At 70.7% G+C, this 115,343-nt stretch carries 106 protein-coding genes (1 of these 106 running past the window's edge); 74 read left to right on the top strand and 32 right to left on the bottom strand.

Features of this window, described 5'->3' with window-relative positions; genetic code table 11:
• Positions 1-1,837: the 5' portion of an ATP-dependent DNA ligase gene (locus EDF46_RS09315; RefSeq protein WP_123506032.1), read on the bottom strand. Its footprint begins 614 nt before the window's first position; the window shows 1,837 of its 2,451 coding nt (coding positions 1-1,837); it begins with the start codon at positions 1,835-1,837; its stop codon lies beyond the left edge, outside the window.
• Positions 1,838-1,839: 2 nt separating this feature from the next.
• On the bottom strand, positions 1,840-2,727 hold the full coding sequence (locus EDF46_RS09310; protein WP_123506031.1) for an SDR family oxidoreductase: 888 nt from the start codon (positions 2,725-2,727) through the stop codon (positions 1,840-1,842).
• Between the two features lie 66 nt (positions 2,728-2,793).
• Between EDF46_RS09310 and EDF46_RS09305 the strand changes: the two genes are divergently transcribed.
• On the top strand, positions 2,794-3,762 hold the full coding sequence (locus tag EDF46_RS09305; RefSeq protein WP_123506030.1) for a Ku protein: 969 nt from the start codon (positions 2,794-2,796) through the stop codon (positions 3,760-3,762).
• Here EDF46_RS09305 and EDF46_RS09300 read toward each other — a convergent pair.
• Together EDF46_RS09300 and EDF46_RS09295 are read right to left on the bottom strand one after the other, a co-directional pair.
• On the bottom strand, positions 3,759-4,487 hold the full coding sequence (locus EDF46_RS09300) for a VOC family protein (protein ID WP_123506029.1): 729 nt from the start codon (positions 4,485-4,487) through the stop codon (positions 3,759-3,761). The two genes, EDF46_RS09305 and EDF46_RS09300, sit on opposite strands and share 4 nt — an antisense overlap.
• A gap of 24 nt (positions 4,488-4,511) precedes the next feature.
• Positions 4,512-6,398 (bottom strand): glycoside hydrolase family 15 protein, encoded by a 1,887-nt coding sequence (locus EDF46_RS09295; RefSeq protein ID WP_233579964.1) that lies wholly within the window; start codon positions 6,396-6,398, stop codon positions 4,512-4,514.
• Between the two features lie 68 nt (positions 6,399-6,466).
• On the opposite strand from EDF46_RS09295, the gene EDF46_RS09290 reads away from it, so the two are divergent.
• Positions 6,467-7,324: an SMP-30/gluconolactonase/LRE family protein gene (locus EDF46_RS09290; RefSeq protein ID WP_123506028.1), complete on the top strand. Its 858-nt coding sequence runs from the start codon at positions 6,467-6,469 to the stop codon at positions 7,322-7,324.
• A 16-nt stretch (positions 7,325-7,340) separates the two neighbouring features.
• Here the strand turns inward: EDF46_RS09290 and EDF46_RS09285 are convergent, their stop codons facing one another.
• Entirely contained in the window at positions 7,341-8,564 is a 1,224-nt protein-coding gene (locus EDF46_RS09285) for an NAD(P)/FAD-dependent oxidoreductase (protein ID WP_123506027.1), read from the bottom strand.
• Between the two features lie 34 nt (positions 8,565-8,598).
• Positions 8,599-9,138: a Dps family protein gene (locus EDF46_RS09280; protein ID WP_123506026.1), complete on the bottom strand. Its 540-nt coding sequence runs from the start codon at positions 9,136-9,138 to the stop codon at positions 8,599-8,601.
• A gap of 191 nt (positions 9,139-9,329) precedes the next feature.
• Between EDF46_RS09280 and EDF46_RS09275 the strand changes: the two genes are divergently transcribed.
• Entirely contained in the window at positions 9,330-9,689 is a 360-nt protein-coding gene (locus tag EDF46_RS09275; protein ID WP_148061182.1) for a hypothetical protein, read from the top strand.
• Between the two features lie 9 nt (positions 9,690-9,698).
• Positions 9,699-10,418, top strand: a complete 720-nt coding sequence (locus tag EDF46_RS09270) for a triacylglycerol lipase (protein WP_123506024.1) — start codon at positions 9,699-9,701, stop codon at positions 10,416-10,418.
• Positions 10,419-10,447: 29 nt separating this feature from the next.
• Here the strand turns inward: EDF46_RS09270 and EDF46_RS09265 are convergent, their stop codons facing one another.
• Positions 10,448-11,446, bottom strand: a complete 999-nt coding sequence (locus EDF46_RS09265) for an FUSC family protein (protein WP_233579963.1) — start codon at positions 11,444-11,446, stop codon at positions 10,448-10,450.
• A 147-nt stretch (positions 11,447-11,593) separates the two neighbouring features.
• Here EDF46_RS09265 and EDF46_RS09260 point away from each other — a divergent pair, with 147 nt between their 5' ends.
• From EDF46_RS09260 to EDF46_RS09250, 3 genes are all read left to right on the top strand, one after another.
• Positions 11,594-12,847: an aminoglycoside phosphotransferase family protein gene (locus tag EDF46_RS09260; RefSeq protein ID WP_123506023.1), complete on the top strand. Its 1,254-nt coding sequence runs from the start codon at positions 11,594-11,596 to the stop codon at positions 12,845-12,847.
• A 22-nt stretch (positions 12,848-12,869) separates the two neighbouring features.
• The gene (locus EDF46_RS09255) at positions 12,870-14,351 is read left to right on the top strand and encodes an FAD-dependent oxidoreductase (RefSeq protein WP_123506022.1); all 1,482 of its coding nucleotides are present in this window, start codon (positions 12,870-12,872) and stop codon (positions 14,349-14,351) included.
• A 313-nt stretch (positions 14,352-14,664) separates the two neighbouring features.
• Entirely contained in the window at positions 14,665-16,839 is a 2,175-nt protein-coding gene (locus EDF46_RS09250) for a DEAD/DEAH box helicase (RefSeq protein WP_123506021.1), read from the top strand.
• A gap of 85 nt (positions 16,840-16,924) precedes the next feature.
• Here the strand turns inward: EDF46_RS09250 and EDF46_RS09245 are convergent, their stop codons facing one another.
• The gene (locus tag EDF46_RS09245) at positions 16,925-17,716 is read right to left on the bottom strand and encodes a hypothetical protein (RefSeq protein ID WP_123506020.1); all 792 of its coding nucleotides are present in this window, start codon (positions 17,714-17,716) and stop codon (positions 16,925-16,927) included.
• 299 nt (positions 17,717-18,015) lie between these two features.
• Between EDF46_RS09245 and EDF46_RS09240 the strand changes: the two genes are divergently transcribed.
• Together EDF46_RS09240 and EDF46_RS09235 are read left to right on the top strand one after the other, a co-directional pair.
• Complete coding sequence (locus EDF46_RS09240; protein WP_123506019.1) at positions 18,016-18,414, top strand: VOC family protein; 399 nt, start codon at positions 18,016-18,018, stop codon at positions 18,412-18,414.
• Positions 18,415-18,516: 102 nt separating this feature from the next.
• Positions 18,517-19,005, top strand: coding sequence for a hypothetical protein (locus EDF46_RS09235; RefSeq protein ID WP_148061181.1), 489 nt, complete (start codon positions 18,517-18,519; stop codon positions 19,003-19,005).
• Positions 19,006-19,008: 3 nt separating this feature from the next.
• On the opposite strand, the gene EDF46_RS09230 is transcribed toward EDF46_RS09235, so the two are convergent.
• Positions 19,009-19,275 carry a mycoredoxin gene (locus EDF46_RS09230; RefSeq protein ID WP_123506017.1) on the bottom strand — a complete coding sequence of 89 codons (267 nt, stop codon included), beginning with the start codon at positions 19,273-19,275 and terminating at the stop codon, positions 19,009-19,011.
• 63 nt (positions 19,276-19,338) lie between these two features.
• Between EDF46_RS09230 and EDF46_RS09225 the strand changes: the two genes are divergently transcribed.
• Positions 19,339-21,096, top strand: coding sequence for a pyruvate dehydrogenase (locus EDF46_RS09225; protein WP_123506016.1), 1,758 nt, complete (start codon positions 19,339-19,341; stop codon positions 21,094-21,096).
• 37 nt (positions 21,097-21,133) lie between these two features.
• On the opposite strand, the gene EDF46_RS09220 is transcribed toward EDF46_RS09225, so the two are convergent.
• On the bottom strand, positions 21,134-22,483 hold the full coding sequence (locus tag EDF46_RS09220) for a phosphotransferase (RefSeq protein WP_123506015.1): 1,350 nt from the start codon (positions 22,481-22,483) through the stop codon (positions 21,134-21,136).
• Between the two features lie 63 nt (positions 22,484-22,546).
• Between EDF46_RS09220 and EDF46_RS09215 the strand changes: the two genes are divergently transcribed.
• Positions 22,547-24,058 (top strand): CYTH and CHAD domain-containing protein, encoded by a 1,512-nt coding sequence (locus EDF46_RS09215; RefSeq protein ID WP_123506014.1) that lies wholly within the window; start codon positions 22,547-22,549, stop codon positions 24,056-24,058.
• Positions 24,059-24,443: 385 nt separating this feature from the next.
• Here the strand turns inward: EDF46_RS09215 and EDF46_RS09210 are convergent, their stop codons facing one another.
• From EDF46_RS09210 to EDF46_RS09200, 3 genes are all read right to left on the bottom strand, one after another.
• The gene (locus tag EDF46_RS09210; protein WP_123506013.1) at positions 24,444-24,989 is read right to left on the bottom strand and encodes a DUF1697 domain-containing protein; all 546 of its coding nucleotides are present in this window, start codon (positions 24,987-24,989) and stop codon (positions 24,444-24,446) included.
• An 83-nt stretch (positions 24,990-25,072) separates the two neighbouring features.
• Positions 25,073-27,193 (bottom strand): S9 family peptidase, encoded by a 2,121-nt coding sequence (locus tag EDF46_RS09205; protein WP_123506012.1) that lies wholly within the window; start codon positions 27,191-27,193, stop codon positions 25,073-25,075.
• A gap of 23 nt (positions 27,194-27,216) precedes the next feature.
• On the bottom strand, positions 27,217-27,552 hold the full coding sequence (locus EDF46_RS09200) for a hypothetical protein (RefSeq protein WP_123506502.1): 336 nt from the start codon (positions 27,550-27,552) through the stop codon (positions 27,217-27,219).
• 48 nt (positions 27,553-27,600) lie between these two features.
• Here EDF46_RS09200 and EDF46_RS09195 point away from each other — a divergent pair, with 48 nt between their 5' ends.
• Entirely contained in the window at positions 27,601-28,098 is a 498-nt protein-coding gene (locus tag EDF46_RS09195) for an 8-oxo-dGTP diphosphatase (protein ID WP_123506011.1), read from the top strand.
• A gap of 145 nt (positions 28,099-28,243) precedes the next feature.
• Positions 28,244-28,561 carry a hypothetical protein gene (locus tag EDF46_RS09190; RefSeq protein ID WP_123506010.1) on the top strand — a complete coding sequence of 106 codons (318 nt, stop codon included), beginning with the start codon at positions 28,244-28,246 and terminating at the stop codon, positions 28,559-28,561.
• Between the two features lie 92 nt (positions 28,562-28,653).
• Here the strand turns inward: EDF46_RS09190 and EDF46_RS09185 are convergent, their stop codons facing one another.
• Positions 28,654-28,905: a hypothetical protein gene (locus EDF46_RS09185; protein ID WP_123506009.1), complete on the bottom strand. Its 252-nt coding sequence runs from the start codon at positions 28,903-28,905 to the stop codon at positions 28,654-28,656.
• 28 nt (positions 28,906-28,933) lie between these two features.
• Positions 28,934-30,715, bottom strand: a complete 1,782-nt coding sequence (locus EDF46_RS09180) for a sodium:proton antiporter (protein WP_255410959.1) — start codon at positions 30,713-30,715, stop codon at positions 28,934-28,936.
• Between the two features lie 128 nt (positions 30,716-30,843).
• Between EDF46_RS09180 and EDF46_RS09175 the strand changes: the two genes are divergently transcribed.
• The 3 genes from EDF46_RS09175 to EDF46_RS09165 are packed head-to-tail and all read left to right on the top strand — an operon-like array spanning position 30,844 to position 33,908.
• Positions 30,844-32,367, top strand: a complete 1,524-nt coding sequence (locus tag EDF46_RS09175; protein WP_123506007.1) for a carboxylesterase/lipase family protein — start codon at positions 30,844-30,846, stop codon at positions 32,365-32,367.
• 57 nt (positions 32,368-32,424) lie between these two features.
• Positions 32,425-33,699, top strand: coding sequence for an inorganic phosphate transporter (locus tag EDF46_RS09170; RefSeq protein ID WP_123506006.1), 1,275 nt, complete (start codon positions 32,425-32,427; stop codon positions 33,697-33,699).
• A complete protein-coding gene (locus tag EDF46_RS09165) occupies positions 33,696-33,908 on the top strand; it encodes a hypothetical protein (protein WP_123506005.1) in 213 nt (70 codons plus the stop codon). The genes EDF46_RS09170 and EDF46_RS09165 overlap by 4 nt, the downstream gene beginning before the upstream one ends.
• A gap of 9 nt (positions 33,909-33,917) precedes the next feature.
• Here EDF46_RS09165 and EDF46_RS09160 read toward each other — a convergent pair whose 3' ends face one another.
• On the bottom strand, positions 33,918-34,742 hold the full coding sequence (locus tag EDF46_RS09160) for a hypothetical protein (protein ID WP_123506004.1): 825 nt from the start codon (positions 34,740-34,742) through the stop codon (positions 33,918-33,920).
• A 554-nt stretch (positions 34,743-35,296) separates the two neighbouring features.
• Here EDF46_RS09160 and EDF46_RS09155 point away from each other — a divergent pair.
• A complete protein-coding gene (locus tag EDF46_RS09155) occupies positions 35,297-36,208 on the top strand; it encodes a diacylglycerol kinase family protein (protein WP_123506003.1) in 912 nt (303 codons plus the stop codon).
• A 49-nt stretch (positions 36,209-36,257) separates the two neighbouring features.
• Here EDF46_RS09155 and EDF46_RS09150 read toward each other — a convergent pair whose 3' ends face one another.
• Positions 36,258-37,229, bottom strand: a complete 972-nt coding sequence (locus tag EDF46_RS09150) for a phospholipase (protein ID WP_233579961.1) — start codon at positions 37,227-37,229, stop codon at positions 36,258-36,260.
• 366 nt (positions 37,230-37,595) lie between these two features.
• On the opposite strand from EDF46_RS09150, the gene EDF46_RS09145 reads away from it, so the two are divergent.
• From EDF46_RS09145 to EDF46_RS09125, 5 genes are all read left to right on the top strand, one after another.
• Positions 37,596-38,222 carry a PadR family transcriptional regulator gene (locus EDF46_RS09145; protein ID WP_123506002.1) on the top strand — a complete coding sequence of 209 codons (627 nt, stop codon included), beginning with the start codon at positions 37,596-37,598 and terminating at the stop codon, positions 38,220-38,222.
• Positions 38,219-38,941, top strand: a complete 723-nt coding sequence (locus EDF46_RS09140) for an ABC transporter ATP-binding protein (RefSeq protein ID WP_123506001.1) — start codon at positions 38,219-38,221, stop codon at positions 38,939-38,941. Before EDF46_RS09145 ends, EDF46_RS09140 begins: the two co-directional genes overlap by 4 nt.
• Entirely contained in the window at positions 38,938-41,664 is a 2,727-nt protein-coding gene (locus EDF46_RS09135) for an ABC transporter permease (RefSeq protein ID WP_148061180.1), read from the top strand. Before EDF46_RS09140 ends, EDF46_RS09135 begins: the two co-directional genes overlap by 4 nt.
• Before the next feature lie 198 nt (positions 41,665-41,862).
• On the top strand, positions 41,863-42,369 hold the full coding sequence (locus tag EDF46_RS09130; protein ID WP_123505999.1) for a MarR family winged helix-turn-helix transcriptional regulator: 507 nt from the start codon (positions 41,863-41,865) through the stop codon (positions 42,367-42,369).
• Entirely contained in the window at positions 42,366-43,361 is a 996-nt protein-coding gene (locus EDF46_RS09125; protein WP_199738255.1) for a zinc-binding dehydrogenase, read from the top strand. The genes EDF46_RS09130 and EDF46_RS09125 overlap by 4 nt, the downstream gene beginning before the upstream one ends.
• 394 nt (positions 43,362-43,755) lie before the next feature.
• On the opposite strand, the gene EDF46_RS09120 is transcribed toward EDF46_RS09125, so the two are convergent.
• Positions 43,756-45,255 carry an aspartate ammonia-lyase gene (locus tag EDF46_RS09120; RefSeq protein ID WP_123505998.1) on the bottom strand — a complete coding sequence of 500 codons (1,500 nt, stop codon included), beginning with the start codon at positions 45,253-45,255 and terminating at the stop codon, positions 43,756-43,758.
• 143 nt (positions 45,256-45,398) lie between these two features.
• Here EDF46_RS09120 and EDF46_RS09115 point away from each other — a divergent pair, with 143 nt between their 5' ends.
• A complete protein-coding gene (locus tag EDF46_RS09115) occupies positions 45,399-46,802 on the top strand; it encodes a family 16 glycoside hydrolase (protein WP_158614194.1) in 1,404 nt (467 codons plus the stop codon).
• A 59-nt stretch (positions 46,803-46,861) separates the two neighbouring features.
• Here the strand turns inward: EDF46_RS09115 and EDF46_RS09110 are convergent, their stop codons facing one another.
• The gene (locus EDF46_RS09110) at positions 46,862-48,043 is read right to left on the bottom strand and encodes a YihY/virulence factor BrkB family protein (RefSeq protein WP_123505996.1); all 1,182 of its coding nucleotides are present in this window, start codon (positions 48,041-48,043) and stop codon (positions 46,862-46,864) included.
• A 33-nt stretch (positions 48,044-48,076) separates the two neighbouring features.
• Between EDF46_RS09110 and EDF46_RS09105 the strand changes: the two genes are divergently transcribed.
• Positions 48,077-49,243 carry a PrsW family intramembrane metalloprotease gene (locus tag EDF46_RS09105; RefSeq protein WP_123505995.1) on the top strand — a complete coding sequence of 389 codons (1,167 nt, stop codon included), beginning with the start codon at positions 48,077-48,079 and terminating at the stop codon, positions 49,241-49,243.
• Positions 49,244-49,321: 78 nt separating this feature from the next.
• Here the strand turns inward: EDF46_RS09105 and EDF46_RS09100 are convergent, their stop codons facing one another.
• Complete coding sequence (locus EDF46_RS09100) at positions 49,322-50,638, bottom strand: MFS transporter (RefSeq protein ID WP_233579960.1); 1,317 nt, start codon at positions 50,636-50,638, stop codon at positions 49,322-49,324.
• Between the two features lie 208 nt (positions 50,639-50,846).
• On the opposite strand from EDF46_RS09100, the gene EDF46_RS09095 reads away from it, so the two are divergent.
• From EDF46_RS09095 to EDF46_RS09080, 4 genes are all read left to right on the top strand, one after another.
• A complete protein-coding gene (locus tag EDF46_RS09095) occupies positions 50,847-51,221 on the top strand; it encodes an FKBP-type peptidyl-prolyl cis-trans isomerase (RefSeq protein ID WP_123505993.1) in 375 nt (124 codons plus the stop codon).
• Entirely contained in the window at positions 51,221-52,063 is an 843-nt protein-coding gene (locus EDF46_RS09090) for an aldo/keto reductase (protein WP_233579959.1), read from the top strand. Before EDF46_RS09095 ends, EDF46_RS09090 begins: the two co-directional genes overlap by 1 nt.
• 180 nt (positions 52,064-52,243) lie before the next feature.
• Positions 52,244-54,493 (top strand): UvrD-helicase domain-containing protein, encoded by a 2,250-nt coding sequence (locus tag EDF46_RS09085; protein WP_123506498.1) that lies wholly within the window; start codon positions 52,244-52,246, stop codon positions 54,491-54,493.
• A 75-nt stretch (positions 54,494-54,568) separates the two neighbouring features.
• Positions 54,569-54,895 (top strand): nuclear transport factor 2 family protein, encoded by a 327-nt coding sequence (locus EDF46_RS09080; protein ID WP_123505992.1) that lies wholly within the window; start codon positions 54,569-54,571, stop codon positions 54,893-54,895.
• A gap of 33 nt (positions 54,896-54,928) precedes the next feature.
• Here EDF46_RS09080 and EDF46_RS09075 read toward each other — a convergent pair whose 3' ends face one another.
• On the bottom strand, positions 54,929-55,939 hold the full coding sequence (locus EDF46_RS09075) for a glycoside hydrolase family 6 protein (RefSeq protein ID WP_123505991.1): 1,011 nt from the start codon (positions 55,937-55,939) through the stop codon (positions 54,929-54,931).
• 141 nt (positions 55,940-56,080) lie between these two features.
• Here EDF46_RS09075 and EDF46_RS09070 point away from each other — a divergent pair, with 141 nt between their 5' ends.
• Positions 56,081-56,614, top strand: coding sequence for an adenine phosphoribosyltransferase (locus EDF46_RS09070; RefSeq protein ID WP_123505990.1), 534 nt, complete (start codon positions 56,081-56,083; stop codon positions 56,612-56,614).
• An 85-nt stretch (positions 56,615-56,699) separates the two neighbouring features.
• Here the strand turns inward: EDF46_RS09070 and EDF46_RS09065 are convergent, their stop codons facing one another.
• Positions 56,700-57,434 carry a M50 family metallopeptidase gene (locus EDF46_RS09065; RefSeq protein WP_123505989.1) on the bottom strand — a complete coding sequence of 245 codons (735 nt, stop codon included), beginning with the start codon at positions 57,432-57,434 and terminating at the stop codon, positions 56,700-56,702.
• 208 nt (positions 57,435-57,642) lie between these two features.
• Here EDF46_RS09065 and EDF46_RS09060 point away from each other — a divergent pair, with 208 nt between their 5' ends.
• From EDF46_RS09060 to EDF46_RS09045, 4 genes are all read left to right on the top strand, one after another.
• Positions 57,643-58,419, top strand: coding sequence for a nuclease-related domain-containing protein (locus tag EDF46_RS09060; RefSeq protein ID WP_123505988.1), 777 nt, complete (start codon positions 57,643-57,645; stop codon positions 58,417-58,419).
• A 93-nt stretch (positions 58,420-58,512) separates the two neighbouring features.
• Positions 58,513-58,995, top strand: a complete 483-nt coding sequence (locus EDF46_RS09055) for a VanZ family protein (protein ID WP_123505987.1) — start codon at positions 58,513-58,515, stop codon at positions 58,993-58,995.
• An 87-nt stretch (positions 58,996-59,082) separates the two neighbouring features.
• Entirely contained in the window at positions 59,083-59,352 is a 270-nt protein-coding gene (gene rpsO / locus EDF46_RS09050; protein ID WP_123505986.1) for a 30S ribosomal protein S15, read from the top strand.
• A 217-nt stretch (positions 59,353-59,569) separates the two neighbouring features.
• Positions 59,570-60,883, top strand: coding sequence for an MFS transporter (locus EDF46_RS09045; protein ID WP_199738254.1), 1,314 nt, complete (start codon positions 59,570-59,572; stop codon positions 60,881-60,883).
• Between the two features lie 29 nt (positions 60,884-60,912).
• Here the strand turns inward: EDF46_RS09045 and EDF46_RS09040 are convergent, their stop codons facing one another.
• Genes EDF46_RS09040 through EDF46_RS09025 form a run of 4 tightly spaced genes read right to left on the bottom strand, consistent with a single transcriptional unit; the run spans position 60,913 to position 65,687 of the window.
• Positions 60,913-61,674 (bottom strand): hypothetical protein, encoded by a 762-nt coding sequence (locus tag EDF46_RS09040; RefSeq protein WP_123505985.1) that lies wholly within the window; start codon positions 61,672-61,674, stop codon positions 60,913-60,915.
• Positions 61,675-61,684: 10 nt separating this feature from the next.
• A complete protein-coding gene (locus EDF46_RS09035) occupies positions 61,685-62,908 on the bottom strand; it encodes an acyltransferase (RefSeq protein ID WP_123505984.1) in 1,224 nt (407 codons plus the stop codon).
• Positions 62,905-64,389 carry a class I adenylate-forming enzyme family protein gene (locus EDF46_RS09030; RefSeq protein ID WP_123505983.1) on the bottom strand — a complete coding sequence of 495 codons (1,485 nt, stop codon included), beginning with the start codon at positions 64,387-64,389 and terminating at the stop codon, positions 62,905-62,907. Before EDF46_RS09030 ends, EDF46_RS09035 begins: the two co-directional genes overlap by 4 nt.
• Positions 64,390-64,445: 56 nt before the next feature.
• Positions 64,446-65,687, bottom strand: a complete 1,242-nt coding sequence (locus EDF46_RS09025; RefSeq protein WP_123505982.1) for a hypothetical protein — start codon at positions 65,685-65,687, stop codon at positions 64,446-64,448.
• A 328-nt stretch (positions 65,688-66,015) separates the two neighbouring features.
• On the opposite strand from EDF46_RS09025, the gene EDF46_RS09020 reads away from it, so the two are divergent.
• The gene (locus EDF46_RS09020) at positions 66,016-68,289 is read left to right on the top strand and encodes a polyribonucleotide nucleotidyltransferase (RefSeq protein WP_123505981.1); all 2,274 of its coding nucleotides are present in this window, start codon (positions 66,016-66,018) and stop codon (positions 68,287-68,289) included.
• 431 nt (positions 68,290-68,720) lie between these two features.
• Positions 68,721-69,779 carry an aldo/keto reductase gene (locus EDF46_RS09015; RefSeq protein ID WP_233579958.1) on the top strand — a complete coding sequence of 353 codons (1,059 nt, stop codon included), beginning with the start codon at positions 68,721-68,723 and terminating at the stop codon, positions 69,777-69,779.
• A 60-nt stretch (positions 69,780-69,839) separates the two neighbouring features.
• Here EDF46_RS09015 and EDF46_RS09010 read toward each other — a convergent pair whose 3' ends face one another.
• A complete protein-coding gene (locus tag EDF46_RS09010) occupies positions 69,840-70,445 on the bottom strand; it encodes a TetR/AcrR family transcriptional regulator (RefSeq protein WP_233579957.1) in 606 nt (201 codons plus the stop codon).
• A gap of 220 nt (positions 70,446-70,665) precedes the next feature.
• On the opposite strand from EDF46_RS09010, the gene EDF46_RS09005 reads away from it, so the two are divergent.
• Entirely contained in the window at positions 70,666-72,039 is a 1,374-nt protein-coding gene (locus EDF46_RS09005; protein WP_123505980.1) for a pitrilysin family protein, read from the top strand.
• An 11-nt stretch (positions 72,040-72,050) separates the two neighbouring features.
• A complete protein-coding gene (locus EDF46_RS09000) occupies positions 72,051-72,653 on the top strand; it encodes a histidine phosphatase family protein (RefSeq protein WP_123505979.1) in 603 nt (200 codons plus the stop codon).
• A gap of 105 nt (positions 72,654-72,758) precedes the next feature.
• On the opposite strand, the gene EDF46_RS08995 is transcribed toward EDF46_RS09000, so the two are convergent.
• Entirely contained in the window at positions 72,759-73,235 is a 477-nt protein-coding gene (locus tag EDF46_RS08995) for a GNAT family N-acetyltransferase (RefSeq protein WP_123505978.1), read from the bottom strand.
• A gap of 36 nt (positions 73,236-73,271) precedes the next feature.
• Between EDF46_RS08995 and dapB the strand changes: the two genes are divergently transcribed.
• Together dapB and EDF46_RS08985 are read left to right on the top strand one after the other, a co-directional pair.
• Positions 73,272-74,015 carry a 4-hydroxy-tetrahydrodipicolinate reductase gene (gene dapB, locus EDF46_RS08990; protein ID WP_123505977.1) on the top strand — a complete coding sequence of 248 codons (744 nt, stop codon included), beginning with the start codon at positions 73,272-73,274 and terminating at the stop codon, positions 74,013-74,015.
• A complete protein-coding gene (locus tag EDF46_RS08985) occupies positions 74,012-74,455 on the top strand; it encodes a hypothetical protein (RefSeq protein WP_370454081.1) in 444 nt (147 codons plus the stop codon). The genes dapB and EDF46_RS08985 overlap by 4 nt, the downstream gene beginning before the upstream one ends.
• Before the next feature lie 43 nt (positions 74,456-74,498).
• On the opposite strand, the gene EDF46_RS08980 is transcribed toward EDF46_RS08985, so the two are convergent.
• Positions 74,499-75,407, bottom strand: coding sequence for a TIGR01777 family oxidoreductase (locus EDF46_RS08980; RefSeq protein WP_123505976.1), 909 nt, complete (start codon positions 75,405-75,407; stop codon positions 74,499-74,501).
• A 125-nt stretch (positions 75,408-75,532) separates the two neighbouring features.
• On the opposite strand from EDF46_RS08980, the gene thyX reads away from it, so the two are divergent.
• The 13 genes from thyX (at position 75,533) to dapF (ending at position 90,298) form a co-directional block, all read left to right on the top strand.
• Positions 75,533-76,234: an FAD-dependent thymidylate synthase gene (gene thyX, locus EDF46_RS08975; protein WP_123506493.1), complete on the top strand. Its 702-nt coding sequence runs from the start codon at positions 75,533-75,535 to the stop codon at positions 76,232-76,234.
• A 63-nt stretch (positions 76,235-76,297) separates the two neighbouring features.
• Positions 76,298-77,275 carry a 4-hydroxy-tetrahydrodipicolinate synthase gene (gene dapA, locus EDF46_RS08970; RefSeq protein WP_123505975.1) on the top strand — a complete coding sequence of 326 codons (978 nt, stop codon included), beginning with the start codon at positions 76,298-76,300 and terminating at the stop codon, positions 77,273-77,275.
• Between the two features lie 59 nt (positions 77,276-77,334).
• A complete protein-coding gene (locus tag EDF46_RS08965; protein ID WP_123505974.1) occupies positions 77,335-79,011 on the top strand; it encodes a ribonuclease J in 1,677 nt (558 codons plus the stop codon).
• Between the two features lie 177 nt (positions 79,012-79,188).
• The gene (locus tag EDF46_RS08960; RefSeq protein WP_123505973.1) at positions 79,189-82,089 is read left to right on the top strand and encodes a DNA translocase FtsK; all 2,901 of its coding nucleotides are present in this window, start codon (positions 79,189-79,191) and stop codon (positions 82,087-82,089) included.
• 4 nt (positions 82,090-82,093) lie between these two features.
• Positions 82,094-82,750: a CDP-diacylglycerol--glycerol-3-phosphate 3-phosphatidyltransferase gene (gene pgsA, locus EDF46_RS08955; RefSeq protein WP_123505972.1), complete on the top strand. Its 657-nt coding sequence runs from the start codon at positions 82,094-82,096 to the stop codon at positions 82,748-82,750.
• Complete coding sequence (locus EDF46_RS08950) at positions 82,747-83,238, top strand: CinA family protein (protein ID WP_370454079.1); 492 nt, start codon at positions 82,747-82,749, stop codon at positions 83,236-83,238. The genes pgsA and EDF46_RS08950 overlap by 4 nt, the downstream gene beginning before the upstream one ends.
• 122 nt (positions 83,239-83,360) lie before the next feature.
• On the top strand, positions 83,361-83,669 hold the full coding sequence (locus EDF46_RS08945; protein WP_123505971.1) for a helix-turn-helix domain-containing protein: 309 nt from the start codon (positions 83,361-83,363) through the stop codon (positions 83,667-83,669).
• Between the two features lie 90 nt (positions 83,670-83,759).
• Positions 83,760-83,984, top strand: a complete 225-nt coding sequence (locus EDF46_RS08940) for a DUF3046 domain-containing protein (RefSeq protein ID WP_123505970.1) — start codon at positions 83,760-83,762, stop codon at positions 83,982-83,984.
• Between the two features lie 445 nt (positions 83,985-84,429).
• Positions 84,430-85,539, top strand: coding sequence for a recombinase RecA (gene recA, locus EDF46_RS08935; RefSeq protein WP_233579956.1), 1,110 nt, complete (start codon positions 84,430-84,432; stop codon positions 85,537-85,539).
• A 164-nt stretch (positions 85,540-85,703) separates the two neighbouring features.
• Positions 85,704-86,606, top strand: a complete 903-nt coding sequence (locus tag EDF46_RS08930; RefSeq protein WP_123505969.1) for a regulatory protein RecX — start codon at positions 85,704-85,706, stop codon at positions 86,604-86,606.
• 177 nt (positions 86,607-86,783) lie between these two features.
• Complete coding sequence (miaB, locus tag EDF46_RS08925; RefSeq protein WP_123505968.1) at positions 86,784-88,463, top strand: tRNA (N6-isopentenyl adenosine(37)-C2)-methylthiotransferase MiaB; 1,680 nt, start codon at positions 86,784-86,786, stop codon at positions 88,461-88,463.
• A gap of 3 nt (positions 88,464-88,466) precedes the next feature.
• The gene (miaA, locus tag EDF46_RS08920) at positions 88,467-89,405 is read left to right on the top strand and encodes a tRNA (adenosine(37)-N6)-dimethylallyltransferase MiaA (RefSeq protein WP_233579955.1); all 939 of its coding nucleotides are present in this window, start codon (positions 88,467-88,469) and stop codon (positions 89,403-89,405) included.
• 14 nt (positions 89,406-89,419) lie between these two features.
• Positions 89,420-90,298 carry a diaminopimelate epimerase gene (gene dapF / locus EDF46_RS08915; protein ID WP_123506490.1) on the top strand — a complete coding sequence of 293 codons (879 nt, stop codon included), beginning with the start codon at positions 89,420-89,422 and terminating at the stop codon, positions 90,296-90,298.
• Between the two features lie 433 nt (positions 90,299-90,731).
• Here the strand turns inward: dapF and EDF46_RS08910 are convergent, their stop codons facing one another.
• Positions 90,732-91,343, bottom strand: a complete 612-nt coding sequence (locus EDF46_RS08910; protein WP_123505967.1) for a class I SAM-dependent methyltransferase — start codon at positions 91,341-91,343, stop codon at positions 90,732-90,734.
• A gap of 41 nt (positions 91,344-91,384) precedes the next feature.
• On the opposite strand from EDF46_RS08910, the gene hflX reads away from it, so the two are divergent.
• The gene (hflX, locus tag EDF46_RS08905; protein ID WP_123505966.1) at positions 91,385-92,914 is read left to right on the top strand and encodes a GTPase HflX; all 1,530 of its coding nucleotides are present in this window, start codon (positions 91,385-91,387) and stop codon (positions 92,912-92,914) included.
• 82 nt (positions 92,915-92,996) lie between these two features.
• Here the strand turns inward: hflX and lexA are convergent, their stop codons facing one another.
• A complete protein-coding gene (lexA, locus tag EDF46_RS08900; protein WP_123505965.1) occupies positions 92,997-93,686 on the bottom strand; it encodes a transcriptional repressor LexA in 690 nt (229 codons plus the stop codon).
• A 277-nt stretch (positions 93,687-93,963) separates the two neighbouring features.
• Here lexA and EDF46_RS08895 point away from each other — a divergent pair, with 277 nt between their 5' ends.
• From EDF46_RS08895 to EDF46_RS08870, 6 genes are all read left to right on the top strand, one after another.
• Positions 93,964-94,332, top strand: a complete 369-nt coding sequence (locus tag EDF46_RS08895) for a LysM peptidoglycan-binding domain-containing protein (RefSeq protein ID WP_123505964.1) — start codon at positions 93,964-93,966, stop codon at positions 94,330-94,332.
• A gap of 272 nt (positions 94,333-94,604) precedes the next feature.
• Positions 94,605-95,690, top strand: coding sequence for a histidinol-phosphate transaminase (locus EDF46_RS08890; protein WP_123505963.1), 1,086 nt, complete (start codon positions 94,605-94,607; stop codon positions 95,688-95,690).
• On the top strand, positions 95,687-96,301 hold the full coding sequence (gene hisB, locus EDF46_RS08885) for an imidazoleglycerol-phosphate dehydratase HisB (protein ID WP_123505962.1): 615 nt from the start codon (positions 95,687-95,689) through the stop codon (positions 96,299-96,301). Before EDF46_RS08890 ends, hisB begins: the two co-directional genes overlap by 4 nt.
• Complete coding sequence (hisH, locus tag EDF46_RS08880; RefSeq protein ID WP_123505961.1) at positions 96,298-97,005, top strand: imidazole glycerol phosphate synthase subunit HisH; 708 nt, start codon at positions 96,298-96,300, stop codon at positions 97,003-97,005. Before hisB ends, hisH begins: the two co-directional genes overlap by 4 nt.
• A 40-nt stretch (positions 97,006-97,045) precedes the next feature.
• Positions 97,046-97,792, top strand: a complete 747-nt coding sequence (gene priA, locus EDF46_RS08875) for a bifunctional 1-(5-phosphoribosyl)-5-((5-phosphoribosylamino)methylideneamino)imidazole-4-carboxamide isomerase/phosphoribosylanthranilate isomerase PriA (protein WP_123505960.1) — start codon at positions 97,046-97,048, stop codon at positions 97,790-97,792.
• A complete protein-coding gene (locus EDF46_RS08870) occupies positions 97,792-98,610 on the top strand; it encodes an SseB family protein (RefSeq protein ID WP_123505959.1) in 819 nt (272 codons plus the stop codon). The genes priA and EDF46_RS08870 overlap by 1 nt, the downstream gene beginning before the upstream one ends.
• On the opposite strand, the gene EDF46_RS08865 is transcribed toward EDF46_RS08870, so the two are convergent.
• Positions 98,603-98,944: a DUF1844 domain-containing protein gene (locus tag EDF46_RS08865; RefSeq protein WP_123506489.1), complete on the bottom strand. Its 342-nt coding sequence runs from the start codon at positions 98,942-98,944 to the stop codon at positions 98,603-98,605. The genes EDF46_RS08870 and EDF46_RS08865 overlap by 8 nt on opposite strands.
• A 253-nt stretch (positions 98,945-99,197) precedes the next feature.
• Here EDF46_RS08865 and infC point away from each other — a divergent pair, with 253 nt between their 5' ends.
• From infC to tyrS, 15 genes are all read left to right on the top strand, one after another.
• Positions 99,198-99,854 (top strand): translation initiation factor IF-3, encoded by a 657-nt coding sequence (gene infC / locus EDF46_RS08860; protein WP_370454077.1) that lies wholly within the window; start codon positions 99,198-99,200, stop codon positions 99,852-99,854.
• A 61-nt stretch (positions 99,855-99,915) separates the two neighbouring features.
• The gene (rpmI, locus tag EDF46_RS08855) at positions 99,916-100,110 is read left to right on the top strand and encodes a 50S ribosomal protein L35 (protein WP_055962484.1); all 195 of its coding nucleotides are present in this window, start codon (positions 99,916-99,918) and stop codon (positions 100,108-100,110) included.
• Between the two features lie 27 nt (positions 100,111-100,137).
• Positions 100,138-100,527 (top strand): 50S ribosomal protein L20, encoded by a 390-nt coding sequence (gene rplT, locus EDF46_RS08850; RefSeq protein WP_123505957.1) that lies wholly within the window; start codon positions 100,138-100,140, stop codon positions 100,525-100,527.
• 46 nt (positions 100,528-100,573) lie between these two features.
• On the top strand, positions 100,574-101,377 hold the full coding sequence (locus EDF46_RS08845) for an RNA methyltransferase (protein WP_123506488.1): 804 nt from the start codon (positions 100,574-100,576) through the stop codon (positions 101,375-101,377).
• Between the two features lie 233 nt (positions 101,378-101,610).
• Complete coding sequence (locus tag EDF46_RS08840) at positions 101,611-102,543, top strand: hypothetical protein (RefSeq protein ID WP_123505956.1); 933 nt, start codon at positions 101,611-101,613, stop codon at positions 102,541-102,543.
• An 11-nt stretch (positions 102,544-102,554) separates the two neighbouring features.
• Positions 102,555-103,595, top strand: coding sequence for a phenylalanine--tRNA ligase subunit alpha (gene pheS, locus EDF46_RS08835; RefSeq protein ID WP_123506487.1), 1,041 nt, complete (start codon positions 102,555-102,557; stop codon positions 103,593-103,595).
• Entirely contained in the window at positions 103,595-106,111 is a 2,517-nt protein-coding gene (gene pheT / locus EDF46_RS08830) for a phenylalanine--tRNA ligase subunit beta (RefSeq protein WP_123505955.1), read from the top strand. Before pheS ends, pheT begins: the two co-directional genes overlap by 1 nt.
• 55 nt (positions 106,112-106,166) lie before the next feature.
• Positions 106,167-107,213 carry an N-acetyl-gamma-glutamyl-phosphate reductase gene (gene argC / locus EDF46_RS08825; RefSeq protein WP_123505954.1) on the top strand — a complete coding sequence of 349 codons (1,047 nt, stop codon included), beginning with the start codon at positions 106,167-106,169 and terminating at the stop codon, positions 107,211-107,213.
• The gene (gene argJ, locus EDF46_RS08820) at positions 107,210-108,367 is read left to right on the top strand and encodes a bifunctional glutamate N-acetyltransferase/amino-acid acetyltransferase ArgJ (protein ID WP_123505953.1); all 1,158 of its coding nucleotides are present in this window, start codon (positions 107,210-107,212) and stop codon (positions 108,365-108,367) included. The genes argC and argJ overlap by 4 nt, the downstream gene beginning before the upstream one ends.
• Before the next feature lie 5 nt (positions 108,368-108,372).
• Positions 108,373-109,350, top strand: a complete 978-nt coding sequence (gene argB, locus EDF46_RS08815) for an acetylglutamate kinase (RefSeq protein WP_123505952.1) — start codon at positions 108,373-108,375, stop codon at positions 109,348-109,350.
• Positions 109,347-110,555 carry an acetylornithine transaminase gene (locus EDF46_RS08810; protein ID WP_123505951.1) on the top strand — a complete coding sequence of 403 codons (1,209 nt, stop codon included), beginning with the start codon at positions 109,347-109,349 and terminating at the stop codon, positions 110,553-110,555. The genes argB and EDF46_RS08810 overlap by 4 nt, the downstream gene beginning before the upstream one ends.
• Complete coding sequence (argF, locus tag EDF46_RS08805) at positions 110,552-111,475, top strand: ornithine carbamoyltransferase (RefSeq protein WP_123505950.1); 924 nt, start codon at positions 110,552-110,554, stop codon at positions 111,473-111,475. Before EDF46_RS08810 ends, argF begins: the two co-directional genes overlap by 4 nt.
• Positions 111,472-112,911, top strand: coding sequence for an argininosuccinate lyase (gene argH, locus EDF46_RS08800; protein WP_123505949.1), 1,440 nt, complete (start codon positions 111,472-111,474; stop codon positions 112,909-112,911). The genes argF and argH overlap by 4 nt, the downstream gene beginning before the upstream one ends.
• Positions 112,912-113,044: 133 nt before the next feature.
• Entirely contained in the window at positions 113,045-113,638 is a 594-nt protein-coding gene (locus tag EDF46_RS08795) for a DNA-3-methyladenine glycosylase (protein WP_123505948.1), read from the top strand.
• Between the two features lie 18 nt (positions 113,639-113,656).
• The gene (tyrS, locus tag EDF46_RS08790; protein WP_123506486.1) at positions 113,657-114,961 is read left to right on the top strand and encodes a tyrosine--tRNA ligase; all 1,305 of its coding nucleotides are present in this window, start codon (positions 113,657-113,659) and stop codon (positions 114,959-114,961) included.
• Positions 114,962-115,343: the final 382 nt, after the last annotated feature.

The raw sequence follows: 115,343 nt of genomic DNA, 5'->3' as shown, positions 1-115,343 counted from the left end.
AGCGACCGTCGACCGCGGTCACGTCGAACAGCAGCAGTCGCACGGGCGCCGACTTCGAGACGCGCTCCACGTCGCGCGGCCGGGTCAGCTTCATCCGCGTCTGCAGGAGCCCGAAGTCGGGCCGCCCCGACGGGTCGACGGCGACGATCTCGCCGTCGAGCACGGCGTCGTCGGCTCCGGTCAGCCGCTCGGCCAGCGCGGCGAACTCCGGGTACGACGGCGTGAGGTCGTGGCCGTTGCGGCTGGCGATGGTGACAGAGCCGTCCTGCACGACGACCGTGGCGCGGAGGCCGTCCCACTTCAGCTCGTAGGCCCACTCGTCGGGCCCCCCGATGTCGGCGGCCGTGCCGGCGGTGGCGAGCATCGGGGCGGCGGGCGGCCCGGCGGCACGGTGCGACGGGGCGGGCTTCGACGACGGCTTCGGGCGCGCGCGCGGGTGGTCGGGTTCCTGCGCCCCGTGGTCGTCGACCGCCGTGTCTTTCATACGGTGGATCAGCCAGTTCTGCTCGCCCGTGTGGATCAGCGCGACGCGCCTCGTGCCCCGCTGCTCGCCGTGCAGCACCGCGATGACCTCCTTGCCGTCGCGCCACTTCTCGAGCTCGTACTCGCCGGAGTCCCAGATCGACACCGTGCCGGCCCCGTACTCGCCCTTCGCGATGGTGCCCTCGAAGGTGCCGTACTCGAGCGGGTGGTCTTCGGTCTGCACGGCGAGGCGATTGTGCTTCACGTCGGCGGGCTCGCCCTTGGGCAGCGCCCAGCTCACCAGCACGCCGTCGTGCTCGAGCCGGAAGTCCCAGTGCAGGCGCCGCGCGTGGTGCTCCTGGATCACGAAGCTGCGGCCGTCGGTCGAGACGGGAGCGGTCGCAGGAACGGGCTCCCGCGTCTTCGAGGCATCCCGCTTCGAGCGGTACGCCGTCAGGCGGTCCTCGGCCGCATCGCCGTCCTCCTCGTCCGCGGGCACGGGAGCGCCCGCCGACATGCCCGCCAGCGGGTCGCCGCGCCGCTTCACGGCCGTCAGCACGTCGCCGATCTCGAGCTGGCGCAGCGACTTCGACGCCAGCTCGCGCCAGGTGCGGGGTGCCGCGACCGTCGGCCGCTCGCGTCCGCGCAGCGAGTACGGGGCGACCGTCGTCTTGCTGCCGTTGTTCTGCGACCAGTCGAGAAACACCTTGCCGCGCCGGTCGGCCTTGCCCATCGAGCTGAGCACCAGGTCGGGGTGATCGGCCTCGAGGGCGCGGGCCAGCTCGTGTGCCACCTCGCTGACGACGTCGGGCGGCTGCGAACCGTCGAGCGCCGCGTAGAGATGGATTCCCTTGCTGCCGCTCGTCACGGGCATCGGGTCGAGGCCCATGCCGCGCAGGATGGGCCGGAGTTCCTGCGCCACGAACACGCACTCGGGCAGGCCGACGCCGTCGCCCGGGTCGAGGTCGAGCACGAGCCGGTCGGGGTTGCGCTGGGCACCGCGCGGGCCGAAGCGCCACTGCGGCACGTGGATCTCGAGGGCTGCCTGCTGGCCGAGCCAGGTGAGCGTCGCCAGGTCGTTCACCATCGGGTAGACGTTGTCGTGGCCCTTGTGCTCGATGGTGTGGCGGGGGATCCACCCGGGGGCCGACTCGGGGAGGTTCTTCTCGAAGAAGGGCTCCTCGCCGGTGCCGTTCACCCAGCGCTTGCGGGTAGCTGGCCGACCCTCGGCGTGCGCGATCAGGTGCTCGGCGATCCCCGCGTAGTAGGCGAGCACGTCGCCCTTGGTGGTGCCCGTCGAGGGATACAGCACCTTGTCGAGGTGCGTGAGGCGCAGCACGTGCCCCTCGACGGTGACGCGGTCGCCGGCAGCCACAGTCAGAAGGCCGCGGTGCCGCCGGCGATCGTGATCGTCGCCCCCGAGGTGTAGCTCGACTCGGGGCTGACGAGGTGCACGTACGCGGCGCCCAGCTCGGCCGGCTGCCCGGGGCGGCCGTAGGGGGAGTCGGAGCCGAACTCGGAGACGCGCTCCGGGTCTTGAGACGCGGGCTGCAGCGGCGTCCACACCGGACCGGGGGCGACCGAGTTGACCCGGATCCCCTTCGGCGCGAGCTGCTGGGCGAGGGCCGCCGTGAAGACGCCGATCGCGCCTTTCGACATGGCGTAGTCGAGCTTGTCGGGGGAGGGCTGGCTGCCCTGGATCGACCCGGTCGTCACGATCGACGATCCCGGCTCGAGGTGGGGGATCGCCGCCTGGGTCAGCCAGAACAGCGAGTAGAGGTTGGTCTTGAACGTCGCGTCGATGCCATCGGTCGACATCTCGAGGATGTCGGGGTGGCTCTCCTGGTGGCCGGCCACCATGACGAGGGTGTCGAGGCCTCCGAGCTCCTTGACGGCCGTGTCGACGAGAGTGCCGCAGAACCACTCGTCGCTGATGTCGCCCGGGACGAGAACGGCTTTACGGCCCTCGGCCTCGAGCAGGTCGCGCACCTCCTCGGCGTCCTCCTGCTCGTCGGGCAGGTAGGTGAGCACGAGGTCGGCGCCTTCGCGCGACAGCGCGATCGCGGCGGCACGGCCGATGCCGGAGTCGGCGCCGGTGACGATTCCGCGGAACCCCTTCAGGCGCTCGAGGCCGACGTAGCTCTCCTCGCCGTGGTCGGGCTTCGGGCGCATCTTCGAGGCGCGGCCCGGCAGCGACTGATCCTGCTCCGGGAACGGCGGGGCGGGGTAGAGGCTGATCGGATCCTTCTTCTCGTACTGGCTCATCCGTCGAGTCAACTCCGGATCGGGAATCGTGTACCCCTCACCCCGCGGCGGGAGCACACTGGCCGCATGCGATCGATCTGGAAGGGCGCCATCACCTTCGGCCTCGTCAACGTGCCGGTGAAGGTCTACAGCGCCACCCAAGACCACGACATCTCGCTGCACCAGGTGCACGACGAAGACGGCGGGCGCATCCGCTACCAGCGCCGGTGCGAGGTGTGCGGCAAGGTGGTCGACTACGAGCACATCGACAAGGCGTTCGACGACGGCGACCAGACGGTCGTGCTCACCGACGACGACCTCTCGTCGCTGCCCGAGGAGCGCAGCCGTGAGATCGACGTGCTCGAGTTCGTGCCGAGCGACCAGCTCGATCCGATCATGTTCGACCGCTCGTACTTCCTGGAGCCCGACGGCTCGTCGGCGAAAGCGTACGTTCTGCTGCGGCGCACCCTCGAAGAGACGGACCGCACCGCGATCGTGCACTTCTCGCTGCGGCAGAAGACCCGGCTCGGCGCCCTCCGCGTGCGCGGCACGGTGCTCATGCTGCAGTCGCTCCTCTGGGACGACGAAGTGCGCGACGCCGACTTCCCGGCCCTGTCGAAGGGCATCCGCATCACCGACAAGGAGCTCGACATGTCGGCCAGCCTCGTCGACAGCCTCTCGGACGACTTCGAGCCCGCCGACTTCAGCGACGACTACCAGAAGGAGCTTCAGCAGCTCATCGACGCCAAGCTCAAGGAGGGCGAGTCGCTCGACACCGACGCCACGTTCGGCGAGACGTCGGACGACGACGAGTCGGGTTCGTCGGCGGGGGGCGGCGAGGTCATCGACCTGATGGACGCCCTGCGCGCGAGCGTCGAGAAGAACCGGGCCGCCAAGGGCGCGAAGAAGCCCGCCCCCGCCGCGAAGAAGGCGACGGCGAAGAAGGCCGCGGCGAAGAAGCCGGCGGTCGCCAAGAAGAGCGGCACGGCGAAGAAGAGCGGCACGGCGAAGAAGAGCGGCACAGCCACGAAGGACGGCACAGCGAAGGCCGGCTAGCCCGCCGCCAGCACGCAGAAGTCGTTGCCCTCGGGGTCGGCGAGGCACTTCCACGCCGAGTCGCCCTGCCCGAGGTCGGTGTCGACGGCCCCGAGGGAGTGCAGCCGTGAGACCTCGGCCGACTGGTCGTCGGCGGCGTACGGCTTCAGGTCGATGTGAAACCGGCTGGGCGCAGGAACTCCGGGCGCCTCGACGAACTCCACGAACGGCCCGACCCCGACCGCCGACCGCAACCGCGCCGGGCCGTCGTGCTGGTCTCGCTGCTCGGGCCGCTCGACGGCGACCCAGTCGGTCGCCGCCGCCCAGAACGCCGCCTGGCTGCGCGGGTGGTCGCACTCGAGCACGATCGCCCCGATCGGCCCGGTCGCGCTCTCGTCGGGGCGGGGATCCTGCACCCGGAAGACATTGCCCTCGGGGTCGGCGAACCCCGCGTCGACGCGGGTCGCCCCGAGCGCGAGCAGGCGCTCGATCAGGGCGGCGCGGTGCTCGAGCGATTCGGCGGCCAGCTCGATGCGCACCCGGTAGTGCACGGTCTCGGGGTCGGGCACGGTGACCGCGTCGATGCACACGGCCGACGCGTCGGGCCACTCGAGGCCGTCGGGGTAGGCGCTCGTGACGCCCGGGCCCTCGCTGTCGGTGCTCCAGCCGAGCGCGTCGGCCCAGAAGCGGCCGAGTGCCTGGTCGTCACGGGCCTTGACGTTCACGTTCACGATGCGGAGCGGCATGGGCCGACCCTACGCGATCAGCTGTCACGCTCCGACTTCGTCGCCCTCGTCCTCGCCCTTCTCTTTCGTCAGCTGGTCGATCGTGATGACCGCGTTGACCAGCGCGAGGTGGCTGAGGCCCTGGGGCAGATTGCCCAGGAACTCGCCGTTCTCCGAGATCATCTCGGAGAGCATCCCGACGTCGTTGACCTGCTCCATCAGCTCGTCCATCAGGGCCACGGCCTCGTCGAGCCGGCCCACGCAGGCCAGCGCGGCCGCGCACCAGAACGCGCACGCCGTGAAGGTGCCCTCCTCGGCGTCCATACCCGAGTAGCGGTACAGGAGCGGGCCCCGGCCGAGCTCGTCGCGGAGCGCGTCGATCGTGCGCGACATGCGCTCGCCGCGGTCGAAGCCCGTGGGGGCGTGCAGGAGGACGGAGGCGTCGAGTTCCTGCGACCCGGGGTACATCAGGTACGCACCACGCGACTCCGACCAGCACTTCTCGTCGACGTACTCGCGGATCAGCCGCGCGTTCTTTTTCCAGTGCGCGAGATCATCGTCGGAGGGGTGCAGCTGGCCGATGTCGGCGAGGTGGCAGGCGGCGTCGATGGCCTGCCAGCAGCCCATCTTGCTCGACGTGTAGTGCTGGAGGTCGCCGAGCTCCCACATGCCCGAGTCCTCCTCCTGCCACCGGCGGCAGGCCTCGTCGGCGAACGAGCACAGGAGCTCGTCGGTGGAGGCGTCGATGATGTTGCCGCCCGAGGCGTACTGGCTCAGGATCGCCAGGATGTCGGCGAACACGCCGAGCTGCAGCTGCCCCGACGCCGGGTTGCCGTCGTAGACCGGGCCGATGCCGCGCCAGCCCTCGGCCTCGGTCAGCGTCGTTCCGTCGGGCAGCCCGCCGTCGAGGGTGAAGAAGATGTGCATCTCGCGGCCGTGCTCCTTGAGGCAGCTCAGGATCCACGAGACGGCGGCGTGGGGCTCCTCGCGGAGGCCGAAGTTGAGGAGCGCCTGCACCGTGTAGGCGAGGTCGCGCACCCAGGCGAAGCGGTAGTCCCAGTTCTTAAGGCCGGTGAAGTTCTCGGGCACGGCGGCGGTGGCCGCGGCGGCGATCGCCCCGGTGGGGCTGTAGATCAGGAGCTTGAGCGCGAGGGTGGAGCGGGTGACGGCTTCCGACCACGGGCCGTCCCAGGAGAAGTTCTTCGACCACAGCGCCCAGTTGTCGACGGTGCGGTCGACGCCCTGGTCGACGACCTCGGCGTTCGGGATGTGGACGGGCTCGTCGTCGGTGCCGCAGAGGCAGAGGATCGTGCGCGAGCCGGGCGTCGTCGTGAAGGCTCCGCGGAACTCCGCCGCCTCGTCGGAGACGCCGTCGCCGGGACCCGTCGGATCGGTGCGGCCGTGGTCGGAGCCGATGAGCACGAGGTTGACGTCGCCGGCCCGAAGGACGGGGCCGTGGACCGTGTCGACGCGCTCGACGTCGTGGGTGCCGAAGACGTTGCCCGGCACGACCGCCCAGGTCATCTCCACGCTGCCCTCGACGCCCTCGATGCGGCGCACCAGCTCCGACCAGGGCAGGCGGCCCGCGACGCCCGTCACGAGGGCGTCCGTGACCTCGACCTCGCCGGTCGCGGTGCGGAAGCGCGTGGTCAGGACGTTGGTGCCCTCGAGGTACGACCGGTCTACCTCGAAGTCGGCCGTGGGTCGCAGCTCGAAGAAGCCGCCGCGCCCGGCGTCGAGCAGCCCGGCGATCACCGGCGCCGTGTTCATCTCGGGCAGAGGCAGCCAGTCGATCTGACCGTCGTCGGCGATGAGGGCGACCGTGCGGCCGTCTCCGATCGCGGCGTACGAGCGGAGGGGCTGGTAGCCGTCGGTGCGCTGCGAGGGCGAGCGCCAGTCGCGGACGGTGGGCTGGTCGATCGTATCGGTCACGCACCCACGATGCTCCGGTGCCCCTGAGTGCGCACCGGCGGCGTCCCCCGCCTGATAGACCTGACCGGGTGACCTCCGAACCGCGCCTCATCGTCGACGCCCGCGCCATCCTCATCGAGAGCCCCGTGTGGGACGCCGACGCCCAGCAGATTCTCTGGTGCGACATCACCGCCGGCACGCTGCACCGGGCGAGCCCGGACGGGGCGCAGGAACTCGAGGCGGTGCTGCCGCCCCCGCTGGCCTCGTTCCAGAGGCGCTCCGGTGGCGGCCTCGTCGTGGCTCTCCAGGATCGCGTCGTGCTCACCGACGACGCCGGCGTCTACGAACGCGACCTCGTGCGCGTCGAGCACTCGCACGCCGGCATCCGCTTCAACGAGGGCAAGTGCGACCCGTTCGGCAACTTCGTCGTCGGCGGCATGGATGCGACCCGTGACGACCCGGACGCGGGCCTCTACCGGATCACTCCGTCTGGCGAGGTCACGGTGCTCGCCGGCGGCTTCGGCACGACCAACGGAATCGAGTTCTCCGACGACGGCAGCATGATGTGGGTGACCGACACGGCCGTGCAGACGATCTACCAGGCCTCGTACGACGCCGACGGCACTCTCGGCGAGCTGGTGCCGTTCTCGACCGGGCGCACGCACGACGGGCTCGTCCGCGACTCGCTGGGGGAGTTCTGGAGCGCGATCTACGGCGACGGCGAGGTGGTGCACCTGTCGGCCGCAGGCGAGCTGCTCGAGACGATCGCCCTGCCCGCGCCGAACGTGACCGGCATCACGATCGGCGGCGCTGATCTGACGACGCTCTACGTGGGGTCGGCACGTGAGAACGCGACGGAGCAGCAGCTCCAGGAGTCTCCGCTCTCCGGCGGTCTGTTCGCCGTCGAGCTCGACCGACCGGGCGTGCTGCCCCGCCTCTTCGGCTGACGGACTGGATGAGCTGCTAGATCAGGCCGACGAGGTTGTCGGGCGTTAGCGCTCGCGCCTCGGCGAGGATCTGACGCGCCTTGTCGGTGGAGTCCCACACGTTCCAGAGCAGCACGCCCACAGGCACGCCGCCTTCGAGGTAGTAGACGACGACGCTGTCGTCGTCCTTCCAGTCCTCCACCGTCTCGAGCGAGGCGTCGAGCCTGCCGACGGCCTCGTAGCCGAGGTCGAACACGTCGGAGTAGTACATCGGCGTATGCGTGTACTTCTCATCCGAGCCGGCCATGATCCGGCCGACCGCAGCTCCCTGCTCCTTCGCGTTGTCGACGTGCTCGACACGACGTCGACCCAGGATCGGGTCCGGGTACGACGCCACGTCGCCGGCGGAGTAGACGAACGGGTCGTCGGTCGCGAGACGCGCATCGACCAGGATGCCGTCGTCGACGGCGAGCCCGGCCTTCTCGGCGAGCTCGGTGTTCGGCTCGATGCCCAGCCCGACCGCGACGCCGTCGGCCCGGAGCGTCGAGCCGTCGTCGAGCACCAGCTCGAAGCCGTCGCCCTTGGCCGTGCCGCCGCGGAGACGGCTGTTCGCGCGGAGCGTGACGCCGTGCTCGACGAACCGCGACTCGAACTTCGCGTCGACCCGCTCGGGGAACAGCGAGGCACCGAGGTCGGGGTCGGGGAAGACGATCGTGACGGCCGTGTCGTTCTGCACTAGTGCCGCGGCCAGCTCCGACCCGATGTAGCCGCCGCCGATGACGGCGACGTGCTTGCCGGAGCCCGACAACTCACGCAGATTCCGGTAGTCGGCCGCCGTGCGGAAGTAGATCACGCGGTCGTCGTCCGGCAGATCGAGCGTCTTCGGCCGTCCGCCCGTGGCGAGCAGGAGCCGGCCGTAGCCGATGGTCTCGCCGTCGGTCGTGGTGACAGTCCGGCCGGTGCGGTCGATCCTGTCGACCGAGGTGCGCAGGCGGATCTCGGCGCCGGTCTCGGCAGCCGTGCCCAGGTCGTTGTCGCTGGTGGTGAAGCTGTCATCGGTCCACAGCTTCTTCGACAGCGCCGGCCGGGTGTACGGCTGGTCGACGTCGTCGCTCAGGATGAGGATCGACCCGGTCGCGTCGCGCTCGCGGATACCGCGGGCGGCCGCATCGGCGACCATCCCGCCTCCGACGATGACGTATCCGGCAGCCGCCGTCTCTGCAACGGCGGTGTCAGCGGACGCAGTGTCGGCGTCGGCCATGGGAGCTCCAATCAGGGATGAGCGGGCAGGTCGATCAGTTGGCGATGGCGCCGACGCGGTCGAGGCCGGCCTCTTCCGCCTTCTCGTCGCGCTCGCGCGTCGCCTTGCTCTTGGCGTCGGCGGCGGGGTGGCGGTTCTCCGCACCGGTCATCCAGGCGAGCTGCTCGAGCCGCTCGAGGATCGAGTGCAGCACGTCGGCGGTGGTGGGGTCCTCGTCGTCGATGTCGTCGTGGACCGTGCGCATGGTCTCGGTGGCCGCGTACATCCGCTCGACGATCAGATCGACGACGGCGGTCGTCTCGACCGGGCCCTCGGGGAACTCCGGCAGGGCGGTCGTCTTCGTGACGGTGCTCGTACGGCCGTCCGGCACCAGGTAGACGGCGCGCATGCGCTCGGCCACCTCGTCCGAGAACCCGCGGGCGGCGTCGACGATCTCGTCGAGCTGCAGGTGCAGGTCGCGGAAGTTCGAGCCGAGCAGGTTCCAGTGGGCCTGCTTGCCCTGGACGTGGAGCTCGATGAGGTCGACGAGCACTTTCTGCATGCTGTCGCGCAGTTTCTCGGATCCTTGGAACATGGTTCCTCCTTGTGGTCGTCGTGGGGGCGCCGTGAATCGGCGTCAGAGTGGACGGTAGGCCCGTGACGCTCCGCGCTCCCGGTTTGTACCCCGCAGTTGTCCCTCAAATTGGGCGCAGAGAATGTACCCCTTTCGTGTAGTCTGCAGACACCCGCGGTTCCCGAAAAGCTGCGGGGCCTGAGGGGGCAGTCATGAGTGACGTGACGGCAGTTCGAAGCGCTGTGCGGGGGGCCAGGGTCCCGCGTGAGATCACCGACCTGGAGAACGCTCTGACCAGCGCCTTCCATGCGTTCGACGCGATCGAGGAGATGGACTTCGCGCACCGCGTGCGCGTCGTCGACGAGATCAGCGGGATCGTGCCGGAGGCCGCCGCGGCCGCCGCGCGGGCCGGGTACGGCGACTCGGCCGAGCGAGTGCTGCTCGCTGCCGCCGGATGCCCGCCGGCCTGGGCTTCGATCTGCCAGCGCTGGGACGACATGCTCGCCGAGAGCGCCGACATCGTCCTGACGACACCGTCGCCACTCGACCTCGGCGAGCTGCTCCGCGCCTAGGCTGGCGGCGTGACCCTGCCTGATCTGCGCAAGATCGTGCGGGCGCGAACCTCTCGGGGGAGCGTCCTGCACTACCTCGAGTTCCTGCCCGCCGACTACGCCTACGCGGTGCGAACGCACTCGCGGAGCCTGTTCGGCAACGCGTCGGTGCCTGCCCGGTACCGCGAGGGCGGCCTCGCGCCCGTGCTGCTGCTGCCCGGCGTCTACGAGTCGTGGCGCACGCTGCGCTGGTTCGCCGACCGCCTCAACGAGCAGGGCCACCCGGTCGTGGTCGTTCCCGGGATGGCGCACAACGTACGGCCGATCGCCGAGACCGCCGAGCTCGCGCAGCGCGTGCTCGACGCCAACGACCTCCGCGGCGTCGTCGTCCTGGCCCACAGCAAGGGCGGCCTCGTCGGAAAGTCCATGATGCTCGACACCGACGCCAGCGCTCGCATCGACCGCATGGTCGCCGTCAACAGCCCGTTCTCAGGGTCGCGCATGGCACGGTTCGCTCCCGGCAAGACGCTCCGCGCGTTCCGCACCGACGATGCCGGTCTGGTTCGCCTCAGCGGCCTCGTCGACGTCAACGCGCGAATCACGTCGGTGTTCGCGCGATTCGACGGCCACGTGCCCGACGGCAGCCGCCTCGAGGGGGCGCGCAACGTCAGCGTGCCGATCGACGGCCACTTCCGCATCCTCGGCCACCCGGCCGGCCGGGCGGCGATCCTGGCGGCGCTCCAGGGCTGAACCCCGGAGGCGGGCGCAGGAACTCGCCGCTACTGTCGCAGCTCCTCGCGCACGCGGCGGAGGTCCTCCAGAAGCGACCCCACCAGGATCCAGTGGTCGGGGTCGGGGCGGACGACCTGCAGGGGCGCGGTCAGGGCAGGGAGGTCGTCGGGGGAGCCCGTTCCTGCTCCCTCGCCCCGCGCAGCGGTCTCCTCGCGGTCGTGCACGAGCAGGCGCACGTCGTGGGCGGCGCGACGGAGCTCCTCGGCGATTCCGGCGACCACCGAGTCGTCGACGAGCGCCGGGTCGTAGTTGTCGCGGAGGGTGCGGGTCATCGCGACGACGCGGTGCACCAGATTCGAGAGCGGGGCGAGCAGGGCTCGGTCGGCCTCGAGCACCCGGCGCTGCCGGCTGGCGCGAGGGTTGAGGGTGAGCGACTCCTCGCCCGTCTTGACGGCCGACGCGGCCTGGTCGCGGAGCACGCGGAGCTCGCGCGCCCGCAGGAGCATCGCGTCGAGGTCGGCCGTCGGCGTCGCCTGCTCGAGGGAGCCCGCCAGGTCGTCGAGGGCCGTGCCGAGGTCGCGAGCCAGCCGGCCGACGGAGAGGTGCGCCGGCCCGAGGAGCACCGGCGGGACGATCAGGGCGTTGACCAGCAGCGCCACGACCGCCCCGATCACCGTCTCGATGATGCGGTCGACCGCATAGCCGGGCGTGACGACCCCCACCGACAGCACGAGCATCGCCGAGATCGGCACCTGAGTGCTCGACGTCGGCGTCAGCTTCACGAGCCAGGCCAGCAGCAGCGCCAGCACGACGGCGACCAGCACCACCCAGGTGTGCTCGTGGCCGAGGACGGCCCCGACGACGTAGGCGAGGCCCACGCCCATCACGACACCCGCGCTGCGCTCGAGGCCGCGGGCGAACGACTGGTTGACGCTCGGCTGCACCACCAGGAGGGCGGCGATCGCGCCGAAGATCGGCAGCGGCTGGCCGAGCGCCAGGAAGCTCAGGACCCAGGCGACGACGACCGCGATCGACGTCTTGACCACCTGGAGCAGGGGCAGGCGCGAGGGCTGCCGAAGGCGGGAGATCAGCGGGACCGGGGCACGTGCACGGTCTCCAGGGTACGGGCCGCGCTTTCGGCGCACCGGCCCGACGCCTGAGTAAATCTCGCCGTTCCTGCTTGACTGTGGCTCGTGTGGCCCAACTCAGGAGAGATCCTCCCCGCAGCGTTCGCGGACAGCGGGGTCCGAGTCGTGTCGTTCCGGCCGCACTCCGTCGAGCCGTCGGGCGGCGGCTACCTCTTCGGATACGAGGTCGACACGATCGACGCCGCGGGTGCCTCCTCGACCGTCCTGACGTTCGTCGACACCGACCCGTCCTCGGTCGAGGCGTCGCGCGCCGCCGGCGGGAACGTCGTCGCCGACCCGGGCAGCGGTCAGCTCGTGCGCGTCTGGGCCTACCCGGCCGACCCGGCGCTGCCGGCGCTCGCCGCAGTCACCTACCCCGAGCGCGTCGTCGAGCTCCTGGCTCGCATCGGCCTCGCCGTCAGCGATCCGACCCTCAGCGTGGCCGCCTACCGCCCCGGCAAGCGCGCCGTCATCAAGCTCGAGAGCGCCGAGGCCACGCTCTTCCTGAAGGTGGTGCGACCCAGCCGCGCCGAGCCCATCGCCGCGCTGCACGCGGCCTTCGCGGAGGCGGGGCTGCCTGTGCCGACGGTGGTCGCGACGCAGCCGGACGGCCTCCTGATCCTGCGCCGCGTCGACGGCGTACCCGCCGGAACCCGCGTGATCGACCTCGCGGCCGGACGTGCGTTCGTCGACACCGTGGTCGGGCTCTCCGAGACCGTCGCGCGCGTGCACCTCACCCAGACGGCCCAGGCCGACGCCCTCGACAACGGCTCGTGGCACCGCCGCAGCCTCACCGGGTCGCTGCCCGACCGGGCATCGGGGATCGACGCCGTCTACGACGAGATCGAGGCGCGCACCTCGACCTGGTCGTCCGACGAGATGCGGGTCGTCCACGGCGACCTCCACCTCGAGCAGCTCTTCGTCGATCCCGACCAGCCGGGCCACGTCACCGGCCTGCTCGACATCGACACCGCCGGCGTCGGGCACGCCGCGCGCGACGCCGGCTCGCTCGTCGCCCACCTCGTCGTCACGGCGCAGTGGCACCGCGGCAACGGCGACGAGGAGCAGGCCCGCGCCTGCGAGCGCATCGCCGACGCCGTGTCGGACGAGTGGACCGACCGGCACCCCGACATCGCCGACCGGCTCGCGCCGACGGTCGCCTCCCAGCTGCTGGCGCACGCCGGCGGACAAGCCACCCTCGGCACCGACACCGGCCGCCGCAAGGCGCTCCAGCTGGTCGACGCCGCCGAGGGCGCGCTCTGGCCGCGCCGATCCGAGCCGCTGCCAGGAGACGGGCCTACCGTGGGCTCCGACACCTGACCCGACCGTCTTTGGAGGAAGCGTGACCTCGATCTGGCTCGACAAGGTCCGCGAGATCCCCACCGACGAGTTCGAACCTCTCGCGACCTACGACGACGTCGTCATCGGCGCCGGCCTCACCGGCCTCGTGACCGCCCTCCTCTTCGCCCGGCGCGGGCACACCGTCGCGGTCCTCGAGGCGGGCCGGGTCGGAGGGCTCGCCACGGCCAGCTCGTCGGCGATGGTCAGCCGCCTGCAGGGCGCGCAGCTGCAGAAGATCCGCCGCCGCACCTACCAGTCCGTCGTCGACGCGTACGTGGCGGGCACCGGCGAGGCCTTCGACTGGCTCCTGGGCTACGCCGCCGACGCGGGCGTCGACGTCGAGCGCCGCGACGCCTACAGCTACGCGACCGACCGCCGTGGACTCGCCCGCGTCGACGCCGAGTACCTCGTCGGCCGACGCGCCGGGCTCGACCTCGAGAAGACCGTCGACGTCGACGCGCCTTTCGCGACCATCGGCGCCGTGCGCCTCCGCGACCAGGCGCAGCTCGACCCGCTCGACCTCGTCGCGGCGCTCGCCGCCGACCTGCGCGCCCTCGGCGGCGTCATCGTCGAGAACGCCCGCGTCACCGGCGTCGATGCCGGCGATCCCGCGACCACGCACACCGCGCTCGGCGACGTCTCGTCGGAGCGCGTGCACCTGACGACCGGCGCCCCCATCCTCGACCGCGGCCTGTACTTCGCGAAGATCGCGCCGCGCCGCTCGTTCGGCCTCGCGTTCTCGGGCATCGACGCGGCTGAGCTCCCCGACGCCATGTACCAGGGCGTCGACGACGGCGGGCGCTCGGTGCGCAGCTTCGGCAGCCAGCTGATCGTCGGCGGGGGAGCGCACGGTGTCGGCCGAGCCTCCTCGGAGGCGCAGATCGCCCACTCGCTCGAGCGCTGGACGCGGTCGCACTGGCCCACCGCGCACACCCGCCGGGTCTGGAGCGGGCAGGACTACGCGACGCCGCACGGCGTGCCGTTCGTCGGCTCCCTGCCGCGCGGGCGCGGGCGCATCTACCTCGCGACCGGCTACGACTCGTGGGGCATGACCGGTGCGGTCTCGGCCGCCCGCATGCTCGTGTCGGACGTCGTCGGCGACAACACTCCGTGGATGACCACCATCCACCACCGTGTCACGACCCCGGTCGCCATCGGAGCCGCGCTCGGCGAGAACGCCGCGGTGGCCTGGTCGTTCGCCCGCGGCTGGGGCAGGGCGCTGACCAACCCGCTCCTGCCGGGCGAGATCCCGTCCGAAGGGCACGGACGCGTCGGCATCGACGGCTTCACGCCCGTCGCGCGCTCGACCGTCGAGGGCGAGACCTGCACGCTCTCGGCCGTCTGCCCTCACCTCGCCGGCGTCGTCACCTGGAACGACCAGGAGCTCACCTGGGACTGCCCGCTGCACGGCTCCCGCTTCACCCGCACCGGAGAGGTCATCGAGGGTCCGGCCGGTCGCGGCCTCGCCCGTCACGACGACTGACCGGCCCGGCCCTCGACGACGGACACGCCCGGCGCGGACTCCGCTGGCCTTGGGGTCGAGCGGGGCGTAGCATAGGCGGGAACACGGCTTCGCCTTCCTGTGCGACTGTTCGTGCCAGCGACATTCGGCCCCGGCTCCTGCCAGGTGTCCGACGGATCTCTCCGATCCGCCCGTCGCACCCGGGGGCCGCCACCGAATGCCGGTCTCTCAGCATTTCCGCATCCGGCCGAACCACCGGCCCCGATGCAGACCTTCCCGCCTCCCGGCGCGACACCACGGTGCCGCCCGACCGGAGGCCACACTAGGAGGAGCCTTGGCTCGACCAGGCCAGCGCCAGTCCGGCGGTACTCGAACCGCCACCCGCTCGAACCACCGACGCGTCCGCGACCTCGACAACGACGGCATCATCCCCGTCCTCGCCAAGGCCGTCCGCGAGGTCGAGGCCGCCGCGCAGCGCGGCCCCGTCAAGCCGTCCGGGCGCACCAAGTTCCAGGTCGTCGCGATCCTCATGCGCGAAGAGCGCGCCCGCGTCAAGGGCGACAAGACGGTCGGCGACGCCGACCGCGCCGAGCAGCTCAAGCGCCTCGACGGCGTGGCGACGATCCTCGCGAAGGCGGCCGCGCGCGACACCTCGCTGATCGCCCTGCTCGCCGAAGAGGTCGTGGTCTCCGAGACCGCGCGCTCGCTCAAGCGCGACATGCTCATGGCCGCCGGCGCCGAGATGAGCCCCGACGACCTCATCATCACCACCGAGGCCGCAGCGCCGACTGTCTCGACCGAGCGCCAGGTGATCCCGCAGTCGGTCATCTCTCGCCAGCTGGCGAACCCCTTCCTCGCGCCCGACTTCGCCCTCGCCGAGCAGCGTGAGGCGCACCCGCGCCGCCTGGCCAACTGGGAGCTCTTCGGCCCCCTGTTCAAGTCGTTCGAGTACGGCGCCGGCGGTGTCTCGGCGTGCATGGACCTCCCTGAGCCGACCACCCTCAGCGCCCCCGGCGGCGCCGAGATGATGCGCCACCAGGCGCAGGTCGTCGAGGCGGCGGCCGAGGGCCACCGCACCTTCCTGCTCGCCGACGAGCCGGGCCTCGGCAAGACCGCGCAGTCGCTCCTCGCCGCTCAGGCCGCGAACGCCTACCCCCTGCTCGTCGTCGTGCCCAACGTCGTCAAGACGAACTGGGCTCGTGAGGTCGGCCTCTGGACCCCGAATCGCACCGCCACCGTGATCCACGGCGACGGCGACACCATCGACGGCTTCGCCGACATCGTCATCGTCAACTACGAGGTGCTCGACCGCCACGTCGGCTGGCTCGGCGACCTCGGCTTCCGCGGCATGGTCGTCGACGAGGCGCACTTCATCAAGAACAAGGACTCGCAGCGCTCGCGCAACGTGCTGCAGCTCTCGGCGCGGATCCGCGCCCGCACGGCTCACCCCCTCCTGATGGCGCTGACCGGCACGCCGCTGATCAACGACATCGAGGACTTCAGGGCGATCTGGCAGTTCCTGGGCTGGATCGACGACAAGAAGCCCGGCGCCGAATTGATGGAGGCACTCGAAGAGACCGGTCTGACCCCGGCCGAGCCCGGCTTCTTCGCATCGGCCCGCGCCTCGGTGATCGACCTCGGCATCGTGCGCCGGCGCAAGGTCGACGTGGCCGCCGACATCCCGGCACGCAGGATCGCCGACCTCCCCGTCGAGCTCGACGACGAGGCGGGCCGCTCCATCCGCGAGGCCGAGCGCGACCTCGCCAAGAAGCTCGTCGCCCGCTACCAGACCGCTCTCGCCACCCGCACCTCCGGCGTGCAGGTCGAGGGCATCGACCACGACCTGGTGCGCCAGGTCGCCAAGTGGGAGCTCGAAGACGGCGACGGCGGCAAGACCGGCGAGAACGTCTTCAGCATGGTGCGCCGCATCGGCCAGGCCAAGGCCGGCCTCGCCGCCGACTACACCGCTCAGCTGGCGCGCAACGTCGGCAAGGTCGTCTTCTTCGCCAAGCACATCGACGTCATGGACGTCGCCGAAGACACCTTCAAGCGCCGCGACATCAAGTTTGCGTCGATCCGCGGCGACCAGTCGTCGACGGTGCGCCAGAAGAACATCGACGCGTTCGTGAACGACCCCTCGGTCGAGGTGATCGTCTGCTCGCTCACCGCCGCCGGCGTCGGCCTCAACCTTCAGGTCGCCTCGAACGTGGTGCTCGCCGAGCTCTCGTGGACCGACGCCGAGCAGACGCAGGCCATCGACCGCGTGCACCGCATCGGCCAGGAGGAGCCCGTCACCGCGTGGCGTGTGATCGCCGCCCAGACGATCGACACCAAGATCGCCGAGCTCATCGACTCGAAGGCCGGCCTCGCCGCCCGCGCGCTCGACGGCTCGGACGAAGAGGTCACCTCGTCGGCCGACGTGCAGCTCGGTGCGCTCGTCGCACTGCTCACCGACGCGCTGTCGGCGTCGCCCGCGGCGCGTCGCGCGGCGCCGCAGCGTCGCCGCTAGCCCCCGCCCGCCCCGCCGCTGAGTCGCGCCGCTAACCGTTTCACGTACAGCTAACCGTCGCGGCGGTTAGCCCTGCGTGCAACGGTTAGCGAAGGCGAGGCCTCATGGCCGCCGACAGCAAAGCCGCCAGCCGTCCCGATGCCACCACGTCGTGCCACGTCCAGCGGACGAAGCCCCGCACGGCGGGGTCGGCCCTGATCCAGTCCTCGCGCACCTTCTCGGCGATCACCACCTCGTGCGGCTTGAGCCCGGACCACCGGCCCGAGTCGCGGTACTTGGTCATGCCGTCGAACTCCCCGACGAGCCCGAGGCCCGGCCAGAAGAAGTCGACGTCGGCATGTTGACTGTCGGGGCCGTCGAAGGGCGCCTGCAGCTCGGGGGCCTCGATGCGCGCCTCGAGCATGACCACGCGGCTCAGCGACTCGCCCGGTCGATTCGCCCGGTGGTCGGCGAAGTCGATGGCCCGAGCCGCTCTCGCGCTGCCTCGCGCCGTCGGCTGACGCTCGAGGTCGCGTCGGAGACCGTCCTTCGTCACGAGCCCGGAGCGGAGGCAATGGTCGAGGACGACGACTGACTGCCGGAAGGACGCCGTCAGTGCGATGTCGAGAGCTGTCCGCGTTGGCGTCGTGACAAGCACTCCGAAGCGCTCGGCGACCTCGGCCGGGCCGAGTGAGCCCGCGTGCTTCACCGTGAACGCGTTCTGCACCGTCTGAGTGATCCTGCTGTCTGTCACGTGAACTCGCTTGGGTGGCGCACCGAGGCGAGGCATGCCCCAGAGGGCCGCCGCAGAGAGGCGGGAGACCACGGCCGTGCCGTGCAGGGTCGTAACCGCTGCGACGATGCGCATGATCTCCTTCTCGTCGAGGGACAGCGACATCCAGTGCGCAGTCCGGACGTAGCGCCCGGGCACGACCCGGACGAGGTTGCCACGGAGACACGCGCGCCGGACTTCGGTGTCGTCATGTGATGAGTGGACGAGGAGATGAGGGCCGATCTGCACCCGACAAGCGTGGCGCACCGGCGACCACCGGGGGACGCCTCGCGACACGTCTGTGGAGAACTCCTGGAGGGCGGCAGGTGTTGACTGCAAGAGCCCGAACGAGCACCCGAATTCGAACCAGCACCCGATTTCGAACCAGTACCCGATTTCGAACCAGTACAGAGAAGTGAGACCCCATGCCCGAGTTCTCCGGCTACGCCCACGTCGCCATCACGGTCACCGACCACGCGAAGAGCCTCCCGTTCTACGAGATCGTCTTCGAGACGAAGCCGGTCGGCGAGATCGTGACCGACGACTTCGACCGCAAGATCTTCCCCGCCGGAGGGGGCCAGATCTTCGGTGTGACCGAGTACACCCAGAAGAAGGCCGGGCGCTTCGACCCGCTCGTTCCGGGCCTCGATCACGTCAGCTTCGCCGTCCCGAGCGGCTCCGACGTGGTGCGCATCCAGAACCGGCTCGCCGACGCGGGGATCCCGGGCGACCTCGTCGAGGTGGACTACGGCACCGTCCTCAACATCAAGGACCCCGACGGCAACGCGATCGAGTTCTTCGCGGCGCCCGACTTGACCGACTGATCCGTCGTGGGAGTCCGCGCCGACTTGAGCGCCGGGTGGCGGCTGTTCCTTCCGTACGCCCGAGAGGTCGTCCCTCCCCGCCGTCAGCGGATCCTGGCCGCCGTGGTCGTCGCGCTCGGTCTCGGCGGCTCCGCAGGCCTGTCTGCGGTCGGCGTCTTCGACGGCGTCCCGAACGTGCTGATCTCGCTTGCTGCTGGCGTGGCGCTTGCCAGCATCGCCGCGTGGATCCTCATGACACGCTGGCGCCCAAAGTTAACCAAGCAGGACCGCTACCGGTCGATCTCCGAATGGAATGACCCCCGACCGGCGTTCCAAGGCCTGATCCTGTCGTCGTTGGGAGCGTGCGGAATCGTGGTGGCCTTCATGATCGGGATGGTAGGTGTCGTCATCGGAAGAGAGGGTAACGGCTTCGGCGCGTTCGGCGCGCTCTTCGCGATGATGATTCCCGTGGTGAACGCTGTGACGTTCGTGAGGAGACTGGGACAGACACTGGTCTCACTACCCGAGAAGAATCCGGGGCAGGATCAGCCACGCGCCTCGAAGCCCTACCGTCAGCTCGGCACGGATCACCCCGACGACTACAAGCGCTAAGGCCTAGAGCCGCGCCTTCACCTCGGCCAGCGACGGGTTGGTCGCCGAGGTGCCGTCGGGGAAGATCACCGTCGGCACGGTCTGATTGCCGCCGTTGACGCTCTCGACGATCTCGGCGGTGCCGTCGACCTCTTCGATGTTGATCTCGTTGTAGGCGATGCCGTCTTTGGTCAGCTGCTGCTTGAGGCGCGCGCAGTAGCCGCACCAGCCGGTCGAGAACATCGTGATCGTGCCGGCCGCGGGCACGTAGTCATGGGCATTGGTGGTCATGGTCAAAGGGTACGCCGGGCGGGCCTGGAGTTGAGTGGAGATTCCGAACGAAAGGCTCACCCCATGGCTCAGACCATCGCCGACCAGCTCGTCTCCCAGCTCGTGGAGGCCGGGGTGCGTCGCATCTACGGCATCGTGGGCGACAGCCTCAACCCGGTGGTCGACGCAGTCAGACGCACCGGCGGGTCGGCGAAGGGCGGCATCGACTGGATTCACGTGCGGCACGAGGAGGCGGCCGCGTTCATGGCCTCCGCCGACGCTCAGCTGACCGGCGAGCTGGCGGTGTGCGCGGGCTCGTGCGGCCCCGGCAACCTCCACCTGATCAACGGACTCTACGACGCGCACCGCTCCGGCGGGCCCGTGCTCGCGATCGCCAGCCACATCCCCGCGAAGCAGATCGGCATGTCGTACTTCCAGGAGACCCACCCCGACCGCCTGTTCACCGAGTGCTCGGGCTACTCCGAGATGATCTCGACCGCCGAGCAGGCGCCGCGCGTGGTCGCGAGCGCGATCCGGCACACGCTGGCCGGCGACGGCGTCAGCGTCATCACGCTGCCGGGCGACATCGCGGAGTTCGAGGCGGCCGGCCATGTGCCCGCGTACGTGGCGACGAAGCCGCCGACTCTCGAGCCGAACCCCGACGACCTCCAGGCGCTCGCCGACGCCCTCAACGCGGCGAAGTCGGTGGCGCTGTTCGTCGGGGCGGGCGCGGTCGGCGAGCACGATGCCGTCGTGGAGCTGGCCGAGTTCCTGCTCGCGCCTGTCGGCCACTCGATGCGCGGCAAGGACATCGTCCAGTACGACAACCCGTTCGACGTCGGGATGACGGGTCTGCTCGGCTACGGGGCGGCGCACGCGGGCATCCACGACGCCGACGTGATGCTGATGCTCGGCACCGACTTCCCGTACGAGCAGTTCCTGCCCGACGGCGACAAGATCAAGGTCGCGCAGATCGACGCCAACGCGGCGAACATCGGCCGCCGGGTCGACGTGCACCTGCCCGTGCACGCCGAGGTGGGCCCGGCGATCCGCGCTCTGCTGCCGCTGCTGAAGCGCAAGACCAACCGCAGATTCCTCGACGGCCTGCTCAAGAAGCACCAGAAGCTCATGACCGGCGTCGTCGGCTCGTACACGAAGGACGCCACCAAGATCGTGCCGATCCACCCCGAGTTCGCCGCCTCGCTGGTCGACCAGGCCGCCTCGGACGACGCGATCTTCACGGCCGACACCGGCATGTCGAACGTCTGGAGCGCCCGCTACCTGACGCCCAACGGCCGACGTCGCATCATCGGCTCGTACCTGCACGGCTCGATGGCCAACGCTCTGCCGCAGGCCGTCGGCGCCGCCTTCGCCTATCCGGGCCGCCAGGTCGTGTCGATGTCGGGCGACGGCGGGCTCTCCATGCTGCTCGGCGAGCTCGTGACCGTCGCCGCCTACAAGGTGCCGGTCAAGATCGTCGTGTTCAACAACTCGACGCTCGGTCTGGTCAAGGTCGAGATGCTCGTCGCAGGGCTGCCGGACTTCGGCGTCGACGTGCCCCCGACCGACTACGCGGCCGTCGCTCGGGCCCTCGGGATCCACGCTGTCCGGGTCGAGGACCCGGGCGACCTCGAGACCGCCCTCGAGGCCGCCTTCGAGCACGACGGACCCGCCCTCGTCGACATCGTCACCGACCCGCGCGCCCTCTCGCTGCCGCCGACCATCACCGGCACGCAGCTCAAGGGCTTCGCGCTGGCGATGTCGAAGGTCGTGATGAACGGCGGCGCCGGCGAGGCGGTCGCCATGGCGCGCTCGAACCTGCGCAACATCCCGAAGCCCTAGAGCCCGGGCGCAGGAACTGCGTGCCCGCCGCCGACCCTCAGGCCGCGGGCGCGCTCCGCGCCACCAGCCGCCCGATCGCCCCGAGCGGGATCCCGATCCAGTCGGGGCGGTTGCGCGACTCGTAGATGGCCTCGTAGACGGCCTTGTCGATCTCGAACGCGTCGAGGAGCGCGCGCTGCTGGCGCACGTCCGCGCCCGACGCCTCGACGTATCCGTCGACGAAGGCCCGGCGGGCGGCCGACGCCCAGGCGGTCGCGTCGATGCGGGGGCGCTCCTGCGCCAGCGACCCGGCGACATAGTCGAACGAGCGCAGCATGCCCGCGACGTCGCGCAGCGGCACGTCGGGGCGCGAGCGCTCGGGCATCGGCCGGAGCGGCTCACCCTCGAAGTCGAGCAGGATCCAGCCGCGCTCGGGTGACTGGAGCGCCTGGCCGAGGTGCAGGTCGCCGTGGATCCGCTGCAGATCGGGCCAGTGGAGGTCGGTCACGGAGTCGTAGACGGCCTCGATGGCGGCGCGGTACTCCGCGACGGCGGGGACCTCGCGGGAGGCCGTCGCGATCCTGCGTCGCATGCTGGCGAGGGCGCCCTCGACCTCGGCGGGCCCGGCCGGGGTCGTCCCCAGGCGCTCGGCGAGGGTGTGGTGCACCTCGGCGGTGGCCTTGCCGAGCGCATGCGCCTGCTCGGAGAAGTCGTGGCCGTAGCGAGCGGCTTCGAGCGCGACGCGCCAGGCGTCCTCCGACCCGTCAAGGAACTCCTGCGCGAAGGCGAGGTGCCCGTGCGCCACGCCCTCGTCGCGGCCCGGGTCGGTCCAGCTCGCCGTGACGAAGCCGAACGACGACGGAACACGCGTCGAGCCTCCGGCAGTCAGCGCCGCCTGCGAGGTGACGTCGGGGTTCTCGCCGTGGTGCAGCACGCGGAAGACCTTCGCGATGACCTTCGAGACCGGCCCGTCGACGTCGTAGATGATCGACGTGTTCGACTGCTCGCCTTCGAGCACCCGCGTCCGCACGACCCGCCCCGGGTCCTGGAGCAGCACGCCGTCGGCCGTGAGGTCGGAGCCGTCGACATGACTCTGCTGGGCCATCGTGGTCAGGAGGCCGCGCGCGTAGATCGGGTCGCGCGGGCCGTCGTAGAGGTAGTAGCCGTCGCTCGAACCGATGAACGCGTTGTCGCCACCGGGCAGCGGCGCCGTCCGGGCGACCATCGGCACCTGATAGAGGACCGGCTGCAGCGGGGCCTCGTCGATCACCAGCAGGGTCATGACGAGGGTGTCCTCGACCATGGTCTCCATGCTGCCGATCACGCGGATGTTCGGAGTGGCACCCTTCGTGGCATACCAGCGCTGACGCGCCATCCAACCGGGGAACGACGGGGCAACAGTGCTCATGCCTCGCACAATACGCCCGGGTCCTTGCACGCGGCCTTCACCCGCATCCGATAGACAGGGTGAATGAGCACCCAGCAGATCGAGATCGAGCGCAAGTACGACGTCGGCACCGATGTGAGGGTGCCGGCCCTCGAGGGCGTGGGCCCGATCGCGACCGTGAGGCCCGACGAGCCCGTGAGCCTGCGCGCCGTCTACTACGACACCGCCGAGCACCTCCTCCTCGCGAACCGCGTCACCCTCCGCCGCCGCGAGGGCGGCCACGACGAGGGCTGGCACGTGAAGCTGCCGGCGGGCGGCGGCGCTCGCCGTGAGGTGCACGCGCCGCTGGGTTCCGCCGACGCGGGGGTGCCCGCTGAGATCCGCCGCCGGGTCGAGGCGATCCTGCGCGGTCGCCCTCTTCACCCGGTGCTCCTGCTCGAGACGACCCGCACCGCCACCGCGCTTCTGGACCCGGACGGTCAGCCGCTGGCCGAGCTCGCCGATGACGAGGTCACGGCGACCAACCCCGACACGGCCTCGATCCGCTCCTGGCGCGAGTGGGAGGTCGAGCTGGCACCCGGCGTCGATCGGGCCGACGGCGAGGCGCTCCTCGACGAGGTCGGCGACGTGCTCGAAGCCGCCGGCGCATCCGTCTCGGCCTCGAAGTCGAAGCTCGCGCGCGGCCTCGGCGATCTGCCCGGCCTCGCCGCCGCCGTGCCGGCCCCTGCCGAGGCCCCGCTCGATCCCGACGACGGAACCGCCGGCGCCTTCGTGATGACCCGCGTCGCCGACCTCGTCGCCCGCATCGTCGCGCTCGACCCCTCCGCCCGCGACGACGAGGAGGACGCCGTCCACCAGTACCGCACGACCCTCCGTCGCCTCCGCAGCGTGCTTCGCGTGTACCGCGGCGTCGTCGATGCCGAGACGACAGCCGCGCTCGACGAGAGGCTGGCCGTGATCGGAGCGGCCGCGGGCGCCGTGCGCGATGCCGAGGTCGCCGAGCAGCAGCTCGCTGTGGACCTCGCCGAGGCCCCGCAGGGCTTCGTCTCTCACGATGTGGCAGGCAGAATCCGGGCGCAGTTCCGCGAGCAGGCCGTCGACGCCCGCTACCGCCTCGAGATCGCCATGACCGACACCTCGTACTTCGAGCTCCTCGACCAGCTGGAGGCGCTGCCGCGCGAGACTCCGGACGGCCCCTCGGCCGACAAGTCGGCGGCCAAGTACGCCGCCGCCCGCATCGCCAAGGAGTCGAAGCGGGCGCGCCGCGGCGCCAGGGCGGCCGCGGCCATCGACGCGTTCGACGTCGTGCCGGTGCACCGGGCCCGCAAGGCGGGTCGTCGCCTGCGCTACGGCATCGAGGCCCAGAGGTCTGCTGAGCTCAAGGGCGGCGTCAGCCCGAAGGCGGCGCACGCGATCCAGCGCGTGCTCGGCGAGGCGCTCGACGCCCACGCGGCCATGGAGCGGTACCGCACCGTGGCCGACACCGCCCGATGGGCCGAGGAGGACACCTTCGGCTACGGCGTGCTCGCCACGGTCGCGCTCGGCCGCCGCGACGCCGCCTTCGCCCGCCTCCCCAAGCTCGCCGAGAAGCTCTAGCGCGGACACCCCTCGCGGGACGGGACCCTCGCGCTGGCCGGCGCCTCGCTGGCCGACCGAGCGGGGGGCCCGCGCGCCCACACGCAGCGGCTCGCCGTGCGAAAGAGTGCCGCGGCCTCGGGGTTTGCTCAGGAGCCCCAACTGGGTTCGCGCGACCTCACGCGAACCCGCAGATGCCGCAAACGGAAGCCCGGGGCACTTCCGTCTGGAGACGCTTTCCCTGGGCGTGAATTCACGCGCAGGGAAAGCGGCTCTGGAGAAGATCCCCTGATCCCGTGGCCCCGTGGCCCCGTGGCCCCGACGCCGTGGCCCCTGAGCATGTGGTCGCCGACACCGCGGGGCGGGCTGCACATCGGGCCGGGCGGCGCGCTGCTCTCGGAGCGGCTCAGGCGCGCGCGTCGAGCAGCGCGACCAGCTTCTGGACCGTGGCGTCGTTGCGCGCGGTCACGGTCACGCCGAGTCCGCGCCACCACGCGGCCGGGACCTTCGTGGCGAGCTGTCCGTCGGGAAGCCACTGGTAGACGGCGGTCGCGGTCAGCGCGAGCTCTTCGGGCGCGAGCGCGGCCGGGTCGGGCACCTGCGACGTGGGATCGAGGGGTGCCGCGGGGAAAGCGATGCTCACGCGATTGCCGGGTCGGCCCGCGGCGCGCAGGGGACAGGCCTCGGCGACGGCGCGGAAGGCGTCGCCGGAGACGACGATCACCTCGCTGTCGACGCCGGTGCGCTCGCGCACTGCCCCGCGAATGGCATCCGCGCTCGGGCCGGCCTCGGCGCAGGTGTCGTAGACCACGTTGCCGCTGTTCAGCAGGGTCTTCACGTCCGTGCCTCCGAGGGACTCGACGGCCGCGCGCAGCTCGGCCATCGGCACCCGCTTGGCGGTTCCGACGTTGATGCCCCGCAGGAGCGCGACCCAGCTGCGCGTGTCGCTCACGGCCGAGCCGCCCCGGCCTCGACGCGCGCCGCACGCGACCCGGTCCCGATCACGACGCAGTCCCGCTCACGACGCAGTCCCGCTCACGACGCCAGCCCCAGCACCTCGAGCAGCCAGGCGATCTCGAAGGCGCGCTCGCGCCACGATTCGTAGCGGCCCGAGACGCCGCCGTGTCCGGCCTGCATCTCGATCTTCATCGTGGCGGGAGCACCGGCGTCGCGGAGGCGTGCCACCCACTTCGCCGGCTCGACGTAGAGCACCCGGGTGTCGTTGAAGCTCGTCACCGCGAGGATCTTCGGGTAGGCGCTGGCGTCGTCGGCCACGTTCTCATAGGGCGTGTACGTCGCCATGTAGTCGTACACGTCGGGATCGTGCAGGGGGTCGCCCCACTCGTCCCACTCGATCACCGTCAGGGGCAGATCGGGATCGAGGATGGACGTGAGCGCGTCGACGAACGGCACTGCTGCCAGGATCCCGGCGAACCGGTCGGGGGCCAGGTTGGCGACGGCGCCCATGAGGAGCCCGCCGGCGCTGCCGCCCTCGGCGACCAGCAGCTGCGGGGTCGTGCGGCCCTCGGAGATCAGGTGGTCGGCCGCGGCGACGAAGTCGGTGAACGTGTTGCGCTTCGTCAGCGTCTTGCCGTTCTCGTACCACTCGCGGCCCATCTCTCCGCCGCCGCGGACGTGCGCGACGGCGAACACGACGCCGCGGTCGAGGAGCGAGAGCCGGGCGACGCTGAAGCCCGGGTCGATGCTGTGCTCGTACGACCCGTACCCGTAGAGGTGCACCGGCGCGGGCTGACCCGGCGCGACCAGGCCCTTCTTCCAGACCAGGGAGACGGGCACCAGGGTGCCGTCGCCGGCCGTGGCCCACTCGCGGGCCTGGTCGTAGTCGGCGGGGGAGTAGTCGCCGAGCACGATCTGCTGCTTGAGGGTGGTGCGAGTTCCTGCGCGGACATCGAGGTCGAGCACCGTCGCCGGCGTCACGAACGACGAGAACCCGAACCGCGCCGTCGCCTGGGTGAACTCGGGGTTGCCCGACCAGCCCGCCGTGAACAGGGCCTCGTCGAACTCGAGCACGTCGAGGTCGCCGTAGCCGGAGCCGTCGCCGGGCAGGCGCACGATGGCGATCTGCGAGAGGCCGTCGGCGCGGAAGTCGACGAGCAGGTGGCCGGTGAAGGCCTCGACCGACTCGAGTCGCCGGGCCGGGTCGTGGGCGAGGACCACGCGGCGGTCGCTGGTCGACTGCGGGTCGTCGGCCGGCACGTCGATCAGCTCGAAGCCGATGGCGCCCTCGTTGTGGAGGATCAGCAGGCGGTCGCTGCCGTCGACGATCGCGTGATCGATCTCGTACTCGACGCCCTCGCGGCGCGGCCAGACGACGCGGAAGTCGCCGACGGGGTCGGCTGCGTCGAGGATCCAGGTCTCGCTCGTGATCTTCGAGCCCGCCTCGATGAGGAGGTACTGCTTGCTTCGCGTGAGGCCGACGCCGATCCAGTAGCGGTCGTCGGGCTCGTGGAAGATCGAGACGTCGGCCTCCGTCGACCCGACGCGGTGGCGCCAGATGGTGTCGGGGCGCCACGACTCGTCGACGGTCGGGTAGAAGAGGTAGCGGCCCGAGGCGTCGAAGGTTGCGCCGGGGGCGGTCTCGGCGATCTCGTCGGCCAGGTCGGCGCCGGTCTCCAGATCGCGGACGCGCAGCGTGTACCGCTCGGAGCCGTCGGTGTCGACGGCGTACGCCAGCAGGCCGCCGTCGGGCGAGACGTCGAAGCTGCCGAGCGAGAAGAAGTCGTGGCCCTCCGCCTCGATGTTGCCGTCGAAGATGACCTGCTCGCCGGCGGCGGGGGCGCCGGGCTCGATGGTCGGCGGGGTCCAGTCGTCGGTGCCCGTGATCGGCAGGCGGCACTGGATGCCGTACTGCTTGCCCTCGGCCGTGCGGGAGTAGTACCAGTAGCCGCCCTCGCGGGTCGCGACGCCGAGGTCGGTCTCCTGGACGCGGCCCTTGATCTCTTCGAAGATCGTCTCGCGAAGGCCCTCGAGGTGGCGGTTCTCGAGCTCCGTGAAGGCGTTCTCGGCCTCGAGGTGCGTGACCACCTCCGGGTTCTGCTTCTCGCGGAGCCACTCGTAGTCGTCGATGAACTCGCGACCGTGGTGACGACGGGTGATGGGCTTCTTGGGGGCGTGCGGTGCCTCTGGTGCTGCCATGATCAAAGCCTAGTGACGCCGGGCTAGAGGTGGCCCGCGTCTTCCAGCTTGCCCATCAGCAGCCAGACGGCCCGCGAGAGCTCGGGGTGCCACAGGGCGATCCGGCGCAGGAACTCCAGCTCGCCGCCCAGGCTCATGCCCGAGCTGGCCCCCGCCCCGGCGTGCCCGAACGCGTCCGCCCTCAGCGAGATCACGACCTGCTCGTCGACCGTCGGCAGCTCCGGGATGACCTCCCACGGGTCTTCGCCAGCGCGGCAGCGCAGCTCGATGAGCGTGCGGAGCTCGTCGTGGGCCTCAGCGCGCAGCACCTCCAGGCTGCGGCCGGCCCCCGAGAACTCGGGTGCGTCCGTGGAATCCATCTCGACAAGGCTACGCCCGTGCCGCTGGTGGCCTGCCATCCTGGACGCATGATCTCCGACCTGCGCCGCGTCTGCGTGGCCTACCTCCTCCGCGAGCACCAGGGCCGATCGCAGGTGCTCCTCGGCCGCAAGAAGCGCGGCCTCGGCGAGGGGCGGTTCGTCGGCCTCGGCGGCAAGTTCGAGGAGGGCGAGACCGAGCGCGAGGCCATCGTGCGCGAGATCGAGGAGGAGGCGGGCGTCGTGGTCGACCCCGCCGACCTCGACCGGCGCGGCGATCTGCACTACTTCTTCCCGGCCCGGCCGGCCTGGAGCCAGCGGTCGACGGTATTCGTCGTCACCCGCTGGGCCGGCGATCCGTCCCCCAGTGACGAGCTCGACCCCGAGTGGTTCGATCTCGACTCCGTGCCGCTCGACGAGATGTGGGACGACGCGAAGGCGTGGCTCCCCGGGGTACTCCTCGGGGGACACGTCTCGAGCGAGTTCGTCTTCGCCGACGACCTCGCGAGCGTGGCCTCGCACCGGACGGTTCCGTCCGGAACAGCGTAGATTCAGGCGTGTCCCCCCGGATGGGTGCCACCACGAAAGGGGGACGCGTCCGATCTGATCACTCACTAGATTCGATGTAGAGCCACCCGCCGGGTGACAAACGCATCGGGACAGATGCACGACCAAGCATTGCTGAGGGAGCATCATGAGCACGTTCGACAGCAGGATCGCGAACAACGTCCACCTTTCGACGGACACGAACCGTACCCCGGGGGTCGCCGCCAACCATGTCGGCTGGGTCGCCGCTCTCGTCTGGCCCGCTGTCTGGACCGCAGTCGTCGCAGGCAGCCTCCTCGGCTCCGAGGGCACCCTCCTCTTCTGGGCAGGCGTCGTCGGCGTGCTCGCCATGTTCGCCCGGCAGGCCGTGAAGGTCGCCCGGCGCAACGTGCGCCGCGCCAACTTCATCATCGACAACGCGCCGTTCGAGCGTGTCGCCCAGCCGTACGAGCGCCACTCGGCCTGAGGCCCTCCGCACTTCTCTCCACACGCAGACGCACCGCCCGGATCCCTCCCGGTCGGTGCGTTTCTGCGTGGAGCAGGTGTCAGGCGCTCGGCTCAGCCGTTGAGCGGGGTCTCGACGTCTCGCGAGCCGTCGGGTGTCGCCCGCATGACCGGGCGCACGAAGAAGTCGATGATTCCGAAGAGCACGGCGCCCATGAAGGCGACGATCGCGAAGCTGTCGAAGAGACGCGCCGTGTCGCCGCCGTTGCCCGCGAGCGAGATCGAGAGGACGTAGAGGACGACCGCGCCGACGACGAAGACGGCGACCAGGGCGAGGAGCAGGCGGTGCAGCTGAAGACGTGTCACGGGCCCAGGATACGCCGCCGCCGAGGGGTCACGAGCGGGTGCGCGCGACCGCCGACGTGTCCATCGCGAGCTCCTCGGCGTCGAGGCCGAGGAGCACGCGCCGCATCACCTCTTCGTCGAGGTTGCCGGCATCGCGCTCCCGCAGCACGACCTCGCGCCGCTTCTGCAGCAGCTCGCGCCGGATGCTCGCCAGCGCTCGAGCGTTGTTGCGCGTGGGGCGCGCCAGCGTCGGATCGGGCGTGATGTCCGGGATCGCGATGTGCGGGGTCGACCGCATGTCGGAGCCGCGCTCCGGCGACGGAGGCTCGACCTCCTCGGCGTCCGAGTCGGCTTCGGCTGCGGCGTCGCTGTCTTCGCGCAGCCCCTGGCGGAAGGCCTGGTCCTGCCGCTGGAGACGCTCCTTGAGGATGGTGATGCCGCGGTCGATCGGCTCCTCGCCCCACTCGTCGGCCCACGCGGCGCGACGGGTGTCGAGGTACTCGATGGCCTCCTGCGTGCTGTTGGACACCAGGCGCAGCTCGGCCTGCACGTCGCGCTCGTTCTGCTCAAGGTCTTGCACGCCGAGGCGTCGGATCATCCAGGGCAGCGTCAGGCCCTGGAGCAGGAGCGTGCCGACTGTCACGACGAACGCGATGAGGAACATGACGTCACGGGCGGGTACCTCTCGGCCGGAGTCCGTCATGACGGGGATCGAGACGGCGGCAGCGAGGGTGACCACACCGCGCATGCCCGTCCACGACAGCACGAGCAGCTGCCGCCAGGACAGCTTCGGATCGCGGCGACCCCAGAGCAGACGTCGGACCCGGGCCTTGCGGAACCGGCGGAACCGCACGTAGACGAACCGCCGCATGCCGCGCGACCAGTAGTAGGTGACGAAGATGAAGATCGGTCTGACGACGATCACGACTCCGAGCACGACGAACGCGACGCCGACGCTCTGGCCCAGATCGCGGCCGCTCTCCGTGACGTCGTTGACGACCGTCGAGAGCTGCAGGCCGATCAGCGCGAACACGAAGCCCTCGAGCGTGACGTCGGCGGCGGCCCAGATGGGGCGCTCCTGGAGGCGCGACGCGTAGCCCGCCTTGGGCGAGTTGTAGCCGACGTAGAGCCCGGCGGCCACGACCGCCAGCACGCCCGAGCCCTGGAGCTGCTCGGCCGTGATGTACGCGAGGAACGGCAGGATCAGGCCGATCACGATTTCGACTACGGGGTCTTTGACGTGGATGCGCAGGTAGTGCGCCAGCACGCCCAGCACCAGGCCCACGCCGACGCCCACCCCGATCGCGAGGCCGAAGATGCCGAGGCCCTGCCATCCGGTCAGGGCGGCTCCGCCGACGATCGCGAGGAACACCTTCACCAGGGTCAGCGATGCGGCGTCGTTGATGAGGCTCTCGCCCGAGATCACGGCCATCATCTTGCGGGGCAGCCCCAGCTTGCGGCCGATGGACGCGGCCGACACGGCGTCGGGCGGGGCCACCACGGCGCCGACGAGGATCGCCGCCGGCAGCGACATGTCGGGGATCAGCACGTAGGCGATCCAGCCGACGACGAGCGCGGTCACGATGACGAGGAAGATGCCGAGCCGCCGGATCTGCACGAGGCTCTCGCGGAAGTTCTGGAACGACACGTCGAGCGAGGCCGAGTAGAGCAGCGGCGGCAGGATGACGGTGAGGATCACCTCGGAGTCGATCTCGATCTCGGGCAGCCCGGGGATGAACGACACCAGGAGCGCGACGGCGACGACGAGCAGGGGCGCGGGCAGGCCTCGCCAGCGGGCGAACGCGGTCACCGCGAGCGAGCCCGCGAGCAGAAGGAGGAGTTCGAGGAGTTCCAGGGCGGATCCATCCGTCAGGCCGTGAAGCAGGGGATCACCATTCTGCCAGGCTCCGCCCAGGCGACACCTGTGCCCCGACTCGCTTCCGCGCCTAGCCTTGGAACGTGATTCAGCGGACGACGACCTCGGGGGCGGTCCGCGGCGTGGCGGAGCGCGACGTGCTCGCGTGGCGGGGCATCCCGTACGCCGAGCCGCCCGTGGGCGAGTTGCGGTTCAGGGCGCCGCGGGTTCCTGCGCCCTGGAGCGGCGTCCGCGCCGCACGGCACTTCGGCCCGGCAGCACCGCAGGATCGCGGGCAGTTCGTCGGCATCGACGCCACGACGCCTCAGAGCGAGGACTGCCTCACGATCAACGTCGTCGCTCCAGGCGGCTCGCGACCCGGCGCCGGCCTGCCGGTCATGGTCTACATCCACGGCGGGGCGTACGCCGTGGGGTCGTCGCGCGAGTTCCCGCGGCAGGGCGAGGCGCTGGTGCGCGAGGGCGGCATCGTCTACGTGTCGTTCAACTACCGCCTCGGAGGGCTCGGCTACGTCGACTTCTCGGCCTGGTCGACGCCCGAGCGCCCGATCGAGTCGAACCTGGGCCTGCGCGACCAGCTGCACGCGCTCGAGTGGGTGCGCGACAACATCGCGGCGTTCGGCGGCGACCCCGAGCAGGTCACCGTGTGCGGCGAGTCGGCGGGGGCGAACGCCGTGACGACGCTGATGGCCGTGCCCCGGGCGGAGGGCCTGTTCCGCGCCGCGATCGCGCAGTCGTCGCCGGCCAACGCCATCTACGAGCCCGAGGTGACCGAGAGGTGGGCGGGCGACTTCCTCGAGATCCTCAGCCGCGTCGTGCGCGACGACGACCTGGAGTCGACCTCGTACGAAGACGCGCCGGCCCTGCTGCAGAGCGCGTCGACGCAGGCGATCGTGCGCGCGACGGCGAGGCTCTTCCTCCGGACGCCCGACGACGTGCCCGGGTCGATCTTCCTGTCGCCCGTGATCGACGGCGAGATCCTGCCGGAGCGCCCGCTCGATGCGTTCAAGGCGGGGCGCGCCCACCGGGTGCCGCTGATCATCGGCACCAACGACCGCGAGGGCTCCGTGTTCACGGGGCGCCGCGACATCCTGGCGACGACGCCGCTGCGCATCCGGTCGATCTTCGCCAACACGAAGAAGAAGGCCCGGAAGGCGATCACCGCTCAGTACCCGGGGCTGCCGTCGCGGCCCGCGGCGCTCGACTTCGGCGGCGACTTCTCGTTCTGGTTCCCGACGGTGAAGGTCGCCGAGCGGCACGCCCGGTTCGCGAAGGTGTTCTTCTACCGGTTCGACATCGCGCCGCGCATCCTGAGGGCGGCCGGCGTCGACGCGTTCCACGGGCTCGACCTCTACGCGCTCTTCGACCGGATGGACTCGGCGTTCGGCTTCGCCATGTCGGCGCTCGGCGGGCGACGCGCGTTCCAGCTCGCGGCCCGGCGGATGCGCCGCCGGTGGCTCGAGTTCGTGACGACCGGCGACGTGGCCGACTGGCCGTCGTACGACCCGTTCCGGCGCCGGACGCTCATCATCGACAAGGCCGACCGCGTCGAGTTCGACCCGCGGGGCGAGCGCCGCCGGGTCTGGCAGTCGTTCGTGCCGCACATCTGACCCGGTTCGTTCACCTGGCGTTTGACGCGCGTTCATCGGACTGGAAGAGTGACGGCGGTGGATCTCACAGTCATAGTCGTCCTGGTCATCGTGTTGGCCGTCTTCTTCGACTTCACAAACGGCTTTCATGACACGGCCAACGCGATGGCCACGCCGATCGCGACCGGGGCGCTGAGGCCCCGGGTGGCGGTCACCGTCGCCGCGCTCCTCAATCTGGTCGGCGCGTTCCTCTCGACCGAGGTCGCCAAGACGATCTCGGGCGGGATCATCCGCGAGGGTCCGGGCGGCGTCGAGATCACGCCGACGATGATCTTCGCCGGCCTCATCGGCGCCGTGATCTGGAACATGATCACCTGGCTCCGCGGCCTTCCGTCGTCGTCGTCGCACGCGCTCTTCGGCGGGCTCATCGGCGCGGCGCTCGTCGGGGCCGGGACGGGCTCGGTCGACTTCGGAGTCGTGCTCTCGAAGGTCGTGCTGCCGGCGTTCCTGGCGCCTCTCGTCGCCGGGCTCGTGGCCTTCACCGCGACGCGCCTCGCCTACCGGATCACGCGCCGGCCGGTCGGCAAGAACCAGCGCGGCGGCTTCCGAGTCGGGCAGATGTTCACGTCGTCGCTGGTGGCCCTGGCGCACGGAACGAACGACGCCCAGAAGACGATGGGCGTCATCACGCTGGCCCTGATCGCCGGCGGCTTCCTCGACACCGGGGCCAGCCCGCCGTTCTGGGTGATCCTCGTCTGCGCCCTCGCCATCGCGCTCGGCACCTACACCGGCGGCTGGCGGATCATCCAGACGATGGGCGGCGGCCTCACCGACATCAAGGCGACGCAGGGCTTCTCGGCCGAGGCGTCCACCGCCGCCACCGTGCTCGCGTCGAGCCACCTCGGCTTCGCCCTGTCGACGACCCAGGTGTCATCGGGATCGATCATCGGCGCCGGCCTCGGCCGCCGCGGCGGTGTCATTCAGTGGGGCACGGCGAGCAAGATCGTGATCGCCTGGTTCATCACGCTGCCGGCGGCCGGTCTCGTCGGCGCCGCCTGCGAGCTGATCGCCCGCGCGGGGACCATCGGCCTCGTCATCGACGCCCTCCTCGGAGCCGGCGTCATCGTGGCCATCTTCGTCGCGTCGCGCCGCAAGCCCGCCGAGCAGTCCAACGCACTCGAGGTCGACGTCGCCATGAACTCCGTCCTCACCCGGCAGGAGCGCCGGGCCCGCGCGAAGAAGCGCGGCGACGAGATGCTGGCCGAGCGACGCCGCATGAGCGACGAGTCGTCGCTCTTCGAGATGGGTGCCGACGACGCCGTCGACGTGCCGGCCGAAGGAGGATCCCGATGATCGACTGGGGAGCATTCGTCGTCGTCGCGCTCGTCTCGCTGGTGTCGGCGGCCGCGCTCGTGAGCCTGTACGCCGCCGGGCTCCGCCTCCTGGCCGTCGAAGGACCGGTCCGGGTGGCCCGTGCCGGCGCCTACGGCTGCTTCGTCGTGTGCGGGCTCGGCGTGCTGTTCGGGATCTACCTCATCGTTCCGGCGTTCCACGGCGGCTGACCCGCCGGGTCACTCGATGGCGACCGCCACGGCGCCCCCGTTGACGAGCACCTCGAACGTCCCGGCGCGCGTGGTCTGCGTGAACACGTAGCGGTCGACCATGGCGCGATCGGCGGGCACGCACGTCACCTGGTCCGTGACGTTGTCGAACGTGCCGACGAAGCAGAGCTGCTGGGGGTTCTCGCCGGTCCCGAGCCAGAGGCGCCACCGCTCGCGGGTCGCGCTGGCCCTGGGGTCGTCGTCGTAGAGCAGCCTGCTCGACCGGGCGTCGACGTCGCCGCGGAGCGCGGTCGGCAGGGCGTCGGTTTGCACCTGCACCCGGCCGAGGGCCCGGGTGATGACCGACACCGTCAGCGGTGCGTCGGCGGTGATGGTCGGGCTCGGCGTCGGCGCGGCCGTGCCCGGGCGCAGCGTCGCGCCGGCCGTCGTCGCCGCGATCCCGAGGCCGAACGCCGCCACGGCGACGCCGGCGAGCAGAGCGCCGGTGCGGCGCGCCGACGGCCGACGCAGCGCCGCCGGCGCGGTGGCGGGCGCGGGCACGGAGTTCGGGGCGGTCGCGGGCGCGGGCACGGAGTTCGGGGCGGTCGCGGGCGCGGGCACGGAGTCCGGGGCGGGCGCGTGCGCGTGCGCGTGCGCGGGCACCGTATCCGGCGCGGCGGCGGGCATGGAGTCGAGGTCGCGGAGGGCCCGCGCGGCGGTGGCCGACTCGGCGGGCGTGGCATCGGGGGAGTACGCCACCTCGATCAGCCGGCGGCGGGCGGCGTCGCGGTCGTCGGCCGCCGGGCCGTCGGCGTCGCCGGGGCCCGGGTCACGCTCCGCCTCGCCTCGTGCCACCGTCGGCCTCCCGTTCTCGTCCCGCGCCGAGCGTAACCCCGGCGGCCCGGCGGAGTTGCGCGCCGCCGCTCCCCGCCGGTCCGCCCCCCCCCCCGCCGAATCGGCAGGCTCCCTCCGGCGCGACGGCGGGGCTGAGCCGGATCGGCGGGGTGCCCGCCCCGGTCCGGCGGTGTCGAGCCGAATCGGCGGTGTCGGGCCGACCCGGCGGTGCCGGGGCCGCCCCCGCCGAATCGGCAGGCTCCCTCCGGCGCGACGGCGGGGCTGAGCCGGGTCGGCGGGGTGCCCGGCCCGGTTCGGCGGTGTCGAGCCGAATCGGCGGTGTCGGGCCGATCCGGCGGTGCCGGGACCGCCCCCGCCGAATCGGCACACTCCCTCCGGCGCGACGGCGGGGCTGAGCCGGATCGGCGGGGTGCCCGGCCCGGTCCGGCGGTGTCGGGCCGAATCGGCGGGGTGCCCGGCCCGGTCCGGCGGTGTCGAGCCGAATCGGCGGGATCGAGCCGACCCCGCGGGCCCGAGCCCGGCCCCACCCCGCGACCGCATGCCCTGATCGACGCATGACGACACCGACGCCGCGCAGGATCGCCGTCGCCATCAACCCGAGCGCCTCCTTCGGCCGCCATCGCCCGGTCGGCCCCGCCGTCGTCGACCGGCTGGGCGCCGCGGGCCACGACGTCGTGCCGCTCCAGCGGGGGTCGCACGCCGAGCTGCTCACCGCGTGCCGGGCCGAGCTGGCGGCGGGAGCCGACGCCCTGGTCGTCGTCGGCGGCGACGGCATGGTCAGCCTCGGCGTGGGGCTCGTCGCCGAGACCGGCACGCCGCTGGGGATCGTTCCCGCCGGCACGGGCAACGACTTCGCGCGCGCCCTCGGCATCCCCTACGACGACCCGGCGGCGGCGCTCGACCAGCTCGTCGGGCTGCTCGACGGCGAGCCGCGGGTGGTCGACGCGCTCCGCGTCGCCCACGGTGGCGGCGAGACCTGGGTCGCCGGGGGAGTGTCGGCCGGCTTCGACGCGTTCGTCAACGAGACCGCCAACCGGATCCGGCGCCCGCGCGGCCGCCTGCGCTACGACGTGGCGCTCGCGCTCGAGCTGGTGCGGCTCCGGCAGGTCGAGTACGAGGTCACCGTCGACGGCGAGACCCGGTCGGTGGCCGGCACGCTGGTGTCGGTGGGCAACGCGCGCTCCGTCGGCGGCGGGATCACCCTGCTGTCCGACGCGAGGATCGACGACGGCCGGCTCGATCTTCTCGTCGTGGACCGTCTGACTCGAACGCAGTTCCTGCGCCTGTTCCCCCGGGTCTCGAAGGGGACGCACGGCGACGATCCGCGCGTGCGGCTGAGCCGTGCCGAGCGGGTGCGCATCGATGCGCCCGGCGTCATCGCGTACGGCGACGGCGAGCGGATCGGCCCGCTCCCCGTCGACGTCGGCGTGGTACCCGGGGCCCTGCGGGTGTTCGCCCCGCGTTAGAAGAGCCGACCGCGCAGGAACTTGCGCTCCCACCCGCACCCGCCGCCGCTCAGTACCAGTTGTTCGCGACCGAGTGCGCCCAGGCCGCGCAGGGCGTGCCGTACGAGCCCGAGATGTACCCGAGGCCCCAGATGACCTGGGTGGTGGCGTTGGAGGCCCAGTCGGACGACACGCTCGCCATCTTGCTGCCGGGCAGCGCCTGGGGGATGCCGGTGGCGCCGGATGCGTTGTAGGCCTGGTAGTTCCAGCCGGACTCCTTGGTCCAGAGGCTGACCAGGCAGCCGTATTGGTCGTCGCCCCAGCCGTACTGGCTGGCCATCAGGGCCTTCGCGGTGGCCTTGGCGCCGTCGGGCGTGTTCGCTGCGGCCTGGCGGATGGCGTCGGCCTTGGCCTCGGCGGCCTTCGCCTTCGCCGCGGTGGCGGCCTTCGCCTTCGCGGCGGCCTCGGCCTGGGCCGCCTTCTCGGTCGCCGCGGTGGCGGTCGAGACGGCGTCGGCGGCGTCCTGGGTCGCCTCGACGCGCGCCATGACGATGTCGGGGTCGGCGCTGCGGTAGTCCGAGAGCTTTGCGAGGCGGCTGCTGAGGGTCGTCGTGGATCGGCTCAGCGTCGTCGTGGACACGGTGGCAGGCGTCTTCGTGGCGACGCTCTGCGCCTTGGCCTTGACGTCGTGGCCCGAGGCCAGCGCGATGGCGGCGACGGTGTTCGCCGTGTTCCGGGGCACGGCCGAGCCGGCGTGGACCGAGATGCGGTCGTCGCCGAGCCGGGTGATCGTCACTCCCGCGCCGGCGTCGATGGTCGGCGTGCCGCTCGGGGTGCCGGCGCCGATGCTGTCGGCCAGGGCCGATGTGCCGATCACGGGGGTGCCGGTCGTGGCGGAGACGACGACGCCGGTGCAGGCGAGGCCGGCGGCGACCGCGAAGGCGCCGAGGCCCGCCAGCCGGAGGCGGCGGGAGCGGCGGCGGGCGAGGGTCCGGGAGTGGCGGGTGGTGCGGGTGCTGGTGCTGGTGCTTCTGAAGGGCAAGGAGTTCCTCGTGCTCGACCGGTGTGCCACCACCTCGACGAAGACAGGGCGACGACGAATCGCGGCTCGCGCGGGGTCGCGGGAGCGCGCGGCCGTACCGGGCCGGGCCCCGGACGAAGCTCGGGACGCGCGTGCCAGGCGGATGGTGGGCCGGTTGCGGTTCTGCGAGGCGGCGAAGCCTCAGACGTGCCAGGCGCTAGGGCCGGCGGGCACGAAGTGGCGAGTATTGCCGGGGTTCCTGGAGAGAGCTGGTCAGAAGCCTGCGAGAACCCTCTGTCCACCCATGCGTTTGCATACATCCGAACCCGTTGGTTCGTGCGTACCGGGTATGCAATACTGCGTAGGTACTTACGACGGGGGAATCCAATGTCCATACGCCAGAGCTTCCTGGCCATCCTCGACCAGGGCGCCTGCTACGGCTACCAGCTCCGGGCCGAGTTCGACCGGCGGACGGGGTCGACGTGGCCCCTTAACATCGGCCAGATCTACTCGACGCTCGATCGTCTGGAGCGCGACGGCCTCGTCGAGCGAACCGAGGCCGACGACTCCGACCACGTCTACTACGCGATCACGCCGACCGGTCACGACGAGGTCGCCCAGTGGCTGGTCTCGCCGGTCGTCCGATCGACAGCGGCGCCCCGCGACGAGCTCGCCATGAAGCTCGCGATCGCGATCACGCTCCCGGGCGTCGACATCACCGCCCTGATCCAGGCGCAGCGGCAGGCCACGCTCCGCAACCTGCAGGAGCTCACCCGGGCCAAGCGCGCCGGGGGCGACGGCGGTGCAGGAGACGACCTCTCCTGGCAGCTCGTCATCGACTCGCTCATCTTCCAGGCCGAGGCCGAGGTGCGGTGGCTCGACCACTCCGAGACGCGCCTCGTGCGCGCGAAGGCCAGCGGGCTCGCCGAGCCGATGCCGATCGACGAGACGCGGGCGCGGCGGGGTCGTCCGGCTCGCGGCGGCGTCCCCATCGACGGGAAGGCCCGCGCATGACCGAAGAGCTCCTCCGCCTCGACGGCGTCTCCATGCAGTACGGCACCGGCGAGACGCGGGTGACCGCGCTGTCGGGCATCGACCTGACCGTGTCCCGCGGCGAGCTCGTCGCCGTCATGGGCGCCTCCGGCTCCGGCAAGTCGACCCTCCTCACGGTCGCCGGCGGCCTGACCACGCCGACCAGCGGCGAGGTGATCGTCGAGGGCAACTGGCTCAGCCAGCTCTCGCCCCGCCAGCTCGCGACCCTCCGTCGCCGGAGCCTCGGCTTCGTCTTCCAGGACTTCAACCTGATCCCGTCGCTCACCGTGCTCGAGAACGTGACGCTCCCGCTCGAGCTCGACGGCTTCCCGGGCAAGCGCGCCAAGCGCCCCGGCCTCGACGCGCTCGCCTCAGTCGAGCTGCTCGACAAGGCCGACCGCTATCCCGTCGACCTCTCGGGCGGCCAGCAGCAGCGAGTCGCCATCGCACGGGCGGTCGTCGGCGGCCGCTCGCTGATCCTCGCCGACGAGCCCACCGGCGCGCTCGACTCGACGACGGGCGAGGTCGTGCTCCGCATGCTGCGCTCGCGCGTCGACGCGGGTGCCGGCGGCATCCTCGTCACGCACGACGCCCGCCACGCCGCCTGGGCCGACCGGATCGTGTTCATCCGCGACGGCCGCCTTGTCGACGAGGCGCAGACGCCGCCGGTCACGACGCTCTTCGAGGGAGCAGACCGGTGACCAAGAGGGGGGAGGGGCTTCCGGAGACGAGCCGCGGGGGATGGCGGCTCGCCTTCCGGATGTCGCGCAGGATGGCGCAGCAGTCCGTGGGGCGCAGCGTCCTGGTGGCGGTGCTCATCGCCGTCCCCATCTTCGGCGTCGCCGGCATCGACACCGTCCAGGCGAGCCGCCAGGCGACGCCGTCCGAGTCGGTCCGGCTGCAGCTCGGCCAGAACGAGGCGATGGTGCAGGTGGTCTCCGGCCCCGGGTCGGGGCTCGAGCAGGACCCCGTCGACCCCTTCAGCACGAGCGGCTCGATCGACACCCCGGTGACCATCTCGTCTCCCGCCGAGGTGCTGCCCCCGGGCACGCGCATCCTGCCCGTGCTGGCCACCAGCGTCGTCGTCCGCACCGTGACCGGCATCGCCAACGTGTCGGCCGTCGAGGGGCCCGTCTGGAATCGCGCCTTCGCGGGCCGCGACGACGTGGTCACGGGGCGGTCGCCGACGACGGACGACGAGGTGATGGTCTCGCCCGGCGGGGTGAAGCGCTTCGGCGTCGCGGTCGGAGGCACGCTGCGGGTCACGCAGCCCTCCCCGCACACGTACACGGTCGTCGGCGTGCTCGAGAACGCCAGCTCGCCGGCCGACGACGCCGTCGTCTACGGCCGCACCGGCGCGTTCGCGACGGTGAAGCCGTCCGAGGCGGTCTCGCAGACCGAGTACTACCTGCCCGACCTCCGTCTCGACTGGCCCCAGGTGCAGGCGCTCAACGCGAAGGGGCTGACGGTGCTGTCGCGCGCGGTCGTGCTGGACCCGCCGACGGACGCCTCCATCTCGTCATCGACAGGCGGAGACGGCCTGCTCGGCCTCTTCGTCGTGCTCCTCGCCGCTTTCGGCCTGTTCGAGGTCTGCCTGCTCGCCGGCGCCGCGTTCGCCGTCGGTGCTCGTCGCCGCCAGCGGGCTCTGGCCATCCTGTCGAGCGTCGGCGCCGATCGCCGCACCCTGTTCGGCATCATGTCGTTCGAAGGCGTGATCCTGGGGGCCCTCGGCGGCCTGCTCGGCACCGCTCTCGGTATCGCGGGGGCTGCCATCGCCGCCCCGATCCTGGCCGGCGGCGACCAGAGCAGGTACCCGGGATTCCATGTCGATCCGGTGGCCCTGGGCGCCACGGTTCTCGCGGCCACCCTGGCCGGCTGGATCTCAGCCGCTATCCCCGCCCGCGCGGCGTCTCGTGTCGACATCGTCGTGGCGCTGCGCGGTGCCCAGCGCCCGACTGCTTCGACGCTGCGTCGTCCGCTCGTGGGCGTCTTCATCGCGGCAGCCGGCTCGGTGATCGCGCTCGCCGGAGGACTCGTGATCATCTCGTCCCAGAACATCGAGGCCAACGGTCAGAACCGGGTGCTGACACTCGGCATCGTCCTCCTGGCGGCTGGCCCCGTGATCATGCAGATCGGCGCTCTCCTGACCGCGCCCCTCCTTCTCCGCTGGACGGCGCGCGGACTCTCCCGCCTCGGCACGGCCGCTCGGCTCGGGGCGCGCGATGCCTCGCGCAACTCCGGCCGCACCGTGCCCGCCGTCGCCGCGATAATGAGCTGCGTCTTCGTCTCCGCCTTCGCCCTCTGCATGCTGGCGGGTGGGCAGAAGCTCACGGTCGACACCTACAGCTGGACGGTGCCCGACAACACCGCCGTCGTCAACCTGACCGGCTACAGCGATGCCCAGGGCCGCTCGTTCCTGGTCCAGCCCGACGGGATCGCCGCCGCGCTCGCCAAGAGCTACCCGGGATCGCAGGCTGTGGTCCTCTCGGGTGCGCTCGACGCGGGACTCGTGGGCGACTCGGTCTCGACGTACACGGTGCCGCGGCTCGTGACGACGAAGGGGCTCACCGAGTCGTATCAGCAGTCGAGCACCGGGACAGGTCATCTCATCGCGGGCGACCTCGACGACCTGGCGGTCATGCTGGGCGAGCCCGCGAACGCGACGTCCCGGGCCACGCTGGCCGCCGGCGGGGCGGTGTCGCTCTACCCGCAGTACCTCCACGACGGACGAGTCACCATCGACACCGTGACGAGCGCGTCGCTCACCGCGGACGACCCCGGCAAGCCGGTGCGCTCGCAGTCGCTTGCGGCGACCGTCCAGAGCGCATCGGTGCCGACCGACTTCGGAATCTTCGTCACGATCGCGACGGCTGATCGGCTCGGCATCCCGATCCATCCGACCGCCGTCGTGGCCGCTCTCGACCACGCTCCGACCGCCGCCGAGGACGACGCGGCGAGAGCCGCGGTGTCCGTCGCCAATCCGATCGTGTTCCCCTATGTCGAGACCGGTCCTCCGCGCTTCGCGGCGCTGTGGTCGTGGCCGCTTCTGGCTGTGACCACTCTCATCGCGCTGGTGTCCGCAGCCGTGGCGCTGGCACTGGCTCGGGCCGACGCCCGTCGCGACGACGAGGTGCTCGTCGCCGTCGGCGCCCCGCCGCGACTCCAGCGAGCCTTCGGCTTCTGGCAGGCGATCGTGATCACCGGCCTCGGATCGGTGATCGGCGTCGCCCTCGGCCTCGTACCGGCCGCGGCCCTGTCGGTCCACGGTGTTGACGGCTCCGCAGGGTACGTCCCGTTCGTGCCTCCGTGGCTCCTCCTGGGGTTGACCGCGATCGGCATCCCCCTGGTCATCGCCGGCGGCTCCTGGCTCGCGCTCCGCCGCCCGCGCGGCCTCTGGACGGTGCTGCGGCTGCCAGCCGTCTGAGTGGCCGCGCGTTGTGGCGGCGCCCGCGCCCTGCCCAGCCCTGCGCCGCCCCGCGCCGCCCCGCCGAATCGGCTGGCTCCCGCCGAAGATTCGGTGGGGCTTCGCCGATTCGGCGGGGCGACCGGCCCGTTTAGGCGGCACCGTGCCGAATCGGCGGGCCGGCTTGCGCCGCAACTAGTTACCGTGGAAGATACATCCATGGCAACCAAATCAGCCCTGGCAACACCGATCGACGTCTTCGAAGACCTCGTCCGCTTCCAGATCGAGGTCTGGAACGCCGTCGACGCCCGCCTCCAGCGCACCCTCGACCTGCCTGTGGCGATCCATCAGCCCTTGCGCATCATGGCCGAGCGGGGCGACTGCCGGGTCGCCGACATCGCCGAGCGCCTCGTGATCACGGTCGGCGGCGCGAGCAAGATCGTCGACCGGCTGGAGGCGCGCGGCCTGTGCGAACGGCGTGCCAACCCGGGCGACAGGCGGTCGTCGCTGCTCGGGCTGACGGCGGAGGGGGAGGCGGTGCTCGAGCGGGCGAACGTCGAGGTGGCCGCCGAGGTGGAGACCCGGATCGCGGAGCCGCTGGGCCATGACGGGTTTGCCGCGTTCGGGCGGGCCCTTCAGTTCCTGCGGGCTGATGCGAAGGCACGCACCCAGACGGACACCGACACGGAGACAGCGACCGACCCCACCGAGAGGGCAGACCGATGACCACACCCACCACCATGCGCGCAGCCGTGCTCGACGCTCCCGGCACCGAGGAGGCTCCCGGAGCGCTCGACGTTCGCGAGATCCCGGTGCCGGTGCCGAAGCCCGGGGAGGTGCTGATCCGCGTCAGGGCGTTCGGCCTCAACCGTTCCGAGCTGCACACCCGCATGGGGTTCGGCGAGGGCGTCACCTACCCGCGCGTGCTCGGCATCGAGGCCACCGGAATGGTCGAGTCGGCTCCGGGCGGGGAGTTCGAGGCGGGGCAGCAGGTGGTCGCGATGATGGGCGGCATGGGGCGCACCTTCGACGGCGGCTACGCGGAGTACACGTCGGTGCCCGCATCTCAGGTCGTGCCCTTCTCGTCCGGGCTCGACTGGGCCACCCTCGGCGCCGTGCCCGAGATGCTGCAGACGGCCTACGGGTCGCTCACCGTCGGCATGGACGCCCAGCCCGGGTCGTCGGTGCTGATCCGCGGCGGGACGTCGTCGATCGGCATGGCGGCGGCGGTCCTGGCCAAGCGACGCGGCATGACGGTGTTCTCGACCACGCGGAGCGCTGCGAAGGCGTCGTCTCTCACGGCGATCGGGATCGACCACGTGCTCGTCGACGACGGCGACGTCGCCGCCCAGGTGCGGGCGATCGCCCCCGACGGCGTCGGCTCGGCCCTGGAGCTGATCGGCGCCCCGACGCTCCGCGACACCCTCGCCGCGACGGGCTACCACGGCACCGTGTGCTTCACGGGGATGCTGTCGAACAGGTGGATCCTCGACGACTTCTACCCGAACGGCTGGCTGCCCCGCGGCGTGCGGCTCGCGGCCTACTCGGGCGACGCGTCCGACCTGCCGGCGGCCGTGCTGCAGGAGTTCCTCGACGCCGTCGCAGCGGGGGAGGCCGCCGTGCCGATCCAGGAGGTGTTCCCGCTCGACCGAATCGCCGACGCGCACGCCGTGATGGAGCGCGGGGGCGGCGCCGGCAAGCTCGTCGTCACCACCTGACGGGGCGGCCGCATCGGCTCGGCCCTGGCCCTGTGTGCCCCGGCCTCCCCCCGCCGTTTCGGCTCGTCCCCTCCTGCGCGCCGGCGGGCTCGTGCCGATCCCGAGGGCGCCGGGCGCAGGAACTCCGGCCCCACCGCCGCGCCCCGAGCCGCCGCGCTCACCCCCGCCGCGCCCACCCCGCCGCGCTCACCCCGCCGTTCCGGCTCAGCCCCGCCTGCGCGCCGGCGGGCTCGTGCCGATCCCGAGGGCGCCGCCCGCCGCCCGACGCAGCCCCGCGGCGGCGAGCCGCCCCTTCAGCACGACGCACACGCCGGTGCGACGGTCCGCAGGACAGATCTCACGAGCGGCAGCGCATCCGCCTCACCCCGCGGCGCAGCCGCCCGAGCGGCGCGGCTCAGCCGCTCGTCTCATCCGCATGCCCGGCATCCAGCGACGCCAGGTGCTTCGTGATCTGCTCGGCCGTGACCACCGGGATCGACGACGTGATCGCCTCCAGCCCCGAGAGTCGGGCCGGCGACAGCACGTGCTGCACCTGCTCGTCGCTCATGAGGCCGGCGGCCACGACCAGGGTCGCGATCGGCGTGTCGGTGGCGAGGGCGGTGTGCGCGATCGACGCGGCGGCCGCGTAGCCGATGTAGGGCGTGAGCGCCGTGACGACGCCGATGTTCGTCTCGACCTGGGCGGCGAGCCGCGAGGTGTTCGCGCGGATGCCGTCGATGCAGTTGACCCGCAGGGTGACGCAGGCGCGCGACAGCCATGACACGCTCTGCAGGATCGAGTTCGCGATCACGGGCTCGAAGGCGTTGAGCTGCAGCTGCCCTGCCTCGGCGGCCATCGTCACCGTGACGTCGGCGCCGGCGACGGCGAACGCGACCTGGTTCACGACCTCGGGGATCACCGGGTTCACCTTGCCCGGCATGATCGACGACCCGGCCTGGCGCGGCGGCAGCGTGATCTCGCCGAGGCCCGCCTGCGGCCCGCTCGAGAGCAGCCGCAGGTCGTTGCAGATCTTCGACAGCTTGATGGCGCTCCGCTTGAGTGCGCCCGAGACGGTCATGTAGACCCCGGCGTCGCTGGTCGCCTCGATGAGGTCGGGCGCCGTGACCATCTCGATGCCCGAGATGTCGCTGAGGTGGCGGCGCACGGCCTCGGCGTACTTCGGGTCGGCCGTGATGCCGGTGCCGATGGCGGTGGCTCCGAGATTGATCTCGGCGAGCAGCGGGAGCGTGTCGCGCAACCGCTGCTGGTCCTCGCCGAGGGTGTGGGCGAAGCCGGTGAACTCCTGGCCGAGCGTCATCGGCACGGCGTCCTGCAGCTGGGTGCGGCCGACCTTCAGCACGTCGCGGAACTCGTGCCCCTTCTTCGCGAACGCCTCGGCGGTGCGGCCGAGCTCGGCGACGAACGGGGTGAGCGCGAGCGACATGGCCAGCTTGATGGCGGTCGGGTAGGTGTCGTTGGTCGACTGGCTGCGGTTCACGTCGTCGATCGGGTGCAGGAACTCGTAGTCGCCCTTGCCGTGTCCGAGAATCTCGAGTGCGCGGTTGGCGATGACCTCGTTGCTGTTCATGTTCGTGCTCGTGCCCGCGCCGCCCTGCAGCACCCCTACCCGGAACTGGTCGTGCAGCGCCCCGGCGCGGATCTCCTCGCAGGCCTGCTCGATCGCCGCGGCCTTCTCCTGCGACAGCACCCCGATCTCGACGTTGGCGCGGGCGGCGGCCTGCTTGACCACGGCGAGCGCGACGACGAGCTCCGGGTAGACCGAGATCGGGCGGTTGGCGATCGGGAAGTTCTCGACGGCCCGGAGAGTATGCACGCCCCAGTACGCGTCGGCCGGCACCTCCCTCGATCCGAGGGAGTCGGTCTCGAGCCTGGTCTGCTGCGTCGCATCCGTCATGCCGTCGAGACTAACCGGCGCTCCCCGAGGCGGTCCGGTCTGACACCCGCGCAGGGCTGAGGCGCTCGACACCTGTCCCGGTAGACTCGGCGCTGCACCACCTGGTCTGGCATCACCACCCACCCCCAGGAAAGAGCGAGCGCGTGTCTGTTCAGGAGACCGCGTCCGACCGGACGAACCAGCCGGCGGACGCCACGGGGCAAGCCCCCGCTCCTCATCGCGCCCGCACCTGGGTCTCTGCGCAGCTGCGTCGCCGACGGGTCGTCGCCGGTGTCGGCGTCCTCCTGCTGGCGGCGGTCGCCCTCACCGCCGAGCTCGCTCCGGGCACGTCGTCGGGCTTCACCGCGACGGTCGGCACCACCTCGAACACCGTCGGCACCGCGCCGAACTTCAGCCCCTCCGGCGGCGTCCTGCCCTACAACGACACGTGGGACGGCGGCGACAGCGGCTGGAACGACTACTCCGGCACCTGGGCCACGGCGTCCGCCACCTCCGGCTCGACCTACACCGAGTCGTCGTCCGCGGCCAACGGCCCGAAGGCCGTGACCGGCCAGACGAGCTGGACCGACTACACGCTCCAGGGCGACGTCAAGATCAACTCGGGCTCGCAGGCCGGCCTGCTGTTCCGCGTCCAGGGTCCCGGCGTCGGCAACGACACCCTGAACGGCTACTACCTGGGGCTCTACACGTCCGGCTCGATGACGCTCGGCCGCGAGAACAACTCGTACACGGCGCTCAAGTCGACGGCCGGGACCGTGGCGGCGGGCACCTGGTACCACGTCACGATCCAGGCGGTCGGCTGCGTCTTCACCTACACGATGCAGCCCCTCGGCCAGCTCCTCGGCACCGGGCCCGTCACGAGCGCCACCTACACCGACGCCGGCTGTCCGACCGCCGGCGCCATCGGGGTGCGCGAGTTCGGCAGCGGTGCGAGCTGGCGCAACATCACAGCGACCTCCGGCGGCACGACCTCGACGGCGATCGCCCCGTACCTGTCGCAGTTCGGCGCAACGACTGCCGCGACGTCCGGCTGGAGCACCTACGGCGGCACCTGGTCCACGAATACCGGCAACGAGACCTACGCGAACTCCAGCTCGACAGCCGGGGCGAAGGCCCTGACGGGCACGTCGACCTGGGGCAACTACTCGCTGACGGGCGACGTCCTGATGACGTCGGCTCCGACCGCGACGACGGGCGCGGGGTTCCTGGTGCGGGCGAGCGGCGCCTCCAGCGGCCTCAACAACGTCGCCGGCTACTACGTCAACCTGTCGTCGACGAACCTCAGCATCACGCGCATCGCGTCGGGCACCGCGACGGTGCTCGATACCGACCCGCTCCCCGCGACTCTCGGAGCGAGCACCTGGTACCACGTGACCGTCGAGGCCGTCGGCTGCACGATCTCGGCGACGGCGCAGCTCAAGACCGGCAGCGTGCTGACCAGGTCGACGGCCGCCGACACCGGCTGCGCGGCGACGAGCGGCCTCGTCGGGCTGCGGACGCTGGGCACGCCGGCGACCTGGCGTGCGATCGCGGTGACGCCGAGGTAGGGCGGCCAGTTCCTGCGCCCTGGCGCTTGTCAGACGACACTGCCGCGAGGCGCGGAAGCCTACGAGCGGTCGTCGAGGTCCTGGTCGTCGATCTCGATGTGGCCGCGGCTCTCGTGCACCTGGAAGCGCGGCCGGATGTGCGGCCGCCCCAGCTCGTCGAGGGTCGGCTCGCCGTAGAGGCGCACCGCCTTCAGGCGCATCGTGCGCCCGTCGACCATGTCGAGCGAGTTGTGCCGGGCGAGCGCCAGGTTGCGCTTGCTGTCGCGCATCGGCAGCGGGATCAGACCCTCCGCCTCGACGCCCGACTGCAGGTAGCGCACCCGGATGATCTGCGAGTCGAGCTCGCCGCCCAGCACCAGCACGAAGTTCGAGATGAACGCGTAGACCAGCACGACGACCGCGCCGCCGAGCACCCCGTAGACCCGGTCGTACTTGGTGAAGGTCGTCACGTAGATCGCGAAGCCCGCCGTCGACAGGCCCCAGCCGCCGATGGCGAGCAGCGCGCCGTACGAGACCCAGCGCACGCGCGGATGCTTGATCGTCGGCGTGAAGTAGTACAGCAGCGCGACCGACAGCACCACGAGCCCGACCAGCACCGGCCACTTGAGCACGTTCCAGAGCGGAACGAGCAGGAACCCGATGCGGAGCTGCGACCCGACGGCTTCGGCGATCGTCGGAGTGATGAGCAGGATCGCGGCGATACCCGCGTACAGCACCATCAGAACGGCCGACAGCAGCAGCATCTGCGCCCGGAACCGGAAGAAGCGCCGTCCCTCCTGCACGTCGTAGATCGTGTTCATCGCGCGCCCGAATGCCGAGCTGTAGCCCGACAGCGCCCACAGCGTCAGCACCAGGCCGACACCGAGGGTCACGCCGGGGCTCGACAGGCTGAGCAGCGAGATCAGCGGCGACCGGAGCGCCGAGGCCGCGTTCGGCCCGATCGCGAGACGCGCGATCTCGAGGATGTCGTCGACCGCATCGCCGTCGCTCTGGCCGAGCGACGCGGCCGACACGACCGCGAGGGCGCCGGGCAGGATCGCCAGGGTCGAGAAGAACGCGAGCGCTGCGCCGGCATCGACCGTCCGGTGCCGGAGGAAGCCGTGGTAGGTGCGGCGCAGGGCGTAGCGCCACGGGATCGGGTCGTCGGGGCCGACGACGAGCCAGGCGTTCCAGGCCTTCACGAAGGGCGAGGCCAGCAGCCGCAGCAGCGCGAGGACGGGCTCGAGTGCTCGTCCTGTCATACCCCGAGGATACCGGGCCGGTACGCTCCTCCTATGACAGAGGCGCCTCCCGACCGCGACGCCTGGGTGCCCGTTCCGACGGTGCTGACCCGCCGTCGGCCGTCGGCCAACTTCGCTGCCGTCGCGGTCGCCTTCGTGGTGGTCGCCTGCTTCGCGGTCGCCGTGTTCTTCTACTTCGTGCAGGTCCTGCCGACGCAGGTGCTCGTCATCGGCCTGCTGCTCGCGGCGGTCCCGCTGGTGATCGTGCTGTTCGGCGTGTGGCTCGTCGACCGCTGGGAGCCCGAGCCGCGCATCACCCTCGTGTTCGCGTTCTTCTGGGGAGCCGCCGTGTCGGTCGGCGCGGCCCTGCTCTTCGACTTCGCCGTGCAGACGGTGCAGAGCGTGTTCGGCGGCGGTCAGAGCGACGCGGCCGACGTGCTCGGCGCGGTCGTGCAGGCACCAGTCGTCGAAGAGACGGCGAAGGGGTTCGGCGTGCTGCTGATCCTCTGGATCTTCCGCAAGCACTTCGACGGCCCGGTCGACGGCGTGGTCTACGCCGCGACCGTGGCGGCGGGCTTCGCGTTCGTCGAGAACATCCAGTACTTCTCCGTGCAGGCCGTCGATCAGGCCTACGGCGGCGAGAGCCTCGCCGGGGTCTTCGTCGTGCGGGCCCTGATGGCGCCGTTCGGCCACATCATCTACACGGCGTGCACGGGCTTCGCGCTCGGGCTGGCCGCTCGCCGCACCGGCGCGGCCGGAGCGATCGGCTACTTCGTGCTCGGCCTCATCCCGGCGATGCTGCTGCACGCCCTCTGGAACGGCGCCCTCGTCGTCGTCGGCGACCGCTTCTTCACGTACTACGTGCTCGTGCAGGTGCCGATCTTCCTCGCCTGCGTCGCCCTCGTCTTCGTGCTCCGCCACCTCGAGCGCCGCGTCACCCGCCTGCGCCTGGCGGAGTACGCCGCCGTCGGCTGGTTCGACCGCGACGAGGTGGCGATGCTGTCGAGCGGACCGGCGCGGCGCCGGGCCCTCCGCTGGGCGAAGTACAACGGCGTCGGTCCGGCGATGCGGGCGTTCGTCTCCGATGCCACCCGCCTGGCCTCGACCCGGCAGAAGATCCTGTCGATGGCGCATGCCCCGGCGGCGCGAGCGGCCGCCCAGGCCGACGAGCAGGAGCTCCTGGCGGCGGTCGCCGCGGAACGCGCGGCGCTCCGCCCCTAGGGCGGCGGCTCGCCGCGGCCGCGTCCCGTCGAGCGGCTCCGGTGGCGCAGGATCGACGGGACGCCGGCGAGCCCGGCGCTACGGGGTCGGTTCGAGCGCGTCGTACCGCCGGAACGACGGCTGCACCCGCGCCAGCAGCCCGATGAGCGCGATGATGAGCGCTCCGCCGAGCAGGGGCGGCCACACGGTCCCGGCCACGGCGAGCAGTCCGACGAACAGGTCGCCGATGCGGGGCCCGCCGGTCACCACGACGACGAAGATCCCCTGGAGGCGACCGCGCATGGCGTCGGGCGCGGCCGACTGCAGGATCGTCGACCGGAAGATCGCCGACACGTTGTCCGCGGCGCCCGCGCCGGCGAGCGCCAGTGCGGCGAACGCGAGCGCCGGCAGGTTGGCCGACCAGAAGTCCTCCGTGAGGCCTCCGGCTCCGCGCGGGCCCGAGATCTGGGCGGCGAGCAGGGCGCCGCCGAAGGCGAGGATGCATGCGCCGTAGGCCGTGATGGCCCAGTTGACGGCGGCGCCCTGCTTGCGGACCTGCCCGAGCCGGCCCGAGAAGACGCTGCAGACCAGGGCTCCGACGGCGTAGGCGGCGGTGAGCACGCCGACGGTCACCGCGCCGCCGCCGATCAGCACGGCGCCGACGACGGGGTAGAGCACGCGAGGCTGGCCGAAGGTCATGGCGATGATGTCGACGATGAACGTCATCCGGATGTTGGGGGAGCGACGCAGGAACCGCACGCCGAACATGAGCGACGACAGTCCGGGCCGCTGCGTCTCGCCCTCCGGCCGGATCGCCGGCAGCGTCAGGATGCCGAGGAAGGCGAACGTGAACAGCACGACGTCGACCGTGTACGTCGCCGGGAAACCCGCGGCGGCCACGAGGATTCCCGCGAGCGCCGGACCGACGGTGAGCTGGACGCCCGTGCCGATTCCGTTCAGCGCCGAGGCCCCGGGGAGAAGCCGCGCGGGCAGGAGCCGCGGGATGATCGCGGCCCTCGACGTCGTGATGATCGTCGCCGCGACGGCGTCGATCGTGGTCAGCAGGTAGAGCAGGCCGACGTTCTCGAGGCCGAGGTAGGCGTGCAGGGCGATGGCCGCCGTGGTCACCCAGGCGACGACGGCGGCGAGGAGCGCGACGAGGCGCCGGTCGAACGCGTCGGCCAGCATGCCGCCGTAGAGGCCGGCCGCGATCATCGGCACGAGCGAGATGACGCCGACGAGGGCGACGGCGAACGTCGACCGGGTGATGTCGTAGATCTCGAGACCGACAGCGACGAGGGTGAGCTGCGCGCCGATGCCCGAGATCGACGAGCCGATCCAGAGTCGGGCGAACGCGGGACTCTCGCGGAGCGGCGAGATGTCGACGAACAGTGTCTTGCGCGGTGTGGTGGTCAAGGGTCCATTCTGACGGATTCGCGCGTCGTCCGTCCGATCGCGTTTGCGCGACGGGTGTCGCAGGCGTAGCCTGCGTGCGTTCGCATCGATGACTCGATCTCGGTGCGGATTCCGATGGGCCGAGCATCCGTCTCCTCGCAGGGAGGAACCGGGCGCTCGGCCCGTCGCCCGTTTCCGGCCGGTCGCCGGATGGTGCTTGACTGGTGGCATGACTCACGACTCATCGACCAAGCCCGAGATCGACGCGCCGGAGGGCCCTGCCCCCTCGCAGCTCGAGAGCACCGACATCACCGTCGGCGACGGCGCCGAGGCGCTCGCCGGCTCCACCGTCAACGTCCACTACGTGGGCGTCGAGTACGACTCCGGCGAGGAGTTCGACTCGTCGTGGGGCCGCGGCGAGGCCATCAACTTCCCGCTCGCGGCTCTCGTGCGCGGCTGGCAGGAGGGCATCCCCGGCATGAAGGTCGGCGGCCGACGCAAGCTCGTGCTCCCGCCCCACCTCGCCTACGGCCCGGCCGGCGGAGGCCACCCGCTCAGCGGCAAGACCCTCATCTTCGTCATCGACCTTCTGGGCGTCAGCTAGTGGCCGAGCCCATCGCGGTTCCCACCCTCGCGCTGAACGACGGGACGGCCTTCCCCGCCGTCGGACTCGGCACCTACAAGCTCAACGGCGACGAGGGCACGGCCGCCGTGCTCTCCGGACTCGAGACCGGCTACCGGATCCTCGACACGGCGCTCAACTACGGCAACGAGGACGCCGTGGGGCGCGCCGTCCGCGAGACCGGCGTGCCGCGCGACGAGATCATCGTCACGTCGAAGCTCCCGGGCCGCCACCACGGCTACGAGGAGGCGCTGGCGAGCTTCGAGGAGACCCGGACGAACCTGGGCCTCGAGCACGTCGACCTGTACCTGATCCACTGGCCGCTGCCGCGCATCGACAAGTACGTCGAGTCGTTCAAGGCCCTGAAGAAGCTGCAGGACGACGGGCTGGTCACCAGCATCGGCGTCTCCAACTTCACGAAGAAGCACCTCGAGCGCGTCCGCGACGAGGTCGGCGTCGTGCCGGCCGTGAACCAGGTCGAGCTGCACCCGTACTTCCCGCAGGCGGAGCTCCGGGCGGTCCACGCCGACCTGGGCATCGTGACCGAGAGCTGGAGCCCGATCGGCAAGCAGTCCGAGCTGCTCACCGAGCAGGTCATCCTCGACGTCGCGGCGGCTCACGGCGTGACACCGACGCAGGTCGTCATCCGCTGGCACGTCCAGCTCGGCGCCGTCCCGCTGCCCAAGTCGGGCGACGCCGGACGCCAGCGCGAGAACCTCGACGTCTTCGGCTTCGAGCTGTCCGACGAGGAGGTCGCCCGCATCTCCGGTCTCGAGCGCGGCCGCCTCTGGGACGGCGATCCGCTGACCCACGAAGAGTTCTGACCCCCGAGGAGTTCTGACCGCTCGCACCCTCTGGCCCCGCCGATTCGGCACGTCCCCTCGCACTCTCCAGCGGGACCGTGCCCATTCGGCGGGGTCCTCCACGTGGGGCGGCTTCCCCTGTCGTCAGATTCGAAGCCGGCGAGTGATTAGAATCGTGTGCTGTCTTTCTCGAGGAGTGCCATCCCGTTGCCATCTGAACTCGACCGTGAACGTGACTACGTCCAGACGCTCTACGAGCGCCTCGACACCCTGAAAGACGAGGCACGAGCAAGGCTCGTCGAGACCCGTCGCGAGATGGTCGGCGGCAACCACCAGAGCCGCAGCGAGCGCGACGCCTACGCGCGCCTCTACGAAGACACCCTCGCGCAGCTGAGCGAGGTCGACGATCGCCTGGCCTTCGGCCGGCTCGAGCTCGAGAAGCCCGACGAGACCACCTCTCCCACGGCCGGCGACGGCGCCTTCCGGTACATCGGCCGCGTGGGGCTGCGCGACACCGACCACCACCCGATCCTGCTCGACTGGCGAGTCCCGGGCGCGAGCGCGTTCTACCAGGCCACGGCGGCGACCCCGATGGGTGCTCGCGCTCGCCGCCACCTCACTCTGAGCGGACGCGCGGTCACCCGCATCGAAGACGAGGTCTTCGACCCGACGCTCCTCGACCGCGGAGACGCGCAGCTGCAGGGCGAGGGCGCTCTCATGGCCGCGCTCACGGCGCAGCGCACCGGCCGCATGACCGACATCGTCGCGACGATCCAGGGCGAGCAGGACCGCATCATCCGCTCCGAGCTCGACGGCATCCTGGTCGTGCAGGGCGGCCCCGGAACAGGCAAGACCGCCGTGGCCCTGCACCGGGCGGCCTATCTGCTGTACTCGCACCGGGAGCGGCTCCGCGGCTCCGGAGTCCTGGTCGTCGGGCCGAGTCGCTCGTTCCTGCGCTACATCGAGCAGGTCCTGCCCTCGCTCGGCGAGAGCGGGGTCGTGCTGTCGAGTCTCGGCGGGCTCTTCCCGGGCGTCGAGGCGACGATCGACGACGCGCCCGACGTCGCTGCGCTGAAGGGCTCGGCGCGCATGGCCGACCTGCTGCGCCGGGCGGTCCGCTCCCGTCAGATCGTGCCGACGGAGCCGGTCGAGGTCGACATCGACGGAGAGCGCATGGTCGTGCAGCCGCAGCTCGTAGCCGAGGCGCTGCGTCGCGCCCAGGACCGCGGCAAGCAGCACAACGTGGGCCGCGTCACCTTCAACAAGCTCGCGATCACGGCGCTGTCCAAGCAGCTCGTGCAGCAGCTCCGTACCCGGGGCACCACCATCGACGAGGCCGACGAGCTGGTGCTGCGCGACGACATCCGCCAGTCGTACGACGTCCGGGTGCTGCTCAACACCGCCTGGCTGCCGCTGTCGCCGCAGAAGCTGCTCGAAGACATCTACGCGCGTCCGAACTGGCTGGCCACCATCACACCGCAGTGGACGCCCGAGCAGCGCGCCCTGCTGCGTCGCCCCCGCGGCGAGGCGATGACCATCAGCGACGTGCCGCTGCTCGACGAGGCCGCCGAGCTGCTCGGCGAGTTCGACGCCGTCGCCGACGCCGACAAGCGCGCCCGCAAGCAGCAGCAGAAGCGCGACATCGAGAACGCCGAGCGCGCGATCGAGAACATGCAGGTCGAGGGCATGGTGACGGCCTCCGACATCGCGGGCAACTTCGCCGAGCGCGCCGCGTCGATGACCACCGCCGAGCGGGCCGCCGACGATCGCACCTGGGCCTACGGACACGTGGTGGTGGATGAGGCGCAGGAACTCAGCCCCATGCAGTGGAGGCTCCTCGCCAGGCGCTGCCCGCTCCGCTCCTTCACCGTCGTCGGCGACATCGCCCAGGCGTCGTCGCCCGCGTCGGCCGACTCGTGGGAGCGCGCGATCCAGAGCCTCCTCGGCCGGCGTCGGCGCGAGGGCGCGTGGCGCCTCGAAGAGCTCACCGTCAACTACCGTACGCCCAGCCAGATCGTCGAGTACGCCGAGGCGGTGGCCCGCAGCACCGGCCTCCGGATCACGCCGAGCCGCTCCGTGCGCGCGAGCGAGTGGCCGGTGCGCGAGACCCGCTCGTCCGATGCGGCCGACGGGGTCGTCGAGGCTGTGACGACCGACCGAGAAATCGACAGCGCCGGCACCCTCGCCGTCATCGCGCCGCCCGAGGTCGTGCCCGCGCTCGTTACGGCGCTCGACGCCGCGTTCCCAGGGCTCGTCGCGCCCGGCACCTCGTCGCTGACGACGCCCATCAGCGTGCTCAGCCCGGCGACGTCGAAGGGTCTCGAGTTCGACTCGGTCGTGGTCGTGGCGCCGTCGCGCATCCTCGCGCTGTCGTCGCGCGGCAACGCATCGCTGTACGTGGCGATGACCCGGCCGACGCAGCGCCTGACGGTCGTCGACCTCGACGGCTGACGACGGGCGGCCCGACGTGTCTCGGCCCGGGGACACGGCTGGAGCCCGCCGGCGGCGGCCGTGGTTCGATGGGGCATGACCGTCGCGACACCGTCAGCCATCCACTCGTTCATCGACACGACCAACCGTGAAGACGATACGGGGTTTCTGGCGTGCTTCGCCGACGACGCGACGCTCGACGACTGGGGCCGCGTGTTCCACGGCCGCGACGGCGTCGCGCGCTGGAACGAGTCCGACAACATCGGCAAGCACTCCCGGTTCGACGTGGTCGAGGTCGCAGCGGGGTCGTCGGCCGACGAGTTCGTCGTGACGGTCGACGTGTCGGGCGACGGCTACAACGGCGTCGGCACCATGACGTTCGTGCTCGCCGGCGAGCGGGTGAAGTCGCTGACGATCACGTAGACCCCGCGACGCTGTCGATTCCCGCGCCCGTTGCTACTTCGCGCGTTGCTTCACCAGCGCCAGCGCGTACTTCTGCCACCACGTGCCCGCGGTCGGGCCGCCGTTGCAGGTGCCGTCGCTCGCGCCCGGCGTCTTGATCCAGAGCAGCGCGTCGACCTTCGACCTGCCTGAGGCGACTCGCGGCGTCACGCCGAGTCCGGCTCCGGTGGGGTTGCACCAGGTGCCCTTCCAGCCCTGGCCGTTGCGCGACGTGTCGATCACGAAGTGCGACCCGCCGGTGAGCTTCGACACGGTGAGGCCGTACGCCTTCTCGTCGGCGGTGGGGTAGAAGTTCGACACGTTGGTCGAGAAGCCCCGCGCCTCGGCGATGCCGGCCTGCTCCAGGCGGTCGGCCATGACGGCCGGGTCGACCCAGTGCGAGTTGCCCGCGTCGATGTAGGTGGTCACGCCCGCTGCGGCGAAGTCCGTGACGGCCGCCTTGATGAGGGGCAGTCGCACCGACGCCGTGCCGGGGCAGTTGCTGATCATCGCCAGCGCGTCCGGCTCGACGATGACGGTGGCGCGGTGCCCTTTCAGAGCCGTGGCGATCGTCTGGTTCCAGGTGCCGTACTCGTCGGCAGTGAGCCCGCCGGCCGAGTAGTCGCCGCAGTCGCGGTCCGGGATCGCATAGGTGACGAAGGTCGGCGTGCGCTTCGCCTTCTCAGCGCTCGCCAGCGACTTCGCGACGACGGTCTTCAGCTGCGCGTCGGAGTACCAGTCGCCCAGCCACAGTGCCACCGGCTGCGACGAGATCTTCTTGATGGCTGCCGCCTCGGTCGTCTTCTTCGCTTTCACGAGCCCGGCGTACACGGAGGCCGCCTTGGTGTCGGGGTGCACCGCGAGGCCGCCGGGGTAGAGCGTCGACGGCTTGGCAGCCTGGATCTGCGCGACCGTGAGCGGCTTGGCCGTGTTCGCAGCGCCGGCGGGCCCGCCCAGGAGCAGAGCGCTCGACAGGGCGATGACAGCCGCCGAGACGGCCACGAGTGTCGCGTGGTGCGGTGCCATCGTTCCCCCGAGTCGCGGTCGTGGGAGCCCTCTGCGCTCCGGATCGACCGTGAGGTCCACTCCAGCAGGAACTCCGCCCACCCGGGAGCGCCCATTCGGGGGCGGCGGCCACCCCACTCCTGGGGCCGCTACCGTAAAGGCATGTCTGACGCCTCCGACCTCGTCGACCGCCTGACGGCCGTCGTCGAGGACTTCCCGAAACCCGGCATCCTCTTCCGCGACGTGACGCCGGTGTTCGCCGACGCCGAGGGCTTCGCCGCCGTCTGCGCTGCGCTCGCCGAGCCGTTCGAGGGCGGGTTCGCCGCCGTGGCCGGCATCGAGGCGCGCGGGTTCGCACTCGCCGGGGGCATCGCCGCGCAGACCGGGACGGGCGTCCTCACCGTGCGGAAGGCGGGCAAGCTGCCCGGCGAGGTGCTCAGCGAGAGCTACGCGCTCGAGTACGGCGAGGCGTCGATCGAGCTCCGCCCCGGCCAGCTGCCCGCGGGGTCGCGCGTGCTCGTCGTCGACGACGTCCTGGCCACCGGCGGCACGGCCGAGGCCTCGATCACGCTGCTCGAGCGCGCCGGGTACGAGGTCGTCGGCATCGCCGTGCTGCTCGAGCTCGACGGGCTCGACGGTCGCGCGCGCCTCGACGGCCGCGTGCCGGTGCACGCTCTCTCATCCGCCCCGGCCTAGCCGCCGCCCGGCGGCCCGACCCCCGTCGGCGGCAGGAGACCGCCGCCGCGGTGGGGATCGTCCGCCGCCGCTGCGGGTGTGCGCCTTAAAGCCCGGCGGGCACGGTCAGAACGCCGGCCGGCACCAGCATCCACGCGTCGGCGATCGCGCAGACCACGGCGACGAGCACGTACACGAACACCCAGAACAGGCCGGGGATGCGTGTCAGCCGGGCGAGCTGGTCGGCGTCGGACTGCCCCGATCTCGTGCGGCGACGGCTGGTCTGGAGTTCCATCGCCGCTCGGAGGGCGCCCAGCCCGAGCACGACGGTGAGCACGTGCCCGAAGACGAGCTGCCACTCGGTGGGCGCGAACCAGGTGACGCCGAAGACGATGGCCGCTCCGACGAGGATCACCCACAGCCCGAACCAGTTGCGGATCTGCACGAGCATCAGCGCGAGCACCAGCAGGAGCGACCAGAGAAGGCCCGCCGAGTAGCCGCGGCTGAGCATCCACGAGGCTCCGAGCGCCGCGAGTGCGGGGGCCGTGTAGCCGGCCAGCAGGGTCATGACCATGCCCGGCCCGGACCGCGGACCCTTCGAGACGGTCAGGCCGGAGGTGTCGGAGTGCAGCCGGATGCCGGTCAGCCGCCGCCCGGTCACGACGGCGGCGAGACCGTGGCCGCCCTCGTGGACGACGGTGACGGCATGCCGCACGGTGTGCCACGTCGCCGGGAGCAGCACCAGGACGGCGCCGACCACGAGGGAGCCGAGCAGCAGCGGGAGGCCGAGCGGCTCGGAGGTCTGGGTGACGCGCGACCAGAGCGCAGCAAGGAAGTCCACCCGTCAAGCGTAGGGATGCCCCCTGACAATCGAGAAAGCACGGACAATCGATAAAGCACTGACAATCGAGAAAGCACCGCCCGCCCCATGCCGCTGATGTGCCCCGAAACGTACCCTGGCCCCCCAACTGGCGATTCCGCCGCGTCGGCGGTGCCGATTACCGTTCGAGGACCGCCGCCGACCCGCGCAGTGCTTCCGAGAGGCCCGCATGACCATCCCCGCACCGACCGGCGACGCAGCCACCGCCGTCCCGGTGGAGGCGGCGCCGGCGAAGCCGCTCGACCGGCTCTGGTCGGGCCACTCGGGCCGCCCGCCGCGCGGCCCGCTCGCCCGGGTGCTCGGTGCGTCGCCGATCAGCCCCGCCGACCGCTCCGCCTTCACAGCGGCGCTCGCCGAGGCTCAGGTCGCCGAGCGCCTGCGCACCCTGGCCGTGTCGGGCGGGTCGTGGCGGGTGCTCCACGGCGTCCCGGTCGGCGGCTCCGAGATCGACCACCTCGTCATCGGCCCCGCCGGAGTCTTCGCGATCACCGTCGGCTCTCCGGGTGACGCCGAGGGTGCGTCCGCTCTGCTCTCCCACGCACTGGGCCGCCCGATCGCCGTGTCGGGCGTCGTCGTCGCCACGAGCCCGCGCCGGCAGACCGCGATCCCGGGGGCGCAGGAACTGCCCGCCGCCACCGCGGTCTCCGCCGCGCGCCTGGCCTCCTCCCTGCGCGGCCTCCGTCCGGTCCTCTCCGTCGACGAGGTGCGCGAGGTCACCCGGGCTGCCCTCCGGCCCCGCACCTGGCGCGCCCGGCCGCTGGCGGCACCGGCCGCACCCGCTCGGCCCGTCCCGGCGCGCGACGACCTGCACGCCTGGTTCGGCCGCGTCCGCACCGAGGTCGCCGCCGCCCGCCGGGTGCAGACCGCGTGGGCGCTGGGTGGCTGCGGCGCCATCGTCGCGCTCGCCGCCTCCGGCCCGGCGCTCGCCCAGTCCGTGCTGGGCTGAGACGGTCTCTGCCGGGGTCGCCGCAGCCCCTGCTCGGCTGACACCCCGGCGCCTGGCGGGTGCCGCCCAGGTGCCGTGCCTCACCATGGTCGGATGCGCTTCCGTCCGTGGCTCCTCGTCGTGACCGTCCTGTACCTGATGGCCGTCGCGTGGATGACCCTGCGTCCCGACGTCTACGGGCACCGCACGTCCGAGCTGCTGTGGCGGGCCCTCGACGAGTCCGGCCGTCACGGCTCGACGAGCTGGATCACGTTCTCGGTGGTCGAGTCGGTGTCGAACGCCGTGATGTTCGTGCCGCTGGGCTTCTTCCTGGCGCTGTTCTTCCCGAAGAGGCTGTTCGTCCTCGCCGTCGGGCTGTGCGCGCTGCTGTCGTACGGCATCGAGACCTATCAGGGCGCGTTCCTGTCGACGCGCGTCAGCGATCCGGCCGACGTCCTGCACAACACCCTCGGCGGCCTGGTCGGGGTCCTGATCGCGCTGGTGCTCCGCCTGCTCCTCCTGCCGTTCGCCTCGCTGGGCCGCCGGCCAGCCGGGCGGGCGTCCAGTCGCCGTCGCGCCGCCGGACTGGTACGCTAGGCAGGTTGCCGTCCAACGGCCGCGGATAAAGAGAGCCCACGCATCAGGCGTCGGGCGCCGCGCAACGACTGACAAGGGGATCCACCTATGGCACTTGCACCCGAAGTGAAGACTGCGATCATCGAAGAGTACGCGACCCACCCGGGCGACACGGGTTCCCCCGAGGTCCAGGTGGCCGTGCTCACGCAGCGCATCAAAGACCTGACCGAGCACCTCAAGGAGCACAAGCACGACCACCACTCGCGTCGTGGTCTGCTGCTCCTCGTCGGCCAGCGCCGTCGTCTGCTGGGCTACCTCAGCAACGTCGACATCAGCCGCTACCGTGCGCTCATCGAGCGCCTCGGCCTGCGTCGCTAGTGCGTCTGCATCGATAACTGAAGCAGAGTCCTCAGAGGCTCACACTCTTCACTGAACGGCCCGCCCTCTTCGGAGCGCGGGCCGTTCTTTCGTCATCTCCATTCCGAGTTCCTGCGTTTCTCATAGGATCCTCATCGGGGGCTGCGACACAGTCGATACATCTGCATACAGGGAATGCGGAGTACAACGAGCTGACGACCCGAAGGTGACCACCCGAATGAGCCTGACCACTGAAGAGCCCGCCAAGGTGAAGGCGACCCCGATGCGCGGGCGCGTGCGCGGCAAGGTGGTCATCCTGCTGTGCGTCATGTACGCGATCTCGTACATCGACCGAACCAACATCTCGACGGCGCTGCCTGACATCAAGGCCGACCTGTCGCTCACCGACACCCAGCTCGGCATCGTCGTAGCGGCGTTCTCGATCCCGTACGCGCTGCTGCAGATCTTCGGCGGCCGCCTCGGCGAGAAGTTCGGGGCGCGCAAGGCCCTCTTCGTCATCGCGATCCTGTGGGGGATCGCCACGCTCGCGACGGGCATGTCCGTCGGTTTCTGGTCGCTGTTCATCGCCCGCCTCGTGCTCGGCTTCAGCGAGTCGGCGGCGTTCCCGACGGCGACCAGCGCCATGACGCGCTGGGTGCCAGCCGACCGCAACGGCTTCGTGCAGGGCGTCGTGCACTCCGCCTCCCGCCTCGGCAATGCCGCCGCGCCCCTGATCGTCGCCTACCTCATCGTCGCCTTCGGCTCGTGGCGCGAGATGTTCTTCATCCTCGGCGGCATCAGCGTGCTGTGGGGGATCGTCTGGTACTTCTACTTCCGCAACCGCCCCGACGAGCACAAGAGCATCACCAAGGTCGAGCTGGAGGAGATGCCCGATCGTCCCAAGAGCGCCATCGCGCCTCCCGTGCCGTGGAAGCGCCTCGCCCGCACGATCCTGCCGGTCACCTTCGTCGACTTCGGCTACGGCTGGACCCTGTGGGTGTTCCTGACCTGGCTGCCCTCCTTCCTCGGCGACAGCTACGGCCTCAAGCTCACGACCTTCGCCCTCTTCACCTCGCTCGTCCTGCTCGGCGGCGTGGTCGGCGACACGTTCGGCGGCATGATGAGCGACGCGTTCTTCCGCCGCTCGCGCGACATGCGCACGGCCCGCCGCAACACGCTCATGATCGGACTCATCGGGTCGGGGATCTGCCTCGTGCCGGTGTTCGTGTTCCACAGCCTGCCTGTCGCGATCGTCTCGCTGACCCTGTCGTTCTTCTTCCTCGAGCTCTGCAACGCCGTGCTCTGGGCGATCCCGATGGACACCGCCCCCGAGTGGTCGGGCACGGCCTCGGGCATGATGAACACCGGCTTCGGCATCGCCGGGATCTTCTCGCCCATCGTGTTCGGCGCCCTCGTCGACGCGACAGGCTGGCAGTGGCCGTTCGTCGCGTCGATCGTGCTGCTCGCGGCCGCCGCGTTCGTGGCCTGGCGCATGAACCCGCAGCGCATCTCGTCGACCGACGGTCTCGCGAGGCAGCCGAAGCTCGCCTAGGCCGCGGCGCAGGCGAGCGCGGTCGGGCGTCAGCTCCGGGTCACCGTCGCCGTGACGGTACCGGCGCGCCAGCTGGCGGTGAAGCCGCTCTCGTCGAGCGTGATGCCCAGTGCGACGAAGGCCCCGACGTCGGCGCACGAGGTCGATCCGGGGCTGCCGTCGGGCGCCGAGACGCCGTCGTACGCGACCAGGCAGTAGCCGCCGCCCGCGTCGTCGGAACGCGCCACCCACAGTCGCCGGTCGCCGGTCGCCGTGGCCACCAGGCGCGTCGACGAGCGGAGGAAGCCGCTGAGGCCAGCTGCGGCGGGGAGGGTATCGCCCTTCGTCGCCGGCGTCCTCAGCAGGATCTCGGCCGCCAGGATCGTCCGCCGCGAGTCGGCAGCGACCGCCGGATCGGACGCCTCGTCGCCGCCCCCGCCGAGCGTCGCGATGGGGGCGGTGGTCGCGCCAGCCGGTACGGCGGGCTGCGCCTGCTCCCGACCCCGGGCCAGGCCGAAACCCGCGACGCCGCCGATCACGAGCACCACCCCGACAGCGATCGCTGCCCGGGCCACCCGTCTCGTCCGGGCCGCGTCTCTCGTCTGGGCCCCGTCTCCCGTCTGGGGCGCAGGAAGTCCCTCCGGCACCCCCGCCGACCGCCCCTCGGCCGCGTCGTCCCTCCGCCGCAGCTCGCGCACGGCCGCCGCGCTCGCCTCGGCGTCCGTCTCGGGCCCGAAGGCGTCGCGCTCGAGCGCCGCGCGCGTCCGGTCGTCGTCGCCCTCGGCCTCGCCCGCCGTGCTGCCGTCGCTCACGCGAGGGAGTCTAGGCCGTCGGCGCCTTCTTCTTCGCACCGGGGTGCAGCCCGTGGAACGGGCGCCCGGTGAGCGCCAGCGAGGCCGGAGTGCGGCGCAGGATCTCGACGAGCACCACGGTGCCGATCACCACGAGCACGTAGAGCACGACGCTGAGCCACGGCGACGGGATCGCGTGCTTCAGCCAGCCGTCGCCGGCCAGAAGCAGGATCCAGATCAGGAACGGGTGGGCCAGGAAGATGCCGAACGACCGGTCTGACGCCGTGTCGACGAGCCGGGCCATCCGAGACGTGGCCACCCGCCGGTCGGCCCACTTCGTGCCGAGCGCGAGGAAGGCCAGCGCGATCGGGATCGACCAGACGATCACCACCGGCTGCAGCGCCTGCACGGCGTCGACGGCGCTCTGGCCGATGCCGAGGTTGATCACGTACACCGCGATCGACAGCACCGCGCCGGCCACGGTCAGCAGCCCGATCAGCGGCCGGTGGCCGCGCACCCAGGCGAGGAACCCGTCGACATGGTCCGCGGCGACCGCCCCGGCGATGATCAAGAACTGGTAGCTCCAGAACTCGATCCGGCTGTAGCTGTTGAACCAGTCGGTCGCGGCCGGGAAGTACTGGTAGCTGCCGGTGAGCAGCAGCTCGACGGCGAGTGAGACTCCGAGCAGCGTCCAGTGATGCCCCCGGGTCTTCCGGATCAGCCACACGACGACCGGCAGCAGCAGGTACACCTGCATCGTCACGAGCAGGAAGTACAGGTGGTACCACGCGCCACCGGTGTAGAGGTCGTGCCAGAAGGCCGCGAGCCAGTCGAGCAGGGTGACCCCGTCGGGCTTCGCGATCCACGCGAGAGCGTCGTAGACGAGAGACCACGTCACGTACGGCACGATGACGAGCAGGAAGCGCTTCGGCCAGAACTCGCGCAGCGGCCGCGGCTTCGTCAAGAACGAGTAGACGAGCACGAAGGCCGTCAGCGCGAAGAACACCTCGCGGGTGAAGTGCACGAGGATCAGGAAGCCGTTCTGCACGAGCTGGTCGGACGCATCGATCGCGTGGCTCACCGTGTGTACGGCGATGACGCAGACGAAGGTCAGGATGCGCAGGATGTCGACCTCGTAGAGATGCCGACGCCGTCCCGATGGGGCCGCTGCAGGCGGGGCCGTCGGCGCCTCGGGCATCGCGTCTTCCCGGCGCCCGGCCTCGTCGGGCGCCGCCCCGGCCTGCGACGTGGTCACGCGTTCGACGTGCCCGCGACCATGTCGCGGGTGCGATTGCGCTGCACCTTGCCGGTCGGCGTGCGCGGCAGGTCATCGACGACGGTGATCTCGAGGGGCCGCTTGAAGCGGGGCAGCTCGGCGTCGCAGCGCGTCGTGAGATCGGCGACGAGCGAGGCGCGGACGTCGCCCGGCAGCTCGAGGTCGGCCGGGATGACGTAGGCGACCGGGACCGATCCGAGGATCGGGTCGGGCCGGGCGACGACGACGGCCTCGCGGACGCGCGCGTCTTCGAGCAGGACGTCTTCGACCTCGGCGGGGTAGACCTTCTCGCCGCCGCGGTTGATGACGTCGTCGGTCCGGCCGGCGAGGTAGACCCAGCCGTCGTCGTCGAGGTGGCCCAGGTCGCCGGTGCGCAGCCAGCCGTCGTCGTCGAAGCGGTCGGCGGCCCGGCCCTCGAAGTACGCGGTCACGACGCCGGGCCCGCGGATCCAGAGCTCGCCGATCTCGCCTGCGGGCAGCGCTGCGCCGTCGGCATCCCGAGGCTGCACCTCGTCGCCGACAGGGAGGCCGACCGAGCCGGGCCGGGGCTCCTGGCCGAGCGGGGTCGCGGTGATCTGGCTGGCCCCCTCGGTCATGCCGTAGCTGACGATCATCGGGATGCCGGCGAATGCGGTGCGGACGGCCTCGGGCAGCGCGCTCGACGCGCTGCGGACGAACCGCAGGCCCTCGGGCGGCACGGCCGGGCCGGACTTCGCCAGCACAGCGAGGATCGCCGGCACGGCGTTCAGCCAGGTGATGCGCCGCTCGGCGAGGAGCTCCCAGAAGCCGGTGCGGTGGAACCGCTGGTCGAGCACCAGCGTCGCGCCGGCGACCAGCGTCGAGAGCAGGCCGACGACCTCGGCGTTCACGTGGAAGAGGGGCAGCGAGCTGAAGCCGCGGTCGGCGGCGGTCAGGCCGTTGTGCTCGGCGATGGCGCGCGCGACGAAGAGCAGCTGCTGCTCATCGAGCTCGACGCCCTTCGGCTGGCCGGTCGAACCCGACGTGAAGAGGATGACGGAGCCCGGGCTCTCGGCAGTCGTCAGCGGCTCGGAGGCCGCGGCGGGGGAGCCCGCCGGGGCGAGGGTCGCGGCGTCGGGGCGGATCAGCACGACGTCGGCCTCGCCCGGCTCGGCGCGATCGGTGACGATCGCCTCGCAGGAGCCGAGCCCGACGGCTTTGAGGATCTCGCCCCAGGTGCCGCCCGGGTTCACCGGGACCCCGCGGCGGCCCGAGGCCACCACCGACAGGTGGGCGACGGCGAACGACAGCGGATCGGCGACATCGAGCACGACAGTCGCTCCGGGGGAGACCGAGTCGGCGTTGAAGGCCGCTGCCCACTCGCCGACGAGGCGACCCAGGTCGCCGAACGTGACGGTGCGCTCGGACCGGGCGTCCTCCAGGTAGGTGGAGGAGGGCGTCTCAGCGGCACGCGACCGGATCAGCGATGCGAGGGTGTCCATCCGCTCAGATTAGACGCGGACCCTATGACACGCCTATGCCGGTGCCGGTGCCGGTATCAGTACCAGTTGTGCGCGACCTCGTGCGACCAGGCGCCGCACGGAGAGCCGTAGACCGACTTGATGTAGCCGAGGCCCCAGGTGATCTGGGTGCGGTAGCTGGTCTGCCAGTCGAGGCCGGCCGACGAGAGCTTGATGGCGGGCAGGGCCTGCGGAATGCCGTAGGCGCCGCTGGAGACGTTCAGCGCGCTGGTGCGCCAGCCGGACTCCTGGTTCCAGAGGGAGACCAGGCACGACATCTCGGACGACGCCCACCCGTACGACGGCAGCGCGCCGCGGGCGTAGGCCTGGGCGCCGGCAGGGTCGTCGACCACGCCGGATCCGAGGGACACGCCGGACGATCCGCCGGAGCCTCCCGACGACACCGGCGTCCCGCCCGATCCTGACGACCCGGCGTCTCCGGAGCTCGACCCCGAGCCGGACGCGCCGGAGCCGGACGACCCCGAGGCGGCCTGCTCCTGCTGCTGAGCGGCGGCCGCGGCGGCAGCCCGGGCGTCCGCGGCCTTCTTGGCCTGGGCGGCGGCGTATGCGGCCTTGGCGGCCACGCCCTGGCGGTACCTCTTCTCGAGCGACGCCGTCGTGTCGTTGAGCGAGGCGAGCTGCGCGTAGAGGGTCTTCTGGTGGGCGGTAGCCGAGGCGACCTCGTCGTCGGCCGCCTGCTGCGCCGTCTGAGCGCTCGCCAGGGTGCTGGCGGCTTTGCTCGCCAGGGTGTCGCGCTCGTCGGCCGCGACCTTCGCCTGGGCTTCGAGCGACGACACCGACCTGCTTGCCACGGTCGCCTGGTCGAGCACGGTCTGCCACTGGGTGGTCAGCTGCGAGAGGGCCCCGAGCTTGTACAGGGTCTTGTCGGCGTCCGTCCCGGTCAGGAGCTGGCTGTCGAGCGACGACCCGCCGATCCGGTAGAGGTGCGCGGCCAGCTGGCCCGCCTCCTGATGGGCCTCGTCGGCCTTCTTCTTCTGCGACGACACCTGAGCGGCCAGCGCCGATGCCTGCGCCTTCGCGACCGCGAGCTTCTGCTGGGCGGTGGAGTTCGCGGCGTCGGCCTTCAGCGCAGCCTCGCTGGCAGTCGCGGCCGTGCTCTCGAGCGAGTCGAGAGAGGAGGTGATCGTCTGCACCTGCCGCTTGGTGGCGCTCGCGTCGCCCTTGGCGGCCTCGACCTCGGACCATGTCGGGTACGCCGACGCCGACAGGGGGGCGATCAGGACGCCGCACGCGATGAGCACCACGGCGGCACCGCTCACGGCTGCCAGACCCCGGTTCCGGGGCGTGCGAGAAGGGCGCATGAAGCCGACTGTACTGCGAATCACACGAGTAACACCAGTAACACGGGCACCATGCCGCGCGTTCTGGGGGCGTGCGACACGCCGGGTGGTACCCTGTCACACTAAGAGCCGGCTGGCTCACGCTGCCGCAGAGACGTCGATCCGACGTCGCGATCGAGTGCACCATCTCGTGCCTCGAAGCCGCTCCGTGTCCTCCGAGAAGACTCAGCTCTTCACGGAGCGACACAGCACGACATCGCCTTCCACACGGGAAGACGATTCAAAACAAAGAGGAGAGAACCCCCATATGGAGGGTCCAGAAATCAAGTTCGCCGAAGCCGTCATCGACAATGGCAAGTACGGCACCCGCACGGTCCGGTTCGAAGCCGGCCGTCTCGCGCAGCAGGCTCAGGGAGCCGTCGCCGCGTACCTCGACGAAGAGACCATGCTTCTGTCGGCTACCAGCGCCTCGAAGAACCCGAAAGACAACTTCGACTTCTTCCCGCTGACCGTCGACGTCGAAGAGCGCTCGTACGCCGCCGGCAAGATCCCCGGCTCGTTCTTCCGTCGTGAGGGCCGCCCCTCCACCGAGGCGATCCTCGTCTGCCGTCTGATCGACCGGCCCCTGCGCCCGTCGTTCGTCGAGGGCCTCCGCAACGAGGTCCAGATCGTCATCACGGTCCTCTCGATCGCACCCGACGAGTTCTACGATGCGCTCGCCATCAACGCGGCGAGCATGTCGACCCAGATCTCGGGTCTGCCCTTCTCGGGCCCCATCGCCGGTGTGCGCCTCGCGCTCATCAAGGGCCAGTGGGTCGCCTTCCCGAAGGCGTCGCAGCTGGAGGACGCCGTCTTCGACCTGACCGTCGCCGGCCGCGTCGTCACCGACGCCGCGGGCAACGAGGATGTCGCGATCATGATGGTCGAGGCCGAGGCCACCGAGCACGCCTGGGGTCTCATCCAGGGCGGCGACGTCAAGCCCGACGAGGCCGTCGTCGCGCAGGGTCTCGAGGCGGCCAAGCCGTTCCTCAAGGCCCTCGTCGAGGCGCAGGCCAAGCTTGCCGCGCAGTCCGCCAAGGAGATCGCCGAGTACCCGGTCTTCCCGCCCTACACCGACGAGGTCTACTCGGCCGTCGCCGCCGTGGCGGAGGAGGACCTCAAGGGCGTCTACCAGATCGCAGCGAAGACCGAGCGCCAGGACGCCGACGACGCTCTCAAGAGCCGCGTCAAGGAGGCCGTCGCCGCCAAGGTCGAGGCCGGCGAGCTGCCCGGCACCGCCACCTCGCAGGTGTCGGCCGCCTACAAGTCGGTCACGAAGAAGGTCGTCCGCGGCCGCATCCTCTCCGAGCAGATCCGCATGGACGGCCGCGGCCTCGCCGACATCCGTCCGCTCGACGCCGAAGTGCAGGTCATCCCGCGCGTCCACGGCTCCGCCATCTTCCAGCGCGGCGAGACCCAGATCCTGGGCGTCACCACGCTGAACATGCTGAAGATGGAGCAGCAGATCGACTCGCTGAGCCCCATCACGAAGAAGCGGTACCTGCACCACTACAACTTCCCGCCCTACTCGACCGGTGAGACCGGCCGCGTCGGCAGTCCGAAGCGTCGCGAGATCGGCCACGGCTTCCTGGCCGAGCGCGCGCTCGTCCCGGTCCTGCCGAGCCGCGAGGAGTTCCCCTACGCGATCCGTCAGGTGTCCGAGGCGCTGTCCTCGAACGGCTCCACCTCGATGGGCTCCGTCTGCGCCTCGACGCTCTCGCTGCTCAACGCCGGTGTGCCGCTGAAGGCCCCCGTCGCCGGTATCGCCATGGGCCTCGTGTCCGATGAGGTCGACGGCCAGACCCGCTACGCGGCGCTGACCGACATCCTCGGCGCCGAAGACGCCCTGGGCGACATGGACTTCAAGGTGGCCGGCACGTCCGAGTTCGTCACCGCGATCCAGCTCGACACCAAGCTCGACGGCATCCCCTCGGCAGTCCTCGACGCCGCTCTCAAGCAGGCGAAGGAGGCCCGCACGGCCATCCTGAACGTGCTGACGAGCGCGATCGACGCCCCCGACGAGATGGCCCCGACCGCGCCCCGCGTGATCTCGGTGCAGATCCCGCAAGACAAGATCGGCGAGCTGATCGGCCCGAAGGGCAAGACGATCAACGCGATCCAGGACGAGACCGGCGCCGACATCTCTATCGAGGAGGACGGCACCGTCTACATCGGCGCCGTCGACGGTCCGTCGGCCGAGGCCGCCCGCGCCCAGGTCAACGCCATCGCCAACCCGACCAACCCCGAGGTCGGCGAGCAGTTCCTCGGCACGGTCGTCAAGATCGCGACCTTCGGCGCGTTCGTCTCGCTCCTCCCCGGCAAGGACGGCCTGCTGCACATCAGCGAGGTCCGCAAGCTGGCCGGCGGCAAGCGCGTCGAGAACGTCGAAGACGTGCTCGGCGTGGGCCAGAAGATCCTCGTCGAGATCACGAAGATCGACGACCGCGGCAAGCTCTCGCTCGCCCCGGTGGTCGCCGAGGAGGCTGACACCGACTCGTCGGGTGCGGCTTCCGACTCGGTCGACGCGTCCGTCGAGGTCTAGTCCCTCAGCACGACCGCGAACCCCCGCTCTACCTCGGTAGGGCGGGGGTTCCGCGGTTCCTGCACCCGTGCACTGCCTGCAGATTGACGAAGGGCCCTTCGCGATCCCCACCGCGAAGAGCCCTTCTGACACCGGCCATGCGTACCGGCACTTGTGACGGCACCGCTCCCCACCACAGAAAACGATGCCCCGGCACCCTCCCAGGAACCGCACGAGAGAGACATTACGGACGACCCCTGTGCGGAGCACTCGGCGCCACTATGTGTTTCCTGAGGGGTCTCGCCGAGCAGCCCCGTCGCCGGGCGGCGCCGCTCCGAACACCTGTCACCCCAGCACTGGGGTAACGATTTAGGTGAAGTTCTGGTGCGTCGGCGCCGACACCCGTCGAAGAAGACGTAACCTCGACTTACGACCAGGATCAGGAGGCGCAGGTGACGGAGACCCGATCACGCATCGAGTCAATCGACACCGAGTCTCTTCGCGCCGAAAACCCCGCCCACGGCCGTCGTTCGGCGGTTCCGACACCGCTGTCGACGGTGCCGGTCGATCTCGGGATCATCCAGCCTCGCCGTCGTCTCGGCGTCTCAGACCTCCGCGTCTTCCCGGTCGCCCTGAGCGGCAACGTCTTCGGCTGGACCACCGACGAGGCTCAGACCTTCGACGTGCTCGACACCTACGTGCAGGTCGGCGGCAACTTCGTCGACACCGCCGACTCGTACACCCACGGCCGCAGCGAGGAGCTGATCGGCGAGTGGATGCACTCCCGCCGCATGCGCGACGACATCGTGCTCGCCACCAAGATCGGCAAGAGCCGCGACAACCCCGGCCTCACGCCGCTGGCCATTGAGCGGTCGGTCGACGCGTCGCTCAAGCGCCTGGGCACCGACCGCATCGACCTGCTCTACCTGCACATCGACGACACCGACGTCGCCTTCGAGCGCACGCTCCTCGGCGTGGATCGGCTCATCCGAGCCGGCAAGGTGCGCTGGTTCGGCGGCTCCGATCACTCCGGCAACCGGCTCTACGAGGCCCGGATCGCCGCCGGCATGCTCGGCGTCGCCCCGATGGTCGCGCTCCAGAACCAATACAGCCTCGTCCGTCGCGCCGAGTTCGAGCGCGACCTCGCGCAGGTCGCCTCGCAGCAGCGCCTCGCTGTCATGCCCCGATTCCCGCTCGCCAGCGGGTTCCTCACCGGCAAGTACCGAGGCCGAGGCGACATCAAGGGCCACCGCCGGGGGAGCGAGGTGGCCAAGCTGGTCACCAAGCGCAACCTGAGGGTCCTGCACGAGCTCGACCGCATCGCGTCGCTGCACGCCGCGCCGGTGCCGGCCGTGGCGCTCGCCTGGCTGCTCGCCAAGCCGAACGTCGTCGCACCGGTCGCCAGCGCCACGTCACCGCAGCAGGTCGTGGAGCTCGTCGAGGCCGCCCGGGTGCAGCTCACGCGGCACGACGTGGCCGAGCTCGACCGCGTCAGCCACGGCAGCTTCTGATCGCGGCCGCCGCCCGCGGTGCCGGACCTCGGACACGCCTCGGCACGCCCGGCTGGAGGATTACCGGCAGTCGCCGAACAGTCGGTCGGCCACGCGCGTGAAGGCCGCAGCCGCCGCGATGGTGTCGCCGGCGTAGCCGCCCACCATCGCGCCGTCGCGGGCCAGCAGGAACTCGTCGGCCGCGTCGCCCGAGAGCGGATGGCCGGCCTCGCGGAACAGGTCGTCGAGCGTCTCGGTGTACCAGTCGCGGTGCTGCAGGACGATCACGCGCACGGGGTGCTCCGGATCGGCGAACTCGGCGGCGGCGTTCACGAACGGGCAGCCGCGGAAGCCGGGACGCTGCAGATCGTCGACGATGGAGACGACGATGCCGCGGAGCGTCTCGAGGGGGGAGTCGCTGGTCTCGCGAATGGATTCGAGCTCCGCCTCGGCGGCCGCGTGCCGGCGGTTGACGTACTCGACGACGAGATTGTCCTTCGCACCGAAGTGCTTGTAGAAGGTGGCCTTCGTGACCGTCGACTCCGCGATGAGCCGGTCGACGCCGACGGTGCGGATGCCCTCGTCGTAGAAGAGGCGGTCGGCCGTGGTGAGAACGCGCATCTTGGCGCCGGGGCCGGGCTGATTGAGGGAACGCTGGACGGCCGATGGGGGGAATTCGACCGTCACAGCGTGGCTCCTCAAGGACTTTCGGCGGAAACCGTCGAGGGGGGGGGGGGAACGACGGCGCAGACATCGAAAGTCCGACTTGCCGCTGACCCGTTCCGGCTAGGGGCGAAACCGGTCAGTGAAATCAATATAACACAGAGGAGGACAAACAGACGAGTCTGTCTGTCCACAATCTCCGTACCCCAGTTCGGGTGTCATCGATCCCGTAGGCTCGAAGGCGATGAACGGTCCCGTCCCTCTCCCGCTCGATGTCGACGACATCTCTTTCCGCGCCACGGCCGGCGAGCTCGTTCGGCGAAGCATTCTCCCGACCGGCGTGCGCGTCCTCTCCGAGCAGATGCCCGGCGCGCGCAGCGCCACGGTGGGCTTCTGGGTCGCGGTCGGCTCGCGTGACGAGAGCGAAGGCGAGCGGGGTTCCACGCACTTCCTCGAGCACCTCCTGTTCAAGGGCACGCCGACCCGCAGCGCGTTCGACATCTCGGTGAGCTTCGAGTCGGTCGGCGGCGAGCACAACGCCGCCACCGCGAAGGAGTACACCTGCTACTACGCCAAGGTGCGCGACGTCGACCTCGACATGGCCGTCGACGTGCTCGCCGACATGGTCATCTCGTCTCGGATCGACCCCGACGAGTTCGAGATCGAGCGCGGCGTGATCCTCGATGAGCTCGCGATGGCCGACGACGACGCGGCCGACCTCGGCAGCGAGCGCCTCTTCGAGTCGGTCTTCGGCGACCACGCCCTCGGCCGCCCGATCGGCGGCTCGCCCGACTCGATCCGCGCGGCGTCCCGCGACGACGTCGTGCGCCACTACCGCGCGAACTACCGCCCGCAGGATCTCGTCATCACAGTCGCCGGCGCCGTCGAGCACGACGCCCTCGTCGCCCGCATCGAGGCGGCGCTGAAGGCGGCAGGCTGGTCCGACGAGGCAGGCGAGCCCGTCCCGCGTCGCAGCACCGATGCCGTCGCCCTCACGCAGGGTCGACCGGTGCTGGTGGTTCCCCGGCCCCTCGAGCAGGCCACCGTGCTGCTCGGCGTGCCCGGCCTCGCGCTCACCGACGAGCGCCGCCCCGCCCTCAGCATCCTGAACGCCGTGCTCGGCGGGGGCATGTCGTCGCGCCTCTTCCAGGAGATCCGCGAGAAGCGCGGCCTGGCGTACTCGGTCTACTCGTTCACGCCCAGCTACTCCGACGCCGGCCTGTTCGGCCTCTACGCCGGCTGCGCGCCGCGCAACGCCGCCGAGGTCGCGTCGCTGATGCTCGAGGAGTTCGACCGGCTCGCGGCCGACGGGATCTCCGACCTCGAGCTCGAGCGCGCCATCGGCATGCTCGGTGGCGCGGCCGCGTTGGCGCTCGAAGACAGCGACACGCGCATGAACCGCCTGGGTCGGGCAGAGATCTCGACGGGCGAGTTCGTCGACCTCGACGAGTCGCTGGTGCGGCTGGCGCGGGTCACGCCCGCGAGCGTGTCAACCCTCGCCGGCGATCTCCGCGCCGGCGTACTGTCCACCGTGGTCGTCGGAGATGTCGAGCCCGCTCTCTTCGACCCGACCTCCGCTGTTCAGCCTGCGGCAACGTCGCCGCAGGCCAGTTCGTGAAAGAGTCCCTCGTGTCGCACTACCTCTACTTCGTCCGCCACGGCGAGCAGCAGGACGCCGAGTACGGCCTGCCCGACGGCCCGCTCTCCGAGCGGGGCAAGCGTCAGGCGCGAGCCATCGCCGAGCGTCTCGGCGGCGTCCCGTTCGACTCCGCGTGGCACTCGCCGCTCGAAGGCGCCGCCGAGACGGCGCGGATCATGAGCGAGGTGATGCCCGCGCTCCGACCCGAGCCCTCGACGCTTCTCTTCGACTGCATCCCGTCCGGGCCGACCCCCGACATGCCGGCCGCCTTCAAGCCGTTCTACGGCGGCGTCACCGGCGAGCAGATCGAGGCCGGCGAGGCGCAGATGGCCGATGCGGTCGCCGAGTGGCTGACCCCGGCGCGCGAAGACCGCCACGACCTCCTCATCACGCACAACTTCGTGATCGGCTGGTTCGTGCGCGAGGTGTTCGGGGCCCCGGCCTGGCGCTGGATGGGTGTCAACCAGGCCAACGGCGGCCTGACGATCATTCGCGTGCGCTCGGCCAAGCCGCCGGAGCTCGTCACCCACAACGACCTCGCGCACCTCCCCGTCGAGCTGCGCACGGGCTTGCCGGTCGAGCAGCCGCTGTAACTCATTGGGCGGCGGGCGGCCGCGCACCGGACCTCGGACAAGCCTCGGTCGTCCGGTGTGCCGGCTGCCTGCCGCAGGGGCGCTAAAGGGGGCCGGCAAGCCGCCCTAGCGGAGCGGCTTCCGGTACCAGTTGGTGGCGTTCGGGTTGTCGTTGTAGGGCTCGACGTCCTCGTAGCCGGTCGACCGGTACAGCCCGCCCGCGGCCGTGAGACTCGCATTCGTGTCGAGCACGGCCCAGTCGGCGCCGAAGCCGCGTGCGCGCCGCTCCAGCTCGGCCAGGAACGCCTTGCCGAGCCCGCGGCCGCGCCCGTCCGGCCCGACGTACAGGTGCTTGACCTCGTAGCGCACGCCGCCGTCGGGGTCGTCCGAGATGCGCCGGATCCCTCCGCACGCCACACCGGAGGCTCCCTCGACGTCGGCCACCAGGAAGACGCCGGCGGGCGGCACGAACGCGGCCGGCTCGGGGAACGTCGTCGTGTAGCCGACCGGGTCGGGGAAAGTCGCGATCCGCTCGTCGAAGTACGCCGCCAGGAGGGCGTGCGCTTCGGGGTCGTCGACGGCCAGGGCTCGGTACTCGGTCACGATGACCGATGCTACCGACCCCGGTAGGTTGGGGGCATGTCAACTCGCGTCGCCGTCGTCGGAGCCACCGGAAGAATGGGCGGCCTCTTCCGCCGCCTCATCGACGAGAGCGACTCGCTCGAGCTGCACGCGGCGCTGTCGTCGCGCGACGACCTGGCCGCCGTCGAGGGGGCCGACCTGGTCGTCGACGTGACCGTTCCCGCCGTGAGTCCGGGCATCGTCGAGACGGCGGTCCGCGCGGGCATCCCGGTGCTCGTCGGCACGTCGGGCTGGTCCGAGCCCCGCCTCGCCGACCTGCGCAGGATCGTGGCCGAGGTCGCGGGCCCAGGCGTCCTCGTGGTCCCCAACTTCTCCGTCGGGTCCGTCCTCGCGACGACGTTCGCCACCATGGCCGCGCGCTTCTACGAGTCCGTCGAGATCATCGAGACCCACCACCCCGGCAAGGTCGACTCGCCGTCGGGCACCGCGATCCGCACCGCCGAGCTCATCGCCGCGGCGAGGCGCGACCTCGGTCCGGTCGTCGCCCCCCATGTCGACCAGCGCGCCCGCGGCCAGCAGGTCGCCAGCGTGCCCGTGCACAGCCTCCGCCTGCCGGGCATCGAGGCCCGCCAGGAGGTCGTGTTCGGCGGCCCCGGCGAGACGCTGTCGCTGCAGCACGACACGACGTCGCAGACAGCGTACGAGCAGGGCATCCGCGTCGCCCTCGCCGCGGCCCCGTCGATCCAGGGCGTGGTCGTGGGGCTCGACAAGGTCCTGCCGCTGGGGCCCGCTCAGCAGTGAAGGGCCGCATCGCCGCGCTCGTGATGTGCGCGCTCCTCGTGGTCTACCTCGTGCTCGTCGCGCAGCGGGCCGTCCTGTTCATCCTGACCGGCGAGGTCGTCGCCGTGATCCTCGGCATCGCGCTGTTCGTGCTGCCGGTCATCGGAGTCGTCGCGCTGCTCTACGAGCTCCGCTTCGGCATCGTCACCGAGCGCATCGTCACCCAGCTCGGCGCCGAGGGCGCGCTTCCCGTCGACGACCTGCCGAAGCGGCCCTCGGGGCGCTACGAGCGCGAGGCGGCCGACTCGGCATTCCCCGCCTACGCGACCGCGGTCGAGCAGGCACCGGACGACTGGCGCGCGTGGTTCCGCCTGGGCCTGGCGTACGACGCCTGCGGCGACCGTCGCCGCGCGCGGGGCGCCATGCGGAAGTCGTTCTCTCTGCGGCGCGCGGAGCGCTGAGAAGGCGACCGCCCCGAGTTCCTGCGGGGAAAGCCTGCTGCCTCTACTTCAGGAGGGTGTCGAGCGCGCTCTCGACCGTCTCGTCGCGGAAGACGAAGCCGTCGGCGAGCAGCTTCTCGGGCACGACCTTCTGGCTCGACAGCAGCATCTCCTGGCCGGCGTCGCCCAGCAGGGTGCGGATGGCGAAGTCGGGCACGGCGAGCTTGTACGGGCGCCCGAGGTCCTTGGCGACGCGAGCCGTGAGGCGGTCGCTCGTCGCCGCGACCGGGCCGGTGAGGTTGACGGGGCCCTCGAGCGACGAGGTGAGCAGGTGGACGATCGCGGCGGCCTCGTCGCGGAGGCTGATCCACGGCCAGATCTGAGCGCCGTTGCCCAGACGCGAGCCGAGGAACGCGCGGGTCAGCCCCAGGATCGGCTTCATCGCGCCGCCGGGGCCCACGACGATGCCGGTGCGGACCGTGGCGACGCGGGTGCCCTCGGGCGCCTGGTGGGCCTCGGCCTCCCAGTCCGAGACGACGTCGGCGAGGAAGCCGGTGCCGCGGGGAGACTCCTCGGTGAGGATGTCGAGCGGCCTGTCGCCGTAGATGCCTACGGCCGAGCCGCTCAGGAACACCGACGGCGGCGTGGCGGCGTGGTGCATCGCGTCGGCCAGAGTGTGCGTGGCGTCGACCCGGGACTGGCGGATCTCGTCTTTGTACGAGCGCGTCCACGGCAGCTTCGAGAGCGAGGCGCCCGAGAGGTTGATGACGGCGTCGGCCCGGTCGAGCAGGTTGTAGTCGAGGATCCCGGCCTGCGGCGACCAGGTGAACTCGTCGCGGTTCGTCGTCGGGCGACGCACCAGCGTGAGGACCGTGTGGCCCTTCGCTCGGGCCTGCTTCGCGACCTCCGTGCCGATCAGGCCCGATGCCCCCGCTATCAAGACCGTGAGTCCTGTGCCGTGCTCTGCTGTCATTGCCTGCCCTTCGTCGATCCCTCACACTAGGCGGGCGCGCTGACCGTGTCCGCGACCGCTACGGGTAGTCTCGTTGCGTGACCGATGAGACCCCCACCGCACCCGAGATCGAGTTCCGCAGCGACATGACGGTGGAGCTCGTCCGCTCCAGCGCCCACGACTCCGACGTGCTGTTCGCCGCGCGCGTGTCGACGATGGGCGAGCAGACGCTCGAGTCGGCGCAGGCCCCCGAGAGCGACGGCGCCCCCAAGGGCGCGGGCCTCATCAACTACCTGATGCGCGACCGCCACGGCTCGCCGTTCGAGCACAACTCCATGACCTTCTACGTGCAGGCGCCGATCTTCGTGTTCCGCGAGTTCATGCGGCACCGCATGGCGTCGTACAACGAGGAGTCGGGCCGCTACCGCGAGCTCAACCCCGTCTTCTACGTGCCCGCTGAGAACCGCAACCTCGTGCAGGTCGGCAAGCCCGGCGCCTACGACTTCTTGCCCGGCAGCCCCGAGCAGTACGAGCTGGTGTCGGAGGCCACCCGCGCCTCGTCGACGCTCGCCTTCGACGCATACCAGAAGATGCTCGAGGCCGGCGTGGCCCGCGAGGTCGCCCGCATCGTCCTCCCGCTCAACATCTACTCGTCGATGTACGTCACGGTGAACGCCCGCTCGCTCATGAACTTCCTCAGCCTGCGCACCAAGCGCGAGGGCACGCACTTCCCCTCCTTCCCGCAGCGCGAGATCGAGATGTGCGCCGAGAAGATGGAAGACATCTGGGCCGGCCTCATGCCGCTCACCTACTCCGCGTTCGAGAAGAACGGCCGCGTCGCCCCCTGACGGCGATCGCCGCGTCGCCTCCCGGCGGTAGGGGAGGGGCGTCGATCCCGATACTCTGTAGGGGTGTCGAACATCTCCAACCCCTTCGGGCAGGTCCTCGTCGCTCTCGTGACCCCCTTCACCGCCGACGGTGAAGTCGACTGGCCGGGCGTCGAGAAGCACATCGACGACTGCATCAGCGCGGGTGCCGACGGCATCGTCGTGACCGGCACCACGGGCGAGACCTCGACCCTCACCGACCCCGAGAAGCTCAAGCTCGTCGAGGTCGGCAAGTCGGTGGCGGCCGGCCGCGCGAAGATCATCACCGGCGGCGGCTCGAACGAGACCGCGCACGCGATCCAGCTCTACAAGTCCAGCGAGAAGGCCGGCGCCGACGGCGTCATGATCGTCACGCCCTACTACAACAAGCCCACGCAGGCTGGCATCCTCACGCACTTCCGCATGATCGCCGACGCGACCGACCTGCCTGTGCTGCTCTACGACATCCCCGGCCGCACCGGCGTCCCGATCCGGTACGAGACGATCCTGCGCGCCGCCAAGCACCCGAACATCGTCGGCGTCAAAGACGCGAAGGGCGACTTCGCCGAGGTCAGCCGCGTGCTGAACCAGACCGACCTGCTCTACTTCTCGGGTGACGACACCAACGTGCTGCCGCACCTGGCCATCGGCGCGACCGGCCTCATCGGCGTCACCGCCAACATCGCCGCGGCCCCGTACCGGACCATCGTCGACGCGGTCAACGCGGGCGACCTCCACACCGCGACGGCCGCCCACAGGCAGCTCGAGCCGCTGGTGCGCGCCGTCATGACCCACGTGCCCGGAACCGTCGCCGCCAAGTACATCCTCCACGGCCTCGGCCGTATCTCGAGCCCCCGCGTGCGCCTCCCGCTCGTCGGGCCGGAAGACACGGAGGCCGCCCTCATCGAAGACGAGCTGTCGCACGTGGGCGAGATCCCCGGCGTCGACTTCTCGAGGTTCCGTCCCGACCGCAATGCGGCCGCCGGCGGTGCGCTCCCGAAGGTGCACGGCACCACGCGCTAGGCGCGCCCCACGACTTACACCGGAGGCTCGCGGCCTCACACCAGAACACCAAGGAACACATGCCCACAACGATCCAGTCCCCTCCCGCCCTCGCGAAGGGCACCCTCCGAGTCATCCCGATCGGCGGTCTCGGCGAGATCGGTCGCAACATGACCGTCTACGAACTCGACGGCAAGCTCCTGATCGTCGACGCCGGCGTGCTCTTCCCCGAAGAGCACCAGCCCGGCGTCGACCTGATCCTGCCCGACTTCACCCCGATCAAGGACCGCCTCGACGACATCCTCGGCGTCGTGCTCACGCACGGCCACGAAGACCACATCGGCGCCGTGCCCTACCTCCTGCGCCTCCGTCAGGACATCCCGCTGCTCGGCTCCACGCTGACCCTCGCGCTCGTCGAGGCGAAGCTCAAGGAGCACCGCATCAAGCCCTACACGCTCGCCGTGAAGGAAGGGCAGATCGAGAAGCTCGGCCCGTTCGAGCTCGAGTTCATCGCCGTCAACCACTCCATCCCCGACGCTCTGGCCGTGGCCATCCGCACGTCGGCCGGCCTGGTGCTCCACACCGGCGACTTCAAGATGGACCAGCTGCCCCTCGACAACCGCATCACCGACCTCCGCGCCTTCGCGCGACTCGGCGAGGAGGGGGTCGACCTCTTCCTGCCCGACTCGACGAACTCCGACGTGCCCGGCTTCACCGCTCTCGAGCGCGACATCGGCCCGGTCCTCGACGACATCATCGCCCGAGCCCCGCGTCGCGTCGTCGTCGCCAGCTTCTCGAGCCACGTGCACCGCGTGCAGCAGGTGCTCGACGCCGCGCACATGAACGGCCGCCGCGTCGCTTTCATGGGCCGCTCGATGATCCGCAACATGACGATCGCGGCCGACCTCGGCTACCTCAGGGTGCCCGAGAACGTCCTCATCGACTCGAAGAAGGCCAAAGACCTCCCCGACGACCGCATCGTCTACATGTCGACCGGGTCGCAGGGCGAGCCGATGGCGGTCCTGGCCCGGATGGCCAACCTCGAGCACCAGATCGAGATCGGCGAGGGCGATACCGTCATCCTCGCCTCGAGCCTGATCCCGGGCAACGAGAACGCGGTCTACCGCGTGATCGACGGCCTGACCAAGCTCGGCGCCCACGTCGTGCACAAGGGCAACGCGAAGGTGCACGTCTCGGGCCACGCCTCGGCGGGCGAGCTGCTCTACTGCTACAACATCCTGCGCCCGAAGAACGTCCTCCCGGTCCACGGCGAGCACCGTCACCTCTACGCGAACGCCGCCCTGGCCGAGCGCACCGGCGTCAACCCGAAGAACATCATCACGGGGCAGGACGGCATCGTCGTCGACCTCCGCGACGGTGTGGCGAAGGTCGTCGGCCAGCTCGACCTCGGCTACGTCTACGTCGACGGCTCGACCGTGGGCGAGATCACCGACGCCGACCTGAAAGACCGCCGCGTTCTCGCCGAAGAGGGCTTCATCAGCATCTTCCTCGCGATCGATCCGCAGACCGGCCTTATCGTCGTGGGGCCGGAGATCCAGTCGCGAGGCTTCGCCGAAGACGAGTCGGTCTTCGACGACGTCAAGCCGAAGATCGTCGCGGCGCTCACCGAGGCCGCGCAGAACGGCACCCGCGACGCGCACGCCTTCAGCCAGGTCGTCCGCCGCACGGTGGGCCGCTGGGTGAACTCGCAGCACCGCCGCCGCCCGATGATCGTCCCGGTGGTCATCTCGGCGTAGGCCTCACCCACCTCACCTGCGGCGTCGTCGCCCCGGGGACATGGCTCCGCCATCGTCCCCGGGGCTCCGCCTTGCCTCTGATGCGATTGAGCCCTGCGCCCGTGGGAGCAGGCGCCCGACCGAACACGCGCAACATCCTTCACACCTTCAACCGGGGGTGCAAGGTACGTTTGCCGCATGGCTACGAGCACGAAACCTTCGCCGCGCGCGCGCACTTCCAATCGCGCACCCTCGCGCGCCGGGGGCTCCGGCCCGCGGGGCGGAGCCGCACCGACCAAGAAGCTCCCTGCCGCCAAGGCCCCGGTCGTCATCGATCACGGCCCCGGAATCGGAACACGCGCCTGGCTCGGGCTCGCCCACGTGGTCGGCGCCGGATTCCGCGTGCTCGGCCGCGAGTCGCTCGATCCTGCGGAGCGTCGTGACGGGGTGCCGTTCTTCCTCGTGCTCCTGGCGGTGGCCGGAGCGATCGTGGAATGGCTCAACCCCGGCAACGCCGCGGCCATCGCCCTCGACCACTACACGTTCGGCGGGCTGTTCGGGCGGGTCGCCTACGCCCTGCCCGTGATCATGGTCGTGTTCGCGGGCTGGCTGTTCCGGCACCCGGCGTCGGTCCACGACAACACGCGCATCGGCATCGGCCTGGGCCTCATGGTCGTCTCGATCTCCGGGCTCTGCCACATCTACGGCGGGCGGCCCGAGGCGTCCGGCGGCATGGCCGGCCTGGCCTCCGGCGGCGGGATACTCGGCTGGGTGGTCGCCTCGTGGATGGTCAACCTCCTGACCGTCTGGGTGGCCGTGCCGGTGGTCTCCATCGTGCTGGCGCTCTCGCTGCTCATCATCACGAAGACGCCGCCGAACCACATCGGCCGACGCCTGCACGAGCTCTACGCCTATCTCTTCGGCGCCCCCGGTCCGTCCGAGCCCGGTGCCGAGGGAGCGAAGGCGGGATCGTCGAAGGCCCTCTCGTCGACCGCGATCGAAGACGCCGTCGACGGAGACGACGAGGCCGCCGAGCTCCCCTGGTGGCGCCGCAACAAGAGCGGCCGCGAGGAAGACCCCGCCTACGACTCCCCGGTGGTCGCCGAGACCGGCCCCGTCGCGCGCAAGAGCCGAGGCCGCAAGGCGCGCGAGGAGGCGAACTCGTTCACCGACATCATCGAGGGCCCGAAGACCGAAGACGACTTCCCGACCGACGTCCTCTCCGGGTTGGGCTTCGCCGAGGCCGCAGCCGCCGAGAGCGCGCTCGGCCTGTCCGGGGCTCCCGCTGTCGCACCGGGCGCAGGAACGAGCGCCGCCGCCATCCCGACCCCGCCGGTCGCCGCACCGGCACCCGTCGTCGTGCCCGCCGCGGCCGCACTCGGCCCCTCGGACGCCGCGGCCGAGTTCTTCGAGCCCGACCCCGCCGACGAGCGTCCGAGCTTCGAGATCGCCGACACCGACGACGACGAGGCGCCCTACCGCCTGCCCGCGGTCTCGACCCTCAGCCCGGGCGACCCGGCCAAGACCCGAAGCGAGGCGAACGACACGATCGTCGCGGCCATCACCGAGGTGCTGACGCAGTTCAACGTCGACGCCCGCGTCATCGGCTTCAGCCGCGGACCGACGGTCACCCGCTACGAGATCGAGCTCGGCCCGGGCGTGAAGGTCGAGAAGGTCACCGCCCTGGCGAAGAACCTCTCGTACGCGGTCGCGTCGAACGAGGTCCGCATCCTCTCGCCGATCCCCGGCAAGAGCGCCATCGGCGTCGAGATCCCGAACACCGACCGCGAGATCGTGTCGCTCGGCGACGTGCTCCGCTCGTCGGCCGCGACCAAGAGCGCGCACCCGATGACCATCGGAGTGGGCAAGGACGTCGAGGGAGGCTTCGTCGTCGCCAACCTCGCGAAGATGCCCCACCTCCTGGTCGCCGGCTCCACCGGCTCCGGCAAGTCGAGCTTCGTCAACTCGATGATCACGTCGCTGCTGATGCGCGCCAAGCCGAGCGAGGTGCGGATGGTCCTCATCGACCCGAAGCGCGTCGAGCTCTCGATCTACGCCGGCGTGCCGCACCTGATCACGCCCATCATCACCAACGCCAAGAAGGCGGCCGAGGCGCTCCAGTGGGTCGTCAAGGAGATGGACATGCGGTACGACGACCTCGCGTCGTTCGGCTTCCGCCACATCGACGACTTCAACAAGGCCGTCGTCAACAACGAGATCGTGCTGCCGCAGGGGAGCGAGCGCTCGCTCAAGCCGTACCCGTACCTCCTCGTCGTGGTCGACGAGCTCGCCGACCTGATGATGGTCGCCCCGCGCGACGTCGAGGACTCCATCGTCCGCATCACGCAGCTGGCCCGCGCCTCGGGCATCCACCTCGTGCTCGCGACGCAGCGTCCGTCCGTCGACGTGGTCACCGGCCTCATCAAGGCCAACGTGCCGTCGCGCCTCGCCTTCGCCGTGACCAGCGTGACCGACTCGCGGGTCATCCTCGACCAGCCGGGCGCCGACAAGCTCATCGGCCAGGGCGACGCGCTCTTCCTTCCCATGGGGGCGTCCAAGGCCATGCGCGTCCAGGGCGCGTGGGTGCAGGAGAGCGAGGTCAACGACGTCGTCCAGCACGTGACCCGCCAGGCCCGCCCCGAGTACCGCAACGACGTGGCCCAGGTCGTCGAGAAGAAAGAGATCGACGGCGACATCGGCGACGACCTCGAGCTCCTGCTCGCCGCCGCCGAGCTCGTCGTGTCGACCCAGTTCGGCTCGACGTCGATGCTCCAGCGCAAGCTGCGCGTCGGCTTCGCCAAAGCCGGCAGGCTCATGGACCTCATGGAGTCGCGCGACATCGTGGGGCCCTCCGAGGGGTCGAAGGCGCGCGACGTCCTGGTGACCGTGGAGCAGCTCCCGGGCGTGCTGGCGAAGATCCGCGGCGGGGAGGATCCCGGCGCGGGGTCGGGGGCGCGAGTTCCTGAGCGCAGCACCGCGCCCTCGGCGCCGTCCGACGACCGGTACTCCGCCGACCCGGTCGGCGACATGACCTCGGGGTACCGAGAGGTCGACGCCGACGATTCGGAGGACGCCTGGGGTCTGACAGGACGAGACTGATCCCATGAGCCACGAACCTGCGTCCCCCCGCGCGAAGACCTTCCCCCTGACGGGGAGGATCGTCAGCCGCGGCGACGGACCGGCCTCGACCGCCAACATCGCGAACATCATCACGGTGGTGCGGATCCTGATGGCGCCGCTCTTCTTCGTCCTGCTGGTGGTCGACGACGGCAGCATGGGGGCTCTGCGGGTGTGGGCCGCGGTCATCTTCGTGGTGGCGATCCTGACCGACAGCCTCGACGGGTTCCTCGCGCGTCGGCAGAACCTCGTGTCCGACTTCGGCAAGATCGTCGACCCGCTGGCTGACAAGGTGCTGACCGGCGGCGCGTTCATCGTGCTGTCGGTGCTGGGCGAGCTGCCCTGGTGGGTGACCATCGTCATCCTCGTGCGCGAGATCGGCATCACGGTCTACCGCTTCGTCGCGCTCAGCGACCGCGTCATCCCCGCCTCGCGCGGCGGCAAGCTCAAGACGCTGCTGCAGGGCGTGGCCCTGACGCTCGCCCTCTTCCCGTTCACCACCTGGCTGGGCGACTGGTTCAACTGGGTCAACATCGTGCTCATGTCGGCCGCCTTCCTCGCCACCGTGCTGTCGGGGCTCGACTACATGCGGGTCGCGCTGCAGCACTCGCGATCGCGCACCCCCACGGACGGCGCAGCGTGACGCTCGTCGTCGACCTCATGGCGTCCCTTCGGGCGCAGGAACTCACCGTCGCCGTCGCCGAGTCGCTCACCGGGGGCCTGCTCGTCGCCGAGCTCGTCTCCGTGCCGGGCGCCTCCAGCGTCGTCGCCGGGGGAGTGGTGGCCTACCAGACCGAGGTCAAGCACTCGCTCCTCGGGGTGCCCGCGGCTCTCCTCGCCGAGCACGGCGCGGTCCACCCCGACGTCGCGGCGGCCATGGCGACGGGTGTCCGAGAACGCCTCACCATCGCCCACGCCCGGCCCACGTTCGGAATCGCGACGACAGGTGTCGCCGGCCCCGACCCCCAGGACGGCCAGCCCGTCGGCACCATCTACGTGGGTATCGCCTGGGAGAATCATGTCGAAGTGGTACCCCTCGCACTGGAGGGTGACCGCCAGGCAATCCGATCGGCTACAGTCGCCGAATCACTTGCAGCACTTCAGCGGGTGGTCGAGCGGTTCAGGGAATAGCGCGGGTTTCAGTCCTGTTACATCTCTCAGGTCGCACGGCACATCCAGACATTGCTGATTACAGTTGCACCTACCCACCTGGTACTCCGATCACGGTGGGTCGTCCTCAGGAGGAGGGTCCTATGGTTCTCGTACGTCAAGAAATCGGTGACGTCCTTCGTGACTTCCGCCTGCAAAAGGGCCGCACGCTTCGTCAGGTCGCATCCAAGGCCAGTGTCGCGCTCGGTTACCTAAGTGAGGTCGAGCGTGGCCAGAAAGAGGCCAGCTCTGAGATCCTCGCCTCGGTAGCGGATGCTCTCGAGACGCCCATCTCCACGATCATGCGTGAGGTCGGTGACCGCATGGCGGTCCTCGAGGGGCTCAGCCCCGTTCCCGACACGCTCCCCGACGACCTCGTCGCCGAGTTCGACGCCGATCTCGCGGTCCGCTAGAGCTCTCCGCGAGTCACACGAACGCCCCGGCCTGTCGGCCGGGGCGTTCGTGCGTCCGGGGGTGGGCCGCCCGGCGGGTACTCTCGACGGGTGCGCAAGAGTGAGTTCGCCCGAGCGGTCGTCGACGAGTTCGGCGAAGGGTACGGCCGGGTCGTGACGCGCGACGTCGTGCTGGCGGCGCTCGGCAGCGTGTCGGCCGACGAGGCGATCGGTCGGGGCGACGACCCGCGCGACGTGTGGCTGGCCCTGTGCGAGGTCGAGAACGTGCCCGAGTCCCGCCGCTACGGCGTCGGGCTGCCCAAGCCGCGCCCGTAGTCCGCGCCGCCGGCGCTCCGCCCTCCTGCCGGCCCCGCCTGGCATCCTGCCCGCCCGCGTCCCAAAATTTCAAGGAGATTTTCGCCGGCGTGGCCTGCGATGGCCGCGGGTTGGCCCTACTTGGCCAAAATCTCCTTGAATTTCAGAGGTCGACACGCCGCGCCGCTCACTCGAACATGTGTTCGGTCGGGTGCTAGCCTCTCCTCCACAGGGGCGCTCCGGTGCCGGGTTCTCCACAGATGGCTGAGCGGCGCTTCGAGTGTCGGTGGCTCTCCGTAACGTTCTCGGCAACAGCGCTTCCCCTGAGCCTTGTCGAACACCTCCTGGCCTTGCACCACCGGCCCGGGCAGACGCGACAGCCTATAGGCGCACCGACTGACGTCGACGAGCATCGCTCGACGGCGACGACCCCGGCCGTCCGCGCGACGACCGAGAAGGAGACATCATGCCCTCAGTTGCAGATCGCGAGAAGGCCCTCGAGACGGCTCTCGCTCAGATCGATCGTCAGTTCGGCAAGGGCGCCGTCATGCGCCTCGGCAGCGACGAGCGCGCTCCCGTCGCCGTCATCCCCACGGGGTCGATCGCCCTCGACGTCGCCCTCGGCATCGGCGGTCTTCCCCGCGGGCGCATCGTCGAGATCTACGGGCCCGAGTCGTCGGGTAAGACGACGCTCACCCTTCACGCCATCGCGAATGCTCAGGCCGCCGGCGGCATCGCCGCCTTCATCGACGCCGAGCACGCTCTCGACCCCGAGTACGCGAAGAAGCTCGGCGTCGACATCGACGCCCTCCTCGTGTCGCAGCCCGACACCGGTGAGCAGGCCCTCGAGATCGCCGACATGCTCGTGCGCTCCGGGTCCATCGACCTCGTCGTCATCGACTCCGTCGCCGCGCTCGTGCCCCGTGCCGAGATCGAGGGCGAGATGGGCGACTCGCACGTCGGCCTCCAGGCCCGACTCATGTCGCAGGCGCTCCGCAAGCTGACCGGTGGCCTCAGCCAGACCGGCACCACGATGATCTTCATCAACCAGCTGCGTGAGAAGATCGGCGTCTTCTTCGGAAGCCCCGAGACCACCGCCGGCGGTAAGGCGCTCAAGTTCTACGCGTCCGTCCGCCTCGACATCCGCCGCATCGAGACCCTGAAAGACGGTACCGACGCAGTCGGCAACCGCACCCGCGTCAAGGTCGTCAAGAACAAGATGGCGCCGCCCTTCAAGCAGGCCGAGTTCGACATCCTCTACGGCGTCGGCATCTCGCGTGAGGGCAGCCTGATCGACTTCGGCGTCGAGCACGGAATCGTCCGCAAGTCGGGCGCCTGGTACACCTATGAGGGCGACCAGCTCGGCCAGGGCAAAGAGAACTCGCGCAACTTCCTGCTCCAGAACGCGTCGATCGCACTCGAGATCGAGCAGAAGATCCTGGCGAAGCTCGGCGTCGGCACCGACGGGGCCGCGGCCAAGGCAGCCAGCGACGCTGCCGCCGCCGCATCCGGCGAGCCGGCCGCCCCGACCCTCTCGGCGACCCAGCGCAAGCTGGCCGAGCGCAAGGGCGCGTAGTCATCGCCGACTCCACCGGGGGCGACGACCTCGCTCCCGTCACGCCGCTCTTCGGCGGGGGCCGTGCTTCGAAGCGCGGCCCCGCCGGCGAGGCTGGTCCTCGCGATGGCGCCGCCGGTGTGCCGGAAGGCTCGGCAGGCTCCCCGTGGGCCAGGGCGGATTCCGTGTGGGCCGACGATGCCGCCCCAGGCGCCGATGAGACGCTGGCTGACGCCGACGAGACGCTGGCTGACGCCGACGAGACGCCGGCTGACGCTGACGAGACGCCCGACGACCTCGACTCGGTTTCGGGCGCAGGATCCCGCGCGGCCGAATCCGATCTCGACGCCGCGGGGCTGGCCCGGCCCCTCCCGACCTACGAGGCGTTCGCCGCGAAGTCCGAGGCGCGCGAGCGCCTGTCGGCCGTGACGTCGCTCCCCGTGGGGCGCCGCGAAGGCGGGGCCGTCCCCGGTCGCGCACAGTCCGACCCCATCCGATCCGGCGCGGAGTTCCCCGACGTGATCGACGCCGCCGAGATCGACGTCGCCGAGATCGACGCCGTCGAGTCAGACGACGAGCCCGCTGAGACTCTCGACGCCGCGCGTGCCCGAGCCGAGAACGTCAGCATGCACGCGCTGTCGCGCCGCGGGGTCTCCTCGTCCGAGATGGCGAAGACCCTCCGATCCCGCGACCTCCCCGACGAGGTCGTGGAGGAGGAGATCGCACGGCTCGAAGGAGTCGGTCTCCTGAACGACGCCGAGCTCGCCGAGAACCTGGTCCGCACCAAGCAAGACCGCAAGGGCCTCGGCAAGGGCGCCATCACCGCCGAGCTGCGTCAGCGGGGCCTCGCACAGGAGGCCATCGAAGCCGCGGTCGACGAGATCGATGACGACGAAGAGCAGTCGCGGGCTGACGAGTGGGCGCGCAAGCGCGCCGGGCAGCTCCGCGGGCTCGACCAGGCGACCGCCGAGCGCCGTCTCAACGGCTACCTGATGCGACGCGGCTACCGCTCCGAGGTCATCCGCCGTGCGGTCGAGAAGGCGCTGCCACGCGGCGGCTCGTCACGGGGCGGCGTCCGCTTCGAGTAGCCCCTGGCGGGGGCGGGGCCGGCGGTGCGGAGCGTGCGCCGGCGGTCGTGCGCGGCGCGACGGCGCTCAGTGGCACGGCCGGAGGCGACGCGGGAGCGCCACGGCCGGGCCGTGCGGCGTAGGCCCCACGAGGCGACCGGTGCTCGGCCTGCGAATCCCGAATTACACTGGGGGACTATGTCGACGGTCCTCGAAGCCAGCGCCGCAGCGGCCAGCGCTGCAGCAGCAGCCACCACCACCGGGGCAGCGGCGAGCCCCTCGCCCCGCACCTACGAGGTGCGCACCTTCGGGTGCCAGATGAACGTGCACGACTCGGAGCGCCTGAGCGGCTCGCTCGAGGCCGCCGGCTACGTTCCGGCCGACGGAGCCGAGGCCGACATCGTCGTCATCAACACGTGCGCAGTCCGGGAGAACGCCGACAACAAGCTCTACGGCACGCTCGGCCACCTGGCGAAGACGAAGCGGACTCACGAGGGCATGCAGATCGCCGTCGGCGGGTGCCTCGCCCAGAAAGACAAGTCGGTGATCCTCGACAAGGCGCCGTGGGTCGACGTCGTCTTCGGCACTCACAACATGGGTGCCCTGCCGACGCTGCTCGAGCGAGCACGCCACAACGACGAGGCGCAGCTCGAGATCCTCGAGTCGCTCGACGTGTTCCCGTCGACGTTGCCCACGAAGCGCGACTCGACCTACAGCGGCTGGGTGTCGATCTCGGTCGGCTGCAACAACACCTGCACGTTCTGCATCGTCCCGTCGCTCCGCGGCAAGGAGAAGGACCGCCGCCCGGGCGAGATCCTCGCCGAGATCCAGGCCCTCGTCGACGACGGGGCCGTCGAGGTCACGCTGCTCGGGCAGAACGTCAACTCGTACGGCGTCGAGTTCGGCGACCGCGGCGCCTTCGCCAAGCTGCTCCGCGCCGCGGGCCAGATCGACGGCCTCGAGCGCATCCGCTTCACCAGTCCGCACCCCGCGGCCTTCACCGACGACGTCATCGACGCCATGGCCGAGACCCCCTCGGTGATGCCGCAGCTGCACATGCCGCTGCAGTCGGGCTCCGACCGGATTCTCAAGGCCATGCGCCGCAGCTACCGGAGCGAGAAGTTCCTCGGCATCCTCGACCGGGTCCGCGCCGAGATCCCGAACGCGGCGATCAGCACCGACATCATCGTCGGCTTCCCCGGCGAGACGGAGGAGGACTTCCAAGAGACCCTCCGCGTCGTCGAGCAGTCGCGGTTCGCCACGGCGTTCACGTTCCAGTACTCGATCCGGCCCGGCACGCCCGCGGCCGACCTGCCCGACCAGATCGCCAAGGAGGTCGTGCAGGAGCGCTTCGAGCGGCTCACCGCCCTGCAAGACCGGATCAGCGCGGAGGAGAACGCGAAGCAGGTCGGCGCTCTCGTCGAACTGCTCGTCGCGACCGGCGAAGGGCGCAAAGACACGGCGACGCATCGCCTCTCGGGTCGCGCCGCCGACTCGCGCCTGGTGCACTTCGAGGTTCCCGAGGGCGGCGACGTCCCGCGTCCCGGCGACATGGTGAGCGTCCGCATCACCGAGGCGAAGCCGTTCTACCTCCTCGCCGACCAGCCCGACGGCTCGATCTACGAGGTGCGCCGGACCCGCGCGGGCGACGCCTGGGACGCCGCCCAAGCCGCCTCCTGCGGTGTGCCAGCGATCACGACGCCCACGGGCGCTGCGACCGCCTCCGGCGCTCCGGCCCGTGTGTCGCTCGGCCTGCCCACGCTGCGCGTCGGAGTCCCGGCCCCGACGAGAGCGGGCGGCACCGGTGAAGGCGCCGCCGTGACCACTCCGATCTACGACGCACTCGACGGCGAGCGTCGCCCGGCCGACCTCGCCTAGGGCGTGACGGACTCCGAGCATCCCGACCTCGCCGTGGTGGTCGGGGCCACCGGCACGGGCAAGTCGGCCTTCGCCCTCGACCTGGCCGACGAGCTGGGCCGCAGGGGCCGAAGCGCCGAGGTCGTCAACGCCGACGCGATGCAGCTGTACCAGGGGATGGACATCGGCACGGCCAAGCTTCCGCCGGCAGAGCGCCGCGGAGTCCCGCACCACCTGTTCGACGAGCTCCAGGTCTCGGACGAGGCGAGCGTCGAGTGGTACCAGCAGCGGGCGCGCGACGTCGTCGACGAGATCCTCGGGCGCGGGGCGGTCGCCATCCTCGTCGGCGGGTCCGGGCTCTACGTCTCGGGTGCTGTGTTCGACTTCCGCTTCCCGGGCACGGACGCGATCGTACGCGAGCGCTACGAGCGGCTGGCTGCCGAGCGGGGGACCCGAGCGGCGTACGACCTCCTGAAGGGGCGTGATCCCGCGGCCGCCCTCGCCATCGGCCCGCACAATGCCCGCCGCATCGTGCGAGCCCTCGAGGTGGGCGAGATCACGGGCGAGCCCTTCGCCGTGGGGCTTCCCGAAGACGCCCCGCTCTGGCGTCCTGCCGCGTTGGTCGGGCTCCGCGACGACCGCGACGTGCTGGTGGAGCGCCTCGACGGTCGCGTGGACGACATGTGGCGGCAGGGCCTTGTCGCCGAGGTGGAGGGACTGCTGGCCGAGGGCCCCGCGCTGGGCGTCACGGCTTCCCGCGCCATCGGCTACGCGCAGGCGATCGCCGAGATTCGCGGCGAGCTGACCGAGACCGAGGCTCGCGACCTCACCAAGCAGCTGACCCGTCGCTACGCCCGACGCCAGGTCAGCTGGTTCAAGCGCTACCCGCGCGTGACCTGGGTCGAGAGCCGTGGCGACCTCGCCAGCGCCGTGTCAGCGGTCGCCGATACACTCACCGGGTGACCACCACCGCCACCATCCCCACCGTCGTCCGCTTCACCAAAGGGCAGGGCACGGGCAACGACTTCGTGCTCTTCGCCGACCCCGACGGAACGTTCGACCTGACGCCCGATCGCATCCGCGCGCTGGCCGACCGTCACTTCGGAGTCGGCGGCGACGGAGTCATCCGCGCCGTCCGCAGCGCCAGCCACCCCGAGGGGGCGGCCACGTTGGCCGAAGAGCCCGAGGCCGAGTGGTTCATGGATTACCACAACGCCGACGGCAGCGTCGCCGAGATGTGCGGCAACGGCATCCGCGTCTTCACCGCCTACCTCCTCGAGCAGGGTCTGGCGACGCTCGAGCCCGGGGAGACCCTGTCGATCGGCACCCGCGCCGGTGTCCGTGACGTCCAGCTGAACCGCGCTGGCTTCCAGGTCGACCTGGGCCGCTGGTCGCTCTCCGACGACCACCCCGAGGTGCGCGCCCGCGACCTCCACGCAGCGCGACCCGGCCTCGGCCTCAGCGTCGGCAACCCGCACGTCGTCGTGGCCCTCGCCTCCGCCGACGAGCTCGCCGGTATCGATCTCACCGTCATCCCCGTCCTCGACCCGGTCCCCGCCGCCGGCGCCAACGTCGAGTTCGTCGTCCCGGCCGAGCCGCTCGTCGCAGACGGGGTCGGCCGCATCTCGATGCGCGTCCACGAGCGCGGCTCAGGCGAGACCCTCTCGTGTGGCACGGGCGCGGCCGCGGCCGCCTTGGCCGTCCGGTACTACGCCGGAGACAGCGCGCCCGACCAGTGGCGCGTCGACGTCCCCGGCGGCACTGTCGGCGTCCGCATGTTCGCGACCGAAGACGGCGAGCACGTCTCGCTGAGCGGCCCCGCCGAGCTGGTGTTCACCGGCGAGCTCGCGATCTGACGCGGGGCTGCACCCGCCGTTTCGGCTCGATCCCGCCGGCTGTGTGGCGGGGCTGCGCCGCTTCGGCGGGCTCTGCTGGGTCGGGGTGAGCCCCGGCGGCGTCGCACCCGCCGTTCCGGCTCGATCCCGCCGCGATTGCCCCGGGGCTGCGCCGCTTCGGCGGGTACCCGCGCCGACACGCACCCCCGACCGCGGGCGCAGGAACTCGCACCCCGCCACCACCGACCCCGCCGGCGCGACCCAGCCACCGCCCACCCCTGGCCTCAGCGCCGCCGACCCGCTAAACTCGCACAATGAAGTTCTTCATCTGAGACCGAAGTCTCCCCGTGCAGTTCCTGCACCAGTTCGTATCAAGCGAACAGTCCCGACCGCGACACTCGGCGCGTCAGGCCAGCAAGTCGTCAGGCCAGCAGCTCGTCACGCCAGCGCCTCGTCAGGCCAGCCGCGTAGCCCGCAAGATCCGGTAGCCCTTCGACGTCGAATCCCGCTCGATCTCCACGACCGGGCCGAGTTCGTCGGCGATCCAGCGCTGGAGCGAGTCGGCTCCGAGGTTCTTCGCGACGACGAGGTACGCCTCCATGTCGATGCCGAGACGCGGCAGCCACGCCGACAGGATGTCGTGCAAGGCCTGCTTGCCGACGCGGATCGGCGGGTTCGACCAGATCCCGTCGAAGACGAGGTCGTCGGGCACGTCGCCTGGCAGCACGGCGTGCACGTTCGTCAGCCCGGCCCGCTTCGCGTTCTCGCGGAGAAGCTCGAGTACACGCTCGTTCACGTCGACGGCCCATACCTCGGCGTCGGGCGAGCGCAGCGCGAGCGTGAGAGCGATCGGCCCCCATCCACAACCCACATCCAGGAAAGTGCCGTCGCGCGGTGGCGTCGGCATGGATCCGAGAAGCACTGCGGTGCCCGGATCGATCCGCCCCGGACTGAAGACGCCCGCGGCGGTCGCCAGAGAGAGTTCGCGCCCGGCGAGCTCGACCGTGATCTCACGCGGTCGGAGCTCACTCGACGGCTGCGATGAGAAGTAGTGCTCGCTGGCCATCCCCACAGATTATCGAACCTGAAAGGTCTAATGTGACTGCAATGACTGAGCACACCAGCACCGATGCACCGCGCGAGGAGAGCGACGACGTGGTCGACCGCATCCTGAGCAACGCGTCGTCGAGGGCTGGTCTGAGCGTGTTCGCTCCGGCCCAGGCGATCCAGACCGAAGGGCTCTCCGGTGCGGGCACCAGCCGCGACGAGAGCTTCGACGGCGAGCAGCTCGACGTGGCCGACCGCCAGGCGCTCCGGCGCGTGGCCGGTCTGTCGACCGAGCTCGAAGACGTCACCGAGGTCGAGTACCGACAGCTGCGGCTCGAGAACGTCGTGCTGATCGGCGTGTACTCGCAGGGGTCGCTCCAGGACGCCGAGAACTCGATCCGCGAGCTCGCCGCCCTGGCCGAGACCGCGGGCGCCGTCGTGCTCGACGGCCTCCTGCAGCGCCGGCCGAACCCCGACCCGTCGACGTACCTCGGATCGGGCAAGGCGCTCGAGCTGAAGGCCACTGTGCAGGCACTCGGTGCCGACACCGTGATCGCCGACACCGAGCTGGCACCGAGCCAGCGTCGTGCGCTCGAAGACGTGGTGAAGGTCAAGGTGATCGACCGGACGGCCGTCATCCTCGACATCTTCAGCCAACACGCCAAGAGCCGCGAGGGCAAGGCGCAGGTCGAGCTCGCGCAGCTCGAGTACCTCCTCCCGAGGCTCCGCGGCTGGGGCGAGTCGATGTCGCGCCAGGCCGGTGGCCAGGTCGGCGCCGGCAACGGAATGGGCTCGCGCGGTCCGGGTGAGACGAAGATCGAGCTCGATCGACGCCGGATCCACACCCGGATGGCGATCCTGCGCAAGAAGATCAAAGAGATGAAGCCGGCACGCGAGGCGAAGCGGGCCAACCGCACGCGCAACGCGGTCCCGAGCGTCGCGATCGCCGGCTACACCAACGCCGGCAAGTCGAGCCTGCTCAACCGGATGACTCGCACCGGAGTCCTGGTCGAGAACGCCCTGTTCGCGACCCTCGACACCACCGTGCGCAAGTCGCTGACCGACGACGGCCGTCCGTTCACGTACGCCGACACTGTCGGCTTCGTGCGCAACCTTCCGCATCAGCTGGTCGAGGCCTTCCGCTCGACGCTCGAGGAGGTCCACGACAGCGACATCATCGTGCACGTCGTCGACGGCTCGCACCCCGACCCGGCTGCGCAGCTGGCGACGGTCCGCGAGGTCATCTCGGAGGTCGACGGGCGAGACATCCCCGAGGTCGTCGTCTTCAACAAGAGCGACCTGGTCGACGAGAGCCAGCGGCTCGTGCTGCGCGGGATGGTGCCCGACGCGATCTTCGTGTCGGCCCGCACCGGCGAGGGCATCGACGAGCTGCGTGCCACGCTCGCGGAGCTCCTGCCGCGGCCCGAGGTCGAGCTCGATCTGCTGGTTCCGTACGACCGAGGCGAGGTCATCGCGCGCATCCACGAGATCGGCACGGTCGTCGACGTCGAGTACCTCCCCGAGGGCACGCGCGTCACGGCCAAGGTCTACCCGCAGGACGCAGCGCCCCTGCGCGAGTTCGCCAACTGAGACGCACCCCTCACACCCGAATCGCCGCAGGAACTTCCTGCGGCCATTCGGCATTCTCGGGCGGCTTCGCCCCGTCGGGCCCCTACAGAGACCGCAGGACGGCGACGACCTTGCCGAGGATCTGCGCGTGGTCGCCCATGATCGGCTCGAAGTTGGAGTTGCGGGGGAGCAGCCAGGTGTGGCCGTCGCGCTGCCGGAACACCTTCACCGTCGCCTCGTCGTCGAGCATCGCCGCGACGATCTCGCCGTTCTCGGCGTTGCCCTGCTGACGGACGACGACCCAGTCGCCATCGCAGATGGCGGCGTCGATCATGGACTCGCCGACGACCTTGAGCATGAACAGCTCGCCCTTGCCCACGAGGGTGCGAGGGAGCGGCATGACGTCTTCGACCTGCTGCTCGGCGGTGATCGGGATGCCTGCGGCGATGCGTCCGACCAGAGGCACGCGAGCGGTCACGTTGTCGTCATCGTCGTAGCGGACGATCGTCGGCTCGGGGACCACCTTGTCGGGGTCCTCGAGGAGCACCTCGAGAGCGCGGGGCCGGTTGGGGTCGCGGCGGATCGCACCGGCGAGCTCGAGCTGGTTGAGCTGGTGAGTGACGCTGGAGAGGGAGGCGAGGCCGACGGCGTCGCCGATCTCGCGCATGCTCGGCGGATAGCCGCGGCTGGCGATCGAGGCGCGGATGGCCGTCAGGATCAGGTTCTGCTTCGCCGTCAGGGGCTTTCGGGCACGGGGATCGGGCCCAGCCTCTGTAGTCGTTGCCTCGGTCACGCGCCCACCTCTCTCGAATGTCGGTGGCTGCTGTTCTACTGATCCCACCGATCGAAACTGTATCCGGTCGAAATGAGCAGAACAAACACATGTTCGAGTGTGTCGCGTGATTTTTCTGCGATTTTCGGCTAGAGCCCCTTGAAATCAGTGTTAATCGAAGATATGTTCGGAAGTGTTCTTCGGAACACCTCTTCGTGTCAGGCGGCCCCGGCCGGCGGCCTGGCACAAAGACCACAGCCAAGTCGTCTCGACAGAATCGACAAGAGAGGTACGCATCATGAGCGCAACGATCACCGCCTTCCCCACGGCAGCTCCCGCGACCCGCACCGCATCCGTCTCCCACCTCCGCATCACCGCTCGGGGTCGCGTCGTCCTCACGATCGCCGTCCTCCTCGCCGCCGTCGCGATCATCGCCGGCTTCGTTCTGACGGGCGGCGGCGCGGTCGCCACCGGCCAAGCGGGCGACGTCCATTTCGACCACGTCACCGTGGCGGCTGGTGAGACGCTCTGGCAGGTCGCCGAAGATGTGGCCCCGACTGCCGATCCGCGTGACGTCATCTCCGACATCGTCTCGCTCAACAACCTGTCGAGCACGCAGGTCATGCCGGGGCAGTCGCTCGCGATCCCGACGAAGTATTCGAACTAGGCAGCTCGAACCAGGCAGCATCACCTCGCGTGCACCGTCGCCCGGCGCCGTCTCGCACTCGCGGGGCGGCGCTTCTGCGTGCGTGCTGGGCTTGGCGGGGCTTCGCAAGGATCTCGGAGGCAGCGATCCTTCATGAGCGCACGCCGCGCCGTGCAGTTCCTTGCAGCGCGTGCAACTCGCTCTCGAATGCCTTGTGAGCGAGCACCTCGTCCTCGTCTAAGGACACCCGGTACCGGGCGCAACACATGCCGCGACCCCCGTAAAATAGCCTCGTGGCCATTTCTCTCGACGACCTGCCCCTCCGCGACGACCTCCGTGGTCAGTCGCCTTACGGCGCCCCTCAGAAGAAGGTGCGCGTCGCGCTGAACGTCAACGAGAACACGCATCCCATCCCGGAAGACGTGGCGCGAGACATCGTCGAGTCGGTCGCGGCCGCCGTGCTCGAGGTCAATCGCTACCCCGACCGCGAGTTCACGACGCTGCGCGAGTCCCTCGCCGCCTACCTCGGCCACGGCCTGACCGCCGACCAGATCTGGGCGGCGAACGGCTCGAACGAGGTCATCCAGCAGATTCTGCAGGCGTTCGGCGGCCCTGGTCGTCGCGTGCTCGGCTTCCCGCCCACCTATTCCATGCACTCGATCATCTCGCGAGGCGTCGGCTCCGAGTGGGTCGAGGGCGTGCGCGACGCCGATTTCACGCTCTCGCCCGAGACGGTCCGCGCCGAGATCGAGCGCACCGACCCAGACGTCGTCTTCCTCTGCGCGCCGAACAACCCGACCGGCACCCCGATGGAGCTCGACGTGATCGAAGCGGCGTACGACGCGGCGCGCGGAATCGTCCTGGTCGACGAGGCCTACGCCGAGTTCATGCCGGCCGACCGGCCGAGCGCGGTCACGCTGCTCGAGGGGCGTCCGCGCCTGCTGGTCTCGCGCACCATGAGCAAGGCGTTCGCGTTCGCCGGCGCCCGCGTCGGCTATCTCGCGGCCGACCCGGTCGCGATCGACGCCCTCCGTCTCGTGCGCCTGCCGTACCACCTGTCGTCGCTCACCCAGGCGGCGGCGGTCGCGGCGCTCCGTCACTCCGACGAGATGCTCGCCATGGTCGACGACATCAAGGCCCAGCGCGACCGCATGGTCGAGACGCTGACCGAGCTCGGGTACCACGCGTGGCCGACCTGGTCGAACTTCGTGCTGTTCGGCGGCGTCGACGACCCGCACGCCGTCTTCGAGGCTCTCCTCGAGCGCGGCATCATCGTGCGCGACCTCGCGATCGAGGGCCACCTCCGCGTGAGCGCGGGCACCGAGGCCGAGACGACCGCGTTCCTTGACGCCATGCGCGACATTAGGCTCGGAGCATGAGCACCGACAGCGCCGCGCGCACGGCTACCGTCTCGCGGGCCACGAGCGAGTCCAGCATCGACCTCTCCCTCGACCTCGACGGCACGGGCACCTCGCGCATCGACTCCTCGGTGCCGTTCTACGACCACCTGCTCACGGCCCTGTCGAAGCACTCGCTGATCGACCTCGACCTCAAGGCGACCGGCGACACCGACATCGACGTGCACCACACGGTCGAAGACATCGGCATCACCTTCGGCACCGCCCTCCGCGAGGCCCTCGGCGACAAGACGGGCATCCGCCGCTACGGCGACGCGCTCGTCCCGCTCGACGAGGCGCTCGTCCAGGCGGTCGTCGACGTCTCCGGGCGCCCGTACCTGGTGCACTCCGGTGAGCCGGAGGGCTTCGAGTTCCACCTGATCGGCGGTCACTTCACCGGCAGCATGGTGCGCCACGTCTTCGAGGCGATCACCTTCCACGCCGGCCTGACGGTGCACATCACCGTGCTGGGCGGCCGCGACCCGCACCACATCGCCGAAGCCGAGTTCAAGGCGTTCGCCCGTGCGCTCCGCGCCGCCATCGAGCCCGATCCGCGTGTCGACGGCATTCCGTCGACCAAGGGTGCGCTGTGACCGACGCTCAGGCCGATGCCCGAGGGTCTGCCGAAGCCGCCGAGTCCACTGCCCGCACGGCTCCGAGCGGCGCGGCCCGCCCCCGCGTCGTCGTCCTCGACTACGGCAGCGGCAACGTCCACTCCGCCATCAAGGCGCTCGAGCTGGCCGGAGCCGAGGTCGAGCTCACGGCCGACAGCGACCGTGTGGCCAAGGCCGACGGTCTCTTCGTCCCGGGTGTGGGTGCTTTCTCCGCCGTCATGTCGCAGCTCCAGTCGGTGCGCGGCGCCGAGAAGATCGACCGCCGCCTCGCCGGCGGCCGCCCCGTCCTCGGCATCTGCGTCGGCATGCAGGTGCTCTTCGAGACCGGCGTCGAGCGGGGTCAGACCACCGAGGGCCTGGGGGAGTGGCCGGGCACGATCGACGAGCTCAAGGCCGACGTCCTCCCGCACATGGGCTGGAACACCGTGTCCGCCCCCGATGAGTCCATGCTCTTCGAGGGCATCCGTGACGAGCGGTTCTACTTCGTGCACTCCTACGCCGCGCAGGAGTGGTCGCTCGACGGCCACGGCGCGCGCAAGTCGCCGCTCGTGACCTGGGCCGACCACGGCGGGCCCTTCGTGGCGGCCGTCGAGAACGGACCGCTCTGGGCCACGCAGTTCCACCCCGAGAAGTCCGGCGCCCCGGGCATCCGCCTCCTGACCAACTGGCTCCAGACCCTCTAGCGCCTGCCGCCGCGAGCGGCGACCCACACCGGAAAGCACCATGACCGACTTCACCAGCACTCCCGCCCTCACGCTGCTCCCCGCGGTCGACGTCGCCGACGGCAAGGCCGTCCGCCTCACCCAGGGCGAGGCCGGCACCGAGACCAACTACGGCGACCCCGTCGACGCCGCCGCCGACTGGAAAGACCAGGGCGCCGAGTGGCTCCACCTGGTCGACCTCGATGCGGCCTTCGGCCGTGGCGACAACCGCGAGGTCATCCGCCGCGTCATCTCGCACGTCAAGGGCATCGACGTCGAGCTGTCAGGCGGAATCCGCGACGACGCGTCGCTCGAGGCGGCCCTCGAGACCGGCGTGAAGCGGATCAACCTCGGCACGGCCGCCCTCGAGAACCCCGAGTGGGCGGCCCACGTCATCGCCCAGTACGGCGACGCCATCGCGGTGGGCCTGGATGTGCGCGGCACGACGCTGGCCGCGCGCGGCTGGACGCAGGAAGGCGGCGACCTGTTCGAGGTGCTCGCCCGCCTCGAGGAGGCCGGCTGCGCCCGCTACGTCGTCACCGACGTCACGAAAGACGGCACTCTCCAGGGGCCGAACATCGAGCTCCTCAAGCAGGTCATGGAGCGCACCGACCGCCCGGTCGTCGCCTCGGGCGGCATCTCCAGCCTCGACGACCTGGTCGCACTCCGCGAGCTCGTCCCGCACGGCCTCGAGGGCGCCATCGTCGGCAAGGCCCTCTACGCGGGCGCCTTCACGCTCGGCGCGGCTCTGGACGTCGCCGGGCGCTGATGGCCGAGCCGCTCGATCACGGCCACGACCAGGCCGAGGCGCACGGATTCGCCCGGTCGCTCGGCGCCGACAGCGCCGGGAACCCCTGGGAGGGGCGCACCTTCCAGGCGCACGACACCACCTACGCCGGCGACGACGGATCAGCCGACCCCGCCCTCCTGGCCGCGCTCGAAGCCCATCTCGCCGGGCAGGCCGACGAGGCGGCGGTGCTCGACGCCCTGCGCGCCGCCCGCCTCCTCATCCCGCTCCTGGCGCACGCGGGCGACGAGGGCGCGGGCGAGCACGGCGTACGGGTCGACAAGACGCAGGAACTCGCGATCGTGACCGTGGCCGGCCCCGACGGCCGCACGGTGCTGCCGGCCTTCACCTCGGTGCGGACGCTCCAGGCGTGGAACAGGTTCGCACGTCCAGTTCCTGCGCAGTCGCGCCGGATCGCCATCGCGGCGGCGGCGGAGTCGACCGAGCTGATGGTGCTCGATCCCGGCTCGGAGACCGAGTTCGGCGTGCGGAGACCAGCACTCTGGGCTCTTGCGCAGGACCTGCCGTGGGTCCCGGCGGCCCTCGATCCCGACGTGGCCCGGGCATTCGTCGCTTCGGTCGAGCTCGAGCCCGCAGTCGCATCCGTCGGACTCGCGCCCCAGCCTGGACCGTCCGCGCTCACGGGGCCCGAGGTCGTCGTGCAGCTGGGGCTCCGGCCGGGGCTCGACCGCGCCGAGCTGTCGGCCCTGCTCCAGCGACTTCAGCAGGCCTGGGCCCTTGACCCGGTCATCGCGGAGCGCGTCGACAGCCTGGGTCTCAAGGTCGTCGCCGCTAGTTGACGGGCCCGGTGTACTTCTCCCCCGGCCCCTGCCCCACGGCGTCCGGGATCGGCGAGGCTTCGCGGAACGCCAGCTGGAGGCTGCGCAGTCCGTCGCGAAGAGCCCGCGCGTGCGTGTCGCCGATCTCGGGGGCTGCAGCCGTGACGAGGCCGGCCAGGGCGGTGATGAGCTTGCGGGCCTCGTCGAGGTCGGTCTGCTCGTCGGGGGAGTCGGCGAGCCCGACCTTGACGGCCGCGGCGCTGAGGAGGTGGACGGCTACGGTGTTGATGACCTCGACGGCCGGCACCTCGGCGATGTCGCGTTCGGCGCCGACTTCGTCGACGCCGTCGCCCATCGAGTCGTAGGGCGAGACGTGATCGGCGTTGGTGTGGCTCACTGGCATTCTCTCTGCTAAGCTTCTGGACGGCTACGGGCGCCTGCGCCCGTATTGAAAGTGGAGTCTCTCCCACCCGCGACCTCAGGTTACCGGGTAGTTGTCACCCCGATCTTCACGTGCACTGCACGCGAGGTCAGCTTCAAGGGTGTGGATGCCTGTTCCGACGTGCATCGACCGCTCCTCTTTCGCCCGCGTGACCAACCGTCGCGTGTTGACTCAGTTAGAGGAGCCCCGCATCAGCGATCCCCGTACCAACGACCGCATCCGCGTCCCTGAGGTCCGACTTGTCGGACCCGCCGGCGAGCAGGTGGGCGTTGTCCCCATCGCCATGGCTCTGCGCCTTGCCGCAGAGGCCGACCTGGATCTGGTCGAAGTTGCACCGAACTCGAAGCCGCCCGTCGCAAAGATCATGGACTACGGCAAGTTCAAGTACGAGGCTGCGCAGAAGGCCAAGGAGGCCCGGCGCAACCAGGCGAACACGATCCTCAAAGAGGTTCGCTTCCGCCTGAAGATCGACAAGCACGACTACGAGACCAAGCTCAAGCGCGCCGAGGGCTTCCTCCAGTCCGGCGACAAGGTCAAGGCCATGATCCTGTTCCGCGGTCGCGAGCAGTCGCGTCCCGAGCAGGGCGTCCGTCTGCTCCAGCGCTTCGCCGAGGACGTGCAGGAGTGGGGCACTGTCGAGAACAACCCCACCATCGACGGCCGCAACATGGTCATGGTCATCGGTCCGCTGAAGAACAAGGCCGAGGCGAAAGCCGAGTCCGAAGCTCGCAAGCAGGCCAACAAGCCCCCCAAGCATCCCGCACCTGCGGAGGCACCCGCTGCCGCCGCCGAGACCACGACCACCGAGGCACCGGCCGAGTAACACCGGCCCGCTTCGCGCCACCCGGGCCATCCCGGGTGGTTCCTAGAAGAAAGTAACGACTATGCCCAAGATGAAGACCCACTCCGGCTCCAAGAAGCGGTTCAAGGTCACCGGCACCGGCAAGCTCATGAAGCAGCAGGCCGGCATGCGTCACAACCTCGAGGTCAAGAGCGCCAAGCGCAAGGCCCGCCTGAACCAGGACCAGGTGCTGGCTCCGGCCGACGCCAAGGTCATCAAGAAGCTTCTCGGCCGCTGAGCCGCGCGAACGTAAGGGAATAAGAAAATGGCAAGAGTCAAGAGGGCGGTCAACGCCGCCAAGAAGCGTCGCGTTGTCCTCGAGCGCGCCGAGGGCTACCGCGGTCAGCGTTCGCGCCTGTACCGCAAGGCCAAGGAGCAGGTCACTCACTCGCTCGTCTACTCGTACCGCGACCGCCGCGCCAGGAAGGGCGAGTTCCGTCGCCTCTGGATCCAGCGCATCAACGCCGCGTCGCGTGCGAACGGCCTCACCTACAACCGCCTCATCCAGGGTCTCGCCCTGGCCGGCGTCGAGGTCGACCGTCGTCTGCTCGCCGACCTCGCGGTCAACGAGCCCGCCACCTTCGCCGGCCTCGTCGCCACCGCGAAGGCGGCCCTTCCCGCCGACACGTCGGCCCCGAAGGTCGACGCTGCGTAATTATCTGCGTGTCTGAGGCAGGATTGCATCCGTGCCCAGCAACCAGATGATCGACAACCCGCGTTCGCCCCGAGTGCGCGCGGTGGCCAAACTGGCCAAGAGAGATGCCCGGTCCCAGACCGGGCTCTTTCTGTTGGAAGGCCCGCAGTCCGTCACGGAGGCCCTGACCTTCCGGCCCGAGCTGGTGGTCGAGCTCTTCGCCACTCCGACGGCGCTCGAGCGCTACACGGAGCTTGCGCAGGCTGCGGTCGACGCTGGCGTCGACATCGAGTTCGTCTCCGAGGACGTCCTCGCGACGATGGCCGACACGGTCACGCCGCAGGGCCTCGTGGCGGTCTGCCGCCAGTTCCCGACCAGCGTGAAAGACATCTTCGGCGACTCCGAGGTGCGCCTCGTGGCGATCCTCGAAGAAGTGCGCGACCCCGGCAACGCGGGCACCATCATCCGCGCGGCCGACGCCGCCGGAGCCGACGCCGTCATCATGACCGGCCGCAGCGTCGACCTGTACAACCCGAAGGTGGTGCGAGCGACCACCGGCTCGCTGTTCCACGTGCCCGTGGCCGTCGGCATCGAGCTCCCAGCCGTGCTGGCGCTGGCCACGCAGGCGGGGCTTCAGGTGCTGGCCGCCGACGTCAAGGGCGGCGACCTCCTGGAAGCGCGCAAGGAGGGCATCCTCGCCGCCCCGACGGCCTGGCTGTTCGGCAACGAGGCCCGCGGCCTCAGCGACGAGGATCTCGCTAAAGCCGACCGGGCTGTCGTCGTGCCGATCTACGGCCACGCCGAGAGCATGAACCTCGCGACGGCCGCGTCCGTCTGCCTCTACGAGAGCGCGTTCGCGCAGCGCAGCTAGCCGCGCCGTTCGCCGCCGTCGCCCCGCGCCCTCCGCCGCGCCGCCCCCTCCGCCGCCCCCCTTGCCGAGAGTGCGATCTTCGTCAGAAACCGGCCCAATTTCGACAACGATCGCACTCTCGCCGCTGCGTCCTCCTCCTCGTCCCCCTCTCCACAGGTGCCGACGCGGCGCTGACTCTCCACAGATGCGTCAGGCCGCCGCCAGCGGGCCGCGCCAGCGACGAGCCTGGACGCATGCCGACTCCGCCGCCGCTTCCGTCCCCGTTCTCCAGCCGACCGTTCTCGACGCGCGAGGCGCTCGCCCACCGCGTGACGCCGCGCGTCCTCCGCTCGCCGGGGCTGCACACGCCGTTCTTCGGCGCGCGAAGCGTCGCTCCCGTCACGACCGCGGTGGCGGCAGCCCACGCCTACGCCACGTCGATGGCCCCTGACGCCCGGTTGAGCCACGTGACGGCGGCCGCCCTGTGGGGCCTGCCGCTCCCTCGGCGTCTGAGCGACTCCGCCGAAGTCCACGTGACCCTGCCGGGGTCCGACCGCAGTGTCCGCGCGAGAAACGTGATCGGGCATCGATCGTCGACCTCGGGGCCGCCTGAGTACGTGGAGGAAATCCGCGTCTCCGATCCGCTCGAGACGTGGGCCTCCCTTGGTCCGTTCCTCACGATCGACGAGCTGATAGCGGCGGGCGACGCCGTCTGCGATCCGTACGGCCTGGCGTCGACTCGAGATGACCTCGCTGCCGAGATCGGCCGCGTCGCGGGGCGACGCGGCCTCGCGAAGGTGCGGCGCGCTTTCGTCGACGTTCGCGAGGGGTCGCGGTCGCCGCAAGAGACTGCTCTTCGACTCGCTCTCGTTCGGGCGGGAGCCCGCATGCCGTTCCTCAATGCCGAGGTGCACTCGGCGGCAGGTGTCTTCCTCGGCCAGGCCGACCTCGTCTACGGACGCGAGCGGCTGGCGATCGAGTACGAGGGCGACCATCACCGCACCGACCGCGACCAGTGGCACAAAGACCTCGGGCGCTCCGAGCGCTTCGCCGACGACGGCTGGCGCATGATGCGGGTCGCGGCGGACGAGGCGCGTCGGGGCTTCATCGCGACGACGGCCCGCGTGATCCGACTCCTCACAGAACGGGGGCAGGAACTGAACCGACCGTCTGCCCCCGTTCGGTAGGCTTGCTTCTCGTGTCAGACACGCCAGCCATCACCGAATCCACCGTCGAGAGCGCCGTCGCCGCGGCCCTCGCGGCCGTCGAGGCGGCCTCGACCGTCGCCGAGCTGAAGACGGTGCGCGGCGAGCACACCGGCGAGCAGTCGTCGCTGGCGCGAATGAACGCCGGCCTCCGCTCGCTGCCGAACGACCAGAAGGCGTCGGCCGGCAAGCTGATGGGCGCGGCCCGGGGCCGTGTCAACCAGGCGGTCGCCGCACGCGAGGAGGCCCTCGCCGCTGTGGAGGAGGCCGCGCGCCTGGAGTCCGAGCGGATCGACGTGACGGCGCTGCCGGTCCGTCGTACCCAGGGCAGCCGTCACCCGCTGAGCCTGCTCCAGGAGAAGATGGCCGACATCTTCATCGCCATGGGCTGGGAGCTGTCCGACGGCCCGGAGCTCGAGCACGAGTGGTTCAACTTCGACGCCCTCAACTTCGACGCCGACCACCCGGCCCGCGCCATGCAAGACACCTTCTTCGTCGAGCCCGTCGACCAGCACCTGCTCCTGCGCACGCACACGTCGCCGGTGCAGATCCGCACGCTGCTCGCGAAGGGCGTGCCGGTCTACAACGTCGCGACCGGCCGTGTCTTCCGCACCGACGAGCTCGACGCCACGCACACGCCCGTCTTCACCCAGATCGAGGCCATCGCCATCGACCGCGGTCTCACGATGGCGCACCTCCGCGGCACCCTCGAGCACCTCGCGCGCCAGATGTTCGGCCCCGACGCGCAGATTCGCCTGCGCCCCAACTACTTCCCCTTCACCGAGCCCAGCGCCGAGATGGACGTCTGGCAGCCGAACGCCAAGGGCGGTGCCCGCTGGGTCGAGTGGGGCGGCTGCGGCATGGTGAACCCCAACGTCCTCCGCTCGGCGGGTCTCGACCCCGACGAGTACCAGGGCTTCGCCTTCGGCATGGGTGTCGAGCGCACGCTTCAGTTCCGCAACGACCTGAACGACATGCGCGACATGGTCGAGGGCGACGTCCGCTTCAGTGAGCAGTTCGGAATGGTGGTCTGATGCGCGTCCCTCTCTCCTGGCTCGGCGAGTACGTCGACCTTCCCGACGACGTCACGCTCGAGCACGTCCACGAGGCCCTCGTCGCCGTCGGCTTCGAAGAAGAAGACGTGCACCTCTCCGAGGTGACCGGTCCCCTGGTCGTCGGGCAGGTCCTCGAGTTCACGCCCGAGCCGCAGTCGAACGGCAAGACCATCAACTGGTGCCGCATCGCAGTCGGCCCGGACCACGCCAGCGACGAGGCCGACGTGCGCGGCATCGTCTGCGGCGCCCACAACTTCGCCGTCGGCGACAAGGTCGTCGTATCCCTGCCCGGCGCCGTGCTGCCCGGGCCGTTCCCGATCGCCGCGCGCAAGACGTACGGCCACGTGTCCGACGGCATGATGGCGTCGACGCGCGAGCTCGGTCTCGGCGAGGAGCACGACGGCATCCTCCTGCTGAAAGACCTGGGTCTCGATCCCGAGGTCGGCACCGATGCGATCCCGCTGCTCGGGCTCGACGACGCCGCCGTCGAGATCAACGTCACGCCCGACCGCGGCTACGCGTTCAGCATCCGCGGCGTCGCCCGCGAGTACTCGCACTCGACCGGAGCCGCGTACCGCGATCCGGCTGACGCGCAGTCGCCCGTCGCCCGGCAGGGTTTCCGCGTCGACGTCGCCGACGGGGCACCAGTCCGCGGCCGCGCCGGAGTCAGCACGTTCATCACCGCGGTCGTCCGCGGCATCGACGCGTCGCGCCCGACACCGCCGTGGATGCGCTCGCGCCTCCGCCTCGCCGGCATCCGCTCGATCAGCCTGCCCGTCGACATCACCAACTACGTGATGCTCGAGACCGGCCAGCCGCTGCACGCCTACGATCTGGCCACCGTCGCCGGAGGATTCACGGTGCGCCGCGCGAACGCGGGGGAGCACCTCACCACTCTCGACGGGAGAGACCGCGCGCTCGACGTCGAAGACCTCCTCATCACGGACGACGACGGCCCGATCGGCCTCGCCGGTGTCATGGGGGGTGAGCGCACCGAGGTCTCGCCTACCACGACCGACGTCGTGGTCGAGGCCGCGACCTTCGAGCCGATCAGCATCGCTCGCACCGCGCGCCGCCAGAAGCTCCCGAGCGAGGCCTCGCGCCGCTTCGAGCGCGGCGTCGACCCGGCGGTCAGCCGTCCCGCTGCCGAGCGCGCCGTCCAGCTCCTCGTCGAGCTCGCCGGCGGCACCGCCGACACGCTCGGCTCCGTCTACGACGTCTCCATCGCGCCGTCGGCGATCTTCCTCGCCGAAGACCGCGCCGGTCGCATGATGGGCGTGGACTACACGACGGCCGAGGTGGAAGAGAGCCTCCTGGCCATCGGCGCCGCGGTCGAGCCCGCCGACGGCAGCTTCACCGTCACCCCGCCGACCTGGCGACCCGACCTCCTCACCTCGGCCGACCTCGTCGAGGAGGTCGCGCGGATCACCGGCTACGACCGCATCCCGTCTGTCCTTCCTGTCGCTCCTCCCGGGCGAGGCCTGACGCGCGAGCAGTCGCTGCGTCGCGCTGTCTCGGCGGGCCTTGCGGCATCGGGTCTCACCGAGGTCTTCGCGTACCCCTTCGTCGCACCCGCCCGCAACGCCGCGTTCTCGCCCGTGCTCGACGGCCCCGATGCGGCGACGCCGGTCACGCTGGCCAACCCGCTCGACACCGATGCCGCCGAGATGCGCATGTCGTTGATCCCCGGGCTGCTCGACACCGCCCGACGCAACCTGTCGCGCGGCCTGCTCGACCTGGCGCTGTACGAGTCGGGCTCGGTCTTCTACGTGAAGCCCGGCGCTTCGACCGGGACCGACTTCATCCCCGTCGGCGCCGCCCGCCCCGACGACGAGACCCTTGCGGCGCTGAATGCCGGCCTTCCGAGCCAGCCCAGGCATCTCGCGTTCCTGCGCTCCGGTTCTACAGTCGAGCGCCAGCCCGGTCAGGCGGCCCAGTCGGCCGACCTCGCCGACGTGCTCGACGATGTCCGCACCGCCGTCCGCCAGGTCGCGGCCGAGGTGAGCGTCCGTCAGGGTCGCCACGTCTCGCTGCACCCCGGCCGGACGGCCGAGCTGATCGTTGCAGGCGAGGTCGTCGGCGTCGCCGGCGAGCTGCTGCCGGCGGTGGCGGCCGACCTCGACCTGCCGCGCGGAGTCGTCGTCGCCGAGCTCGATCTCGACCGTGTCATGGCCCTGGCGCGGGTGGAGCCGGCTCCGGTGCCGATATCGGCGTACCCGGTCGCGACTCAAGACCTGTCGCTCGTCGTCGGGGCCGATGCCCCGGCCGGCGAGGTGCTCGAGGCCGTCGTGTCCGGTGCCGGCGAGCTTCTCGAGTATGCTCGCCTCGTGGACGACTACCGCGGCGAAGGCATCGATGAGGGCTCGAAGTCCCTCACGTTCGCGCTGCGCTTCCGCGCGACCGACCGCACTCTGACCGCTGCCGAAGCCTCCGAGGCCAAGCAGGGCTCCGTGCGTCTCGCTGGCGAGCGATTCGGGGCGACGCTCCGCGACTGACCGTCGCGAGGCGCCGCCGCCCCGTCATCGTCCAGTCGAACATTAGGGTAGAAGCATGCCTTTATCCGTCGCCGTTGCAGGCGCAAGCGGTTACGCCGGTGGGGAACTCCTCCGCATCCTCAGTCAGCACCCCGAATTCGAGGTGACCACGGTCACCGCATTCACGAACGCCGGCCAGCCGCTCCTCGCGGCGCAGCCGCACCTGCGATCGCTCGCGCACCTGACACTCGTCACGACCACGGCCGAAAACCTTGCGGGCCACGATGTCGTCTTCCTCGCCCTGCCGCACGGCAAGTCGGGTGAGATCACGGCCGAGCTGCCCGAGGGGACGCTGGTCGTCGACTGCGGCGCCGACCACCGCCTCAGGAGCGAGGCGGACTGGGCGGCGTTCTACGGCGGCGAGTTCTACGGCGCCTGGAGCTACGGCATGCCCGAGCTCATCCACTCCGGCGGGGGCAAGCAGCGCGGCGAGCTCGAGGGCACGAAGCGCATCGCGGTTCCCGGGTGCAATGTCACGGCCATGTCGCTGGGGCTGGCACCCGCCGTCGAGGCCGGCCTGGTCGAGGCCGACGACATCGTCGCCGTCCTGGCCGTGGGCCCGTCGGGGGCCGGCAAGTCGCTCAAGCCGCACCTGCTGGCCAGCGAGCTGATGGGCTCCGCCTCTGCGTACGGCGTGGGCGGCAGCCACCGGCACATCCCCGAGACGCAGCAGAATCTCCGGGTGGCCGGCGCCACGCGCGTGAGCCTGTCGTTCACCCCGGTGCTCGTGCCGATGTCGCGCGGCATCCTCGCGACCACGACCGCCAAGCTCGCACCCGGCGTCACCGAGTCGGACGTCCGCCGCGCCTACGAGCTCGCGTACGGCGACGAGCCCTTCGTGCACGTGCTCCCGGCGGGGGAGTACCCCCGTGTCGCCGACACAGTCGGGGCCAACACCTGTCTCATCGGCCTCGCCGTCGACGAGGCCGCGGGTCGCCTCGTCGCGATCAGCGCGCTCGACAACCTGGTCAAAGGCACCGCAGGCGCCGCCGTCCAGTCGGCCAACATCGCGCTCGGCCTTCCCGAGACGCTCGGCCTCACCATGAACGGAGTCGCCCCGTGAGCGTCACAGCAGCGCAGGGCTTCCAGGCCGCGGGAGTCGCAGCCGGTCTCAAGTCGACGGGCAGGCCCGACGTGGCGCTCGTCGTCAACACGGGTCGCAGCGCGGCAGTCGCCGGCGTCTTCACCAGCAACCGAGCGAAGGCGCACCCCGTCGTCTGGTCGCAGCAGGTCGTGGCCGACGGCCAGGCCCGCGCGGTGATCCTCAACTCGGGCGGGGCCAACTGCTTCACGGGCCCGTTCGGCTTCCAGACCACCCACCAGACGGCCGAGCTGGCAGCCGAGGTGCTCGACGTCTCGGCGGGCGACGTGATCGTCTGCTCGACGGGGCTCATCGGCGTCGGCGACCAGGTCTTCCGCGACAAGGTCCTGGCGGGCACGAGAGCGGCCGCGTCCGAGCTCACGGCCGATGGCGGTCTCGCTGCCGCCACCGCCATCATGACGACCGACACCCACCCCAAGCAGGCGGTCGTGCACGGCGACGGCTGGGTCGTCGGCGGGATGGCGAAGGGCGCCGGCATGCTGGCCCCCGGCCTCGCGACGATGCTGGTCGTCCTGACGACCGACGCCGATGCCTCGGCCCGAGAGCTGGACGCAGCACTCCGGCAGGCGACCCGCGTCACCTTCGACCGCCTCGACTCCGACGGCTGCATGTCGACGAACGACACGGTCGTTCTCCTGGCCAGCGGCGAGTCGGGCGTCACGCCGTCGCCGGACGAGCTCGCCGCCGCCGTCACCGAGCTCTGCGCCGATCTGGCCGCGCAGCTCCAGGGCGATGCCGAGGGCGCCTCGCACGACATCACGATCGACGTCTCGGGCGCCGTCACCGAGGAGGACGCCGTCGAGGTCGGCCGCTCGCTGGCCCGGAGCAACCTCCTGATGGCCGCCGTCTTCGGCAACGATCCGAACTGGGGACGCGTGCTCGCGGCGATCGGCACGACGAGCGCCGAATTCGACCCGTACGACGTCGACGTGTCGTTCAACGGCGTCCGGCTCTGCGCCGAGGGTGCTCCCGACCGCCCGGTGACCGAGGTCGACATGACCCCCCGCGCCCTCCGCATCGAGCTCGACCTGCACGCGGGTCAGTCACGGGCGACGATCCTGACGAACGATCTCACGCACGACTACGTGCATGAGAACAGCGCGTACTCGAGCTGAGCGGCATGGATACCGAACAGGCCATGCGCCGCGAGCAAGACCTGGCTGCCGTCAAGGCGGCGACGCTCATCGAGTCGCTCCCCTGGCTGCTCAACTACCGTGACCGCGTCGTGGTCGTGAAGTTCGGCGGCAACGCCATGGTGAACGACGATCTCAAGCGCGCCTTCGCCGAAGACATGGTCTACCTGCGCACGGTCGGCCTGCACCCTGTCGTCGTCCACGGCGGCGGTCCGCAGATCTCGGCGGCGCTCAAGGCGGCCGGCATCGAGTCCGAGTTCCGCGGTGGCTACCGCGTGACGACGACCGAGGCCATCTCGGTGGTCCGCGATGTGCTGGCCGGCGAGGTCAACCGCGAGATCGTCGACATGATGAACGAGCACGGCGACCTCGCGCGGGGCGTGTTCAGCGACGGCACCGACTCCGCGCGCCTCTTCGAGGGGCACGTGCGCGGCGTCGAGGTCGACGGCGAGACGTTCGATCTCGGCCACGTCGGCGACATCACGAGCGTCGACCCGTCGCGCGTGCTCGCCGAGATCGAGGCCGGCAGGATCCCCGTCGTCTCGTCCATCGCCGTCAACGACATGGATCGCGACTCGGCCCTCAACGTGAATGCCGACGCAGCGGCCGCAGCTCTGGCCATCGCGCTCCAGGCGTCGAAGCTGATCATGCTGACGGACGTGCCCGGCCTCTACGCCGACTGGCCGAACCGCGCCTCGCTCGTCGCGCTGATCACGGTCGACGAGCTGACCGAGATGCTGCCGAGCCTCGAGAGCGGCATGATCCCCAAGATGACCGCCTGCCTCGACGCCGTCGTCGCGGGCGTCGGCGGGGCGACCATCATCGACGGCCGCATCCCGCACTCCATCCTCCTCGAGATCTTCACCCAGCGTGGTGCGGGCACCGAGGTCATCCCCAACGGCAAGGCGAAGACCGCCCTGCCGCACCAGCCACCCCAGGCAGATCAGAAGAGAGGACAGTCATGACCACGACCACACCGACAACCGAAGGCACGTGGCAGCGCCGATTCGGTGACTCCATCATGAAGAGCCTCTCGACCCCCAAGGTCATGCTCGAGCGGGGCCAGGGCTGCCAGGTCTGGGACGTCGACGGGAAGCGCTATCTCGACTTCCTCGCCGGCATCGCCGTCAATGCGCTCGGCCACGCGCACCCCGTGCTGGTCGACGCGGTCTCGAAGCAGGCTGCGACGCTCATCCACGTCTCCAACTACTTCGCCTCGCCGTCGCAGGTCGAGCTCGCCGAGCTGCTCAAGCGCATCACCGGTGCGGGCGACCGCGGCCGCGTCTACTACGGCAACTCCGGGGCCGAGGCGAACGAGGCGGCCTTCAAGCTGTTCCGTCTCAACAAGGGCGCCGACGGCAGGAAGACCCGCATCCTCGCGCTTCAGAGCGCCTTCCACGGCCGCACCATGGGTGCGCTCGCCCTCACCGGCAAGCCGGCTCTGCGCGAGCCGTTCGAGCCGATGCTCCCGGGCGTCGAGCACATCGAGACGTCCATCGAGGCGCTCGAGCAGGCGATGGACGACACCGTCGCCGGCTTGATCATCGAGCCGATCAAGGGCGAGGCCGGGGTGGTCGACCTGCCCGAGGGCTACCTCAAGGCCGCGCGCGAGCTCACCGCCAAGCACGGCGCTCTGCTGATCCTCGACGAGATCCAGACCGGCGTCGGCCGCACGGGCACCTGGTTCACCTTCCAGCAGTTCGACATCGTGCCCGATGCGGTCACCATCGCCAAGGGCATCGCCGGAGGCATCCCGATCGGCGCACTCGTCACCTTCGGCGACACCAGCGACCTGTTCGAGGCCGGCCAGCACGGCTCGACCTTCGGTGGCAACCCGTTCGCGACCAGTGCGGCGGTCGCCGTGCTCGGCGAGATCGAGGCATCCGACCTGGTCGGCAACGCAGCACGCCGCGGTGCGGAGATCCGAGCCGCGATCGAGGCCATCGGGTCGCCGCTGGTCAAGGAGGTCCGCGGTCGGGGGCTCCTGATCGGCGTGGGGCTCCACGAGCCGATCGCGAACGAGATCAACGCGCGCTGCCTCGAGGCCGGCCTCATCGTGAACGCCGCCAACGACTCCAGCATCCGCATCGCGCCGCCTCTGATCGTCGGCGACGCCGAGATCGCCGAGTTCGTCGAGATCTTCTCCTCCGTTCTGAAAGGTCTCGAATGACCCGCCACTTCCTCCGCGACGACGACCTCACGCAGGCCGAGCAGAGCGCCGTTCTCGACCTCGCCCAGAAACTGAAGGCCGACCGGTACTCAGCGCGCCCGCTCGCGGGCCCGCAGACCGTCGCCGTGATCTTCGACAAGTCGTCGACCCGCACTCGCGTCTCGTTCGCTGTCGGCATCGCCGACCTCGGGGGAGTGCCGCTCATCATCGCCACCGCGTCGAGCCAGCTCGGCGGCAAGGAGACGCCGAGCGACACCGCTCGCGTGCTCGAGCGCCAGGTCGCCGCGATCGTGTGGCGCACCTACGGCCAGGCCGGCCTCGAGGAGATGGCCGAGGGCACGACGGTTCCCGTCGTCAACGCGCTGTCGGACGACTTCCACCCGTGCCAGCTGCTCGCCGACCTGCTGACCATCCGCGAGCAGAAGGGCACGCTCGCCGGCCTGACGGTGGCGTTCGTCGGTGACGGGCGCTGCAACATGGCGCAGTCGTACCTGCTGGCGGGAGCGACGGCGGGCATGCACGTGCGGATCGGGGCCCCGGAGGAGTTCCTGCCCGAGACTGCTGTTCTCGAGGATGCCCAGCGCATCGCCGCCGTGAACGGCGGATCGGCCGTCGTCGTCACCGACGCGGTCGAGGCCGTCGCCGGCGCCGACATCGTCGTGACCGACACCTGGGTGTCGATGGGCAAGGAAGACGAGAAGGCGCACCGCGTCGCGACCTTCGGCTCGTACAAGGTCGACCACGCGCTCATGGCGCACGCCGACGACGACGCGATCTTCTTGCACTGCCTTCCGGCCGACCGCGGCTACGAGGTGGAGGCCGACGTCATCGACGGCCCGCGCAGCGTGATCTGGGACGAGGCCGAGAACCGTCTGCACGCCCAGAAGGCCCTCCTCACGTGGCTGCTGGAGCAGGAATGACGACCGGGGGCAATCGCGCGGCCGAGGCAGGCGCTCTCTGGGGCGGTCGCTTCGCGTCGGGTCCGAGCCCGGAGCTGCAGGCGCTGAGCAAGTCGACGCAGTTCGACTGGCAGCTGTACCCGTACGACATTGCCGGATCGCGTGCGCACGCTAAAGCTCTGGCTGCGGCCGGCTATCTCGACGAGTCCGAGCTGGGCGGGATGCTGGGGGCCCTCGACACCCTCGAGGCCGGGGTCGCCGACGGCACCTACACGGCGGCCGCGTCGGACGAAGACGTGCACTCCGCGCTGGAGCGGCATCTCATGTCGATCGCCGGGCCCGAGCTGGGCGGCAAGCTCCGCGCCGGCCGCAGCCGCAACGACCAGATCGCCACCCTCGTGCGGATGTACCTGCGCGACCACGGCCAGGTCATCGCGCACCAGGTCACCGACCTGATCGACGCGATCGCCGGACAGGCGAGCGCCAATCAGAGGGCCGTGATGCCCGGTCGCACGCACCTCCAGCACGCTCAGCCCGTGCTGCTCGCGCACCACCTGCTCGCGCACGCCTGGCCCCTGGTCCGCGATCTCGAGCGCCTGCGCGACTGGTCGCGACGAGCTGCCGCGTCGCCCTACGGCTCGGGTGCCCTGGCCGGCTCGTCGCTCGGACTCGACCCGGCGCTCGTCGCCCGCGAGCTGGGCTTCGACCGCACGACCGAGAACTCGATCGACGCCACCGCCTCGCGCGACGCGGTCGCCGAGTTCGCCTTCGTCACGGCGTCGATCGGCATCGACCTCTCGCGCCTGGCCGAAGAGGTGATCATCTGGAACACCCGCGAGTTCGGCTTCGTGAAGCTGCACGACGGCTACTCCACCGGATCGTCGATCATGCCTCAGAAGAAGAACCCCGACATCGCCGAGCTCGCGCGCGGCAAGTCGGGCCGCCTGATCGGCAACCTGACCGGTCTCCTCGCGACGTTCAAGGGATTGCCCCTGGCGTACAACCGCGACCTTCAAGAAGACAAAGAGCCCGTCTTCGACACCGTCACTCAGCTCGAGGTGCTCTTGCCGGCGTTCACCGGCATGATCGCGACGCTCGAGTTCGACACGGAGCGTCTCGCAGAGCTGGCTCCGCAGGGTTTCTCTCTGGCGACCGACGTCGCCGAGTGGCTGGTCAAGCAGGGGGTGCCGTTCCGCGACGCCCACGAGATCAGCGGGTCGCTCGTGCAGTTCTGCGAGACCCACGGCCTCGACCTCGACGAGCCGACCGACGAGCAGTACGCCGCCGTCTCGGAGCATCTCACGCCGAGCATCCGAACCGTGCTGACCGTCGAGGGCTCGATCGCGAGCCGTGACGGCGTCGGCGGCACCGCTCCGGTGCGCGTGGCCGAGCAGCTGGCTTCGCTCACCGCTCAGGTGCGCGCCCTGGTCGCCGAACTCGACCCGAAGGCCGTGTGACGATGACCGACGACACCCGTTCCACGCGGCCCTGGCTCCTCCGCATCATCATCGCGATCGCGGTCGTCGTCGTGGTCGCCGCGATCGTCTACACGATCGCGACCGGGCAGCGCTTCCTCTGAGACGCTCCGTCGTGGAACCCCACCCGCTCGCCCGCCCCGCGCTCGAGGCGGCGCCGCTGCTGCTCGGCGCTGTGTTCCGGGCGGGCGAGGTGGCGGTGCGGATCACCGAGGTCGAGGCGTATCACGGCCAGGGCCAGGACCCCGGCTCGCACGCGCACCGCGGGTTCACCGAGCGCAGCGCCAGCCTCTGGGGCGGCCCGGGAACCCTGTACGTGTACCTGTCGTACGGAATCCACCGCTGCCTCAACATCGTCTGCGGCCCGGAGGGCTACGCGTCGGGATGCCTGCTGCGGTCGGGCGAAGTCATCGACGGCCTCGATGTCGCGAGGTCGCGGCGCCCGACGGCCCGCACCGACATCGAGCTCGCGAAAGGACCTGGACGGCTCGGATCAGCCCTCGGCATCGAGCTGTCCGACGACGGCTCGTCGATCGCGACACCTCCGTTCTCGCTCGACCTGCCGAGAGAACCGGTCGCAGGAACCACCGGCCCCCGCGTCGGGGTCTCCGGCCACGCCGGCACCGATGCCTTCCCCTGGCGGTTCTGGATCGCCGACGATCCGACCGTGTCGGCGTACCGCGCCGCCGTGAGTCGCCGCCGCGGCTAAAGTTGTCGGGTGACGAGTCTGACGACGGCCGACATCCTGGCCACCCAATCCAACGATCCCGAGTTCGACAACGTGTGGGACGAACTGGTCTATCGCGGGCTCGTCCATGTCTCGACCGACCAGGAGGCTCTCCGCGAGCTGCTAGGCGGCGAGGCGATCACGTACTACTGCGGCTTCGACCCGACGGCCCCCAGCCTGCACCTCGGCAATCTCGTGCAGCTGCTCGTGATGCGGCGCCTCCAGCTCGCGGGCCACAAGCCGCTCGGCCTCGTCGGCGGCTCGACCGGTCTCATCGGCGATCCGCGTCCCACGGCCGAACGCGTCCTCAAGTCGCGCGAGCAGACGGCGGAGTGGGTCGACAGGATCCGGGTGCACGTCGAGAAGTTCCTGTCGTCCGAGGGCGACAACGCCCTCCGCATCGTCAACAACCTCGACTGGACCGAGCCGCTCAGCGCCATCGAGTTCCTTCGCGACATCGGCAAGAACTTCCGCGTCGGCACGATGCTCAAGAAAGACGCCGTGTCGGCGCGTCTCAACTCGGATGCAGGCATCAGCTACACGGAGTTCAGCTACCAGATCCTGCAGGGTCTCGACTTCCGCGAGCTGTACCGCGCCTACGGGTGCGTGCTCCAGACCGGCGGGAGCGACCAGTGGGGCAACCTGACCAGCGGAACCGACCTGATCCGTCGCTCGGAGGGGGTGTCGGTGCATGCCATCGGCACGCCGCTCATCACGAACTCCGATGGCACCAAGTTCGGCAAGAGCGAGGGCAACGCCATCTGGCTCGACCCCGAGATGACCTCGCCCTACGCCTTCTACCAATTCTGGCTCAACCAAGACGACGCCGACGTCGTCGATCGGCTCAAGATATTCACGTTCCTCACGAAGGCTCAGGTGCAGGAACTCGCCGACCAGGTCGAAGCCCGGCCCTTCGCGCGCGAAGCCCAGAAGCGCCTCGCGTACGAGGTGACCGCACTCGTTCACGGTCACGACGCCGCCCAGGCCGCCATCGATGCGTCCGCCGCGCTGTTCGGCCAGGGCGATCTCGCCCTGCTGCCGGCCGACGTGCTCGCTTCGGCGATCGCCGAGTTGCCGCACGCGACCGTCGCTCCCGGGACCACGGTGTCGCAGGCACTCGTGGCGACCGAGCTCGTCGCCTCGCTGGGTGCTGCCCGGAGGGCGACGGCCGAGGGAGGCGTCTACGTGAACAATGAGCGGGTCGCCGATGAGGCGACGGACATCGCGAGCCTCACCCTGTCTGGTGGTCACGCCGTGCTCCGCCGAGGCAAGAAGACCCTCGCGGGCATCACCGTCCAGGCCTGACGCCCGGGATTACGGGGGAGTAGCGTGCGACACGCCCGAGATGCACGCAGGATTTGCCGCATCTGCGACCCGCACGTATTGTTTTCTCTTGTCACCCCAAAGGAACGGAAACGGGCCTGGATCTGATCCAGTTCAACCTTCCTCAAGCGGGACACCTGCTCCTCATCTCCTTGCTTGCAAGTCGAGATGATTGTGAGTAAGGTTGCAACTCTTCACCTGGCAAGCACAGCTTGCAAGCGGCACCTCATCTCGAGGGGCCGAAGTCCAGTCGGAAACGTTCGCAAGAACGGGTTTGACAGGGCCCGATCGGGTGGATAAGGTTTCAAAGTTGCCTCGGGCGAAGATGGTTTAGATCGTCGGGTTTCGGGTGCGTTTGGTCCTT

This window comes from Frondihabitans sp. PhB188 (assembly GCF_003752365.1).
Lineage (GTDB): Bacteria > Actinomycetota > Actinomycetes > Actinomycetales > Microbacteriaceae > Frondihabitans.
Note: the sequence above shows the minus strand (reverse complement) of the source record. Positions and strands in the feature narration are given on the sequence as shown.

Coding starts and splice junctions, on each gene's coding strand:
- argH (WP_123505949.1), top strand. CDS start 111,472: ATGACGACCGGGGGCAATCGCGCGGCCGAGGCAGGCGCTCTCTGGGGC.
- rplT (WP_123505957.1), top strand. CDS start 100,138: ATGGCAAGAGTCAAGAGGGCGGTCAACGCCGCCAAGAAGCGTCGCGTT.
- EDF46_RS08870 (WP_123505959.1), top strand. CDS start 97,792: ATGGCCGAGCCGCTCGATCACGGCCACGACCAGGCCGAGGCGCACGGA.
- EDF46_RS09215 (WP_123506014.1), top strand. CDS start 22,547: ATGAGCACCCAGCAGATCGAGATCGAGCGCAAGTACGACGTCGGCACC.
- EDF46_RS09200 (WP_123506502.1), bottom strand. CDS start 27,552: ATGGATTCCACGGACGCACCCGAGTTCTCGGGGGCCGGCCGCAGCCTG.
- EDF46_RS09095 (WP_123505993.1), top strand. CDS start 50,847: ATGACTCACGACTCATCGACCAAGCCCGAGATCGACGCGCCGGAGGGC.
- EDF46_RS09110 (WP_123505996.1), bottom strand. CDS start 48,043: ATGACAGGACGAGCACTCGAGCCCGTCCTCGCGCTGCTGCGGCTGCTG.
- miaB (WP_123505968.1), top strand. CDS start 86,784: ATGTCGACGGTCCTCGAAGCCAGCGCCGCAGCGGCCAGCGCTGCAGCA.
- argC (WP_123505954.1), top strand. CDS start 106,167: ATGCCTTTATCCGTCGCCGTTGCAGGCGCAAGCGGTTACGCCGGTGGG.
- EDF46_RS08910 (WP_123505967.1), bottom strand. CDS start 91,343: ATGGCCAGCGAGCACTACTTCTCATCGCAGCCGTCGAGTGAGCTCCGA.
- EDF46_RS08980 (WP_123505976.1), bottom strand. CDS start 75,407: ATGACAGCAGAGCACGGCACAGGACTCACGGTCTTGATAGCGGGGGCA.
- EDF46_RS09005 (WP_123505980.1), top strand. CDS start 70,666: ATGAACGGTCCCGTCCCTCTCCCGCTCGATGTCGACGACATCTCTTTC.
- hflX (WP_123505966.1), top strand. CDS start 91,385: ATGACTGAGCACACCAGCACCGATGCACCGCGCGAGGAGAGCGACGAC.
- recA (WP_233579956.1), top strand. CDS start 84,430: ATGCCCTCAGTTGCAGATCGCGAGAAGGCCCTCGAGACGGCTCTCGCT.
- EDF46_RS09075 (WP_123505991.1), bottom strand. CDS start 55,939: ATGGCACCGCACCACGCGACACTCGTGGCCGTCTCGGCGGCTGTCATC.
- EDF46_RS09165 (WP_123506005.1), top strand. CDS start 33,696: ATGATCGACTGGGGAGCATTCGTCGTCGTCGCGCTCGTCTCGCTGGTG.
- EDF46_RS09145 (WP_123506002.1), top strand. CDS start 37,596: ATGTCCATACGCCAGAGCTTCCTGGCCATCCTCGACCAGGGCGCCTGC.
- EDF46_RS09130 (WP_123505999.1), top strand. CDS start 41,863: ATGGCAACCAAATCAGCCCTGGCAACACCGATCGACGTCTTCGAAGAC.
- argB (WP_123505952.1), top strand. CDS start 108,373: ATGGATACCGAACAGGCCATGCGCCGCGAGCAAGACCTGGCTGCCGTC.
- argF (WP_123505950.1), top strand. CDS start 110,552: ATGACCCGCCACTTCCTCCGCGACGACGACCTCACGCAGGCCGAGCAG.
- rpsO (WP_123505986.1), top strand. CDS start 59,083: ATGGCACTTGCACCCGAAGTGAAGACTGCGATCATCGAAGAGTACGCG.
- EDF46_RS08960 (WP_123505973.1), top strand. CDS start 79,189: ATGGCTACGAGCACGAAACCTTCGCCGCGCGCGCGCACTTCCAATCGC.
- EDF46_RS09310 (WP_123506031.1), bottom strand. CDS start 2,727: ATGAGCCAGTACGAGAAGAAGGATCCGATCAGCCTCTACCCCGCCCCG.
- EDF46_RS09105 (WP_123505995.1), top strand. CDS start 48,077: ATGACAGAGGCGCCTCCCGACCGCGACGCCTGGGTGCCCGTTCCGACG.
- EDF46_RS09240 (WP_123506019.1), top strand. CDS start 18,016: ATGCCCGAGTTCTCCGGCTACGCCCACGTCGCCATCACGGTCACCGAC.
- thyX (WP_123506493.1), top strand. CDS start 75,533: ATGACGGTGGAGCTCGTCCGCTCCAGCGCCCACGACTCCGACGTGCTG.
- priA (WP_123505960.1), top strand. CDS start 97,046: ATGACCGACTTCACCAGCACTCCCGCCCTCACGCTGCTCCCCGCGGTC.
- EDF46_RS09080 (WP_123505992.1), top strand. CDS start 54,569: ATGACCGTCGCGACACCGTCAGCCATCCACTCGTTCATCGACACGACC.
- EDF46_RS09030 (WP_123505983.1), bottom strand. CDS start 64,389: ATGGACACCCTCGCATCGCTGATCCGGTCGCGTGCCGCTGAGACGCCC.
- EDF46_RS08865 (WP_123506489.1), bottom strand. CDS start 98,944: ATGGGCGACGGCGTCGACGAAGTCGGCGCCGAACGCGACATCGCCGAG.
- EDF46_RS09220 (WP_123506015.1), bottom strand. CDS start 22,483: ATGAGCACTGTTGCCCCGTCGTTCCCCGGTTGGATGGCGCGTCAGCGC.
- pgsA (WP_123505972.1), top strand. CDS start 82,094: ATGAGCCACGAACCTGCGTCCCCCCGCGCGAAGACCTTCCCCCTGACG.
- EDF46_RS09230 (WP_123506017.1), bottom strand. CDS start 19,275: ATGACCACCAATGCCCATGACTACGTGCCCGCGGCCGGCACGATCACG.
- EDF46_RS08810 (WP_123505951.1), top strand. CDS start 109,347: ATGACCACGACCACACCGACAACCGAAGGCACGTGGCAGCGCCGATTC.
- EDF46_RS09045 (WP_199738254.1), top strand. CDS start 59,570: ATGAGCCTGACCACTGAAGAGCCCGCCAAGGTGAAGGCGACCCCGATG.
- EDF46_RS09195 (WP_123506011.1), top strand. CDS start 27,601: ATGATCTCCGACCTGCGCCGCGTCTGCGTGGCCTACCTCCTCCGCGAG.
- EDF46_RS08845 (WP_123506488.1), top strand. CDS start 100,574: ATGATCGACAACCCGCGTTCGCCCCGAGTGCGCGCGGTGGCCAAACTG.
- EDF46_RS09140 (WP_123506001.1), top strand. CDS start 38,219: ATGACCGAAGAGCTCCTCCGCCTCGACGGCGTCTCCATGCAGTACGGC.
- EDF46_RS09155 (WP_123506003.1), top strand. CDS start 35,297: ATGACGACACCGACGCCGCGCAGGATCGCCGTCGCCATCAACCCGAGC.
- EDF46_RS08965 (WP_123505974.1), top strand. CDS start 77,335: ATGCCCACAACGATCCAGTCCCCTCCCGCCCTCGCGAAGGGCACCCTC.
- EDF46_RS08840 (WP_123505956.1), top strand. CDS start 101,611: ATGCCGACTCCGCCGCCGCTTCCGTCCCCGTTCTCCAGCCGACCGTTC.
- EDF46_RS09055 (WP_123505987.1), top strand. CDS start 58,513: ATGCGCTTCCGTCCGTGGCTCCTCGTCGTGACCGTCCTGTACCTGATG.
- rpmI (WP_055962484.1), top strand. CDS start 99,916: ATGCCCAAGATGAAGACCCACTCCGGCTCCAAGAAGCGGTTCAAGGTC.
- EDF46_RS08895 (WP_123505964.1), top strand. CDS start 93,964: ATGAGCGCAACGATCACCGCCTTCCCCACGGCAGCTCCCGCGACCCGC.
- EDF46_RS09285 (WP_123506027.1), bottom strand. CDS start 8,564: ATGGCCGACGCCGACACTGCGTCCGCTGACACCGCCGTTGCAGAGACG.
- EDF46_RS09120 (WP_123505998.1), bottom strand. CDS start 45,255: ATGACGGATGCGACGCAGCAGACCAGGCTCGAGACCGACTCCCTCGGA.
- EDF46_RS09070 (WP_123505990.1), top strand. CDS start 56,081: ATGTCTGACGCCTCCGACCTCGTCGACCGCCTGACGGCCGTCGTCGAG.
- pheT (WP_123505955.1), top strand. CDS start 103,595: ATGCGCGTCCCTCTCTCCTGGCTCGGCGAGTACGTCGACCTTCCCGAC.
- EDF46_RS09125 (WP_199738255.1), top strand. CDS start 42,366: ATGACCACACCCACCACCATGCGCGCAGCCGTGCTCGACGCTCCCGGC.
- EDF46_RS09280 (WP_123506026.1), bottom strand. CDS start 9,138: ATGTTCCAAGGATCCGAGAAACTGCGCGACAGCATGCAGAAAGTGCTC.
- hisB (WP_123505962.1), top strand. CDS start 95,687: ATGAGCACCGACAGCGCCGCGCGCACGGCTACCGTCTCGCGGGCCACG.
- EDF46_RS09275 (WP_148061182.1), top strand. CDS start 9,330: ATGAGTGACGTGACGGCAGTTCGAAGCGCTGTGCGGGGGGCCAGGGTC.
- EDF46_RS08945 (WP_123505971.1), top strand. CDS start 83,361: ATGGTTCTCGTACGTCAAGAAATCGGTGACGTCCTTCGTGACTTCCGC.
- EDF46_RS09190 (WP_123506010.1), top strand. CDS start 28,244: ATGAGCACGTTCGACAGCAGGATCGCGAACAACGTCCACCTTTCGACG.
- EDF46_RS09225 (WP_123506016.1), top strand. CDS start 19,339: ATGGCTCAGACCATCGCCGACCAGCTCGTCTCCCAGCTCGTGGAGGCC.
- dapB (WP_123505977.1), top strand. CDS start 73,272: ATGTCAACTCGCGTCGCCGTCGTCGGAGCCACCGGAAGAATGGGCGGC.
- EDF46_RS09305 (WP_123506030.1), top strand. CDS start 2,794: ATGCGATCGATCTGGAAGGGCGCCATCACCTTCGGCCTCGTCAACGTG.
- EDF46_RS09205 (WP_123506012.1), bottom strand. CDS start 27,193: ATGGCAGCACCAGAGGCACCGCACGCCCCCAAGAAGCCCATCACCCGT.
- EDF46_RS09245 (WP_123506020.1), bottom strand. CDS start 17,716: ATGTCGCTGTCCCTCGACGAGAAGGAGATCATGCGCATCGTCGCAGCG.
- EDF46_RS09300 (WP_123506029.1), bottom strand. CDS start 4,487: ATGCCGCTCCGCATCGTGAACGTGAACGTCAAGGCCCGTGACGACCAG.
- EDF46_RS09060 (WP_123505988.1), top strand. CDS start 57,643: ATGACCATCCCCGCACCGACCGGCGACGCAGCCACCGCCGTCCCGGTG.
- EDF46_RS09020 (WP_123505981.1), top strand. CDS start 66,016: ATGGAGGGTCCAGAAATCAAGTTCGCCGAAGCCGTCATCGACAATGGC.